Below are 115343 nucleotides of genomic sequence, written 5' to 3'. Positions count from 1 at the left end.
GGTCGATACCGGAATTCAACGCATCGGGCGGTGCAGTCATCGGCTCAAGCGCAACGGCTCGGTGTGGACCTTCTGCGCCAGGAAAGTCAGCGGGGGTGAACAGCTGCAGCCAGCCGAAGGCAGGGTCTGCCCAAATCGAAGTTGCCGCGCCGTCGGAGGCCTCGAGCCACGCCACTTCTTGACGCGCTTCGCGGTTGCTTAGTTGCCCGAATCCCACGTTGAAATCGGCACCGGCGAGCGATTGCGGCGAGCGAAGGTCGAACTGCGTGCCAGCCACGGAGTGCTCGGCAACCGGGTTCAATCGATCGTCAAGCTCCAAGCGCGTCTCGCCGGCGATCCGAACTGTCATTTCGTCGGCTGTGTTCTCGCCGACGCGAAAATACGGGTGCGCGCCCACCGCCCAGGGCGCGCTCGCCGCGCCCTGATTGGTCGCGCCGTGGGTCACGGAGATGCCATCGTGCTCGAGCGCGTACGTGACCCACGTGTCGAGTGTGAACGGCCAGCCGTGCTGCGGGAAGACAGTGGCACCAAGGGTGAGCGAGCGGTCGGTGCGCTCGCGCACGGTGTAAGCCGTGTTGCGGAGCAAACCGTGTATGGCGCTGGCCCTCGCGACGTCGGTGATGTCTAGTTGCTGTACGTTGCCGTTGAGCATCCAACGAGCATCTTTGACCCGGTTGGGCCAAGGCGCCAGCACGATGCCGCAACCGTGCGAAGGCAGAGTGTGCGCGGGTACCGTTTCGGTGATCCGCACACCCCCGACCCGCACTTCTCGCAACACCGCGGCTAGCGCGCCGATCTCGACACGGACGTTGCCGTCGTCGAGGAGAAACTGTTCACCAGTGGGGGAGCTCACGCCCGTCAGCATAGAAGATCGGCGACGGGTGTGCCGCGCTTCTTAGACGATTTCGCCTCCTGCCACGGTTTCGGCCAACGCGTACACGCGCGGCAGGTGGTGCGAGCCATAGAAGTCTGCGGCGACCAGTCGCGGCGCATCTGACGCTGACGGTTCGGCACTCTTAAGTACCGCGGCAACCGCGAGGCCGTGCATCCACCCTCCCGAGAGGGTGCCGAGAAGCATCAAGTACGGCACGCTGACGCCGTAGGCATCGCGCGGTGAATCCGCGAAGCCCAAGAGATCAGCGGTGGCACGACGCGATGCGGCCACGGCGCGGTCGAGTCGCTCGGCGGTGCGTGAGGCGGTCGGGTGATCCAGCGAACGCAATGTCGTGACCGTCTCATCAATCCTGTTGAACAGCTCACCGGCGGCAGCACCGTTGTCTCGGATCACTTTGCGACCGACCAGGTCGTTCGACTGGATCGCGGTCGTGCCCTCATAAATAGTGGTGATGCGCACATCGCGGTAGTGCTGAGCGGCGCCGGTCTCTTCGATGAAGCCCATTCCGCCGAACACCTGGACTGCTTCGCTGGTCACCTGCTGCGCGTCTTCCGTCGTCCACCCCTTGAGGATCGGAACGAAGAAGTCGCCGAGAGTGGATGCGGCAGGGTCGGTTTCGCCGCGGTCAAGAAGATCGCCAACGTAGACGCCGAGTGCGCGCATGGCGAAGATTTTGGTCGACATCGATAGCAGCAGACGCCGCACGTCGGGGTGCTCGGCGATCGGCGCGCCTGCGGGTCGATCGAGTGCCCGGCCTTGCAAGCGTTCCGCCGCGTAGGTGTGCGCTTGCTGATACGCGCGATCGGCGATGCCGGTGGCCTGAAAGCCCATTCCTGCCCGCGCTGAGTTCATCATGACGAACATGCCTGCAAGTCCGCCGCCGATCTCTCCGACGAGGTAGCCGGTCGCGTCTTCGTACGCGAGCACGCACGTGGGGCTGGCGTGGATGCCAAGTTTGTGTTCAATGGCGACCGTCGTGATCGCGTTGCGCTCGCCGAGTGAACCGTCGTCGTTCACAAGAAACTTCGGGGCTACGAAGAGTGAGAGACCTTTCGCGCCGTCGGGCGCGCCCGGGGTGCGAGCGAGAACGAGGTGCACGATGTTCTCTGCGATGTCGTGGTCACCCCAGGTGATGAAGATCTTCTGTCCGCGGATTGCCCAGCTGCCATCATCGTTCGGTGACGCGATCGAGCGAATGGCACCGAGGTCAGTTCCTGCCTCAGGCTCGGTGAGGTTCATCGTGCCGGTCCACTCGCCCGATACCAGCTTGGCGAGGAAGATCTTGCGAATCTCGGGGGAGGCGGCCGCATCCAGAGCATGGATCTGACCTTGAGAAAGCAGCCAGCACAGCGCGAACGCGGCGTTTGAAGCATTCCAGATTTCGCCGAGTCCGGCACGCACTGCCCCGGGTAGTCCGTCGCCACCAGCAGACTCTGGCGCTTCTGCGCTGACCCAGCCTGCGTCAACAAAAGCGCGGTAGGCAGCCGCGAAGCCGTCTGGCAGTGTCACCTGGCCGTTCTCTAGTCGCGCACCGGATGCGTCCCCGAGCGTCTGCAGCGGTGCAATGACAGATGCGGCGAAGTCGCCCGCGCCCGCAATGATGTCGGTCGCGTCTTCAGCCGTCAGTGCGCCACCGGTCGCGCGTTCAATCAGATCCACGCCGAATGCGTCTGCGAACAAGAAGGAATAGTCCTCGACCGGAGGTGTGTACGGTGATGCGTCGGCCATGGGATCTCCTTCGAACGGCTGGGACTGAGTTTTATTGTAAGCGAGACGCAGTGTCAATCCAAGAGCTGGCGAGAGCTGCGGAGGCGTCGCCCACCTTTCCGATCATTGCTCATAGGTCACATGTATGATCTAATGAAACCTGTTGCCACCGAGTTCGGTGGCACGTCGTCAAGGAAGCCGACCCAGAAAGGCTCGCGCAATGGCTGTACAGCACCGCCGCCCGCTCACCCGAACTCTCACCACCGCCACCGCATTGGTTGCCGTAGCTGCCCTCGCCGGCTGTTCGTCATCCGGCGACGCTGGCGATTCGAGCGTGGACTCGGAGTATGGGTTCACCACGGCCGAACAGGTCGCCGACAGTACAATCACCGTATGGGTCGACGCGGCCCGTGAGCCGATCGCCAACGCATTCGTCGAGGCCAACCCAGACGTTCCGGTCAGCATTGAAACCTACGATGGCAATGCCGGTGGTTCAGGTTCGTTCCAGACCAAGATCGCTCTGTTCGACCAGTCTGGCGAAGGCTGGCCCGATGTCGTGTTCTCGTCACAGACCAACGACGCATCGTGGGCAGCGAAAGAAACGAACGGCACCCAGGCATTTGCCGCTCCTCTTAACAAGGGATACATGAGCGATGACTTCTTGAGTGGCTTCACTGACGGCGCGCTCGACCCGATGACGGTCGACGACACGGTTTACGGTCTGCGCAACGACTTGGCGCCCGTCGTGCTCTGGTACAACGAGACGCTGCTCGATGAGTTTGGCTACGACATCCCCGAAACGTGGGAGGACTACGAAGAACTCGGAGAGATGCTCGCGGCAGATCACCCCGACTATATCCTCGGCTCGATCGGCGACTCGTTCGTCGGAACCTACGTCTACTACTGGGGAGCGCAGGCTCCGATCTTCCAGCTCGACGGGGAAGAGTTCTCGTCGGACTTCGACGACGAGCACTCCGTTGCCATGACTGACATGCTTGACCGCATGTCGGCCAATGGCACGCTGGTGCAGGACAGCATCTTCAGCTCGACCTTCGTGGAGAACTACGCCGACAAGATCGTCGCGATCCCCGGACCGGCATGGTACGCCGGGGCCATCTTCCAGAACCCCGACAACGTGAACGCGCCTACCGGAACCATCGGTGCTGCTGACCCGCTGTACTGGGAAGGCGAAGACCAGGTGACGGGTAACGTCGGCGGGGGCGTCTGGTATGCCTCCAGCCACTCTGAGAACCTCGACGCCGTTGCGCAGTTCCTCGAGTTCGCAACTGCTTCAGACGAGGCTGTGACGCTCGCTTCTGGCCTGCCGGCATATGACTCGGCTGCGTCATCGTGGCTCGACACGCAGGCCGAGAGCGGCTACTTCGTGGGCGACTTCAAGTCAGCCATGCAGACGGCAGCGTCCAGCGTGTGGAGTGGCTGGGGCTTCCCGAGCTTCAGCGCCGAGACCGCGTACGCGGCCATTGTGGTTCCCGCGCTTGCCGAGGGCAAGACGATCGCAGACATCGTTCCCGAGTGGCACCAGCAGATCCTCAACGAAGCCCAGGTCCAGGGCTACACCACCAAGTAGTTCACACCGATAGGTAACACCATCACTACCACCACGCAGGCAGCGGGACTTGCCGGCGGACCTCTCGAAAGAGAGGACCGCCGGCGGGTCGGCCGCCGCCGAAAAGCCCCTGACCGCAGTCAAGCCCGCATCGGATACGCCTTCTCTGGCGGCTACACGGTGTTGCTGCTTGCATTTGGCATCGCACCGGCGGTGTACGCAGTATTCCTCGCGTTCACCAAGGACGGCGCGTTTGTCGGATTCGACAACTTCGTCAAGGTCTTCGGCGACTACCGCTTTTGGCCCGCCGTGCAACACGTGGCGCTGTTCGTCATCGCGTGGTTGATCTCGCTGACAATTTTCGTCGTCCTGCTCGCATTGCTCGTACATGCAATTCGAGTGCGATGGACGTCATCGTCAGTCCGCTTCTTGTTCTACATCCCCGGAGCACTCGCCGGTGCGTCTAGCGTGATGCTCTGGTTGTTTCTGCTTGACCCGAATGTCAGCCCGGTTGCTGGGTTGCTTCATCTGTTCGGCCTTGAGACATTCGTGCAGACCGTCTCGCTCGACAATCTTCCCGTTATCTTCACCCTCATCGCATTCTGGACTGGCGCCGGTGGCTGGATCATCATCATGTACGGCGCACTCAACAACATCCCAGTTGAAGTGATGGAAGCTGCCCGAATCGATGGCGCCGGCCCGATCGGCACCGCATGGTACATCCAGATTCCGTTGATGCGAAAGTGGATTTCGTACATGGTCGTGATGTCGCTGGCAGCCGGAACGCAGCTCTTCGTCGAGCCGCGGGTGTTGTCACAGGCATCCAAGGGCGTCGTGCCCCAGGACTATTCCTTGAACCAATTGGCATACCTCTTTGCCTTCCGCCAAAACGACTTCAACGGGTCAGCCGCGATCTCGCTCCTGTTGCTTCTGGTCGCTGCAGGGCTCTCCGCCCTGTTCGTCTTCCGAGGGGGACTCTTTGAGCGCGACTGAATTGATCACCCGGCCCAAGAACGGAAAGTCCAAGCGCTACGGCGCGCGAGATGTTGAGACCGAACGGCCGAGTCCTGGCCGTTGGCTCGGAAGAGTGCTCGCCTGGAGCATCATCGGTGTCTTCCTGCTCTTCTTCGTGATTCCCATGGTGTGGCTGATGCTCGCCCCGACCAAGACGGCTCGCGAGCTCTTGCTCGACAACCCGTTCAGCTTCGGGGGCTTCGACACACTGTTCACCAACTGGGGCGAACTGATGGCGTTCCAGAACGGCATCGTTTGGGTGTGGCTTGGCAATGCCACGCTGTATTCGGGTGTCGCTCTTGTCATCACGCTTCTGGTGAGCATCCCCGCCGGATATGCCCTTGCCATGGTGGAGTTCCGGGGACGCAAGCTTCTTCTCATGACAACGCTGATCGTGATGCTGATCCCCAACACCGCCCTGGTGCTGCCGATCTTCCTTGAGCTCAGCGCTGTGGGCCTGGTCGGCACCGCATGGTCGGTGATCTTGCCGTTCTCGTTCTATCCGTTCGGTGTCTATCTGACGTACATCTATTTCTCCACGGCGGTCTCGCAAGACTTGCTCAATGCTGCGCGCATCGACGGCGCAGGTGAGTTCCGCGTCTTCACGAAGATTGCAATGCCACTGGCCACCCCGGTGATCGCCCTCGTGGGCTTCTTCAGCCTTGTGGCGAACTGGAACAACTACTTCCTGCCTTTCGTTATGGTGCCGGGAAGAAAGTCGCCTATTCAGGTCGGGTTGGCGGAGTTGCTCTCGAACGTGCCGTTGTTCAATCCGACGACTTCTGGATCGGTCACGATTTCGTTGCCGGTGCTTGCCTTGGCCACGATTCTCTCGGTGGCTCCGGTGCTGATCATCTTCTTGTTCTCGCAGCGGTTCCTCGTGAGTGGTCTCACGGCGGGTGGCACCAAGGAATAGTCGCGTTTGTCACCAGCCAGAACGTCCCCGTGTATGCATTGCACGGGGACGTTCTGCGTGGTGGGAGCGTTAACGAAAGATGCCCCGATCCGCACGGATCGGGGCATCTTTGCGGTGCGAACGACGCGGCTAGATTCCCCAGGTGGGGTCGGTCACCAGACGCAGGCCGGTGCGGTCTGATCGCACGTGTGGGCCGGCCGCAGTGAGCCAGGATGCTGACGCTTGTCGTGCCGAGATCGCTACCTCGTCGATCGAGATCCCGGCGCCCGGCGCATCGCCAAGCACGATGCCGCCGTCGCTGAATTCTTGGTCGATCGTGAGCCCGAAGGGCGCGCCCAGATCTTGCACTTCTGCAGACATGTGGTTGGGTACCGCGGCGGCTGCTGCGGCAACGGAGTGGTTCGCCGTGAGGCCTACCGGGCTCACGGGCAGGTCTCGGGAATGAGCAGCGACGGCTACGCGCAGGAAGTGAGTGATGCCCCAGACCGCACCGGCCTGCACGACGTCTACCCCGCCCGCATCCAGAAGTGGTCGAAACTGTTCCAGACCGGTGAGGTTCTCGCCGGTCGCCACAGCTGCTCGCACCGACTTGCTCAAACGTGAGAACCCCGAAGCATCCCAGCGGCGAAGCGGCTCCTCGATCCACGTGAGATCGACGTGCTCTTCGACCTTCGACACGTAGCGCACGGCCTGCTTGAGGTTCCAAGACTCGTTTGCATCGAGCATGAGGCCAGGCTCGGCAGCGTTGCGGCGGAGCGCATCCGCCATAATCTCGAGTCGCTCAATGTCGTGCGCGGCGTCGCGCCCGCCTTTGAGCTTGCCGCTGGTAAAGCCGCGATCTGCCATTTCTTCATAGAACTTCGCCAGGCGCTGGTTGTCGAGCGCGATGTCGAGGCCAGAGGCGTACCCCGGAACGAATCGGTCGGATGCGCCGAGCAGGCGCCACAGCGGTTCGTCGGCGATCTTCGCTTTGAGGTCCCACAGCGCCATGTCGAATGTGCCGACGCCGCCGAATGTTGCTCCGCCGTGGCCGCTCTTGAATACGCGTGCGAGCATGCGGTCGTACAACGACGACACGGCTCGAGGGTCCTGACCTTCAAGAGCGGGAAACAGCCGGTCGAGGTCATGGTGCGAACCCATGCCGATGCCTTCAAGGCCGCTATCCGTTTCGAGAATCACCAGGGGAACGTCGGTGAGGCCCGAATCGATGTAGCCGTTGGCATCTCCGACGGGGCGACCCCAGTCGTGAAAGGTCCGCAAGCAGCGGTATCCCGTGATTTTCATATCGCCTTCGACTCCCGAATCACTCAAGTATAGGAACAGCATACATCATATGTCTGCTGTGTGCGGTGTGGGATGTGTCCACTGCGCCCGGCACGGTCTAGAGTGTCGAATGTGACCATCGGCGACGCTGTTTCTTCTTCCGCGACTCCGCGCGTCCCGATCGACCGGATCGGCGCGACGGTGCTCAAAGAGCTCGTCGAAACCATCGTGTCGGGTCAGATTCACCCCGGAGACGCGTTGCCGCCAGAGGCAGTTCTCAGTCAGGAATTCGGTGTGAGCCGAACGGTGATTCGCGAGTCCGTCAAGCGCCTGCAAGAAAAAGGCATGGTGACCGTCGCCCAGGGGCGCGGTACTCACGTGAACCCCATGTCTTCCTGGAATCTGCTTGACCCCTTGGTGATTTCGTCGCTCATTGGCCACGATGATGCACTCGGAATTCTCGACGACTTGAGCGTGGTTCGCGGGGCCCTCGAAGCGGCAATGGCGGGCGCGGTAGCTGCCAAGCGCACGAGCGACGATCTTGCACGACTAACCGCCAGCTTCGAGCAGATGGAATCGGTGCTGCATGACTCGGCGGCCTACCGTGACGCCGACGTGCGGTTCCACCTCTTGGTGATGCAGCTGTCGGGCAACATCCTTGCCGAGAACGTCGCGCACGGGCTGTTCGAGCGCGCGCTGGAGAGCAGCCGCTATCACGGTGTCGACCCGGCGCAAGCGTTCGAGATCACCCACGCAGAACACCAGCGGATCTTTGACGCCATTGTCGCGGGCGATCGTGAGGCCGCGAGGCAAGCCATGGAAGCTCATATCTTGGGCTCGTGGGATCGCCGGCGCCTGCCGACCCACCCGCGCGACTAACGGGCAAGGGCACGAGCAGCAGTCCTGGGCGACCCGGCTCGATTGTCGTGATTGGTCAGGTCACACAGCAAGACAATGACGAGCGGTGCGACGCAAGCAAAGGTGGCCGAGACGCTCGGTCTCGACCACCTTTGAATTGGCGGGTTACTTGAAGGCGTCCTTCACGTCTTCGACGCCCTTCTTGGCCTTCGCCTCGGCCTGGTCAACGTGTCCCTCGGCTTCGAGGCGCTCATTGTCGGTCGCTTTTCCCGCGGCCTCTTTGCCCTTGCCGGTGAGGTCTTGGGCAGCGTTCTTGATTTTGTCGTCTACACCCATAGTGTTCTCCTTCGTCGTGACAGAGCGCGCAGCGGTTGGCGGCTCAGGGTCTATTTGAACCGTCGCGGTGAGTAGCGGGAAGGGGCTTGACCGTTTGCCCGCGCGGGGCTAATGCAGCGGATCAGGCGAGTGCCGAAGGACGATCACATTGCTGGTATCAGAGTCAGAGCGATCTAACATGCTCATTGCGTCATGCAAGCGGCGCTAGGCTAGTTCTTTGAATATCAAGCGTGATGCCTCATCACCTGGAGGTACCGTTGGCCGGAAACGCGACTACCCGATTCGCGAACGTCTCGCTGTTGTCAGTCACAAGTGTGTTGCCCACCCGTGTGACGACCTCAGATGACATTGAAGAGCGGCTTGCGCCCGCATTGAAGCGGCTGCGGCTGCGACCTGGTTTGCTACGTCGCGTTGCTGGAGTGCTCGAGCGGCGCAACTGGGCGGCGGGCGAGACATCTGACGATGCCACTGTGCTGGCCGGAAGGCGCGCGCTCGCCGAAGCAGGTGTCGACGCCTCGGAGGTCGGGTTGCTCATCAATACCTCGGTGACGCGCAAGCATCTTGAGCCATCGGTCGCTGTGCGACTTCACCATGGCCTCGGCCTGCCGACCTCGGCCGTTAACTTCGACGTCGCCAACGCCTGCCTCGGTTTTGTGAGCGGCATGAATCTTGCCGCGAGCATGATCGAATCCGGGCAGATTCGCTATGCAATCGTCGTCAACGGCGAAGACGCTGACGAGATTCAGGTCAACACGATTGACCGGCTTTCGGTCGAGGGCGTGGGTCGCGAGGACTTTATGAGTGAGTTCGCCTCGCTGACACTCGGCTCTGGGTCTGCAGCAGCGATTCTCGGGCGCGCCGATGAGCACCCAGAAGGACACCGCATCATCGGCGGCGTCACTCGCGCTGCGACGCAATTCCACGAACTGTGTGTCGGTAGCGTTGATGGAATGTTCACCGACGCCAAAGCCTTACTCAAGGGTGGCCTCGACCTGGTCGTTTCGGCGTGGAAAGAGGCATCCACCGAGTGGAATTGGTCGTCGATGGACCGCTACATCACACATCAGGTCTCTTCGGTGCACACAAACGCGATCGTCAAAGCGGCAAAGCTTGATCGCTCCCGTGTCCCCACGACATTCGCGCGTCTTGGCAATGTCGGCCCGGCATCGATTCCAATCACCCTGTCGGAAGAACAAGAAACGCTCAAACGCGGTGATCGCGTGCTGCTGATGGGCGTGGGATCTGGACTGAACACCGCGATGATGGAGCTTGCCTGGTGACGAAGGCGGCCTCGCTTCCTCCTGCAGGACTGCCCGGACTCGATCGGCGATTCAGCCGGATTCGCTCCGTCGCAGGTCGAGGCGTCGACGAAGGAGTCCTTCGCGACTGGCACTACCTCGACACCGCCGATGAGCTGCGTCGCTTGGGCGTGGAGCCGATCGGCACGATTCTCGCGGTGCACGGCAACCCGACCTGGTCTTATGTGTGGCGCCGCATCGTCGCCGCATCTGTGCAATCCGCGGCCGCGGGCAGGGCAGCGTGGCGAGTGGTGGCGGTCGACCAGCTAGACATGGGTTTCTCAGAGCGCTCGGGCATCCATCGCCCGCTGGCGCAGCGCGTTGTTGATCTCGCTGCTTTCACTGACGCACTCGGTCTGGAGGGTCGCGTAGCAACTCTTGGGCACGACTGGGGTGGCGTCGTCTCGATGGGGTGGGCGGTCGATCACCCTGAGCATCTTGCCGCCGTGACCCTCCTGAACACGGCGATTCACCATCCCGAGGGAGTGCCGATTCCCGCGCCGCTTCGCCTGGCGGGCGCTCGCGGCATTCTTGCGGCGTCTACGGTTCACACCACCGCGTTTCTCGAGACCACGCTTTCCCTCGCATCGCCGCCGCTGTCAGCAGCGGTGAAAGATGCCTATCGTGCGCCGTATCACGGCGCGGGCCGACGCGAGGCGATTGGCGGGTTTGTGGCCGACATTCCGATCGATGCTCGACACGAGAGTTTCGCTGAACTCGCCAGAATCGCAGACGGCGTGGCAGCCCTGACAGTGCCCGCTCTGCTGCTGTGGGGCCCGAACGACCCGATCTTCAGCGACCGCTACCTCGACGATCTGGTGACGCGATTGCCGCACGCCGATGTGCACCGCTTCGAGGGGGCGAGTCATCTGATCGCCGAAGACCGTCCGTACGCCGATTCGGTGTTGACGTGGCTCGGTGACAACGCACAGGCCATCGCATCTCAGCAACCGTCCGCGCGCGCGGCAGTACCTGCCTCTGACTCGTTCGTGCCGCTGTGGCACGAACTCAATGCGCGTCGCGACGACGATGCCATCGCGGTTATCGATATGGCGTCAAGCGGCGCCGCGGGCCCGCTGCGCGTGAGCTGGCGTCAACTCGATGAGCGCGTGCGCGACATGGCCGCAGGTTTCGCCGCCATGGGCGTCGAGAAGGGCGACCGTGTTTCGTTACTCGTGCCACCAGGACCGACCCTTACCGCGGTGCTTTACGCGTGCTTGCGTATCGGTGCCGTCGTAGTCGTCGCCGACGCGGGGCTCGGGCTTCGCGGCCTCACCCGCGCCGTGCGTGGGGCACGGCCCGACTTCATCATCGGCGAGACCCCAGGCTTGACAGCCGCCCGCGCTATGGGCTGGCCCGGCGTCAAGATCTCTGCAGCGCGGCTTCCTCGCGTCACTGCGGCGGCGCTCTCGGTCGAGACGTGCCTCGCCGACATTGTTGCCTTCGGCAAGCACGCTCCACAGCCGGCTGAGCCCGAGGCTCACGATTACGCCGCAATCCTCTTTACGTCTGGTTCGACCGGCCCCGCCAAGGGCGTGGTCTACACGCACGCCCAGCTCTCAGCGTTGCGCGACGCGCTCGCCGCGCACTTCGAGGTGTCGCACGACACCGGGCTCGTGACCGGCTTTGCACCATTCGCCCTGCTCGGGCCTGCGCTCGGCACTCGCTCGGCGACGCCCCACATGGACGTTTCAGCGCCGCGCACGCTCACTGCTACTGCGGTCGCTGAGGCGGTGCATGAGTCTCAAGGGCAGATCGTCTTCCTATCGCCCGCGGCCATCATGAACGTGGTTGCAACAGCTGACGCCCTCACAGCGGCGCAGCGCGAGACGCTCAAGGGCGTGCGCACTTTTCTTTCCACCGGGGCGCCGATCAACTCCGATCTGCTCGAGCAAGTTGCCACGCTCATGCCTAATGCCACACCGCATACTCCCTATGGAATGACGGAGTGCCTGTTGGTGGCTGACATCACTCTCGATGACATTCGCCGGGTCGCCGGATCGCCGGAGTCGGGGGTCTGCGTGGGCGCGGCAATCGGCGCCGGCCGGGTGCTGGTGAGCGCTCTCGACGCGGACGGCCAAGCGACCGGAACGCCGAGCGACAACGCGGGCGTACTTGGCGAGATCGTCGTATCTGCTCCGCATCTGAAGAACCACTACGACCGCCTGTGGCTGACAAACCGTGAGGCGGTGCGTGAAACTTCGGTTGCGGGAGCGGATGTTCGCTGGCACCGCACCGGAGATGTCGGGCACCTCGACGCGCAGGGGAGGCTCTGGGTCGAGGGTCGCCTTCCTCACGTCATCGTCGGCGAGCATGGACCGGTCGCACCGGTCGGCGCCGAACAGCAGATCGAGCGCGTCGCGGGAGTGCGCCGCGCAGCGGTTGTCGGCGTCGGCCCGCACGGACTGCGCCAAGCGGTCGCCGTGGTCGAGACTGTTCCCCGTGCGCGTCGCGCTGCGCTCGCAGATTCCGCGCTCGCCGCTGAAGTGCGTGCTCATTCAGGCTTGACGCTCGCCGCGGTACTCGTGGTGAGCGATCTGCCCACCGATATTCGGCACAATTCGAAGATCGACCGCACGCGACTTTCGGCCTGGGCCGATCGCACGCTGTCGGGTCAGGCTCCGAGCGCGCCATGATCGTTCTTGTTACCGGCGCATCGGGCTTTCTCGGCGGCGCGGTTGCCACAGAACTCGTCGCAGCCGGTCACGAAGTGCGCACTTTGCAACGTCGCCCTTCCGGAGTCGAGGGTGCCGCCGACTATCTCGGCTCGATCACCGACGCGGCTGCTGTCTCGCGAGCCGTAGCTGGCGCTGATGCGGTCGTGCACCTTGCCGCTAAAGTCTCGCTGGCGGGTGATCCCGCAGAATTTCACGCGATCAATGTGGAAGGGACGAGAACCGTATTGGATGCTGCTGAGCGCGCCGAAGCATCCCGATTCGTGTTCGTCTCTTCTCCTTCGGTCGCTCACGCTGGCACCGCACTTGCCGGTGTGGGCGCAGAACCGGCATTGCCCACGCACGCCCGCGGAAACTACGCGCGCACCAAGGCCGAGGCCGAGCTGCTGGCTCTTGCACGCGACAGCCAGACGATGCGGGTCGTCGCGATTCGACCGCACCTCGTCTGGGGCCCTGGTGACACCCAGCTTGTCGAACGAGTTGTTGAGCGAGCCCGCGCCGGAAGGCTGCCGCTGCTGAGCGGGGGCACGGCACTCATCGACTCGACCTACATCGACAACGCGGCATCTGGCATCGCGGCTGCATTGCACCGCGCAGAGGACGCACACGGCAACGCATATGTGCTGACCAATGGTGAACCACGGCCGGTGGGCGATCTGCTGGCGGGCATCTGCCTCGCCGCGGGAGTCACACCGCCTGCGTGGAGCGTGCCCTCGTGGCTCGCGCGTGCGGCTGGCTCGGGCATTGAGAAGGCGTGGGCCATCAAGCCCGGCGTCGACGAACCACCGATGACCAGTTTTCTGGCTGAGCAGCTCTCGACCGCCCATTGGTTCGACCAGCGCGAAACCCAGCGCGCGCTCGATTGGGCGCCGGCTGTGTCGATAGACGAGGGACTTGCGCGGCTGGCAGCGTCGTACGCCGCCGTGCAGTGAGCAGAAATTGACCGAGCTCCCTCCTATCGCACCGCCGCGAGTGATGCACCCACCAGCTCCTGACCCGCGACGCCCAATCGCGCTGGTCGTGGGCGTGGTGGCAACGGTGGCGTTCGTCATCCTTCGCTTCGTCGTCGCGTTCGGCGATCGTGAACCCCTCGCGATTGACGTGTGGTGGCACGACCTCATGGTGGCGACGTACTCCGAGGTCGGAGTCGTGATCGCTTGGATTCCCGCGATCGTCGGAGGCACGATCGGCATGATTGTCGTGGGCGCCTTCGTTGTCGGAGTCTTTCTGTGGCGCAAGCGACGATGGGATGCCGCAAATCTGGCGATCGCGCTCGTGGTGGTCGTAGCGATCGGTGCGCCGATGGCGGCAGTGATCGCGCGAATGCGACCGGCCAATTCGCTGGCTGAGAGCGTCGCGACATCTTTTCCCTCGGGGCACACAGCAGTGGCGACAACTTTCGCGATCACTCTGGCGCTGCTCGTGAGGCGCTGGCACATCTGGGCGCTCGGCACGCTCTGGGTGGTCGTGATGATGTGGAGCCGAACGTACCTCTATGCGCACTGGCTCAGTGATGTAGTCGCCGGTCTGCTCGAAGGGATCGCCGTCGCCACCCTGGTGTGGTGCGCGGTTGAGGCGGTTCGAGACCGGCGGGCGTCGCGCGAACTATACAGGGGCAGCGAGACCCAGTGACCGGAGCTTTTCATCGCGCTAACATGCGAAGATGAGCACCCCTAAGAACGCTGCAGCAAAAGCGCAGAGCTCGACTATCTTCCGCACGCTGGCGCGGATCGGCTATGTGGTGCTCGGCATCGTGCATATCGTGATCGGGGCGATCGCGATCTCGGTGGCGACCGGTGGCGGTGGCGAAGCCGACCAGGGCGGCGCGATGGAAGCGCTGCAACAGAACCCGCTGGGGTTCGCCCTGCTTTGGATCATCGCCGTCGGATTATTCGCCCTCGGCATCTGGCAGATCGCTGAAGCGTTCTTGGAACGAGACTCCGATGCGAAGAAGAAGTGGGGCTACCGCGTCAAGTACATCGGCACGGCAGCGGCCTATTTCGCGATTGGCGGCACCGCGCTCGTTTTCGCTCTCGGTGGGCAATCTGATTCATCCGAATCGACCAAGACTCTCAGCGCTACCGTCTTAGCAGCGCCAGGGGGCGTGTTCTTGCTTGTGCTGGTCGGCCTCGGCGTCGCCGCCGTCGGCGTGGCCTTCATCATTCGCGGCGTCACTCAAGCGTTCAAAGAAAAACTGGACCTACCCGGCGACAAAGCCGAAAAGGGCATTCTGACATTCGGCACCGTCGGCTATGTGGCAAAGGGGACAGCCGTGGCGGTCACTGGGATTTTGTTCGTGGTCGCTGCGGTCACTCACGATCCCGAAGTTGCCGGCGGGTTGGATGCTGCGCTGCACTCGCTCGCACAGTTGCCGTTCGGGTCGGTCATTCTCTGGATCGTCGGGGCGGGCCTGGTGATCTACGGGTTGTTCTGCTTCGCGCGCGCTCGGTACGCCAAGATGTGAGCCGCGTCTAGCCCAGAAGTTCCGGTCGCGAAACCTCTTCGCCGAGTACATGTTGCGAGAGGAATGCGAACACCGTCTCATACCAGATGACGGCGTGCTGGGGCTTTAGAATCCAGTGATTCTCGTCTGGAAAGTAGAGGAACCGGTGGGCCATGCGCCCCTCGCTGTCGGCGTGGTGCTCGGCCAATTCTGACCAGAGACGCAGCCCTTCCCCGATGGGCACTCGGTAGTCCTTGTCGCCGTGGATAACGAGCAGGGGGGTTTCGATATCGCGGACGAAGCGATGCGGTGAGTTCTCTCGCATCGCGTCTTCGGTGAAGATCTCTTGCCAGTACACCGAGAGATCTGTGGTGCCAGCGAACTGGTCGAGCGCCCAGAGGCTCGCGTGCGTGACGATCGCCTTGAAACGGTCGGTATGGCCTGCGACCCAGTTCGCCATGTAGCCTCCGAACGACCCGCCCATCGCGGCGGTGCGTGTGTGGTCGATGTCTTCGCGCGACTCCACCGCGTCGGTGATCGCGAGCAGATCGGTGTACGGCGCGGAGCCCCAGGCGTTCCAGCCGCGGGCGATGAAGTCGAGTCCGTAGCCCGTCGACAGCGCGGGGTCAGGCAGCAGCACCGCGTAACCGCGTGCGACCGCCAGCAGTGGCGCCCAACGCCAGCTCCAGGCGTTCCAGCTGCCCAGCGGGCCGCCGTGGATCCAGAGCAAAAGCGGAGCGGGTGCTTCTGCGGAGGCGCTCTCAGGCAACAGCAACCAACCACGCACGCGGGTTCCATCGTCGGCGGTGGTTTCAGCCTCGATGATCGAACCGGGCGCCGGTGGCACCGATGCGGGCGTCGCCAGTGCGGTGACTTCCCCCGTGCGCGAGACGCGCACGGGATGCGGCGGCGCAACCCACGAAGAGCGCAGTGCGATGAAGTCGCCGCTCGCGAGATCGACCGACACGTGCGTATAGGCGAACTCGTCGTCGGTCACCTTCGTAGGTGCTGACCCGTCAAGTGGCACGCGAAACACCGGCCCGCGTCCGTTGTCGTCGGCCGTCACAATAAGCGCAGCGTCATCAGCATCCCACTGCACGCTGGTGGCCCAGCGGTCCCACCCCAAGGCCAGTCGCTGTGGCGCGGAGCCGTCGAGTGCGGCGACGAAGAGCTCGGTATCAGTCGGACCTGCGGGAGTCGCCTTTTCTGACCGCAGGTAGGCAAATCGCGTTCCATCGTGGCTGACGACCGGGCTTTCGTAGTCCACCCCCGCATCGTCGAGAAGCGTCGAATGAGCGCCGCTCTCGGTGTCGATGGCGACCAAAGCCTGACGGCCCCCGCGCTGCTCATGCCGATGCAGGGACGCGATGAGGGTGCGAGCGTCAGGAGTGAGCGAGGCACCCGCGATGTTGGCTGAGAGACCAGGTCGAGGAGTGAGGTCGCTTGGCCGCGGGAGTGCTGCCGGGTATGGGTTTTCATCGGCAGTCGCGCTGCCTGGCGAATCTTCGAACTCTTGATCTGCGGCATTGACAGCGCCTGAGATGGTGTCGTCGAGGTCTGCGACATCGATTGAGAGCAGGTGCGGTTCGCTCGGCCCGAGGTCGTGGTCCCAAAACCGCACCGGGTATGTCTCGTGCAGAATGGCTGAGACTTTCTTCTCTTTGCGGCGCCTTCGCAGTCGAGCATCGGCTTCGAAGCTCTCTGCCCCCGGCAGCAGCGCGGCTGACACGACGATGCGGTCGCTCGCCTCTGCGATTGCGGCGATCGCGGTAACGCCGCCGGCCAGCCCGGTAATGGGTCGTGCTTCGCCTCCCGCGGCGGGCAACAGCCACAGCTGTGCCGGCTGGTCGTCGCTATTGCCTTCAGCGTCAGGCCGCGCCGAGACGAAGAGCACGTCTCCGCTCGCAGTGAAGGCCGCGCCAGCCTCGCCTTTCGCAGACCGCGTCAGCCGCCGAGGCGCGCCTTCACCATCCGCGCGCACACTCCACAGTGCCCGCTCATAGCTCGTGGCATCCTTCTTCAATGTGGCAACGGCGAGCACGACGGTGGTGCCGTCTGGCGATAAGGCCGCTGCTTCTACACGCGGAAGTGCGATGAACTCATCAAGGGAATCGAACGGGGTTGAAGCCATGCCACAACGCTAACCCGCGCCACCACGATCAACCACTGGCATTCGTGACCGCGGTGGCACGCTCGATAGTCTTGCCGCATGGTCAAGAACCGTCTGCTGCGCCACCTCGGAACGCCGTCTGCGATCTATGGGCTGCTGGTCTTCGCGAGCCTAATCGCAGCGATGGCCGTCAACCGTCACGAGGGCGACACAGTCGCTTCGGTCTTCGTGTTCAGCACCGTCACTCTCGTGGTGTTCTGGGCAGCGCATGTGTATGCGTACTCGCTCGCTCACCATGCTGATGAGCGAGCCGACGGCGCAACGATATGGGCGTCTCTCACGCACGGTGCTAATGAATCGGTGGGAATGCTCGAGGCAGCGGTACTGCCAGCTATTTTCTTGCTACTTGGGGTGTTCGAGGTGCTCACACCACCACGTGCAATCTTCTTGGCACTGCTGTCGGCGACCGCTATGCTCGGGGTCCTCGGCTTCGTCGCATTCGCAATTCGAGAGGGACGATGGTGGGTGAGGTTGCTCGGTGCGCTGGGCACCGCCGCTTTCGGGGTGCTGATTATCCTCCTCGAATCCAGCCTTCACTAGCCCGGCCCTGATGCTGTGGAACGGGCATACGCTCGTATCGACAGTGATCACCACCCGGTGATCGCACGGCAGGAGGAATCATGAAGGCAGTAGTTGACGGCACGACCATCGCCGAAGCGCAGCAGGAAGATCTCGCCCACATCGAAGGAAACTGGTATTTCCCTCGCTCAAGCCTCGTTTCGGAGTTCTTCGTCGAGAGCCCCACTGCCTACACCTGCCCGTGGAAGGGTGCCGCGCAGTACTTCGACGTGAAGGTAGGCGACAAGGTTGTCAAAGATGGAGCGTGGAGCTACTCGGATCTGCGTCCGGGTGCCGTGGAGCGAGTGGGCAAAGACTTCGCAGGCTTCGTCGCTTTCGACCGCAGCGTCACTGTCGGGGAGTAGCCACGCCGCTGGCGACGCGTAGGCTCAGTGCCTATGGCACTCGGAGCAACAATGCACACCTTCGCGGTGCAGCTGGCAGACGTCGATCGTGGCGTGTATGAAGAGCTCACTCTGAGGGTCGCGCGTCACCCCTCTGAGACGGCGATCTACATGATGACGCGCCTGCTCGCGTATTGCCTTGAGTACGAAGAGGGCATCGTCTTCAGCGAGGGTATCTCATCGACCGAAGAGCCCGCGGTGCTGGTGCGAGACCTGACGGGCAAGATCACGGTGTGGATCGAGATTGGTGCCCCCGATGCGGCGCGCCTGCACTACGCGAGCAAGCTGGCGGACCGCACCACGATCTATACGCACCGCGATCCCGAAAAGGTGCGCGCCGCATGGGTGGGTAAGCGCATCCATGACTCGGCATCGATCACCCTGCACAGCTTCGACCAAGGGTTCGTTGATGACGCTGTGGGCAGCATCGACCGGCGCAACACGATGACCCTGTCGGTCACCGAGCGTCAGATCTATCTCGACGTGAACGGCACGATGTACAGCTCAGCAGTGCATGACCACCCCATCGAGGCGTCTTAGCCTGGTCTCAGCGGTGTCGCGGCAGCGACCGTGCGAAAGCCCGCGTTGCCCATCGAAGAATCGGGCGTGTTCTGACTGCGAGCCGCGTTGCGGTAGCGATTGCAATACGAGATGTGGCAGAGATAACTACCGCCGCGCAATAGCCGTGCTTGGCCGAGAGCGGGACCAGTCGGGTTCTGTTCGGGGGAGACTCCGTAGTAGCGCGAATCGAACCAGTCGGCGCACCACTCCCAGACGTTGCCGATAGGTTGCCACAACCCAAAACCGTTCGGCTCGAAGGTGTGGACTGGCGCGGTGGTGAGAAAACCATCATCGAGCGTATTGGTGCGAGGGAACTGCCCCTGCCAGATATTCGCACGCCATGTGCCTCCAGCATCGGGCTCCTCGTCACCCCACGGATACTTCTTGCGGTCCAGCCCGCCGCGGGCGGCGCGCTCCCACTCAGCTTCTGTCGGCAGGCGACGTCCGGCCCACTCACAATAGGCGACCGCATCGTTCCAGCTGATGTGCACAGCGGGGTGCTCGTCGAGCCCGTCGATCGAGGATTTACGGCCGCCGGGGTGCCGCCAGTCGGCACCACTGACGCCCAGCCACCACGGCGTTCCCGGGGGCTGGCCGATGACGTCGCTGGGCTCGGCCGCGAGAGCGAGGTGAAAAACTGCCGAGTAGCCGAACGTCTCCGCCTCGGTGCGGTAGCCGGTCGCGTCGACAAAACGCGCGAATGCGGCGTTGGTGACAGAGGTGGCGTCGATCGAGAATGCGTCGAGCATCACCTCATGTTGCGGCGTTTCACCGTCACCTTCGTTGCGGTCGCCCGAAGAGTCGCCCATGATGAAAGTGCCGGCGGGAATGAGCACCTGGGCGATTTCGTGCCGGCCTGTCGGCGTCGCATCCGCAGCGGATCGCTTGGCAGGAGGTGCGCCGATCGTGAGGAACTCATCACGGGAGGGTGCTCCGCACGAACAGTTTGATCCGCAGGTGGATTCTTCGGAAGTGTCGCGGTCGTCACCCATTCTCCTAGCCTATGCCGCCCTCGCGGTCATCGATTTGTAAGGAGGAGGATCGCCCTACGGGCGGCCGGCGTGACAATGTGGGGGGATGACTGGTGTTCCCTCTGCAAACGTGTCTGCGCACGCCATGGTCGGGGTCGTTGGCGGCTCTGGTCTCTACGAGCTCTTCGAACGTGGCGAAGAGTTCGATATCGCCACACCCTACGGCGCCACCGTGACCGTCACCATCGGGCGGATTGGCGAGCACGTCGTGGCGTTCCTTCCTCGGCACGGGCGTGACCATTCGGTTCCCCCGCACCGCATCGACGCACGTTCTTGCATCTGGGCGCTCGCCGCGCTGGGGGTGAAGGCCATGATCTCTACCGCCGCAGTGGGCTCGCTCAACCCCGAACTGCCGGTTGGCACCATCGCGCTGGCCAGCCAGCTTGTGGATCGCACGCACGGCCGCGCAGATACCTTCTTCGAGGGCAACGTGGTCAGACACCTGCCGTTCTCTGACCCGTTCGATAATAAGTTGCGACAGGTGGCACTCAACGCGTGCCCCGAACTCAGCGACGGCGCAACGGTTGTCGTCATTCAGGGACCCCGCTTTTCGACGCGAGCCGAGTCTCATATCAACCGCGCTGGCGGCATCGATCTGGTGAATATGACGCTCTATCCCGAGATCGCGCTCGCCGCAGAACTGGGAATCGATGCCGCGGCTCTGTGCCTCGTCACAGATCTCGACACAGGGGAGACGTCTGAAGACGCCGTAACCGCCGACGCGGTCTTCGCCGTGTTGCGCGAAGCGAAGCCACGCTTGGTCGACGCGATCGAACGGATTGTCACAGCGTTGCCGGCCGACTACACCGCACGGGAGCTGATCGACCGTGCCGCAATCGACGCCGTGGTGAAGCAGTGACCCGCGTACTTGTCACCGGGGGAGCCGGCTTTATCGGCTCCCGGATCGTCGTCGCGGCGCTGGCGCGTGGCTGGGACGTGCGTGTCATCGATGCGCTCGTGCCCTCGGTGCACCAGACTCGCCCTGAGCTTCCTGAGGGAGTCGAATTCATCGAGGCTGACGTGACCGACGCGGCGTCGCTTGACCGTTGCATGCAAGACGTGCACGTTGTCAGCCATCAGGCAGCAAAGGTTGGCATGGGTGTCGATTTCAGCGACGCGCCTGACTACATGCATTCGAACGCTGTGGGAACGGCAGAGGTTCTCGCCGCGATGAGTCGAGCTGAGATCGGGCGGTTGGTGCTCGCCTCTTCGATGGTGGTCTACGGGGAGGGTCGCTACGTCGGTCAACACGGTGATGTGCGCCCCGGACCGCGTCGCGCGGAAGACCTGCACAACGGCATGTTCGAACCACGTGATCCCGCCAGCGGAGAGATTCTCAGCCCAGCTCTCACTGTCGAAGACGCCATTTTGGATCCACGCAGTGTGTATGCCGCGAGCAAACTCGCTCAAGAGCACCTCGCCACCATCTGGGCACATGAGGTCGGCGGAAACGTAGCCATGCTGCGCTACCACAACGTGTATGGCCCCGGCATGCCACGCGATACTCCCTATGCCGGAGTGGCAGCGATCTTCCGCTCGTCGCTCGAGCACTCACAGGCGCCTCGAGTCTTCGAAGACGGCGGGCAGCGAAGAGACTTCGTGCATGTCGATGACATTGCCTCGGCGAACGTCTCGGCGATGGAATGGACCGCGCGAGCGGATGCGGCACCTTCCCGAGCCTTCAATATCGGCTCGGGCACGGTGTCGACCATCCTCGACGTCGCTAGCGAACTGAGTCGCGTCTGCGACGGGCCCGCGCCCATCGTCACCGGTCAGTTTCGAGCAGCGGATGTGCGGCACATCACTGCGTCGTCTCAGCGCGCACGCGCTGAGTTGGCGTGGATGCCGTCGATTGATCTTGCTGAGGGGCTGCGCGAGTTCGCAGCATCCCCGCTCCGCGACTGAGAATTTGCGCTCCGCACCTGGCTTGCATTGCTCCTCAGACGCCGTTTCGGCCTAGGCGAATGAGCCTTCGCGGGCCCCCGCGCGGGGAAGAATCAGGTCGAAGCGGCATCCTCCCGGCACGTTGCGTACGGTGACTTCACCCTCATGTGCGGCGGCGATACCGCGCACAATGGCCAGGCCCAGACCAGCACCGCTTGAGCGCATCGGATACATTGCGCTGGTCTCTTGAGGCTGCGGTGTGCGAGCGGTCGCACCGCGCCAACCCGGATCGAACACGCGCGCGAGGTCTTCTTCATCGATGCCGCCACCCGTATCGATCACGGCGACGCAGGCACGGCCTTCTGTCACCGACGCGGCCACCGTGATCGGCGAGCCCTCCGGGGTGTGCTGAATCGCGTTCACCAAGAGGTTGGACACCGCCCGTGAGAGCTCCCGCGGGTCGGCCCGCACGATCACGGTCGCGCCGCTCTCGGATTCGATGCGGATCTCGCGACCGACCGAGATGGGGCGCAGGTCAGCGACGGTGTCACTGATGACGTCATAGAGCGAGACCTCTTCGAATGAGAGCCGCAACGAACCGGAATCGATCTTTGACAGCTCGAACAGGTCGTCCACCATCGCCGAGAGGCGAGAAACCTGCTCTCTCATCTGCCGGTGGTAGCGCTGAGGGTCGGCCGCGAGCTCGTCTTCGAGAGCCTCTGCCATCGACATGATTCCCGCCAGTGGGGTGCGAAGATCGTGGGCAATCCACGCCACCAGTTCACGACGTGACTCTTCGATGCGATGCTCGCGTTCGCGTGACTCTTCAAGCTTTGCGCTCATAGCGACCAGCTCGCCAGCGAGCGCAGTCAGCTCGCCGACCGATTGGGGGCCGACAGCATCCACCCGCTCGCCCTCGCCGATTCGTCGCGCAGCGACTGACAGCGATTTCGCGTTGCGCACGACAACAGCACCCAATCCCGCCACCAGCACCAGCGATACCACCCCTGAGATCACCGCTGCGTTCACTGCGACGGTGAGGTCGTGCGCCGAGATATACATCTGCCATGACGCACCGACGATGCTGAGGATCACCCCGACAATCGCGGCGAACACGAGCACAAGCACCTGCACGATCAGCGATGCACGTCGCAGCACGATCAGAAGCAGCACGGCGGCGCCGCCAACAATCAGAGTGATGACGAGCGCGAGGCCCGCTACGTGCATCAGTTCAGGGCCGGTCATTCGGTGTGTTCCTTGAGGTCCAGCCGGTACCCGATTCCCCACACGGTTGTGAGCAGCACCGGGTGAGTCGGGTCGGGTTCGATTTTTTCACGCAGCCGGCGCACATGGACGGTAACTGTTGACAGGTCGCCGTGCGTCCATCCCCAGACGCGTGAGAGCAGGTCTTCACGGCTGAACGCCTGGTTCGGGTGCTTCACCAAGAACGCGAGCAGGTCGAACTCTCGCACGGTCAGGTTGAGTAGCGCCGAGTTCATCATTGCCACGCGCGCGGCGGGGTCGATTCGGAACGGCTCACGGTCAAGAGCTGATTCAGGGGCCAGCTCTGTCAGCGACCGGCGCAACACCGATCGCACGCGCAGAACGAGTTCACGGGGGGAGAAAGGCTTCGTGATGTAGTCATCGGCGCCAGCTTCCAGCCCACGAATTCGGTCATCCTCGCTGCCGAGGGCCGTGAGCAGAATGATCGGAGTGGAGCTTGAGTTGCGGATGCGGCGGCATGCTTCGATGCCGTCGATGCCCGGCAGCATCCTGTCGAGAACGATCAGATCTGGCGAGATGCGTGCCTCGGCGTCGATCGCCGCGAAACCGTCAGAGACGCGATCAACGATGAAACCCGCCGAGCGCAGGTACTCCGACACGACCTCAGAGACGGTGGGGTCATCGTCGACGACAAGAACGCGACGGTCGGTGAGGTCATTGTTGGCCAACGATCGGGCTGGTTCAGACATCACACACTCACATTACGCCGGGTCAGGGCGTGATCCCGGGCCGAATCATACGCCGTTTGTGATCCGTAAGACTTCCTAGGTGACGAGGAGGTGTACGGGGCTTAACGTCAAAGAATGGTTCAGGTCGATCTTGTGCTCCCCTGCCTCAACGAGGCCGGAGCTCTGCCGTGGGTTCTGTCGAGGGTGCCCGACGGCTACCGTGCGATTGTGGTCGACAACGGTTCGACCGATGGTTCGGCAGACGTCGCTCGTGAGGCTGGAGCCACGGTGATCGCCGAGAGCGCCAAAGGGTTTGGGGCAGCGGTGGCTGCCGGAGTAGCGGCTGCGACAGCGCCGATTATCGCGATTTGCGATGCGGATGCCTCGCTCGATCCGGCGGAGCTGCCCCGGCTGGTCGCCATGCTCGATGACGGCGCCGATCTGGTGCTCGGCCGCCGAGTGCCCACCCAGCGATCTGCCTGGCCGTTGCATGCTCGCGTGGCTAACCGGGCGCTTTCCAGCCGCATCGCGCGCGTGTCGGGCGTCAAGGTGAGTGACCTGGGGCCGATGCGCGTGGCTCGCACTCAGGCACTCGTCGATCTCGACCTGCGAGACCGCCGAAGCGGGTACCCGCTCGAGATGGTCTTGCGCGCAGCCGCCGCAGGCTGGAACATTATCGAAACCGATGTCGCCTATGCGCCCCGCGTGGGACGCTCAAAAGTGACTGGAACCGTCAGAGGAACAGCGACAGCGATTTCTGACATGAGCCGTATTCTGCGCGAGACGAACGGATGACCGCCGTCGTCGTGATTGCCAAAGAGTGTGTACCGGGGCGCGTGAAGACCCGGCTATCGCCGTCGTTCACGCCCGAGCAGGCGGCGAGAATTGCTGCAGCAAGCCTTGCCGACACGCTTGATACGGCCCGCGAGCTTGTTGCCGATCGCCACATTCTGTACTTCGACGGTGATGCCTCGATGACCCCCCACAACGGGTTCGAGGTGATTCCCCAAACGGGGGAAACCCTCGATGAACGCCTCGGTGCGATCTTCGATCTCATCGACGAACCGATGCTGCTGATTGGCATGGACACCCCTCAGCTGACACGAGCCCACTTGCGATGGCCCGAGCGCACTGACGTGGTCTATGGTCCGGCGTGTGACGGCGGCTTCTGGGCGCTGGGCATGCGTGAACCACGCGGCGACGTCATTCGCGGGGTTGCGATGTCGCAGTCCAACACCGGAGAACTCCAGCTGGCGGCGCTCGAAGGGGCTGGACTCAGCGTCGAGCACCTGGTCACGTTGCTCGACGTGGATCTCGCTGCAGATGCGCACAGCGTTGCCGCAGAAGTCCCCGGCTCGCGTTTCGCGCACGCCGTCAGCGAAGCGAGCGCGCTGCACGCGGCAGGGAGCGACTCATGAGCACGCTGATCTCCTTTGGCGCAGGTGGCGACGAGCCCTACGCCCTGCTTCTCGGCGCAACCGGCAGTTCAGCCCTGGCGCTGCGTCGCATCGATGACCCCACTGGCACGGTCGTGCTCGACGTTGAAGGATGGCGATCACCCGCCAACGCCGTCGACCTGGCGGTGCTCGCAGATCTTGAAGGGCCCTTGCTCGACGTCGGCTGTGGCCCCGGTCGCATGGTGCGCGCGGCCGAAGAGAACGGGCTAGCGGCGCTCGGGATCGATATCTCCGCGGATGCTGCGGCGCTTGCCGCGACGAATGGCACTCCCGTGCTGCGGCGTTCGATCTTTGAGAGACTGCCGCTCGAGGGCTTGTGGGCCACAGTGCTGCTGATGGACGGCAATATCGGCATCGGTGGTGACCCTGCGGCTCTGGTTTCACGATGCGCGGAGCTGATGGCCGACGACGGCTGCCTCGTGGTCGAGGTTGATGTTGATCCGGAGCTTCTCGACTGTGCGGTGTACACCGCTGTCGGCCAAGATGGCCATGAGAGCGCGCCGTTCCCCTGGGCGCGCGTCGGGTCAGCGGCGCTTGCCCGTCTGGGCAGTCTCAGCGGATTGGTCGTCGCAGACGCGTGGGCCGACGGTCTTCGGCGGTTCGTCGTGTTGCGCAAAGACCGCGCATCGAGCGCACCACAGCAGTAGAGGCGCGAACGCGCCATGACCCGGTCAGTGCCGCGCACTGCGGGTGCTTGGGTGTGATCACGCTTCTGTGCGTTGCGCGTCCAACCGTCTCGCTAGCACCGCGTGCAGCAGCACTGCGGCCGTCGCGGCGACAGTGAGCACAAGCAGGAAGACCGCGAGATTGAGCGCGTAGTTGAGGGGAAGCACGCTCGGATTGGCGGTGCCGATCGCGTCCTTGACGATCTGGGGAATCACGACCAGTGAAACGATCGCGCCCACTGCAAGCGCTACCTGAACGATCACGATCGAGGCGAACGGCACTCGCGTTGCGGCCTTGCGCCCTGCCATGACAACGCCAAACACCAGACCCGCGATGAGCACGTCGTGCACGACGAGCGCGGCAACCAGCCAGGTGATGATCGCCAGGTACTGATCCGGCCGCACATCGTTGGTGAAGACCACTCCGCCGACGATCATCGCGAGAATGCCGATAGTGATCAGGGCGATGCGTGTCGCTCTCATCAGATCACCTCGATCGTGCTGAGCCATTTGGTCTGCAGCACTCCGGGTCGGCCGGGGGCGATGATCCGGGCGGGGTAGCCGTGATCGATGTCGAGTGTTTCGCCGTAGAGCTGCAGGGCAACGAGGGTGAGCTCATCGCGGACGAACTCTGGTTGCATCTCGGTCACCCCGAACCCGCCGCGCTCTTGCAAGCTTGTGATCCGCACGTGCGCGTCAGCGGGCGCGCCCACCGCGTCGAGCAGATCTCGCAGGCGCGGCCCTCGCCACGGTGCGTACTGGCTCCAGCCTTCGACGCAGGCGATCGGCAGCACGACCTCGTGCTGCGGGAGGCTCCCGAGGCGCGCGAGCGAGAACACTTCTCGCGCGCCACCGTAAGAAACGGCGAGCGTCCACTCGGGAGCGACAGCACTCTCGAGCACCCCTGCCGCGCTGGCCGTGCGGTTGACCGGAAGACCCTGCGGGCCGACACCCTGTTTGCGGGGCGCGAAGAGGTTGGTGGCGTCGAAGATCCGAAACGACTGGCCCGCCGTGAGCACCACGACCGCGCCCACAGCGGCGCTGACCGCGGTAAGAAATCCGCGTCGAGAGGTGCGGGCATCAGCAGAGTCATTCGCCGGAGGCGGCGTCTTGTCCATCCACGCGAACACCCGCCCCGTCACGCCGCGCGTCGGTGTCTCACCCGTCAGACGCTGCAGTTCGTCGGGCACGTCAAGTGCAGCATCCGGATCATCTTCTTCGTCAACGCGCTCGAGCACTGATCCGTCATCGTGATACGAGTCGCGTTTGCGCCAATACCGTGCAATGAGCGGGAGCTTCACGCCGATGTGAACCGCGAGGGAGCCGATGATGACCCAGCTCAAGGCGTAGTGGGTGAGACGAAACGAGAAGTCGAACCACGCGTATGCCTGGTAGGTGTTCAGCAGGCCGATGGTGATCTGAACGAGGGATGCTGACACCAGCACCGCGATCGATGCACGTTCGAGCAGGTGGGTGAAGGAACGAAGCGGGGGGCTCTGGAACAGCTCGGGAAAAACCGTGTACAGCTTTGCCAGCAGCAGGGGAAAGCATGCGATTCCGGCAGTGATGTGCAGGCCTTGCGAGACCTGATAGATCCACACCGGCCGGGTGGGAAAGACCATCCACGGCGCGGGGTTCTGCAGAAAGTGGCTATACAGCCCGGTCGCGAAGCACAGCAGGAACGCGAGTCCGAGCAGACGCCCGATGACGACAGCCATGCGCGGATTGCGGTCGGGCGCGGCAACGGAGTGCCTCACTTGGTGCAGCGTTCTTTGCACGCGCGCGGCAACGGGCATAGTGCCACCTCCTTCTCGTGCCGACTCTATGCGGCCTGGTGCGCGGGTGTGGGCAGGGAATGTGACGAAGCAGAAACGCTTCACGTTCGAGACTCGTAAGGTCTTGTTCCCGAGGTTTTCGGCGTCACTCTCTAACCTCTAAGAGTGACGACCGAACCCTTCGCCGCGGCTACGCCGCGCAGTCGTGCCGCCACGGCGGCCCCGTGGATTGGATTGGGCATCTCGCTGGGGCTCATCACCCTCGCCATGCTCGTGCCCTTCGTCACCGGCCTCAACGTGCACATCAGGTACTTTCCGCCAATCCACGCGCAGTGGATGCCGCGGGTCGGCCCGGGAACGATCGCTGCCATCGTCTTCGCTGGGTTCGCGATTCGCTATGCCTCGGTTCTTGCGGCGCGGCTTCGCTGGCGATGGTTGTTGCTCGTCGCGTTCGGAGCGAGCCTGTTTTGGATGCTGGCTCTTGCCACCGTGGACGGCCTCGACGGCATCAGCACGATTCTTGAGCACCAGTACGAGTATTTGCGCACGGCGCGGGAGGTCACCGACTTCGGCGCAGTGCTGAGCCGGTACATCGCGCATATTCCGCTGGACTCGGTCGACAACTGGCCCGTCCACATTGCCGGTCACCCGCCCGGGGCGCTGCTGTTCTTCGTGATTTTGGTGAACATCGGCCTCGGCAGCGGACTGGCTGCGGGGCTGGTCGTCACCGTGATTGCTGCGACGACCTCGGTTGCGGTTATGGCGACGCTCCGCCGCCTCGGCGCAGAAAGCGCCGCGCGCAAAGCTGCGCCGCTGATCGCCCTCGGACCAGCGGCGATCTGGATGTCTGTCTCCGCGGACGCAATGTTTGGGGCGGTAGCCGCGTGGGGATTGTGTCTGCTCGCGTATGCAGCGATGGCAAAGTCGTGGGGGCGAACCGCGCTGTGGGCGGTAGGGGCGGGCTTGGTTCTCGGCTATTGCGTGATGATGTCGTACGGCCTGCCGCTGCTCGGTGTGCTCGCCGTGGCCGTGCTGCTGGTCGCGCGCAACTGGACGCCCTTGCCCTGGGCAGCCGTCGCGGCTGTTCTCGTCGTGCTTGCGTTCGTGGCCGGTGGCTTCGTGTGGTGGGATGCCTATCCGGTTCTGGTCGAGCGCTACTGGGACGGAATCGCTAGCCGTCGTCCGGCCTGGTACTGGATGTGGGGAAACTTCGCAGCGCTCTCCTTTAGCGCCGGCCCACTTGTGGGCGCTGCCGTTGCGATAGCGATCCAGCGGTTGCCGCGAGTGCGCTCAGCGATCACGGCCGAACGGGTGATCATCTTCTTGGTGACAGCCGCATTCATCACAGTGCTGTTGGCTGACCTTTCGCAGATGAGCAAAGCAGAAGTCGAGCGAATCTGGTTGCCGTTTGTGCCATGGTTGCTCGTCGGCACAGCTTTGCTCTCTGAACGCTGGCGCCGATGGGGCCTAGCCGGGCAGTTGACCTTTGCGATCGTGGTGCAACATCTGCTTCTCACCAGTTGGTGATCGGACGGCACAGTCAAGAGGATTAGCCGCCGTTCACCGGGTTGTCAAGCCGGAGACAGATGGTGCAGCTGGCTCGTAGTCTCCCTGCAGGAGGTTCAACACCATGGCTACTGAGTCCACATCTGAACAGAAAAACAATCGCCGTTCAGCCCCCGGAGGCGCGGGTGCCAAAAGCACACGACGCCAGAATGCCGAGAAGGGTTTCGTCGCATCCAAGGGCCTGCGAGAGAAAATGCAGGCGGTGCTTGTCGATTTGCTCGAACTGCAGTTGCAGGGCAAGCAGGCGCACTGGAATGTCGTTGGGCACAACTTCCGCGACACCCATCGCCAACTCGACGAAATCATCGACGCCGCTCGCGAGTTCAGCGACACGGTCGCCGAGCGCATGCGCGCTGCACGCGATCCCCGATGGTCGCAGCGATACCGTTGCCGCGACCACCACACTGCCTGAGTTCCCGCAGGGTGAGATCGATACATCAGAAACCGTTGATCTGATCACCGCGCGTCTCGACGCGACGGTCGCAACAATTCGCGAGGTGCACGATCCGATTGACGAGGAAGACCCGACGAGTGCAGACATTCTGCATGCGGTTCTCGAGAAGCTCGAGCAATTCGCCTGGATGGTGAGCGCCGAGAACCGAAAGCCCGCGCGTTCGTGACATGGCGCCGCTGACGCTCGATCCACGCGGCAGCGCGAGCCCGCTGGTTGCTTCAGCACTCGGCGCGGCGGCAGACGTCGACCACTTCGGGGTCGACGTCGCCGCCACGCTGGAGTGGTGCCGCGATGTCGGACAGCATGCTCCCCTGGTGGGAGAGGGCGGTACCCGGCAACTCTGGGAGCTTCTCGCCTCGACCGCACGGCAGAGCGTCTCGGCGGCGAGGATGCTTGAGCCCCACCTTGATGCGCTGAGTATCCTCGAGCAGTCGAGTGACCTGGGCGCAGCGGGCGATGCGGCTGGCCTCGAAAGCGTCGAGGTCACGACACATTCCACGTGGGGGGGTGTTTGCTGCAGAGGCGGCCGGTGTGCGCCTTGATGCGATTCAGAGAGCGGACCGGTGGACCGTGTCGGGCACAAAGCCTTGGTGCTCGCTCGGAGCCGGTCTGACGCATGCGCTCGTCACCGCGACTCGAGACGATGGCGCGCGGCAACTCTTCGCCGTCGACCTGCGAGCAGCCGGTGTTGAGGCGCATGCCGGACCCTGGTTCGCGCGCGGTCTGCCCGACGTGGTCAGTGCGCCGATCACTTTCGACAATGTGGTGGCTGTGCCCGTCGGGGAACCCGGCTGGTACCTCACTCGCCCCGGCTTCGCCTGGGGTGGCATGTCGGTCGCGGCCTGCTGGTGGGGCGGCGCCTCGGGAGTGGCAGAACCGTTGCACGCGGCGGCGGCGTCCGCTCGAGCCGACCAGCTTGCGCGCGTACACCTGGGAAACGCTGATGCCGCGCTCTGGGCCGCGCGCGCCACTTTGAACGAGGCCGCGGATCTCGTCGATTCTGGAAATGTGAGAGCAACCGAGGCCAAGACGCTTGCGGGGCGCGTACGGTCCGTAGTGGCAGTCTCTGCGACCCGGGTGCTCGCAGAGACTGATGCTGCTCTCGGCCCGGCCCCTCTTGTCGCCGATGACGCTCACGCGGGCCGCGTCGCCGATCTTCACCTCTACCTGCGCCAGCACCACGCGTCGCGCGATAGCGAGCGTCTCGGGCGCGACCTTGTCGCGGAGGCAGACTGATGGTCACCTTCACGCATCTGGCGCCGGGAACTGCAGAGCAGGAGTGGCGTGCCGAACCACGGTTCGCAGCGCTACCCGAATTAGACCCGGAGCTCGACCATCTCGTGGTTGTGGCAGCCCACCCAGACGATGAAACACTCGGCGCGGGCGGCTTGCTCCATGAGGTGCATCGCCGCGGCGCGCGCGTCACGGTCGTCGTGGCGACGGACGGCGAGGCCTCCCACCCGCACTCCCCAACGCATTCGCCCGCCGAGCTTCGTACGCTCCGAAGGGACGAGGTGTCGCGGGCTTTGGGCATGCTGGCGCCCGAAGCCACGCTGTGCTTTCTCTCGCTGCCAGACGGGTCGTTGCGCGAGCACGAAGCCACACTGACCGCTCATCTGGTGCGAGTCCTCGATGATCTCCCCGATTCGGAACGCGTCGTCGTGGTTGCTCCCTGGTCGGGTGATGGTCATCGCGACCACCGTATTGCCGCAGGTTGCGTGGCGCGCGTGGTTGCGGGGCGAAGGGTCAGACACTACGGCTATCCGGTGTGGCTCTGGCATTGGGGTTCTCCCGATGACATGCCCTGGAACCGCTGTCACGGGCTCGGGCTCACTCGGCATGCGCACGCGGCGAAAGCGCACGCCATGCGCACGCACAGCTCTCAGCTTGAGCAGCTCTCTGATGCTGATGGCGATGAAGCGATTATCTCGTCCGTGATGCTCGAACACTTTTCTCGGGCCACGGAGCTGTTCATCGAGGAGGAACGTGTGGCTGCCGACAACGCATCGCTGACGCGACAGTGGTTCGACGACTTCTACGCCCGCCACGAAGACCCGTGGGGCTTCGATACGCGCTGGTACGAGGAGCGCAAGCGTGCCATCACGATGTCGTGCCTGCCCGCGCGATCCTTGGGCGAAGTCTTTGAGATCGGGTGTGCCACAGGTCTGCTCACCGAGCAGCTTGCCTCTCGTGCTCGCTCGGTACTGGCGATCGATGCGACCCAAACTGCGGTCGATCGAACGATCGCGCGTGTTCACGCCGACGGGGCTGTGACTGTGCGTCAAGCGATGGTGCCCGAGTGGTGGCCAGAAGGCACCTTCAACACGATCGTGCTCTCTGAGGTGGGGTACTACCTGTCGCTAGACGAGTTGCGCGAAACGATCGGACGGATCGAGTATTCCCTCGCGTGGGACGGCTATGTGCTCGCAGGTCATTGGCGGCACCCCGTCGAGGATTATCCGCTCACCGGTGATCAGGTGCATCGCGAGCTCAGAAACGTGATGTCGTGGTCGCGGATAGCCCTTCACGAAGAAGAAGATTTCGTACTCGAAGTATTCACTCGTTCACCGGCAGTCTCGGTCGCGCAGATGGAGGGTTTGAGATGAGTGTTCTTCCACTCGCGGCAGTGGTTGTTGTGGTGCCCGTACACAACGAAGAAGCCTTGCTGGCTCGGTGCCTGCAGTCGTTGCATACGGCTATACGGCAGATCGATCTGCCGTGTGAAGTCAGAGTCGTTCTGGACGCGTGCACGGATCGATCCGCGCAGATCGCGTCGCGCTTCCCGTTCGAGGTGATCGAGGTTGCGACAAATGCGGTGGGGGCTGCGCGTGCGATTGGAGTTGCGGCCGCGCTCGCCGACTTCGACGATATCGACGCGGAACGGATTTGGATCGCCGCTACCGATGCGGATTCCCAGTTGCCACCGCAGTGGCTGACAGCGCAACGCGCACTCGCCGATATCGGTAACGATGTCGTGGTGGGAACGGTACGCCCGGACTTCGCAGATCTTTCGCGCCGCCACCGCTCGCTGTGGTTGCAGACCCACATTCCCGGCAAGCCAAACGGTCACGTCCATGGCGCGAACCTGGGTGTCCGTGCCAGCACATATCTCGTCGCTGGTGGATTCCGCGCCGTCGCCGAGCATGAAGATGTGGGCCTTGTCGCGCAGTGTCGAGCCGTCGGTGGTGTGGTGGTTGCGAGCGACGCCGCGGAGGTGCTCACGTCGGGTCGCTTCGAAGGACGCACGCCTGGTGGGTACGCAGGGTATCTGCGCAATCAGGCGGCCGAGCTGCGGTCGGCACATGCGGCGCTCGATGACCAGTGCACGGCGTAAAGGGCGATCACGACATGGCCATCGAGATTGTCATCTCTGCTCTGCAACCGGCGGATGCGGGCGAGGTGCTGACCGTGCAGCGAGCCGCGTTCGTGTCAGAGGCGATCATCTATCGCTCTGTCGATATGCCGCCGTTCACGCAAACCCTCGCGGAAGTCGAAAGCGAACTGCGTGAGACGCAAGGCTGGGCGGCGCGCGTCAACGGCCGGTTGGTCGGTGCAATACGTGCACGTAGCGCCGGCGGCCGGCTGCTGATCGGGCGCATAGCAATCGCGCCTGATATGCAAGGGCGGGGAATCGGGCAGGCCCTCCTTGAGGCTGCAGAGCGCAATACCCATGCGGTGGAGGCCGAGCTGTTCACCGGCAGTCTGAGTGAGGCAAACATTCGGCTCTATGAGAGCTGCGGCTACGTGGAGTCGGAACGAGTCGATAAGGGCGACGGTATCGAGGAGATCTATCTGCGCAAGAAGCTGCGAAGCTCGCCGTAGCACGCTACTTCTTCAGCTTGACGAACGCGGTGCCGACGATCAGCGCCCACACTGGGAACGCCCACCACACCAGGCTATTCGCCCAGCTGTCAGACTCCGCGACGGTATAGAGAAAGCCGCCCGCGGTGGTGCCGATGATGCCGCCGACGGCGTGCGCGAGCCCGAGCACACCGAAGTAGCTGGCGACCGACCCGGCGTGGGTGAACCCAGCGGCGACCGCGTTCATCACCGGTTGGGCGAGCATCTGCCCCACCGTGAAGATGCCGACACCGACGAGAAGCCCCGCGATCGATGACCATAGGCCCATCACCGCGATTCCACTGCCCAGGGCCAGCGCCGCAAAAGCCAGAATCTTGTATGACGAGAATCGGGCGGTGGCGAACTTCGTGGTCGGGAGCATAGTGAACACCATGAGCACCGCAGCGCCGGTGTAGACCAATCCCACGCCTTCTGGGCCGGGCAGTACGTCACGGGCGCGGATCGGAACAACGAGATACAGCTGCGTGATCATGACTGACATCCCGCTGGCCACAAGACAGAAGCGCATGAAGGGACGGTCGGAGAAAACGGTGCGAAATGAGGTTCGCTCTTTTGCCGAGGTCGACATGCCGCTCGGCAGGCCGATCAGGGTGATGAAGAATGCGGTGAGGAAGAGCCCGGCTGCTCCGAAGCTGACGAGGGCGAAGTCAGCACCAGCGAGCACACCGCCGACGACCGGTCCAACGATGAAGCCGACGTTCGAGACGAGTTCGCGGGTGGAGTACACGCGCACCGTGTCACGCCCCTCGGCGAGCGCCGAGTAGGCGGCATAGCTCGCCGGATGAAAGAGTGCACCGCCAAGGCCGGTGAGGATCGATGCGATGAGCAGTAGTTCGGGAGTGTCGACCGTTCCGAGCGCAGCGAACCCTGCGGCGCGGATGAGCACGCCCCCGAGAATCGCTCTTTTGTAATCGATGCGGTCGGCAATCCAGCCGGTGATGGGCATCAGCCCGTTCTGCGCAGCCGAACGCACCGCGGTGAGCACAGCGATGAACGCGATGCTCAGCGAGAGGTTTTCAAGCAAGTGAAACGCAAGCAGGGGGATGAGCATATAAAAGCCCACCGCCATGGTGAAGGTGTCGAGGTACAGCACCCACAGTGCGCCCGGGGTATTGCGCAGACCGGCCCAGGGGGCTTTCACTCTGCAGCGGGACTATCGAGCTGATAGCCCCAGATACGCAGTCCGGCGTACACCGGCAGTGAAAGTGCGACGAAGGGGATGAGGGTCGGAAGCAGTGCGCATCCCACGGTGATGGCGGCCCCGACCACGAGCATCGCGAACGACCTGCCAGGGTGACGCAGCAACATGTTGCCCACCTCGTTCATCCACTCACGGCGGGTCTCGTCGGCAAGCCGCGATGCGGCCACTGGCACCGCCAGAAGCATGAGCAAGAAGACCACGCCGATGGGAACTGCGGCAGCGGCAAACACGATGACCAGCGTCGATGATCCTGTGGTCATCTGCACCAGCAAGAAGAAGACGTCTGCGGCGAGCACAAGTGTGACGAACGCGGCGAAAATGCCCAGCGGCAAAGACCGCCGCCAGGTCGAAGCGAACTCGCGGAAGGTGTTGGTGAACACAGCGTCGTCTTTGTCGCGCATCCACCGCGTGAGCGCACGAGCGAGGGCGATCATTGCAGGGAGTGCCGTGATGATGCCTAAACCAAGCAGGAACGCCGCGACGCCACCGAGAACGATGTTCGCGGGGGTGGCCAAAGCGCTCAGCAGACTCGATTCCCAACGGGACTTTCGAGCAGGCGGCCGAGCGCGCACCATGGTCATTCCTCTCCAGTGCCAGTGGTACGGGCGTTGAAGCCGACCCCACTGATCTGCGGTTCATCGATCAAGCTATCGCGACCAGCAGTGTCGAGCGCAACCACTTCGGTTTCATCGCCGCGCGTGATGCGAACGATCACCTGCGAACCATCGACCTCGCACGTGACCTTGGCTGAGGACTCATCGTCCCATCGTTGCGATTCGAGCACCGTGACGAACTGTGCCCGCTCGCGCGGTGCGGTGGTGCGCTTGAGCGTGTACTGCACTTTGCTGATCGCAAGACTCGGCGTTGACGACGTCGGGTTGGCGTGCACGGCTGTCTCGACGACCTCGATGTGTGAGTCATCTTCGAAGAACGTGATCGGCATAACGCCGTTTCCCGCTTCAGCGCGCCACCGTAGCGGCGAGATCTTGAGCGGATGGTTCTGTGTCTGCAGCAACCACGTCCACGACCGGGCGGTGCGTGCAATCAGATCATCGAGAATCACGAGTGATCCTCGAGGGGTCAGCACCAAGTGCCGGCGAATCTGCTCGATGTTCAGCGACGGGTCGTACATCGCCGACGTCTCGCTCACCGCGTGAGTCCACCCCTTGCCGAGCGTGGTCGTAAGGATCGATGCAGTGTGCTCATAGGGCAGGTTCTCGAAGATGTGGTAACGGTCTTCGTTCACGAAGCCGTTGCCGTCGACGAGCACGCTGTTGTGGTGCTCGGTGAGCTTGCGGGAGGAGTAGCCCTCATCAAGTGCTAGGTACGAACCGTTTCCGATCAGTACGAAGGTTCCCGAATCAGGGTGGTGATGTCCGGCGTTGAGCGTGACCCATCCGGTGTCGAGCTTGTGCTGGTGCGCATTCTCCCACGCCTTGTGGCCGCCACCGGGTGAGGCCTTGAACGAGACCATTGTGGCGTCTTCGCGCCAGGAGGTGCGGCCGATGACGAGACCGAGGTCTGCGAAATAGCGATTCAGAGGCAGGTGTTCTGGGCCGGATGCTTCCACGGTTGGGTCGAACCAGAGCAACTCTTGGTACGCCTCGGCACGCACTCCCGGGCGCACGTCACTTTCATACGCTTCACGCCAGAAGAACTCCTCGGCGACCTTGTCTGCGAGCCACTGCGCCTGCGGCAGCCGATACTCAGAGGCAAGTTTGTAGTACATCGACACCGAGTGGCCGCTGCGACGGTCGTGGCAGTCGCCGTGGTCGACGATTCGCTCGAAGTCCGGGGCTGCTTGATACAGGCGATACCAGAAGGTCTCACGAAGGTACGGGCTCTCTTTGAACCAGTCGATGCCTTCGGTTTCCTTGAGCATGTCGAGGTAGCTGACGAGCCACGGCACACCGTAGCGCCAGTAGACGACGCCTTCGTTGTTTGAGCCGTCTTCGGGAAGCATCTCGAATACGGTTTTGAAGTTCGCCTTTGCCCTCTCGGTCCACTCCTTCGCCTCAGGGAATATTCCTTGGAGCGCATAGCCCGCTGTGGCGAGTCCGGCGTAGCAGATCCAGTTGTGATTCTGCCAGTACGAAGACGACCACCACCCGCCCTCGGTTTCGACAGCGAAGGAGTAAAGGCGCTGCCCCTGCAACAGCAGTTTCTGCTCCAGAGCATCACGTTCTTCGGGCCGCAGCGCATCTCCGGCCCAAGACAGGGCAAGCGAGAAACCGTGCAGAATCCACCCGGCGTCGAGGTCGTGGTCGGGAAGGTTAGCTTTGCCCCAGTGGGGGAACGAGAGCGGCGGAGCGAGCCAGCGCCGCAACTCATCCAGATAGTGAGCTTGGCCCGTGAGGCGATAGGCGAGAGCAAGGCTGGCCGCGGCGGGACCGAAATAAGTAATCGAGGCGAGTGGATGCTCCTGGGGGAGCGCGATCGACTTGTAGCGTTCGCACTCTTCGAGCAGGCGCCGAAACTGCGGAGCTCGCGCTCCCGTGAGTTCGCTGCGCAGCTGCTCTTCGCGTCCGTTGATGAGGAGGGGATGCATTATCGGGAAACCTCGATGTTCCGTGTGTGTCCGTCGGTGAACTCGACGAGAAGGGTGGTCGTGGTGGCGGTGGAGTCGATAACGGAGGCGCTACGCGGCGCGATGCCGTCGAAAAAGTAGAGCGAGACAAATTCGGCGACGTCGCCGGTGCATGTCCAGTCGCCGACTGCCTGCAGGGCCGCCGGGTCATCGGAGGGCCCGCGGCCCGCCGATTCGACGAGGGTCGAACGATACGTCGAGAGGTGCACACCGACGAGCTGCGAGCCGGCGGATGCTTGCCAGGTTGACTTCCACGTGGCATCCAGCGCTTGAATCGTAAACGGAACCGCAGGACGCAGCGCCAGGGTGATTTCGTGCTCGGAATGGTCTTCTGACGTGACGCGAAACGCGTCGGCCAAGATGCCCTCATTGAGCACGAGAGATCTCGTCAATGTGAACCCGTCGTAGGCGTCGGTGCTGGTAGCGCTCACCGTGCCAGACGCGGCATCCCAGTGGGTGATACTCGCGGATGCCTCAGCTTGATCGTGGCCATCGATGCGAACGGTGGGATGAGCCAGCGTGCGGGCGTAATGGCCGTGGCGCAACGCGCTCGCATAAGGGGGGACACCGGGAGCGGGCTGCCAGGGTCCGTTCTCGCCGTAGAGGTAGAGCGCAAGCTTGTCGAAGTGGCCGTGTGCACCGCCGTGCGGTCCGGCGTCGAGAACCGCAGTGAAGCGTTCACGCGGTTCGCGCAACACGACGAACCCGGCATCAGCAAAGTGGATGGTCGCAGGTTCTGCTGTGCTCAGAACCGCGGCGGGTGCGTCGCCGAACCAGCCGTCGAGCAGATCCTCGAGGCCGTCGTGTTGGTCATCGAGTCGCTCGCGAACCCAGCGCTGCACGGGGTCGAGCGCCACTAGATCGCCGAGCTGACCCGCAAGCATCACGATCTCGAGCACTTCGCGGTGCATAGGGATGCGATCGTAGGGACCGTCGTGGATGATCGGCAAGCGTCCGTCTGGCGCAGCGATAGCGGGCAGTATGTCGACCATTTTGCTGAGTATCGCGACGATGTCGGTCGGGATGCTGCGAGGGTCGATCCCGCGCAGCGCGAGCAGATACGCCCGCAAAACGAACACGTGATAGTAGGTCGACCCTTCCCACTCCCACCCGTCGTCGAAGACGGCGACACGCATATGCTCATACACGCGCGTCTCGAGCGTGTCGTCAGGCGCCGCGAGATTCCACGCGACACGAGCGAGGTGAAGCAGGCGCCTCGACGCGTCAAGCCACGCGGTGTAGTTGCTTCGAAGGTCATCACGCTCGACGACGAGAATGTGGCGAGCTTGCTCGATGGTGTCGATCAAGCCCACCAACATCGCGTCGATCTGCGGAGCGAGTTCTTCGTCCGAGGTGCGTCGCGCAGCAAGGGCGATGACGGAATCAGCGATGCCGACCGCCCACTGTGCCTCAGAGAGCGCTTGGGAGAAGAGCTTGCCCTGCAGCATCCACGCTTCACTGCCTTCGTTCCATCCGCTTGAGGCGACATCGGCGTAGAACAGCGCATATTCGGTCAGGATCTGCAGGGCTCGCTGACGATCCAACTCTTCGCCGGACACGCGGTAGCGGTGCGCGTGCAGGCGTGCTTCGCGGGCGAGGCCTTGATGCAGGTAGACCGTCCACGCTGCGTCGAAAGGCTCACCCTGAAGCTGGCAACCGCGTGAGCAAGGGTAGATCGAACCGATAGCCGGCTCGAGTTCCATCCCGTGCGTCGGACACACGTAGTCGTGCCACCAGCCGCCCCGGCGAAGAGGGACCAGACTCATCGGAAGTTGAGCCCTCCGTTGATGTCGATGACCTGACCGGTCACGTACGACGACAGATCAGACGCGAGGAACAGGGTGACGTCAGCAACATCGTCGGCGGTGCCGGCACGGCCCAGCGGAATGCCCGCGATTATGCCCGCCTGCGCGGTCGACGGCGTAAAGGTGTTGTGGAATGCCGTCTCACCGATGAAGCCAGGGGCGACGGCGTTGACGGTGACATTGCTCGGTGCGAGCTCCTTCGCGAGACCACGTGCGAAGCCGACAATGGCCGCCTTCGAGGCCGCGTAGGCGACTGATCCAGCACCGCCGCCGTTTTCTGATGCAAGAGATGACATCAAGACAACACGGCCATTGTTGGAGGCCTTGAGCAGAGGAACGGCGCTGCGCGTGACAAAGAAGGTGCTTGAGACGTTGACGCCCATAACGGCATCCCAGTGCTCGTCGCTCATCTCTTCGACCGTTGCGCGGCCAACGAGGTGGCCAGCGTTGTTGACGAGGATGTCGAGACCCCCCAAGAACTCGGCGGCGTCTGCGACCAGTGCGGTTGCTTCAGACGACACGGTGAGGTCGGCCTGGCTGCTCTTGGCCCGGCGGCCGAGCTTGGTGATGGTTTCGACAACCTCTTGTGCTCCGTCTGCGCTGTGTGCGTAGTGCACCACAACGTCGGCGCCTGCTTTTGCCAGAGCGAGGGCGATGCCTGCTCCGATGCCAGCGCCTGCTCCGGTGACGAGCGTGCGGCGCCCGGTGAGATCAATCTGCATGAATTCTTTCCGTTCTGGTGAGACGTCGAGGACTATTTGATGCCCGCGTTGGTGAAACCTTGGATGAAGTACTTCTGGGCGAAGATGAACAGCAGCACCATCGGAACCGTGGCCATCGTTGTTCCCGCCATGAGGTACGCCCACAGCGTGTTGTCGAGCTGTTGGAAGACCGCTAGACCGACCTGGATGACTCGCAAGTCATTGCTCGTCGTGACCAAGAGGGGCCAGAGGAAGTTGTTCCAGCTCTCTTGGAAGGTGAGCAGACCCACCGTCGCGATGGCGGGCTTGATCAGCGGGGTGTAGATCTGCGCGAAGATCCGGAACTCGCCGAGTCCATCGAGTCGAGCCGCCTCTTCGAGTTCGCCGGGCAGTGAAAGGTAGAACTGACGGAACAAGAAGATCGCGGCGGCACTGAGGCCACCCGGGATGATGAGGGCCCACCAGCTGTTGAGCCAGCCGATGCCGCCCTGGCCGAAGATGTCATTGCCTCCGAAAAGAGGCATGAACTTGACGATCAAGAACTGCGGGACGATCTTCGTGTAGGTCGGGATCATGAGCATGGCCACGAACGCAAGAAAGACGACTTCGCGACCGCGGAAATACACGCGAGCGAGCGCATACCCCGCCATTGAGCCGAGCACGAGCGTGATGGCGGTGTGGCCGATCGAGATGATCAAGCTGTTTCGGAAGTACAGGTCGAACGGCGCAGCTTTGAGTGCATCCGCGTAGTTGCTCCAGAGCCATTCCTGCGGGAGGAAGGTCGGGGGGAACTGTGCGAGTTCGGCTGGCGACTTCACGCTGGTCAGAATCATCCAAATGAAGGGGATGAGCATGAAAAGCGATCCGAGGATCAAGAACGTGTTGAGCAAGATGCTGTTGCGCATCTTGGCGCGCGGGTAGTGGCCGCGCTTGGGTGGTGGCGGTGCGGCGTTGTTGTCGTCAATCGCGGCAGCGCGCAGTGTTGTGATGCCCATCAGTCGTCTTCCTTCGTTGCACGGCGGCTGATCAGAGTCATAACCAAGAGGAACGCGAACAGCACGACTGACTGAGCGGATGCCATTCCCATTCGGAACTCTTGGAAGGCGGAGCGGTAGACCTCGTAGGTCATCATTGTGGTGGCGTTCGCTGGACCACCGTCGGTCAGCACGTAGATCTGGTCGAAGACCTGGAAGGCGCCAATGATCGAGATGACCAGCACGAAGAAGGTGGCGGGTTTAAGCATGGGAACGGTGATCGCGAAGAACTTGCGGATCGGGGATGCTCCATCAACCGAAGCTGCTTCGTAGAGTGACTCATCGACGTTCTGAAGTGCGGCGATATAGATCAGCATCTTGATGCCGATGCCCTGCCAAGCGCCGACGACGATGACCGAGGGAAGAGCCCAGTCAGGGTCGACGAGCCAGGCTTGACCGGGAAGTCCGAAGAGCTCAAGAAACGCGTTGAGCAAACCGTATTGGGGGTTGAAGATCCAGAGCCACACCATCGCGATAGCGACCGTCGCAGTCACCTGCGGAATGAAGAATGCGGTGCGGTACCACTTCTGCAGCTTCAGTCCTTGGTTCAAAGCCACGGCAATGACGAGGGCCACGGCCATTGATACAGGGACTGTCCAGAACGTGTAGACGACGGTGTTCCAGATTGACTTGAGGAATACCGGGTCGGACAGTGTTTCGATGTAGTTGTCGAACCAGATCCAGTTCGGAGCCGAGAATACGTTGTAGTCGGTGAAGGACAGATAGAACGTGGCGAGCACCGGAATCGCGGTCCAGAGCCCGATGTGGATCACCGAGGGGGTGACCATCAACCACCCGGCGCGGCGCTTCTTGCGTTCGGCGAGCGTCAGCCCTCGCTTGCGTGGCGGTGCTTGCGTTTTTGCACCGCCCGCGGGGGGTGTGACGCGAGCGTTATCGCGCCGAGGCGTTGTCGTTGTCATCATGCCCTCATTGGTATGGATGGATTGAGTAGGTGGTCTGGTCGGGCGATGGCGGGCACCGCCCGACCAGACCTTCGGGATCAGCGGTCGATGGCGGTCTGCATCAACGCAGCCAGGTCGTCGAGTGCTTCTTGCGGTGTCTTCTGCTCGAGCAGTGCTTCTTGTACTGCCGGAGCGACGTCACCGCGTACTTCGAGCCAGGCGGCGGGGCCGCCCTCGCGCTGTGCAACGTCGAGGTTCTCCATCGCGAACTGCACGAAACGGTTCGACTGCACGTAGTCACTTTCGAGCAGGTCGAGCAGAGCAGGCACGTTGCCTCGCTGTTCGTTCGCTGCCAGTGCTGCGTGGGGGCTCGAGAGGAACTCGAGGAGTGCCTGCGCCGCTTCGGGGTGTTGCGAGTTGTTCGACACGGTGGCCAGCGTGCCGCCGAAGAACATGCCGGGCGCGGCGCCCTCGATGATGAACGGCTCGAGGTTGTCGACCATCTCAGGATCGGCCTCAAGGGTCTGCGTCCACAGATTGTTGTGAGCGATACCCATGGCCGCGCGGCCACTGATCAGCGGGTTGACGATGTCGTCGGTCGAGGCGAAGCCGATGTCTTCGACCTCGTACTCGTTGACCAGGTCTGTCATGAGCTGCAGTGCGGCGACGCCCTCAGGCCCGTTGAACTCGGGAACGGTGTTGTCTTCGTTGAAGATTTCGCCGCCGGCTGAGAACAGCATGGTGAAGTATGCCTGTCGCGCGTCGAGCGACATCATGTCGAAGCCAGCGCGCGTCAGCTTGCCGTTGCTCTCGCGAACGGTCGTCGCCTCGGCAATCTCGATCAGTTCGTCCCAGCTGGTGGGGGGAGCGTCGTAGCCTGCCTCTTCGAGGATGTCCATGCGAGCAACCCCGAATCGCGTGTCGAGCATGATTGGAACGGCGTACACGTTGCCATCCCACATGCCGGCTTCCACGATTTCGTCGGTGTACGTCTCTTTGAGCGATTCTTCGGTGAGGCCGCCTTCGCTGAGGTCAGCGAGGATGCCTTTGTCAGCAAAGCCTTCGATCCAACCCACGCCCATCATCATGACGTCGGGAACCAGACCACTGACCACAGCGGTCGTCAGCTTCTCGTTGAGGTTTCCGTAGGTGGTGTAGTCAACGCTCACGGTGACGTTGGGGTACTCCTCGTAGAACTGGGGCAGCAACTCCCCTTCAAGAAGCTCCTGTCCGGGCGAGCCCTCGAAGATCGGGGTGAGCAACGTGATCTCGCCGCTGACCTCGTCTGGGTCGACCGAAGCATCGGTGTCTCCGGATGAGCATGCTGCGAGAGCAACGGTGAGCGCGGTGACGGCAACAATGCCGGCGGCGCGGACAACAGTGGGGGACTTCATGTTGGTCCTTTCGGTTGTTACAGATGGATGGCGACTCTGCCTCACGAGGACGACTTCGTCTCGCGTTCCGCTTCCGAGGGGATCTTGCGCGATGGGAGCGGTGTAACGATGCACTGAACATAAACGACCTCTGGGGCCGAGTCAACCCGTGAAATCATGTGGTTATCGGAAACTCATGAATTCGCGCGGCTATTGCACGGTGAAATCTAGTGTCGAGTTAGTAAATCGTTACACCACTTCCGTAGTATGCTGTTCATGACACCGATCGAAGGAGATGCGGTTTGGCGAAAGTAACCATCCAGCAAGTGGCGAAGGCCGCTGGTGTATCCGCAAGCACTGTCTCCAACGTGCTCAACGGTCGATCCGACCGCATGGTGCAAGCCACGCGAGAGCGCATCGACAAAGCGATTGCCGAGCTCGGCTACCGACCCAACCGCGCAGCTCGCCAACTGCGCAACGGGCGCACCCAGACCATCGGTCTTGTGGTGCCCTCGGTGGGCAACCCCTTTTGGGGCGCGTTCGCCCGCGAGATCGAGCTGGCCGCAGTGGCAGCCGGTTCGAGCGTGCTGCTGTGCAACAGTGAACGAGACCCCGATCGCGAGCGGCGCTACGTCGAAGAACTCTGGGAAGACGGCGTGCGAGGCATCATTTTGTGCACCTCGCTTGCTTCGCTTGACTACATCTCGAACGTCATCGATGAAGGTCTGCAACTCGTCACGTTTGACCGCCCTGCCCAGCCGGGCGACCCAGAATCTGTCGTGAGTGTCAGCATCGACAACCATGTCGGCGGGTACCTCGCAGCATCCCACCTGCTCGAACTCGGCCACACCCAGATCGCGTTCGTCTCAGGATCTATCCAGTCTGTCAACCGTGCTGCCCGCTATCGCGGATTCTGTTCCGCGATAGAAGAAGCGGGTCTGGACGTGAGTGACATGCCGATGTGGACGGGATTCGAAACCCTGCCTTTTGGCGACGTGGAGGCGGCAGAAGTGGGGAGAAAAGCTGCGCACGATCTGTTCACCGGCGACGCCGCACGTCCCACTGCGGTTGTGGCGATCAATGACATGACCGCGCTTGGATTCTGCCGTGGCTTGAGAGACCTCGGGCTGAAAGTGGGCGAAGACGTCTCGATCATCGGCTTCGACGACATCGTCCTCGCGGATCTTTATGACCCCCCGCTCACCAGCATCCGGCAGCCGATCAAGCGCATGGCTACGCTGGCCATGGAAGAAGCAGTATCTCAAGACGGCGGCGCCGGTAGCGAAGTCGGACGCTCTGTGCTTCTTCGTCCTCAGCTCGTCGTGCGCGAGTCCACGAGGCCGCCGAAGGCAAGAAACGAACATGAGGTTGCGAACGCAGTGGAAGGTGCACGATGAACACGCGGTCAGAGATTCCGGCGAGGCTTCGACAGATGCCGATTGTGGCGGTGCTGCGCGCCGATCGAGCGCAGGCCTATGCCCCTGTGGTGCAGGTATTAATCGATGAAGGCGTCGTGTCGATTGAGTCGACCCTGACAACACCCGACACGCTCGCTCACCTGCCCCAGTTGCGTGAGCTTGCCGCTGGGCGTGCAGACATCGGGATCGGCACCATCACATCTGTGGAGCAGGCAGACGCGGCGATCGCCGCTGGCGCTGACTACCTCGTCACTCCCGTCACCGACGTCGAGATCATCAAGCGCGCAGTAGCGGCAGACGTTCCGGTCTTTCCGGGTGCAATGACTCCCACCGAGGTCAATGCCGCGTGGCAAGCCGGAGCGACAGCGGTCAAGTTGTTTCCCGCAGGCACTGTGGGGGCATCGTTTGGATCACATCTGCGTGGACCGTTCCCTCACCTCGAGTTCGTGCCATCGGGCGGAATCGGTCTCGATGAAATTGAACCCTGGCTGCGTGCGGGCGCGGCGGCGGTCAGTCTCGGCTCACCTCTGCTCGGAGACGCCCTGCGTGGCGGATCGACCGACACACTGCGAGAGCGGATTCGCCGCACGGTCGCCGTTGTTGACCAGGCGCGAGTACCGCGATGACAGATCAGCGACCGGTTGTGACTTTCGGCGAGAGCATGATGCTGCTGGCCACACCGTCTGTGGGCGCGTTGCAACACGCTTCGTCGATGACAGTGCGTATCGGCGGGGCTGAGAGCAACGTTGCTATTGGTCTGCAACGACTCGGCGTGCCGACGGTGTGGATGAGTAAACTCGGGGCCGATTCTGCTGGCGACCTCGTTGAACGAGAGATTCGCGCGGAAGGTGTCACGGTCGTCGCGTCTCGTGATGCCGGGGCGCCAACCGGACTGATGCTTAAGGAGCGTCGCACACCGACGTCGACGCGGGTCTCTTACTATCGCGCCGGCAGCGCGGCGTCGCGGGCCACTCCGGACGATCTTGACGAGGACGTCATCCGCTCCGCCGCTTTGCTCCATCTGACAGGGATCACCCCTGCGCTATCGGCGTCAGCGGCTGAACTGACACTGCAGGCTGCCCGCACCGCCAAAGATTCCGGCGTGCGAGTCTCTTTCGATCTCAACTACCGCAGCACGCTGTGGTCGGCTGCCCGTGCGCACGAGTTCTACGCGGCTATCCTTCCGCTCGTCGACGTTCTGTTCGCAGGTGATGATGAAGCGGCGATCGCCCTAGGGCACAACGCTGCGCCCGCGCAGCTTGCTCGAGAGCTCGCAGCACGTGGGCCTTCAGAGGTCGTCATAAAGCTCGGTTCGCGGGGTGCGCTTACCCTCGCGCACAGTGAGATCACGTCGCGTGACGCGGTTCACATCGACCCGGTAGACACTGTAGGCGCGGGTGATGCGTTCGTCGCGGGGTACCTTGCGGAACTGCTCGCTGCAGCATCCATCGAGCAGAGGCTCGAGACAGCCGTCGCCGTCGGTGCTTTCGCCTGCCTCTCGCCCGGAGACTGGGAAGGTGCTCCCCGTCGTGATGAGCTGCGCTTGCTTAGCCCCGACGATCCAGTCGCGCGCTGAGGCCTTTAACAGAGAGGCCGACGATGGCCCCAGTCGAGGTCATCGAGATTGATTGCGGTCGCGCTGGCGTGCTCGAGCCACTCGACAGTAACAAGCGCACCGGTCACGTCTGCGCGCACTCTGTTCTGGAGAGGCAACGCGTCGGCTGACCCAGATAGCGAGACTGCATACACGAAAAGCGACTCATGTGTGCTCGAGTGCAACTCAGGCAGCATCGCCCAGCGACCAAATGCGGTACCCCACGAAGCGGCAGAAGCGCTCGCGTTCTCGGCGAAGCCGTGCAGTGCCAGCAGTTGTGAACTGAGTCCCTCGGCGTTGCGTACCTGAGACGAGTTGCCGGTGATTGTCTGCCGAATATCTTCAGGTCGAGCGTCAGCAAGCGCCCACCCAGACACGCGAACCGGGCTTGAGGGCGGCGGGAAGCGCAAGCGGTGAATTCGTACTTCGAGGTTTCCTTGTGCAACCGTGACAGATTGCACGCGCGCGGATGGGAACAGCGAGCCGTGGCCGGCATCGTCGCTCGCGGGCAGTGGAGTGAACTTCGGGAAGCGCGGATGATGCCATGAGGCGATCCAGTTCGCGCCGGATCCTGCGTTGTGGATGCGTCGGCGTGCGCTCCACACATCGCGGTACTGGATCTGAAAGTCATTGTCGCTGGGATTGTGCAGCGCGGTCGGGCCGGTGCGTGTGGAATAGGCGAAGCGCGCGTATAGCGGATCGGGTGCACCGGCATCTGGGTCGTGGGGCTTGATGTTGTCGCTGCCGTGGTTGTGCACGCGGGCAATTCCGTCAGCTGCCGTCGCCTGAACCATGAGCCCGACCGGTGCTATGGCATCGATGAAGTCTGCGGTGTCGCCGGGTAGCGCGCACTCGGTGTCAGTCCAAAATGGATGCTGCGCCGGCAGCATCAGGCTTGAAAACCCCTTCGACGCCCAAAAGGGCGAACCCGGGCCCGAGTAGCGCTGCAACGTTGCCTCATGTGCACCGTGCCAACCCGAGTTGAACACACCGTCGGTGGTTGCTTCGCGTTCGAAAAAGTAGCGCAGATTCGCCGACGCGATCCGTCGCGATTGGCCGGGGCTCAACGGCGTGTGACCTGTGATCGCGCCCAGCGATATCGCTGCGACCGTTGCGGTGCGATATGTCATAGAACGCCCCATATAGAGAGGAGCGCCGTTGCGGTCGAAGGTGTGCGAGAAGGGCTCGAGAAACTCGCGCAGGCGCTCGCCGAACTTCGACAGCAGGTCGCCATTGCCGCTGAGGCGCGCGTAGAGCATCGGATAGAGATGCAGGGCCCAGCCAACGTAGTGGTCGAACGCCTCGCCGTCGCCATCGCTGTACCAGCCGCGGCCGCGATACCAGTCTTCGATCAAGTCGAGTCCGCGGTCGATGGTCGCACGGGTCTGGGCGTCGCCGCGGTCCACCGCTTCAAGGAACGCTGCGATGGTCACCCCGAACAGATACCAGTTGTTGGGAGAAGTTTCTTTGTCGATCGCAGGTCGCAACCAGTTCGCGACCGCGTCTTTCTCAGCGGGCGTCAGGCGGGCCCAGGTTGTATCTAGAGTCAGATGCAGGCTGAGCGCAATGCTTGCTGCTTCGACCTGAGCCTGACCCCCCGAGCCCTCGACGTGTCCGATGGGAGGCCAGCATTCCGAATCACCGTTCGCCGAAGTGCCAGCGATCAGCCCCGCAACATACCGATCGAGGTGCCGCTGCGACGCCTCGCCCGGTTCACCGATGCTCAAAAAAGCCGCGAGCAGGAATGTGCGGGCGAAGCCCTCCAGCCCATCGACGAGAGTTCCTTGACGCGAGGGACGACCTGGAAAGGCGTAGCGAGATCCGGAACTCGAGCGGAACCGTGCGGCCGAGTCGAGGAGATCGTTTGCCGTCGCCACCCAGTGCTCTCGAGTGAGACCGGTGAACGGGCTGAGGGTGCGGTCCTCGGGCGGCGTGACGCGCAATGCGAGGCTGAGCCCATTTGTGCTGAATGGCGGCAACCCCACATCGGAAGTCGCCGTCATACCTGTGTGAGTAGGGCGATGCCCCAGGGTGGCAGGGTGACGTTGAGCGTGAGTACGCCGTTGACGGCAATGTGGTGCTCGACGCGCAGAGTCCGCGCAGCGTGATCGATTGCTGCCTGTTCGGCGCGGCTGAGGTTTAGTGGTTTTCCCTGCTGCTTCCACGCGGGCAGCGCGTTGCCTGCCTCGTGGTCGACGATCTCCAGCGTGAACTGCGCATCGTCCGCTAGGTCTTCGACGCGCAACGAGATCGTTCGTGGTGTACCGGTAGCGAGCGTGCGTTCGGCGATGTCCCACACGTCAATCGATGCGGGAACGGTCAGAGTGACTTCTTCGGGGTAGTGGTAGATGGCACCGATGATCTTGCCGTCGGTGCTGCGCCGTGTGATGGCGCCCGCGTCAGATCTGGTGAGCAGTTCGTCACCGAGCGCATTGAGGAAGCGGTATGCGTGGTAGGTCGGCTTGGGAATGCCGTGATGGTTCACGAGGCCGAATCCGCCATGGAACGGTTCTTGGCCACCGCCGGCTTCTTCGAAGATGTCGGTGAACGCCCAGTAAGACAGCGAATCGACCAGTCCGATCGTGTCGAGGTTGGCTTTGAGCACGAATGTTGCGGCTTGCAGATGATCGTGGGTGCGGTCGCGTGAGCTCGATGACGATGACCACTCGGTGAGGTGAATCTCGGCATCGGGGTAGGCGCTGTTGTCAACCAGCTTTCGCAGCAGTTGCAGATCGCGGGCGGTCGCATTCACGTCGCGGGTGAGTTTTGCGCCCTGACCGTGCTCATCGAGCGCCCAGTCGGTGGGGTAAGGGTGCGCGGCGACGAAGTCGACCGGCAGATTCTCGGCTTCGGTGAATGCGAGAAATTCCGCGAGCCAGACAGGTTTCCAATCGAGTGCTGACAGATCGTCGGCTGCGAGCACGGCGGCGTGCTGGCTGGTGTCTTCGGTTTCGCCGTCGAAACGCGCATCTGGCACGAAGTTGCTGGTTGCCGGTCCGCCGACTCGCAGTTGCGGGTCGACGCTCTTGACCGCGCGCGCCGCGCGTCGGTACATCTCAAAGTATTCGGAGCGCGTTCCTCTGAAGAAGGGCGCAAGGTTTGGTTCGTTCCACACTTCGAAATACCAGGTGCGGATCTCTTCGATTCCGTAGCGGTCTCGCCAGTGTTCGACGGTGCGCAGTACCAGCTGTTCCCACTTGTCGTAGTCGGTGGGTGGGGTTCCGTTCGCCCGCCACCAGAACAGGGTGTCAGTGTGTACCGCGATCTCGCGGGGCATGAACCCGAACTCTACAAACGGGCGGATGCCGATCTCGAGCAACGCATCGAAAAGCGCATCGACGTACTGGAACGAGGGGGTGACCGCGCCTGTTTCGTCTTCTCGATAGACGAACATGTCGTCGTGGAAGAGCCCGTGAAAACGCAGGTATTCAAATCCCTGAACCTCAACAACCTCGCGTAGTTGCTTTTGCCAGTCGGCACGCAACCCCTCATTCGCGCGCCCGGCGCCAGCCACGCGGCTCCAATGATGCGAGATCGACGTTCCCGCAGCGCGTGCGCTCGTGTGAATGTTTCCGTCGCTGAGTTGCAGACCCTCGTTGGTCATGATGCCCTTCGGTTCGTTTCTATGATGGTAATCGCTTTCCCACGCCCAAAGAGTCCGTCGGTGAAGTGCCGGAGGACTTGTGGTCATGAGTTGAGCCGTGGTAGAAATCATAAACCTAATCGATTCACAAGCGATAGGCACACCCCCCAACCCAACCAGCAGCGTCGCACATGACGTTGCAAGAGCAAGGGAGCTCCATAGTGAAAACGCGACTCACATTCGTCGCCGCCGTCACGGCGGCAGCGATGGTCGTTCTCGCAAGCTGCACCGCAGGCAGCTCGTCTGATGACCCGACCACCCTCAAATTCATGATCTGGGACAACGGTGCCGCATCGATCGAAGCTTTCGAATCCGTGGCAGCTGAATTCTCTGAATCGACCGATGGTGAGATCGTGGTCGAAGTCGAGACGTTGAACACGAGCGACTACGACACCATTCTCAATACGCGCCTCGCCGGCGGCAACGGCCCCGATGTGTTCGGCGTCAAGCCGGACAAAACGCCGCAGTACATTGAAGGCGGCTACTTGGCTGCCGTCGATGACCAGGAGTGGTTCCAGGAACTCCCCGACGCGGCGCAGAACGCACCATCGGCGAAGAGTGGCGAAAGCACCTATGCGTTCCCCTTGAACCGTTCCGGCGAAGGACTCATCTACAACACCGCGCTTTTCGAAGAAGCAGGAGCTACCCCGCCGACCACCTACACTGAGTTGCTCGAGGCAAGCGAGAAGCTGCTTGATGCGGGCATCACGCCGCTCGCCATGTCGGCCCAGGATGCCTGGTGGCCCGTGTTTGTGCTGTACCACGCCAGTGCTCAGAATGTTGACTTTCTCGATCCTGAGTTCAACGCCGAAGTGATGGCTGGCGAGACCACATTCAGCGATAGCGATGGTTGGTTAAGGGCTCTGGAAATCTACGAAGAGATGATTCCTTACTACATGGCAGACCCGCTGGGCACGAGTCAGGAAGCGGCGCAGGCTGCTTTCGTGCAAGGTGAGGTGGCGATGTTCCCGGCGAGCTGGATTCTTCCCGAAGTCCGCGATACTTCGCTGGATGTGGGCTACGTGACTTTCCCGACCACCGACGATGATGTGCCCGCGATCTGGGGTAGCTACAACATTCAGTTGGCGGTCAGTGCGACGAACGGAACTGAAGACGCAGCGAACCAGTTTGTGGAGTATTTGTACTCCGATGAGCCTTACACCGAGGTTCTCACCGCACTCAAGTCCTTCCCCGTCAAGGACGGAGTCGATGTGACTGGCATCGACCCGTTGTTCCCGACGATGCAGGCCGCGTGGGAAGGTGTCGAGTTTGTTCCCACCCCGAGCGACTTCTGGCTGCCGGGAGTTCAGGATGCAATGACCACCGCGGTGCAGGATCTCACCGCTGGGCGGACCGACCCGGCGAGCGTTTTGAAGGCGATGGACGAGGCAACTGCAGACGCAATCGCCAACGGCTAGTCAATGGCGAGACGTTGATCACGGGAGGATGGCGTGCTGCGTCATCCTCCCGATCGCTGATGAGATGAGGAATGAATCGTGGCAATTGATGTCGCCAGGCCCGATCTAGCTGCGCCCGTGAAGGCGCCACGCCGATCGATCTCGGTCAAGTGGCTCTTCTGGCTGGCGGTCGCTCCCGCACTGCTGATCTTTGGGATCTTCTCGCTGTACCCTGTCGCGCAAGTGGTGGTTTATAGCTTCACCAATTTCAGCGGATTTGCCGGGCCCGCTGACTTCGTCGGTCTCGCCAACTACCTCAGAGCGTTCCAAGACGAACAGTTGCACGAAGCATTCGCGCACACCGGAATCTACGCGTTCTTCTACGTTGTCGTGCAACTCGTGTTGGCCTTTTTCATCGCGGTACTGCTGTCGGGAAAGGTTCGTGGAGTCAACGTTTACCGCGCGATCTTCTTCGTGCCGATCATCATCAGCCCCGTCGCTGTCGTCTTTACATGGTCGTTCATGCTCGACCCGAACTCCGGAACGATCAACACCACGTTGCGGCAACTGGGGCTTGACCTGCTGGCGCAAGACTGGCTGGGCAACTACGACCTCGCTCTCTATACGGTTATAGCGATTGATCTTTGGCGAAATATCGGCTATTCGATCGTCATCTTTCTCGCGGGGCTGAGCACTATCCCACAAGACGTCGTAGAGGCTGCGCGCGTCGACGGTGCGTCGCCTTGGCAAGTTCTGAGGCACATCACAGTGCCGATGATGAAGCCGACGATTGGGCTCGCCACGGTTTTGGCGGTGAACGGCGCCCTACGTGCGTTTGACACCGTCTATCTGCTAACACAGGGCGGTCCAGGAGGGCAAACGGAGCTCTATATGACTCGCACGTTCGACGAAGCATTCGTGCGCAATCAATTCGGGTACGCGGCAGCCCTCACCGTATTCGTGCTCGTGGCGCTGATTGGAGTCGCCTTCGTGCAGAACAAACTCAACGCGAATCAGTCCGGAGCGAGAAAGTGACCTCTACCGTGCGAACCTCCTTTCGCGGGATCAAGCGCATCCCTCGACAGATGCTGCTTCTAATCCTGTGCGCTTTGATGGCCTACCCGCTTGTGATCATTCTGATCACCTCGTTTAAATCAAACGAGGAAGTCGTGCAGAACCCGACCGGGCTCCCCGACACCTGGACGCTCGACAACTACGCAACAACGTGGGTCGACGGAAACTTCGCGCAGCTGTTCGGAAACTCATTGCTGCTCACGCTCAGCAGCATGACCCTTGCGACATTCGCTGCAAGCCTCGCAAGCTATGCCGTGGTGACGCGGTTTAGTCGCGTGAGCTCGATCATTTACCTGCTGATCGCGACCGGAATCTTCCTGCCACTGCAGCTCGCGGTGATACCGCAGTTCAAGGTGGTCAGAGATCTTGGTCTCATCGACTCCTACCTCGGCGTCATTGCCGTGTATGCAGCCACCTCGATACCCTTCGGCGTGTTTCTCATCGCAGCGTTCATGCGGCAGATGCCGCAAGAGATCGTCGAAGCAGGTGTGCTTGATGGCGCGGGCTACTTCCGCATGTATTGGTCGGTGTATCTGCCGCTATCGCGGCCCGCCATCGCGACCTTCTGGGTATTGCAGGGCGTGCAGATCTGGAACGACTACCTAGTTCCGCTGTTGTTTCTTTCTGACCCCAGCAAGCGAACGCTCACCACTGGCATTCTCGTTTTCAAACAGCAGTACTTGGCCGACTGGGGGAACATCATGGCCGGAGTCGTGATCATGTCGATTCCCGTCGTGGCGTTGTTCATGTTTGCGCAGCGGTACTTCATCAACGGTCTCTACGCAGGGGCGGTCAAATAGCGAGCACTCCCTGTCAGCTGACGGCGAGGCCTCCTGTCAGCTGACAGTCGAGCGTCGGACAACGAGCTGCGGAGGGTACGTCTGGCTCGTCGTTGCCTTCGGACCGATTGCCGTTCGGATAGCTGCACGGCCCATCGCCGCCGCGTCGTGGCGAACAGTTGTCAAGGGAACGATCGCGAGCTCGGCGAACTCAATGTCGTCGTACCCGATCACCGCGATTTGTTCAGGAACGCGTACGCCGCGATCATGAAGCGCGTGGAGCACGCCAATTGCGAGCAGGTCATTGCCCGCGAACACTGAATCGAAGCTGAGTAGCTGCTCTAGTGGCATTGCGCTGATCGCACGAAAAGCTTCTTTGACAGTCGCAGCCGCCAAGGCGTGCGATTCAAGGACGCGGCCGGCGGCTGCGGCGACCTGTTCAGCACCCTGGTGTCGGTAGCGGAACTGCGGCAACGGGCCACCGACAAACAACGGTGTGCGCCGCCCCAGGTGAATAAGGTGCTTCATCGCCACGACCCCTCCGGCATGATCATCGCCGCTCACGAAAGGCACTGACGATGCACCACCTAGGTTGCCCAGGCTAACTACGGGGGTACCACGGTTCGCAATCTCGGAGAGTTCCTCGGGCACCTCGCCAACCGGGGCGAGCACGATACCGCCCACCTGTTGTGACTCGAAGAACCTGAGGTAAGCGAGCTCGCGAGTGGGATCGTCGGAACTGTTGGCCAGCAAAATGAATCGACCTGTCAGCGCTGCCTCGGTCTCAGCGGCGGCAGCAAACGCGGTAAAGGCAGGGTTCGACGCGTCATTCACAATAAGCGCGATAGCTTCGCTACGTCCGACCCGGAGTTGTCGGGCGGCAGCATTGCCGCGGTATCCAAGTAGCGCGATTGCCTCGTTGACTTGCAGAACGACACCGGCGGAAACCCTGCTGGGTTGGTTGATCGCATACGAGACAGTGGCGGTAGACACGCCGACGTGCTTGGCAATATCGGCGATGGTCACGCGTTGCGGTCGCTCCGCCATGGCGCGTCTCGTCTTCGTCACTGTGACAGCCCCGTCCATCGTTTCTTGATCGTAGTGCGCTCAAATGGGCCGAATCAACTGACAACGGCGTCAGCGGGCTTGACCACCGCACCTGCGAAAGTTTCTGTTAATCGATTAAAGCAGATGCGCTGGTATCGCATAGCAAATTCATCGATGCATGCTCGATCCAATCCAGCCCACACCTACAGCTCACCCAGCCCCGTACGTTCCAGTAGGACCATGACTCCCAAGAAAAAGTGGATACCACTAGCGGTCGCAGGCACGGGCCTTGTCGTCGTCGGCGGTCTTCTCGTCGCGAACGCTAACGTGGCGGGCACCTCGACCTTCGCTGATGCCGATACTACTGAGGCAGAAGCGGTGCTCGCCGAGACTGCGTATGCGGCAACATCTGTGTTCTGGGACTCCACCCAGACGCACTCGATCTCGCTCTCTTTTAACGACGCCGATTATGACGCCATGATCGAAACCTATCTCGGCACCGGAGAAAAGGAGTGGATCTCCGCGACCGTCGTGATCGACGGCACAGTCATCGAGAACGCGGGTCTCAAGCTGAAGGGGAACTCGTCGCTGCGAGGGTTGTCCACCGATGCGGACGCCGAGCTCAGCGCCGAAGACCCGGCCTCTTTGCCTTGGATTATCAATCTCGACAAGTTTGTCGACGACCAGGACTATGACGGAGCAACCGAGTTCGTTGTGCGGGGCAATGCCACTGAGACGGCTCTGAATGAGGCTCTCGCTCTCGAGCTGCTCGAAGCGAGCGGCCTCGCCGCCGAGCAGGCTGTGGCCGTCGAGTTTGAGATCGATGGCGAAAGCTCACTTCGGCTTGTCATAGAGAATCCCAACAATTCATGGGCTGACCGCGAGTTCGACAACGCCGATGCGCTCTACAAGGCCGAGTCCGGTGGGGACTATTCGTACCGCGGGGATGATCCCGCCCAGTACGACGAAGCATTTGACCAGGAGGCAGGGGACGACGATCTCGAACCCCTTACGGCATTTCTGCAGTTCATCAACGCGTCAGATGACGAGACGTTTGCAGCGGAGCTTGATCAGTGGCTCGATGTCGAATCCTTCGCCACCTACCTCGCATTTCAAGAGCTCGTTGGCAACTTCGATGATATTGATGGGCCCGGTAACAACTCGTATCTTGCCTACGACGGCGACACCGGTTTGATGACAGTTGTGTCGTGGGACCTCAACCTCTCGTTCGGCGTCACGAACAACGACGCTGCCGGGGCGCGACAGCCCGGCGGGTTGCCGTCGGCCAGAGAACTGCCCGAGCCCCCCGCGGATGCATCGGCACAGGGCGGTGACACCGTAGAGGGCGCTGGCGGCGGCGCGCAGGGGAGCAACATCCTTTCGCAGCGTTTTCTCGAGAACACCGAATTTTCGGCGGCCTACGAAGCCGAACTCGATCGACTCTCAGAACTGCTGTTCACCTCTGGTTTTGCCCAGTCAGCGCTTGACGAGTGGAGCGAGGTGCTCACAGCCGACGCATCAGGCTTGGTGGCATCGACCGTTGTGGCTGAAGAAGCGGCGAGCGTCATGCAGAACTTTCCACTAGCTAGCTGAATTCAGACGAAAGTGGGCGTCCCAGAGGGGGACGCCCACTTTCGTGTAACGGGTGCGACTATGCGTATGTCGTCTCGAGCAAAGAGTCGAACATCGCGATCTCGTAGGACTGCTGAGCTGACATCTGCTGCGCTATCGTCTTGACGCGCGATATGGCAGCCATATCGACTGCCATATCGGCCATATGAATGCCGCCCACATGATGTGTGCGCATGAGCACGAGAAACTCGCGACCCTTGTCGATGCCAGTCAGTTCTGCAAGAGCGCGCATCTCGTCAGCACTTGCGAGACCGGGCATCGTCTCGGCGGGCATTGACATTCCCATCCAACCCATGACTTCAGACGGTGGAGCTGTGCTCTGACCCCAGCTCGCGAGCCAGGCGTGCAGGAGTCCGCGTTCGTAGGACTGGTTCTGCAGTATTTCTGCTGCTGAGTTCTGCACGGAGCCGCCCGTGTCGCTGCCCAGCACGCGTTGGCACATTGCGAGCGCCTGCTCATGGTGGAAGGCCATATCGGTACAGAAGCCGATGTCTGCCTCGTTGGGGGCGTCGGCACTTTCAGCCGCGACGGTAGTGCTCGTCGTGCAGGCGGTGAGCCCCGCACCAACGAGCGCGGCTGCCGAACCTACGAACAAGCCGCGACGGCTGGTGACGCGAGTCGCTGACAAATCGTGCCTCACGCGCTAGCCCTGGCCCCCGCCGAGGCGAGGTAATGCGTCTTCGCTGACTTCACCGTGATAGCAGCCCAAGATGTAGGGAAATGTCGGGGTCGTGTAATAGCGGTACTGTCCATCGCTATCGACTCGGCCATTGCACTGGTCGAGATCCCCCGAGCCCTCGACATAGCTGTGCGCAGCCCAGGTGTCCGTCGCGAAGAGGCTTTCATCGGTGAGCTCCCAACTGCTGGCGAGTTGAGTCATCGACGAACACTCGTCGTCATCGCAGATGAGTCCCGACATGATGGGGTACCCGTCAGCAGCCCATCCAACGAGAGTCGGATCACCGGACTCGACCTCTTCGGCGGAATAGAGACAGTCGACGCCCTCAGCCCAGCCGAACAGGTGCATATGAAAAGCGGTGGGGCCGTTGTGGCTGCCACACTCAGACAGCGCGCCGGCGAGAGAGAGCACATCTCCGCCCGTTCCTTCTGTGGGGCCGTAGATCGGCACTCCGTTGACGGCTACCGCAATGGAACCAAGCCGGGGCACGTCGTCAGGGCTAGGGTCTGCTGCTTCCACCGGGCTCTCGGGAAGCACGTATGTGCTTTCGTCCTCAGAGGGTGATCCGGGAGTCGTTGCGACATATACGTAGTCGGGGATCGAATTGGTGACCACTACGAGCGAATCACCGTCACACGACGCGGTGAGGGAGGGGTCGGGCAAAGCGGCATTCGCTGACGTCACGTCGCGGAACGTCGCCGCCATGGAATCGCAGTCGCCGGTGATCGGGCCAGCGGCAGTCTCGACCTCGATGGTGGGCATTGCTGTTTCTTCCACCGACACGTCGGTTGTGGGCTCTGCTGTGGAATCTGCTGTCGTCGCAGCGGCGCATCCTGAAACGAGCAGCGCAAGAGTTGCCATTGCCGCAATGGAGGCGGTGCGCGCGTGACGGATTGGTGGAATATTCACTGAAAGACCCTTCGGGTAGGTGCTCGCGGTCAGCATACTCACGCCGCCTATGCGCCTGCTCCATTCGCCGCACCTCAGGCAGAGCCGGTGACGAGATTCATCCCATGATTGGATGAAGGCTCTGGCAAAGAATCAGTGTGGAGGATGTCAGGTGACAAATATGTCGGTATCGCGCGAGTCGAAGCGCGAGTTGATCAACGTGCCTTTGCGAGACGGACCAGTCACTGTGCGCGGCGCTGTGTGGATTGAAGAAACCGCGCAAGGGGTCGTTCCCCGAAGGTTCTTGCAGCCCGCGTCAGAACGAATCGTTGACGACTTCATGCGTGCGGCCATGGTGCAATCGACGGGAGTGCGACTGGCATTTCGCACGGCCGCGACCCGCGTGCAGCTAAGGGTGTTCGCCACCAAACTCGCTGATTCTGTGGACGCCCCTCTGGCGCCCGCTCTCTATGACATCTGCGCCGACGGCGAAGTAGTGAGTGTCGCTTCATCGTTGGATGGCGCACGGGTCGTACTTGCCAACCGAGCGCTGGATCAAACGATCGCTGGCGACGAGGTGAGTTTGGCTTTCGCCCTTGACGGAGTCGAGCGCGACTACGAGCTGTGGCTGCCCTACTCCGACGAAGTCGAATTGCGTGAGTTCAGTGCGGACGCGCCGGTGGTGGCGGTGGCTGATGACCGCACCCGTCCGCGATGGGTGCACCACGGCAGTTCGATCAGTCACGGGTATGTGGCGTCTAGAACCACGAAGACGTGGCCAGCGCAGGTCGCTCAGGCGTGCGCCCTCGACCTTGTGAACCTGTCGTACACCGGCAACGCGGTGCTTGATCAATCAACCGCACGCACGATTCGCGATACGCCGGCAGATGTGATCACCGTGAAGCTCGGGATCAATATCGTCAACGGCGACAGCATGCGCCTGCGGGTTTTTCGCAGCGCTGTGCACGGCTTCCTCGATACCATTCGGGAGGGACAGCCAGACACACCAATTCTGGTCATTTCACCAATCTGCTGCCCGCCTGTCGAGAGTGTTCCAGGCCCGACGCTACGTCAAGGGGCCGGAGAATCGTCGTGGACGGTGACCTCAGGCCAAGCCCGCGAAGTTGCCGAGGGAAAGCTCAGCCTTGAGGTGATTCGTCGTGAGCTGAAGGAGATCGTCGCTGCGCGCGCCGCAACGGACCCTCACCTGGCTTACCTTGACGGCTTGCAGCTCTACGGGGTCGCCGACAATGCTCGGCTACCGATGCCCGACAACCTTCATCCCGCTGACGATGTCAACACCCTGATCGCCGAACGCTTCGTGTCAGCCGCCTTCGGTGAGGATGGCTGGATGCCTGCCGTCGAGCTGCAAACTCGCATGGACTAAGACAAGTCATCCGACGCTTTTGGCGACGAAGCCGCGGGATTTGATCGCTATTGGCGAATTCTGGGCTTTGACATCGTAAAACATCCAATGTTTAGATTGACCGACCTCGCACTGTCGAGCGTCAGATAGGACCTGTCTCGATGCGTGACGCAGCGCCCCAGTCAGCGGTCGCCGCCCGTGAAGATCCCTTTCTTCCTCGGCGGTCGGTTCACCTTGACTTTCATACCTCGCCGCTAATCCAGCCCGTAGGCAATGAGTTCGATGCGATCGAGTTTGCGGACCGCTTTGAACGTCTCGGCGTTGACTCTGTCACGCTCTTCGCAAAGTGCCACCACGGTCAGTTGTATTACGACACTGACCGCCCTGAGCGCCACCCAGGATTGGGCTCACGAAACCTGTTGCGAGAACAGGTTGAAGCGCTCCGCACGAAGGGCATTCGCACTCCGATCTATCTCAGTGTTCTCTTCGATGAGCATGCGGCTGCGATGCGGCCGGACTGGGTTGCGCTCGACGAACGACGCGAACTCTTGCGCGTCGACAGCCACGGCGTTCCCGGGTGGCACATCCTTGACATGACGAGTCCGTACCGCGACTATCTCGCCGATCAGATCACCGATGTGCTTGAGCAGTTTCCAGACGCTGACGGATTCTTCTACGACATCTGCTTCGACCAGCCTGGGTTCTCGCCCAGCTTCCGCGAGGCGGTGCGAAGGCTGGGACTCGATCCCGACAAAGAAGCAGATCGGGGCCGTGCCGCACAGGCAGTCTCGCATGACTACATGGCGCGATACCGAGACATGGTGGCAGGTGGCGTGGGGCACGATGGTCGCGCTCGCAGCATCTTCTTCAACTCCCGCCCGCGCCTGCACCTGGCGGCGGAGAAGGAGTTCTGCACGCACGACGAGGTCGAGGCGCTGCCGACCGGTGGGTGGGGGTACGCATACGCGCCCTATGTGGCGCGCAATGTGTTGCCCGTCCAGCCGCGAGCGCTGGGCATGATGGGGCGCTTCTTCGGCAGCTGGGGAGACAGCGCCAGCATCCACCCTGAAGCGGCGCTCATGTATGAAGCGATGCAGATGGTCTCTCTCGGTATGGGAATCTGCATCGGGGATTCCCTGCCGGCTTCCGGCCGCTCGCATGAAGCAGTGACCGCGAGGCTTCAGGGCCCGTTTCGCTATGTCGAAAAAGTCCAGGATGCGACCAAGGGTTACGACCGCGTCGTCGAGGTGGGGGTCGTTCGCCCAGTTCCGACCGGTACCGACGTTCACCAGGTCGACGCACCTACTGCGGGTGGCCTGGGCGCTCTTCGTGTGCTCGGCGAGATGGGCCTGGGTTTCGAGTTCGTCGCTCCAGGAGCCGATTGGCAGCGCTACGCCGCAATTGTCGTGTTGTCTGGCGTTCGCCTCGATGCCGAAATGCGCGCAACGCTCGATGAGTTTCTCGCAGCGGGTGGATCGGTCTTGTTCTCAGGTGTGGAGCAATCCGACGATGATTGGAGTTCGAAGAATCAAGGCCTCACTCTCAGTGATGCGGAGGGTTTCGCACGAGAGTTCTTCAGACCAATCCTGGCCTTGTCCGGTCTTCCTGACTTCGACTTTGTGACGCCCAGCACCATTCGTCGAGCGACAGTTGCAGAAGGTGCGCAGGTGCTCGCGACGGTCACCGAACCCTTCTTCGATCGAACAGCCAGCACCTTCAGCGGTCACGAGTACACGCCCGCGGGAACGGCGACCGATTATCCGGCTGTCGTGGTGAACGGCAAAGTTGCCACCGTGCTGTTTCCACTGCTCGAGGCTTACGGCGAGCTCGGCGTGCCCGAGTACTCTCACCTCGCGGTGGCGGCGTTGCGGGCCATTCTGCCGACACCGGCAGTGCGGGTCAAGAACGCTCCGAGCCACCTCGAAGTTGCGCTGCATGCGACACAGGAATCGAAGCTTGTCCACCTGATTAGCTTCCTGCCAGCGCGCCGCTCGATGTCAGAGATCGAGACGGTGCGCGAGCCCGTGCCCGTGATCGATCTGACCGTGTGCGTGCGCTCAGAAACTCGGCCGACCTCCGTAAAGCGGCCGCTCGACGGTGGTGAGGTCGCCTTCACTTTTGTCGACGGCTACGTCGAATTCGATGTGTCGTTTTCGAGCGGCCACACCCTCGTCGTCGTGGACTAGAGAGCCCGTGCCAGCAACCGCATTCATCCGTGGGCGTGACGCGTTGCTTCCACGTCGTCAAACCAGGTGTGCAGCGCGTTCGTCATAGACCTCACGCGATGAGGCTCTTCGCCCGATACATCCTGCGTTTCCCCGGGGTCGCGGCGAAGGTTGAAGAGCATAGGGGTGGATGCTTCCGGGGGTGCGAATTGTGGAATGGGTGAGCTGTCGAGTTCTTGGGGTGCCTCTTCGGCAGTCTTGATTTCAGCGTCGCGGTCGAGGTCGCTCTGGAGGGCATCGAGCGTTTTCTCCCACGGCGGAAACACCAGCTTCCAGTCGCCGTCGCGCACGGCGGAATTCGATTCAGCGAGCGGCGTGTATCGCGTCCACTGCCAGAAGCGCACGGGCGATTCTGCTGCTTCGCCTCGGAGCGCCGGCAGTTGGCTCACGCCGTCGAGCTGTGCTCGTGAGGCGGGTGCACCGGCAGCTTCGAGCAGGGTGGGCATCCAATCGACAAAATGGATCAGGTCATCGCGAACGACGCCACCGTCAAGACCATCTGGCCACCGCATGATCATCGGCACTTTGATGCCACCTTCGAACGCGAAGGTCTTCGAGCCGCGCAGTCCTTCGTTGAATCGGTGGGTCGAATCTTCGCCCTCACCGTGAAGGTCGGGGCCATTGTCGCTGGTGAACATCACGATGGTGTTGTTCGTGAGTCCTAGTGCCGATAGGTGCTGCAGGAGCGCATCAACGCCATCATCGACCATCGCGAGCATGGCATAGATGGTCGCTACCGCGCGCGACACCTCACCCTCTCGGTAGAAGCGTTCGATGAGACCCTCGGGCGCTTGCAAGGGAAAGTGCGGAGCGTTATAAGCGAGGTGCAGGTAGAACGGTTCGTGGGCATGTCGACTGACGAAGTCGACGGCCTCGGCTGTGAAGACCGCGGTCAGGTGTCGGCCGTCACCGGTGAGCCGGGAGCCGCCCTTCTCGATCCGCCAGTCCCAGTAGTCTTGCCATCCCCCTTGAAAGCCGACGAACTCGGCAAAGCCTCGGTGGGTGGGATGAAACGCTACGTCGAATGCGCCGTTGTGCCATTTGCCCACAAGTCCAGTTGCGTATCCGAGTCCGCGCAGGTCTTCTGCCATGGTGCGCTCACCGACGGCAAGCCGGTCGGTCCCGCGTGCCTCCATCGTGTCAATCACGCCCGTACGCTGCGGGTAACGCCCGGTCAGGAGCGCCGCTCGGGCCGGGGCGCACACCGGCGAGCCCGAATAGTGCTGGGTCAAGCACAGTCCGTCCGTTGCCAATTGGTCGAGGGTGGGTGTGGCCGAGGCGCCACCGTTGCTGCTCGACAGATCACCGATACCCATGTCGTCGACGACGATCTGAATGATGTTTGGAAGACGAGTCATTGGGGGTCCTGTTCTTTCGAAGGCATCCGCCGAGCGCGCTAGAGGCGGGTGAATGCCCTCCAGGGTGACATGAGATCGAAGAAATGGAAAGCGATTACCATCCGACGGATTGGCGGGCAGGGCGCCCCCATGCACGCCATGAGATCTCGACGAGCGCGCCGCCGATGGCGACGATTCCCACCGTGGGCAGATACACCGCCAAAATGACCGCAGCGACAGCGGCAGCGAGCGCCAGAACGCTCACGAATGGCCGTCGCACGGCCAACTGCACGGCGCGAACCAAGGTTTCGCGCCGACTGATTCCCGCCGTCGCGGCACTCGGCAGAGCGAAGAGGATCATCGCGAACGCGACGATGATGAATAGCACCACTGCGATCATGATGACGCTCAATGGTGCGGGCGCGACGAGCCAGAATGCCGTGCTAATCCAGCCGAAAATGCCCACAATTATCGCGATCGGGCCCACCGCCCAGAGCGTGCGAAAGTGCGCACCGGTCCCGCGGAAAAGGGTTGCGATCGGGGTAGAAGGGCCACTCGTACTCACCTGTGCTCGCGCATCGATTGCTGCTGCTGCAGCTGGGGCCGCAGTGACCACGCCGAGAAGCAGCACAAGCAGACCCAGTGAGATCATGATCATGTCACCAATCACCGTGAGCATGCCCACGATCGTGTGTGCCCGCTTCGGGGAGTGGGGTGGCGTCGCCGCAGTCATTTCACCAGTCTTGCATCACGAATCGATCACAGGGCATTGACATACGGTATGCGCTTTCCGTATGGTGATGGAAATCGCATTCCCCACCACGCAGTCACAAGGAGGTTCTCGTGGAAATTCGCTCACGGTCCATTGCAGCAGTTGCAGCTATCGGTGCGGTCGCACTGGTTGTCGCAGGGTGTTCATCAAGCGGCGAAGACGCTGCTTCGGAAGACCCCACAGAAGTAACAGGCACCATCCGGGTGCTCACGCCCAGCTACCCGGCCAGCAACGAAGGCACTGCAGCGTTCGACGAGGTCGTCGCTGCTTTTCAAGAGGAGTACCCGGGCGTCGAGGTAGAAGCAGACTTCGCCACGTTCGCTAACCTCAACGAGAAGATCTCGACATCGCTCGCTGGCGGTCAGCCCTACGATGTTCTCGTCACCGGCATCGGCTGGGTGCCCCCGTTCGCATCGCAAGGTGCCTTCCTCGACCTCGGCGAGTTCGGCGTTACCGAAGACACGGTCGCCGCTGATTCCAACCCGGCAGTGCTGCCAGCCGTCACGTACGACGGTGATGTCTATGCCTACCCCTTGATCATGGGGGCGAAGCCGGCGGCGCTCAGCCGTTCGGCATTCGAAGCAGCGGGCCTCGACCCCGACTCGCCGCCGCAGACGCTCGCGGAGCTGGGCGAAGCTGCCGAGGCGCTCACCGTGCGCGAAGACGACGGCACGATTTCGCGCGTAGGTTTCGACTTCTGGGCGAGCCCCAGCAACTACCGCCACTCGTACACCACCATGCTTGGCGCCCTTGGCCCTGACCTCTACGAAGACGGTGCTCCCGGCTTTGACGGACCAGAGGGTGCGGAAGCGCTTGACTGGATCGATGACATGATCAACGACGCCAACGTGATCGACTACGGTCAGTCTTCCTCATCTGGCTCTCCGCTGATGTACTCCGGCGAAGCTGCCATGGGCTTCGTGGGCGGCTACATTGACTGCGAAGCAGTCACGCAGGAAGTGTGCGATGACATGGTCTTCTTCAACGTCGCCGATGAGCGCGAGGTGCTGTTCACTGGCGGCCAGGTCGCATCGATCGGTGCAGGCACCGACCTTCCCGAGGCATCGTGGGCCTTCATCGAAGCGATGTCAACGCTTGAGGCTGAATCAGCCATGGCCGCGATGAACTTCGCAGTTCCCGCAATCGCAGGAGCTGAGAATGCTGACGCTGTGACGAGCAACCCGGCGAGCACCTTCGTCTACGACAACCTTGAGTACGTCATCTTCGAGGGCGGCGCAGCCAACTGGCTTGACATTCGCGACACCTGGAACACAGAGCTTGACAAGGCGCTGCTTGAGCAAGCTACGTCGGCCGAAGTGCTCGAATACCTGGCCGCTGAGTCCGAGTAATCCGAACCAGTTCAAAGACCGCGGGGGTCAGAGCCCTAGGGTTCTGACCCCCGGCAGTCTTCGGATGACAACACAAGGAGGCTCGCGATGACGATGAGCATCGACAAGTCGAGTACCGCAGACGAATCATCGGGTCGTTCGGCGAGTTCCCGCCCCCCGCGCCGGCGCAAGCACTCAGGCATGGTGCGCGCGCAGCGTCGCGCTGGATACGTGCTGATGGCACCAGCATTGTTCAACATCTCACTCTTCTTGGGACTGCCGCTCGTGCTGGCATTCGTCCTGAGCTTCACCGACTACGGCTTCTTCGCTGATCCTGAGTTCATCGGCTTCGCCAACTATGTAGAGCTCGTGCAGGATCCTGACTTCCGAGTCTCGGTCGTCAACACGATCATCTACACGATCATGGTCGTCCCCTTTGCGATGGGGCTGGCTCTCGTTATCGCACTGGCACTCAACATGGCTATTCGCGGACGTTCTATCTATCGCGTGATGTTCTACGTGCCCGTTGTGACCGCAACGGTGTCAATCGCCACAGTCTGGCTCTGGATTCTGAACCCGAGCTATGGACTCGCGAACGAAATTTTGGGGCTCTTCGGGCTGCCGCCCGGTCGCTGGCTCACGTCACCTGACACGGCGCTCGCAAGTCTGGCCATGATCGGCATCTGGCAAGGCCTTGGCACCAAGATGGTGCTGTACCTGGCCGCCCTCCAAGGTGTCGACCCTGCGCAACTCGAGGCTGCGAAGCTCGATGGCGCAAACAAATGGCAGACCTTTTGGAACGTCACATGGCCCGCTCTTGGGCCGGCTCACTTCTTCGTGTTTGTCACATCGATCATCGCGTCGTTCCAGGTCTTCGATCTCGTCTACGTCACTACCCAGGGCGGTCCCGCTAACGCAACGCGCGTGCTCGTCTTCGACATCTATCAGAACGCATTCTCGAAGCTTGACCTGGGCTACGCCTCCGCCGAGTCGGTGTTCCTGTTCATTCTGATCGCGATTTTCATCGCGGCGGGTCTGCGCCTGCAAAGGAGCAGTGCTGATGACAACTGAGGTCATTCGGTACCCGAGTACCAAGAAACGCTCACCGGGCGCCCGTCTCGCTCGCGCGCTCTTTTACATCGTGCTGTCAGTTGCAGCATTCGCCATGGTGTTGCCGTTCATTTGGATGGTGCTCACATCGCTGAAGTCGCCGGCTGAAGTCAACTCGTTCACATGGCTGCCCACGGAGTTGGTCTGGCAGAACTACGTCGACGCGATGACGGCCGCGCCGTTTGTCGACTACTTCCGAAACAGCTTTATTCTGGCCGTCGGTCAGACGCTTTTGACGCTGGTGTTCGCCACGGCCGCGGGTTACGCACTCGCCAAGCTGCCGATCCCGGGTGCGAAGTACTGGCTTGGCTACGTGATTCTGCTTCTGATGGTGCCGTTCCAAGTGGTCATCGTTCCTCTCTTCTTGGTGGTCAAGCAGATTCCGCTCTTCGGCGGCAACGACATCTTCGGCCAGGGTGGTAGCGGTTGGCTCGATACCTGGTGGGGTCTGATTGTGCCGCTCGCGGTCGGCCCTCTCTTCATCTTCTTGTCACGCCAGTTCTTCACGTCATTGCCCGATGAGCTAGCGGAAGCGGCACGCATCGACGGGGTCAGCGAGTACGGAATCTTTGCGCGCATCATGCTGCCACTGGTGCGCCCCGCGCTGGTGACGATCGCAGTGTTCCAGTTCGAAGCGTCGTGGAACTCGTTCATCTGGCCGCTCATCGCCACAAGCTCTCCCGACCTGCGCCCGTTGCAGTTGGGTCTCGCGATCTTCGCGCAGGACGAACTAAACGTGCAGTGGAACTACCTCATGGCTGGCGCGACGCTCGCGACCGTGCCGATGATCATCATGTTCATCTTTGCCCAGAAGCAGTTCGTGCAGGGACTGGCGAGTTCGGGGTTGAAGGGATGACCGACGTGCGCAGCGCCGAGAGCGCAGGCGTCAAACAGTCAGCGTCGAGCGGCAATAGCCGAATCGCAACTTCGGCGGGTCGCTATGCTCTCGCCCTCGGTTCGGAGTTGCTTGCTACGCGGCTCTTTGGTGACGATTTCGAACTTCTTGCTGACGTACCGGGCGAAGCAATGCTGCCGATTGTCACCGAGTGGGATGACGCGACCCTCGAACGGCTTGCCGAGATCGATGTGCTGATCACGGGGTGGGGCGCACCGCCTCTCACCGACCGGGTGGCCGACGCTCTGCCAAATCTGAAAGCCGTCGTGCACTCCGGCGGTGCGACCCACTCGCTGTTGTCGCCGCGAATGCAGCGTAAAGTTCGTCTATCGAGCGCGGGCGAGGTCAACTCGATTCCCGTCGCGGAGTACTCGCTGGCCATGATTCTGCTTTCGTGCAAGCAGGTGTTCCAGTCACAACGCCTCTTTCGCGATACTCGGGCTGCGATCAACCGTGAAGTCGCGTTTCCAGACGCTGGCAATTACGGCCAGACCGTCGGCATTGTGGGCGCGTCGAAGATCGGGCGTCATGTCATCGAGCTCTTGCGACCATTCGCACTTCGAGTGCTCGTCTACGACCCGTACCTCACTGAACAAGAGGTCGCGGAACTCGGAGTTGAACGTGTGCCATTGCTCGAGGTGATGGCGGCAAGCGACGTCGTGTCATTGCACGTGCCACTGAACGACGAGACCACTCATATGATCGGGGCGGAAGAGCTCGCCGTGATGGCGCCGGGGGCGACCCTGCTGAACACTGCTCGAGGTGGTGTCGTGGATCTCGACGCTCTTGAGCGCGAACTCGTGTCGGGTCGTATCGACGCCATCCTTGACGTGACCGATCCGTTCGAACCACTTCCCGCACATTCCCCGCTCTGGGATTGTTCGAACGTCATCATTACCCCCCACGTGGCGGGATCGATGGGCACCGAGCTGCGGCGGATGGGACAGCACGTCGTCGAAGAAGTTGCACGCGCCTTGCATGACGAGGAGTTCGTCGCGCCGGTCGACACCAGCCTGTGAGGGTACCCGCTGATTGCTGCGGGGCTGCGTCGCGGCGGCTGTGATCATGGGCGACGGGGAGTGCTCGCACGCACGACCACGTGGCCGCTGATCACACTGAGCCGAGGTTCTTCGGCGCGATCCGTAGTGGCGAGGCGCAGGGCTTCGGCAGCGACCTCGTCCCACGGCAGGTGCACGGTGGTGAGACCCGGTGTGACATCCCTGAGCGCTTTGATGTCATCGAAGCCGGCCACGGCGATCTGCGAACTCGGAATCCCGGCATCTCGCAAGAAGCTGAGCGCGCCCAGGGCCATGGCGTCGTTCACGGCAAAGATCGCATCGATATGGATGCCGCGCCTGACGAGATCGCCGGTGGCGGCGTATGCCGCTGAGCGGCTGAAGTCCCCTGTAATGATGCGATCGGCGGGCACCGTGATGCCGCCTTCGGCGAGCCCTCGCAGAAATCCGCTCGTACGATCGCGTTGCGTTAGGCCATCGGCGTAGCCGGCCAGAATCGCGAAGTTCTTGTACCCGAGCTCGACCATTGCAATGGCCAGGTCGTGTGCGCCCTGCACGTTCGCATAGGAGACGGTGTCGAAGGGGAGCCCTGCTTGGGTGATCATCACTACCCGCCCGCCCTCGGCTTCGTAGCGCTTGAGCGCATCGACAAGTGCCGGTATGCCGCGGTCGCCCATCATCCGACCGCCAATGGTCATCAGAATCTGCGCGCGTTGGCCACGTGCAGCATGCACCTCCCTGACGAGATCGTCAGACTCCGCGCCAGCGACGATCAGGTTGAGGGCAAGGCGTTCTCGTCGCGCAGCTTCTACGACGCCGGCCACCATGGGGTTCGCGTAGTCATCGGGCATGAGCTTCAACAGCAGTGTCACTCCGCGTTGGCGCCCTCGGGCTACCGCTTGTGCCGCAACGTTCGCGGAGTATCCGAGTTCGTGTGCGGCGGCGAGCACCTTTGCGCGATTGGCCTCTTTGACCGATCTCTCGCTGCCGTTCAGGGCTCGGGATGCTGTGGCCACCGACACGCCAGCTCTGCGCGCGACATCACTCAAGCGAGGTGGTCGGTGCTCCATTGCTCTTACGCTTTCCCTTCCGTGTGCAGGGGCTGTCTCTACCGTAATTGGAAGAGTTGTCTTAGTCGTGCCGACTCGACCCTTGGCGGCGGATATCGTCGTGCGTTGTATCGAGAACAAGCAGGGCGGCGCCAACCAAGGGGGCGGTGTCGCCGAGCTGTGGGGCGATCACCGACAGATGTTGCGCGGAAGGCAGGACTGCGACCTCGCGCGCGCGGGACTGAACGAGGTCGAGATAGTCGAGCGAAACGTGCGAGAAACCACCGCCGATGATCACCAAACGGGTGGAGGTAAGCGCGCTGACTCCCGCAAGCGCCTCGCCGACTGCATGTGCTGAGCGAACGATGGCGGCGCGAGCGATCTCATCTCCTGCCGCAGCATCCCGAGAGAGATCTTCTCCGCTTGCGCCCTCCCAGCCCTGTGCTCGAGCCCAGGCCACGCTGGCCGGACCGGACGCAATTGACTCCAGCGTTCCCGTCTGGCGAGTACTGGCTACGTCGCGCCCCCACTCGCGCACGCGAAGCTGGCCAATGTGCCCGGCGTTACCGTCTGCACCGGTGACAGGGATGCCGCCGCACACGACCCCACCCCCGATACCGGTTGAGACCACCATGCAGATCAGGTCGTTCACGCCGCGACCGGCACCGATCTGCCATTCCGCAAGGGCAATGCACATCCCGTCGAGGCCGAGCTCGACTCTCGTCCCTTCGGGCAAAAGCGAGGCGACGTGCTCGCGAACGGCAAAGCCCTGGAGGTGCGGCATGTTTAGTGGTGCCGTCGTTCCCGCCGATCGGTCGATCGGCCCGGCACTGCCGATTCCTGCGCCGACGAGAATCGCGTCGTCGGGCAATGCAGCAAGAGTGTCGGTGATCGTCGAGTGCAGGGCGGCGCGCATAGCGTCAACGGTGATGCCGCGTCCAGTGCTTGCACGCTTGCGACTTGAAACAACGACGCGGCCGCGTGCGTCGACCAAGGCGGTCTCGACTTTCGTGCCTCCGATATCGACGGCGAGAGCAACCGAGACGGTGGTTGCGGGCTCAGCAGAAGAAGTTTCGTGCACCATCCTTCCAAGGTAATCGCTTTCCATGGGAACGGAGTCCACGGGTCGCTGACTCAGGCACGTGCTCACCAGCGCAAAGAATGGAGCGGGTGCGCGGTCAGCCCGTCGCTACCTGCTGAATTTCGGCCGGTCGAGGCGTGAACCACGCCACGAGGACGAGTCCCACCGCTGCACCGACGAGTTGCGCGCCGATGTACCAGGGGGCCGACGCTGGGGCGATTCCCGCAAAGGTATCGCTGAAGATGCGGCCGATCGTGATCGCGGGGTTGGCAAAGCTGGTCGAGCTGGTGAAGAAGTATGCCGCGCCGATGTAAGCGCCAACAGCCCAAGGGATGATCGCTTGGCGATCCGTGCGCGCCAGCAAGAAGATGACCATGATGAGGCCTGCAGTCGCGACTACCTCTGAGATGAATGTCGCTGCAGTGATGCGGTCGGTCGTGCTGATGCTGATGGCGGGGTCGCTGAACATCGTGTTTGCGAGCATTGCCCCGCTGATACAACCCGCTACCTGCGCGGGTATATAGGCTGCTGCATCCGACCAATGCCTCCCGCCAATGACGACGTCGACGATCGAGACAACTGGATTGAAATGCGATCCACTGATGGTCATGAACATCAGGATCAGCGCCGGAAGGCCGAGCGCGGTGGCGATGGCGTTCTCGAAGAGCTGTAGCCCGACATCGCTGGGCGAGAGGCGCTGCGCGGCGATACCGGAGCCGATCACGACGGCGGCAAGCCCCGCCGAGCCGAGAAACTCCGCGACGGTGCGCCGTGTGAGGTTCATTGTGTCGCTCACAGGTTCTGGAGGCTGTCAGCAGCGTCGGCCAGCGCATTGGGCACGAGCGAGTAATACGCCCAGGTGCCCCGTTTTGTGCGGTTGAGTAGGCCGGCATCCACCAGAACCTTCAGATGGTGGGACACTGTCGGCTGGCTGAGACCGACCGGATCGGTGAGATCGCATACGCATGCTTCGCCGCCCTGGGAAGCACCCACGATCGACAACAGGCGAAGGCGGGTGGGGTCGGCGAGTGCTTTGAGCCTGTGCGCGAGCCGCTCGGCGGCGTCGGCGCTGAGCGCGTCGCGCTCGAGCGGGGCTCGGCAGGCATCAGTGGCAGTCACGTCTTTGAGCTCAAGCGAGTGCATTCATCGATGATAGCGAATATTGACAATCATCGATGTGCAGGAGGAAACTAGATATCGATGAACTTCGATATAGGAGCGTACTTTTCATGACTCTCATTGACCTTGGTCGCCCGGTCGCCCAGAAGCGCCGCATCGACACTCTTCCGGTGGCGGTCATCGGCGCCGGCCCCATCGGTTTGGCCGCGGCCGCGAACCTTGCCGAGCGCGGCATCGAATTCACTGTCTTTGAGGCGGGTGACAGTGTCGCCGACAGCGTGCGCAAGTGGGGGCACATTCGATTGTTCTCGCCGTGGCGTCACCTCGTTGACCCCGCTTCTGCTCGCCTGTTGCAGGCGACAGGGTGGTCACACCCCGCCGAGGAGGCGCTACCCAATGGCGCCGAACTTGTTGAAAAGTATCTGATGCCTCTCGCCGCGCTGCCGGTGATCCACGACAACGTGCGCACCGGGGTCGAGGTGCTCGCGGTGAGCCGCGAGGGCATGGATCGCACTCGCACCCGGGGCCGCGCTGCTACCCCGTTCGTGTTGCGCATACGCGACGCGCAGGGCGAGATTACCGACCTGCCCGCGCGAGCAGTCATCGATGCGTCGGGCACCTATCGCACTCCGAACAGTCTGGGTTCGAGCGGACTCGATCCACTCGGGCTCGCGGAGGTCGCCGATCTCGTTTCCCACGCGCTCCCGGATGTGCTCGGCGCTGAGTGCCAACGTTTCGCGGGCCGTCACACCGTCGTTGTCGGCGCCGGGCACTCTGCCGCAAACACCCTCATCAATCTCGCGGCGCTCGCTGAGAAGGTGCCCGGCACGCGTGTCACCTGGGCAATTCGAAACCGCGGCGCCGCGCGCGTGTCAACATCACCTGACGATGAGCTCGCGGCACGCGCGAAGATTGGCGGTCGTGTAGACACGCTCGTTGAGCGTGGCGTGATCGACGTCGTCGATCGGTTCGAAATCGTACGGCTCATGCGTGAAGGCGAGTCGGTGCGCATTGTCGGAAACCGCGGCGGAGAGCTCGCTGACATTGAGGCGGATGTCGTCGTCAATGCGACTGGCTTCCGGCCCAACCTCGACATGCTGCGCGAGATTCGCCTCGAACTCGACGACATTGTGGAGGCGCCCAAGCGTCTGGCTCCGCTGATCGACCCGAACGAGCACAGCTGTGGAACGGTCGAGCCTCACGGATTTGCAGAGCTTCGCCAACCCGAAGACGGTTTCTTCATCGCGGGGATGAAGAGCTACGGCCGTGCTCCGACCTTCCTGCTCGCCACCGGCTACGAGCAGGTGCGCTCGATCGCCGCATGGATCGATGGCGACACGGCATCAGCCACGAAGGTTGAGCTGTCGTTGCCGGCGACTGGTGTGTGCTCAACGGACGGTGGCTCCGCTGGCGGGGGATGCTGCTCCTGAGTCTCGCGTGAGAATCGCATAGACTCTCATCTATGGATGCTGGGATCGACGAACTGCGGCTGCTGGCAGACCCGACGCGTGCTCGGATTCTTCAGTTGGTGCTCTCGAGCGACCAGTCCCGTTCGACCGTGACCGCACTGGCTGGTGCACTCGGCCTGACGCAGCCGACTTTGTCGCATCATGTGCGCGTGCTGCACGACGCTGGACTGCTAGCGCGACTACCCGAAGGGCGACGGGTTTGGTACTCGGTGCCCGACGGTCACGTTGACCTGGTTGCGGCGTTGCTTCCAACGTCAGATTCGGCGGGCGCGACCGACACGCTCGATCGCATCATCGATGATCTTGGCGCCCGGTTCTCGGGCACTTTCAACCGTGACACCGTCGAACGCTACGTGGTGGAGACCGACGCGCTTCTGCAGGCGCAAGGTGTCAGCCGGCAGCGCTCGTCGAAGGTGGCGGGGTTCGCAGCCGACCGGCTGACTGCTCTCGCGCATGAGGGAATGGTCGACGATGCTCGCCCTGAGGTGCTGTTCGTCTGCGTACAGAATGCCGGGCGTTCACAGCTTGCTGCTGCGATTCTGCGCCATCTCGCTGGCGATCGTATTCGCGTCCGAACGGCAGGTTCGGCGCCCGCGGATGCCGTGCGCGGCGTTGTGGTGACGGCTCTCGATGAGATCGGTGTTCCGCTCGGCGGCGAGTTTCCGAAGCCGCTCACTGACGAGGTGGTTCGAGCGGCAGACGTTGTGGTGACCATGGGGTGCGGGGACGCCTGTCCGGTCTATCCCAGCAAGGTGTATCTCGACTGGCCGATTGACGACCCTGCGGGGCTTCCCCTGCCGGCGGTGCGCGTTATTCGTGATGACATTGACGCGCGGGTGCGCGGCCTGCTCGCGACGTTGACATGAACAGTCGGTGAAGCAATCAGCATCCGTTCACAAAAGCATAGATCGTCGTCTATGCTTTAATCATGACTGAATCACCCACCGTTCTCTTCGTTTGTGTCCACAACGCCGGGCGCTCGCAGATGGCTGCCGGCTACATGCAATCGCTCTCTGGCGGTCGCGTCGAGGTGCTCTCGGCGGGCTCGGCACCCAAAGACCAGATCAACCCGATCGCCATCGAAGCGATGGCTGAAGAGGGCATCGACATCGCCAACAACACGCCGAAGATCCTCACGGTGGAAGCTGTGCAGGAATCAGACGTGGTCATCACCATGGGCTGCGGCGACACCTGCCCGATCTTTCCGGGCAAGCGCTATGAAGACTGGGAGCTCGAAGACCCCGCCGGCAAAGACATCGAGACCGTTCGCCGCGTGCGTGACGATATCAAGGCTCGCATCAGCGCTCTGCTCGCCGAGATCCTTCCGGAACCGGCAGTGTCATGACGATCCCGACCAACGGTCGCGGATTGCCCGGTCTGACGTACCCGGAAGCGTTTCTGGGCCGCCTCGCGGTCGAGTTGGGCGAGAAGTACGCCGGTACGTTCAGTGCCGAAACGGTTCAGCGCTACGTGCTCGATTCGTACACGGCGCTGCTTCGCACCTCGAAAGTCAAGGCGCACTTGGCGATTCAGACCAAGCATTTCGTGGGGGAGCGGCTGACCGCTCTGGCTCAAGTCGCCGGTGTCGCACCGCACGACCTGCCCGAAGTTCTTTACATCTGTGAGCAGAACGCCGGTCGCTCCCAGATGGCAGCCGCCATCACGGCACACCTGTCGAACGGGCGCGTGCACGTGCGCTCTGCCGGCTCACTGCCCGCGCACCAGCTCAACCCTGACGTTGTCACTGCGCTCGCCGAAGCGGGGATTCCGCTCGAAGACGCGTATCCGAAGCCGCTGACCGATGATGTGGTGCAGGCCGCAGACGTTGTGGTCACGATGGGTTGTGGCGACGCGTGCCCGATCTATCCAGGCAAGCGCTACGAAGACTGGCAGCTTGCAGACCCCGCTGAGCTAGACCTCGATGGAGTTCGTGGGGTGCGCGACTCGATCATCGAGCACGTCACATCTCTGCTGGGTGAGATCGCGGCAACGCCTGCCGTCTGACCCCTGACCAATACCGAAGAACGGCCCGGTGCGTGATAGCCCGGGCCGTTCTTGCGCGTGGGTCAGGCCTTTAGGAACGCAAGAAGGTGCTCGTTCACTTCAGCACCGTGTGTCCACAGCAGCCCGTGTGGTGCGCCCTCGAGCTCGACATAAGTCGCCTGCGGTAGCAGCTGCTTGAATCGTCGCGCAGTGGCGTCAATCGGCAGAATGTTGTCGGCTGTACCGTGAAGGATCAGTGACGGCACGTTGATCGAAGGAATGTCGTCACGAAAGTCGGTCGGCCAGGTGAGCGGCGCGGCGGCGATCGCCGCATTTCCTGCCTGATTGGCGACCTGCACGCTCGCGTCGACGGCCTCTTGAGAGATTCGCGAGCCGAGATTGTCATCAAGGTTGTAGAAGTCCTTGAAGAACCCTCGCACGAAGGCAAAGCGGTCTTCGCGCACGGTGGTCGCGATGCCATCGAAGAATTCGCGTGGTCCGGCTCCGTCTGGATTGGCTTCGGTCTTCAGCAGAAACGGCTCGAGCGAGCCGAGAAAGGCCGCCTTGGCGACGCGTGAACTGCCGTAACGCGAGAGATAGCGCGCCACTTCGCCGGTGCCCATCGAGAACCCGACGAGCACGGCATCGTTGAGGTCGAGATCTTCGATGAGGGCGTGCAGATCGGCGGCGAACGTGTCGTAGTCGGAACCCGCTGCCGTCTTGGTTGACGCGCCGAAGCCTCGACGGTCGTATGCAATGACTCGATAGCCAGCGTCAAGAAGCATCGCTTGCTGTTTGGCCCACGATTCGCCGTTGAGCGGAAAGCCATGAATCAGCACGACCGGCTGACCTTCGCCCTGGTCGGTGTAATAGATCTCGACATCGACCGAGTTTTCGGTCGCGACAGTGAGGTACGCCATGTTCGCTCCTTATGGCAGGGGTGGGATGCTGCTGCCTAGCTCGACGTTAGGGCGCAGCATCCATCCTCGCCAGAGATTTGCGAACATTCGCGGTCTGTGTTCAGCGACTGTTCACGGGTTTTTGTTCGCGCCCGCTGAAGGTGAGACGGTGAACGTCGTGGGTGCGGCAAAGCCTGCCTCAGCAAACGCATCGGTGACCGCGGAGCTGATTGTTTCGACGTCGGCGCGAGCGACGAGCGCGATTGCCGCCCCGCCGAATCCGCCGCCGGTCATCCGCGCGCCGATCGCGCCGGCGGCGAGAGCAGCATCAACCGCGCGATCAAGCTCTGGAACTGAGATTTCAAAGTCATCACGCATTGACACATGCGAGGCGACCAGCAGTTCGCCGATGGCGTCTGGCCCGACCTCGCGCAGCGCCCGCACGGTGTCGAGCACACGTTGATTTTCGGTGACCACGTGGCGAACACGACGGAAGGTTATGTCGTCCATCAAAGTTTTGGCGCGCGGAAGGTCGCTGACTGTCAGATCTCGCAAGGCGGCAACCCCCATGACGGCTGCTCCCCGTTCGCACGATGTGCGGCGTTCACCGTAACCGCCGGTAGCGTGCGAGTGTTTGACGCCCGTATCGATGACGAGCAGCTCAAGGCCAGCACCAGCAAATCCCAAGTCGACGACCGCGGCATCAAGGGTGCGGCAATCGAGAAAGATCGCAGCGTCGGTGCGGCCAAGCATCGTTGCCATCTGATCCATGATGCCGGTGGGCGCGCCGACGGCGTCGTTCTCGGCCGCGCGGCCCACCTGTGCCAATGCGACGCGGTCGAGGTTGATACCCCAGGTTTCAGCGAGCGCCGATGCGGTGGCACCTTCGATGGCCGCGGATGACGAGAGTCCGGCGCCCACGGGAACATTTGAGCTGAACGCGAGATCGACTCCGGTGACGGTGGAGGCATCAACGCCGGCTGCTTTCAGTAGCGTCCACGCGACACCGAGCGGGTAGCGGGCCCACTCGGCGATCTCTTCGCGCCGGTGGCGAAAAAGCTCGTTGAGCTGGGTCAGTGCGACCTCGACCGGTCTCTCATCGAAGGTGGATGCGACGCGGATCAACCCGTCGTTGCGCGTGGCGACGGCGGCATGAGTGCGGTGCTGAATGGCGAACGGAAGAACGAAACCGTCGTTGTAGTCGGTGTGCTCGCCGATGAGGTTCACCCGGCCGGGCGCAGACCACGTAGGTGCGGCCTCGATGCCGGTGAGCGTCTTGAGCAGCGTCTGAGCTGCTGCTGCCGTGTTGGTTTCAGGCATCACGGGTGTACCTCGGGAATCGATGCGACGGCGTCTCGCAGCTTTGCGGCAGCTGCCTCGGGTGCAACGTCGCCAATCCAGGCGCCCATCGCCGCTTCGCTTCCGGCGAGGAATTTGAGTTTGTCAGCTGCTCGGCGCGGTGATGTCAGCTGCAGGTGCATACGCACCGAGTCGCGTCCACGGTTTACGGGAGCTTGATGCCACGCGGCGATATACGGAGTGGGGGTGTCGTAGAGCGCGTCGATGCCGCGCAGTAGCCGCAGATACAGCGGCGCCAGCTCCGTGCGTTCGGCGTCGCTTGTTTCGGCGAGGTCGGCGACGTGACGGTTTGGCAGCAGGTGCACTTCGAGCGGCCACCGCGCGGCAAAGGGAACGAACGCCGTCCAGTGTTCGCCCGCGATGATGACGCGTTCGGAGCTCTGCTCGAAGTGCAGAATGCGCGAGAAGAGGTCATCGCCTTCGGTGTCGAGTTGACGCAGCAGGTTCGCCGTGCGCGGTGTGATGTAGGGGTACGCATAGATCTGGCCGTGCGGGTGCGGGAGGGTCACGCCGATGGTCTCACCACGATTCTCAAACGGAAAGACCTGCTGCACGCCCGGCAGTGCAGACAGGGCGGCGGTGCGATCGGCCCACGCTTCGATGACAGTGCGCGCACGTGTGACGCTTAGCGTGCCGAACGATCCTTCATGCTCGGGGCTGAAGCAGACCACCTCGCAACGGCCAACCGAGGTGCGGGTGCGGCCGAGCCCGGGAGCATCCAAGTCTGCGAGACTCCGCGGTGCGTTTTCACCTGGTGCAGCATGGCCGTGCGGCGTGGCCAGCGCAGGGCCGAATGAGGGGGACTTGTTCTCGAAGACAGCGACGTCGTATGTCGAGGGAATCTCTGAGGGGTTGGTTGCGGTCTGCGGAGCGAGCGGGTCGAACTCGGCCGGGGGCATGAACGCGCGATTCTGACGTGACGCTGCCACTGAGATCCAGTCACCGGTCAACACATCCCGACGCATCGTTGCTGTCGCGGGTCGTGGATCAAGATCACGCGCGTCGATGCCGCGTTCCATGCCAAGGCTCGTGTGTGGGTCGTCGTAGTAGATCAGGTCGCGACCGTCAGCGAGCAGCGTGGGGCGTTTGACAACGCCAGCGCCCAGGGTTTCGGTGGGCAACGTGGGTGTGTTCACGTCAACATGCTAGCTAGCGCGCATGGTAACGTCAACATGACGAGAGTGCGAAGCGGAGGATGCGGGTGCAGAAGCGAGTCTCAATGGCTGATGTTGCACAGCACGCTGGCGTTTCTGGCCAGACAGTCTCGCGAGTGGTCAACAACAGTCCACGGGTTGATCCTGCGACGCGCGCTCGGGTCGAACAAGCCATGGCAACGTTGGGCTACCGACCGCACCGCGCGGCACGCGCGTTGCGCACCGGGCGCACCCACACCATTGGGCTTGTCGTGTCGACGCTGGCGACGGTCGGAAACTCGCGAATGCTGCAGGCGGTTGCCGACGCTGCGGCATCACGAGGGTTTGCTCTTACCGTGGTCACGCTTGGGTACAGCGACGACATTTCGTTGGCGTTTGAGCGCCTTGTCGAGCAGGGGGTCGATGGGGCCATCGTCTTGAACGAGGCAACCGCGGCGGCGCGTGGTGCGCGAATTCCCTTAGGACTGCGTCTGGTCGTGGTCGACTCTCTGCCCGATGACCGTTTCGTGAGTGTGCAGACCGATCATGCCGGCGGAGCACGATCTGCCGTCGAGCATCTTCTTCAGCTTGGCTATGAGACGGTGTGGCACGTCGCGGGCCCTCGCGGTTCGTTTGCGGCCGAACAGCGCGAGAACGCGTGGCGTGAGACGCTCGCGTCGGCCGGCGCGCGGGTTCCTCAGGTGTTGCGGGGTGATTGGTCGGCGGCGTCGGGCGCTGCGGCTGGCGTGCAGTTGGCTGAGTCGGGCGCGACTGCGGCGTTCTGCGCCAACGACCAGATGGCTTTGGGCGTTCTGCGTGCGCTCGCTGAAGCGGGGCGAAGGGTGCCTGACGAAGTCGCTGTCGTGGGGTTTGATGATGTCGACGATGCCGCCCAGTATCGCCCGCCACTGACGACCGTGCGACAGGATTTCGATGTTCTCGGCGAGCGAGCCGTGGCGATGTTGGTGCACGCTATCGACGGCGGTGAGTCCGATCACGACGAGCGGGTGGCCACGACGCTGGTCGTTCGGCAGAGCACCCGTGTCGTGGACTACGACGCGCGGTGAGCGGCCCAGCGGGCGGCGCGTGCGATCAGAGCCCGCAGTTCGGGCGATTCGTATGCGCCCGCATCATGGCCGAGTGCCGAGACCACCGCGCGGGTCGGGTTTTCTTTCGTCCACACGAGCGGATGGGCAACGCCGTCAAGAGAGTGCTCGGCCAGCACCTGAACCTCGCTGGTGAGCACGAGCCCCGAATACATCTCGTCGTGAAGAGTGAAATCCTCGACACCGGCCGTGATCGGATGGCCGGTATCGATGACGCGCACGGCCGAGTGGGCGATCGGCGGATGCCACGACACTCCTGGCTCCCATGAGCCGCCGATTGCATCGAGCCAGGCGGGATAGTCGCGAAGCGAAGAGACTGAGGTGTGGACTGCCAGAACACCGATGCCTCGTCGGATCGCTTCAGTCAGGCCTGTGTCAGCAGCCTCGATCGTCGCGGCAGGAACCCGGGCAAGGCTCTCGGGAACGTTGCGGGACGGGTCGCCAGCGTTGACAACCAAAAGGTTCGCGTTCCTCAGTTCGGCGAGCGCGTGATCAGGGTCGGTAACTGCCGTGATCTGCCAGCCGTCGGCCTCCAAGATGCTGGCTAATGCTGCCGATGTTTCGTCGAAAGGATGCCACGGGTCGCTGTAGCGACCGCTTCCGGTGGCGATCACGGCGAGGGGCGGGTTTTCTCTGTCAGCATCCATCGCTACCATTGTGCACTGGATAACGCTTTCCTGCGTACCCGCGGCAACTCGAGGAGGATGTCTGTATGGCACACACCGTTGTGATCGCTCCCGACTCGTTCAAGGGCACAATCGCTGCCGCCGACGCCGCAGCCGCGATTGCTCGTGGATGGCGCGCAGTCGCACCTCACGACGTTGTGCACCTCATGCCGATGGCAGATGGCGGCGAAGGCACCGTGGATGCGTTCGAGGCTGCGGTGGCCGGAGCACGCCGAATTCCGGTATCGGTGATCGGCCCTGAAAACACGGCAGTGCTCACCTCATGGCTGCTGCTCCCGCCATCAGCCGACGCCCCGCAGGGAACGGGAGTGGTCGAACTCGCGTCGACGAGCGGAATTGAGCTGTTGGGCACACCCCCCAGATTGCGCGCACTCGACGCTCATACGCGCGGGTTTGGCGAGGCGATTGCGGCAGCACTTGCCCATGGCGTCTCGCGGCTGGTCTTAGGCATCGGTTCGAGTGCGTCGACCGACGGCGGGGCGGGCATGCTCGCGGCGCTCGGCGCGCGACTGTTGGATGCTGACGGTGAAGACATCGTCGATGGTGGGCGCGGGCTTGCTGACGTCGCGGAGGTGGATCTCACCGGAATGGCTGCTCTGCCGCCCGGCGGAGTGCACGTGCTGACCGATGTCACCAATCCGCTCCTCGGCGTTCGTGGCGCCGCGGCCGTGTTTGGTCCGCAGAAGGGCGCGAGCGTTGCCGAGATCGCTGAGTTGGATGGGTCGCTTGCGCGATTCGCCGCGATCATTGACCCGGTGGTCAGCGGCAGTGATGCTCGTCAGCCGAATGGCGGCGTAGAGCTTGCCGCACTGTCCGGTGCGGGCGCGGCGGGCGGCACTGGTTTTGCTCTTCTGCTGTGGGGTGCGCGCCTCGCCCCCGGCTCTGACGCGGTCGCTGAGCTCCTTGGGCTGCGTGAGGCAGTCGCCTCGTCGACTGCTGTCATCACGGGCGAAGGGTCGTTTGACGGTCAGTCGGCTGCGGGCAAGGTTCCCGCTCACGTATCGGCAATTGCCGCCGCCGAGTCGGTGCCGGTTGCACTAGTTGCTGGCCGCATCACCGCCGATGCCGACACCTCAGCGTTCGCCGCCTCGGTCTCGCTTACGGAGCTCGCCGGTTCGGCTGAGGCAGCCATGAGCGACTCAACGCATTGGCTCGTTGAAGCGGGCGCCGCGCTCGCGCGCGCACTCGCGTAGCTGAGGACTCGACCCGGCGAAGGAGCTGGCCCGGAGCTTTCCGCCGAAGACACCGCGAGAGAAGTCGAGACCAGTGTGCTTGGCGACCGGGCGGCGCGTGTTAGCGTGTGGCGCGTTCGGGAGTGCTGCCGCGCACGATCACTTCAAGCTCGAGCGGTGCGGTTGAAGCATCCCACTCGTCATCGACCACTGCGTGCAACAGGCGATAGCCCAGTTCCTCCAGAGGCACACGAACGGTCGTGAGCCCTGGCCGGATGTCTCGTCCAGTGGCAATGTCGTCGAAACCGGCGACGGCAATATCAGTGCCGACAGAACGCCCGGCGTCACGGATGGCTGACATCACCCCGATCGCGACGACGTCGCTGATGCCGAAGACCAGTGTGCCTTCGGCGACACCGTCGGCGAGCAGCTCGGCCGCGGCGGTGTAGCCGGCATCGCGTGTGAAACCACCGCGGACAATCGTGCGGATCGTGCCGAGACCGTTCGCAGTGAAGCCCTCGGTGAAGCCGGTGATGCGGTCATCGGAGGTTCGAATACCTTCAGCGGCACCGATGATGATTGCCTCACGGTATCCGCGTTCTGCGAGCGCGAGACCGAGCGATGAGGTACCGGCGCGGTTGTCGAGCGGCACGGAGCGCACGTCTGCTGAGGAGCGGCCGAGGGTCACGACTCGCCCGCCACCCGCTGTGAAGGAATCAAGCTCAGCGTTCAATCCAGCAGCATCGGTCTGGTCGGTGCGGGACGCGGCGAGGATGAGGCCGCGCGGACGTTGCCCGCGAAGAGCGCGAACGAGTTTCATCTCTCGCTGGGCGTCTCGCTCAGTGATCGCAATCGTGACCACGAGTCCTACCTCGTCAGCGCCACGCGCGACGCCGGAGGCGATCTGACCGAAGTAAGGGTCGGCGATGTCGGCCACCAGCAGTGCGACGATCGCGGCCGTGCCACGCGCCGTGGCCTGCGCAGAGAGATTGGCGGTGTAGCCCAGCTTCGCGGCTGCGGATTCGACTCGCTCGCGGTAGCTTTCGGCGACCTTGCGGGCAGACCCGTTGAGCACCCGCGATGCCGTGGCCAGCGACACACCGGCCTCGCGAGCCACATCGTTCAGGGTCGCAGCGCTGCGCGCCAGCGGGTTCATGTCGCTCACACGGCTGAGTCTAGGCGCTCGCGCTCGGCTCCGCCGTGTGGATAGCAAGCGTTTTCCTACTTCGGTCCCGCAACTATTCTGCGGAGTGGGTTGCCAGATATGGCGACACCGCTGCAGCGAACGCAGCGGCGGTGCGCTCCACTGCGATGAGCGGATCGGTGTCCCAAATCTCCTTGTTGAAGATCTCGACTTCGATATCGCGGCTATAGCCGGTGGCGACGACCGCTCGTGTGATCGACTCGAAGTCGATCACACCGTCTCCGGGATAGTGACGACTGAGGAGCACATCGGCGGGCAGCGGAGTCTTCCAGTCACAGACCTGGTAAGTCGCGATGCGTCCTTCACGACCGGCGCGGGCGATCGAGTCGAGCACATCAGGGTCCCAGAAGATGTGGAAGGTATCCACGGTTGTCCCGACGACAGCTGGGTCGAAGTCGCTTGCGATGTCGAGTGCCTGGCCCAATGTCGACACGACGCACCGGTCGCTGGCGAACATGGGATGCAGCGGCTCGATAGCCAGCGTCACTCCGGCCGCTGCTGCATGCGGGGCGAGTTCACCAATCGCATCGCGAACACGCTCGCGGGCACCGACGAGGTCGCGCGAACCCTCGGGCAACCCCCCAGCGACGAGCACGAGGATCGCGGTAGAGCCGTCTGCACCCGCCTCTGCCAGCGTCGCGGCCTCTTCGATCGCGACGAGGTTGTCAGCGATCGATGCGCGGCGCTGTGGGCCCTCGGGCATGGTGAAAAATCCCGAGCGGCAGTGGGTCGTGAAGCGAAGCCCCGAGTCTGTGAGCATCGATGCGGCCGCAGCGAGGCCGACTTCTTGCACCGGCTCGCGCCACAGTCCGATCGCTTCGACCCCCGCTTCTACGGTCACGTGCAGCGCGGTCTTCAGATCGGCGTACTTGATCGTGGCTTGGTTGATTGACAGACGCGGGTCGATCACGACAACACTCCTGACACGTCGATTCCGTTGATGCGCAACATGCCGTGCCAGCGAATAGAGGCCAGCTCAGGTCGCTCAAGAGAGTGCGAGGCATTGGCAAGCTCGATGATCCGCGACAGGTGCGGCAGAGCACGCGCTGAGTGCAAGCCGCCGATCATCTGAAACGCCGGCTGGTGGCCGTTAAGCCACGCCATGAATGCCACGCCAGTCTTGTAGTAGAACGTCGGCGCGGCAAAAATCTGGCGGCTGAGTTGTTCGGTTGGGCCGAGAATCTCGAGGTATCGCGCGGAATCGCCGGCGTCCAGCGCTTGAATTGCTGCCGACGCCGACGTGGTCAGAGCCGCGAAAGCGCCCAGAAGCGCGTCGGAGTGCTGTCGAGGCGAGGCGGCGTCACGCGGCGGCTGAGACGCGTCGGGAACATCTTTTCCGCCGATGAGTCCGACATAGTTGAAGTCGTCGCCGGTGAACATGCGCACGCCGTCGGGCAAGCGCTCACGCACCGAAACCTCAGATGACGCGTCGAGCAAGCTCATCTTGACGCCAGCGATCTTGTCGACGTTCTCAGCGATGATCTCAAGCAGAACGTCGGCGGCGGTGCGCCAATCAGCTGAGCCGAAGTATCCTTCGAGCGTCGGGTCGAATGCGGTGCCGAGCCAGTGCAACACCACCGGAACTGTGGCTGCCTGAAGAACCTCGCGATAGACGCGACGGTAGTCCTCCGCGGACTGCGCGGCACGCGCAAGGTGGCGAGACGCCATGAGCACCGGACCGGCGCCCTGCTCTTCGGTGAAGTGCAATTGCGACTTGTATGCGTCGATCACCTGTTCGATTGAGATGTGCTCGTCATCGATGTGGTCAGTGTTCACACCAACCACGACCGAGCCCCCCTCCTCGCGCGCGACCTGTGCGGAACGTGAGATAAGTTCGCGGGTTGCCGCTGCATCCAATCCCATGTTCCGCTGGGCTGTATCCATCGCGTCGGCTACGCCGAGTCCCCACGCGTATGCATGGCGTCGGAACGCAAGCGTCGCGTCCCAATCCACATCGGCGGGTTGGCCGGGGGTGTTATCGGCTGCGATCTTGGGAACAACGTGCGCCGCTGCGTAAGCAATGCGACTGCGCAGCGGGCCGGTGGGCTTGGTGTAGTCGGGAGCTTCGGCGAGCGCGACCGTTGATACGGCGCCAGCGTCTGAGAGAAGGGTGAGGCTAGTCATGGATTGCGAATCAGCCGAGGTTGAGTTCGGCCAGCTCGACCTTGCGGCCCTCGCGACTCGATTGCAAGCCAGCTTCGGCGAGCATCACGCCGCGGGCGCCTGCGAGCAGGTCGAACTCGTACTCAGTTCCTTCGACGTAGGAAGTCAAGAACTCTTCCCACTGCTGACGAAAGCCATTCTGGAAGACGTCGTTGGTGGGCACTTCAGCCCAGTCGTCATCGTAGTTGTGGCTGTCGGCGAGGTCGGGGTTCCACACCGGCTTGGGTGTCGCGTTACGGTGTTGGATCTTCGCACCGAACAGCCCGACAACGGCGGAACCGTGGGTGCCATCGACATGGAACTCGACGAGTTCGTCGCGGTTCACACGCACCGTCCACGATGAGTTGATCTGAGCAACCGCGCCGCCTGCTAGTTCGAAAATGCCGTAGGCAGCGTCTTCGGCGGTAGCGGCGTAGGGCTCATCGTTTTCGTCCCACCGTGTGGGGATATGAGTGGAGGCCTGCGCATAAACGGTCTCGACTTTGCCGAAGAGGTTCTCAAGCACATAGTTCCAGTGCGGGAACATGTCGACGATGATGCCACCCCCGTCTTCAGCGCGGTAGTTCCAGCTCGGGCGTTGCGCGGGCTGCCAGTCGCCTTCGAAAACCCAGTAGCCAAACTCGCCGCGTACCGAGAGGATGCGGCCAAAGAATCCGGAGTCGATGAGTCGCTTGAGCTTCTGCAGGCCCGGCAGGTACAGCTTGTCGTGAACGACGCCAGTCTTGACTCCTGCCTCGCGGGCGAGGCGAGCCAGCTCGAGCGATTCTTCAACCGACTCAGCCGTGGGCTTCTCGGTGTAGATCGTCTTCCCAGCGGCGATCGCCTTGCGAAGTGCGGTGGCACGCGCTTTCGTGACGAGAAAGTCTGCGTAGATCTCCCACCGGGGGTCGGCCAGGGCCGCGTCAAGATCAGTGGTGTAGTCCTCGATGTCGTGCTTCGCGGCCAATTCAGCGAGCTTTGCTTCGCTGCGGCCGACGAGGATCGGCTTCACCGTGACCTTCGAGCCGTCGGGCATTTCGATGCCACCCTGGTCGCGGATCGCAAGGATCGAACGCACCAGGTGCTGACGGTAGCCCATGCGGCCAGAGACACCGTTCATGATGATGCCGATTTCGCGCACCTGCGGGCGAGCGGTGGGTGCTGAGGCGACAGTCGTATCGGTCACGCCGGTCCTGCTTTCTGTGTCGGATTCATCGCGGTGGTGACACCGCAATGGGTAAACGCTTTCCGCCAGTAAACCATGAAATCGGACTGGTGCGCAAGCGCTTACCGAGTACGAGTGGTGGCGAGCCATGGACTGTCTCTCGACCAGATGCGTCCGCCATCACTGCTGGGGGACAGCGATGGCGGACGCGGCGGGAGGGGTCTGGGGCCAGCACTCACACGACAAAGGGGTATTCCTGCCGAATGCCGGTTTTGGATGCATTCGCAGAGAAATTCACCGGTTTCAGAAAAAGTTTCATTCAGCTGCATCCGAATCGACCCGTCAGCGGGAAACAACAAGCAACGACGCAAGCATCGCGTCGTCATCTACGAGGAGGAAAAAATGCGTAAGACAGCAGCAGGTATCGCAGTCGGCCTTGTCGCCGCACTCGGCCTCGCCCTACCGGCATCCGCCATCTCCGAAACCACCGCAGATCTTTCGGTACTGCATGGAATCCCTGATACCCCGGTCGACGTGTATGTAAACGGCGAACTGACGCTCGACGACTTTCAGCCCGGCGATCTTGCGGGACCCCTTGACCTTCCCGCGGGAGACTATGAGGTTGCGCTTACGGCAACCGACGCTGTCGACGACAGCTCTCCGGTTCTCGGGCCTGTCACCCTCAGTCTTGAAGCCAATATGAGCTACACCGCTGTGGCGCATTTGAGCGAAAGCGGCGACCCAGCGGTCACAGCGTTCGAGAATGATCTTGCGGCAACCGCAGCTGGCGAAGGTCGACTGACCGTGCGCCACGTTGCTGCCGCACCGGCAGTGGACATTCTGGCCGGTGACACGGCAGTCATCACCGGACTGACCAACCCGAACGAGTCATCGCTTGATCTCGCCGCGGGCACAGTATCGGCTGCCGTCGCGCTTGAAGGAACCACCGATCCGGTCATCGGCCCGGCAGACGTCGTTGTCGATGAGGGTGCGCTGACCGTTGTGTACGCGTGGGGAAGCGCTGAAGACGGCAACCTAGACCTCGCGGTTCAGACAGTCGATGGCCTGCACTCCAGCCCAGACGGTGTGCCATCTGGCTCCGCTGGCTACCTCGCGCAGCGTGATGCACAGCAATCCGGACTCTTGATTGCTGGTGGACTTGCGCTCGTTTTGGCTATGGCCGTGTCGGCGCTGATGGTCGCACGTCGCCAGAAGGCAAGCGAGCGCGCATGATCTCTGACACACCGCGAGAGCGACGCACCGCACATCGAAGCTGGCTCGCCACTTCGACGGTCACGCTCGCTCTCGCGGTGTGCCTCACTGCATGCGAAACCCCAGCACCCGACGTTCCGCAGGCGGCTCCAGAGGCCACCCAAACTCCTGTCGTCGCCCGTACTACGGCCGTGGATGTGCCGGTGACATCAAGCAAACCGGCTGCCATCGCCGAGGTGGTGGCGCCGGTCACAGTGAGTATTGCCGAAATCGGTGTGAACATGCCGATCGTGCCGGTGGGGGTCGACACGAGTTCGCAGATGGAGCTTCCAGAAGACCCATCGGTCGCGGGGTGGTACAGGTTTGGACCGGATGCTGAGCTCGAAGCCGGGAACATGGTGCTCTCAGCACACGTCGATTCACCGCAGTATCCGATTGGGCCGCTCGCAGAACTGCGCGATCTCAACGACGGTGCGAGCGTGTTGGTCACAGACGATTCCGGGGCGTCGCGGGAGTACATTGTCGCGTCGGTCACGTACTATCCGAAGACAGAGCTTCCTGTTGACGAGATTTTCGCTCGCGAGGGCGAGCCGGCGCTTGTGATCATCACATGCGGCGGTCCATTCGATTCGTCAACCGGACGCTACCGCGACAACGTTGTCGCCGTCGCGGTGCCAGCATGACGTGGAACAAAGATGACTGACACAGACCAGCCGAACGAAGAAAGCGCACTCGCCTCAAGATTCAGCGCCGGCGATGAACGCGCCCTCGAAGAGGTATACCGACGTTGGTCCCCGGTGGTCTTCACTCTCGCGCTTCGTTCCCTGGGCGATCGCGGTGATGCCGAAGATGTCACGCAGCGCACATTTGTGTCAGCGTGGACTTCTCGACAGTCGTTCGATGCGCGCAAAGCCAAGCTGTCGACATGGCTGGTGGTGATAGCTCGGCGTCGAATTGCTGACGCCCATGAGTCACGCGCGCGAGTGAGGAGCGTGCAACAGGAGGTCATGCGCATCACCAGACCAGACGACCTCATTGGTGAACCGCCAGACTTAGCTGAGTCCATTCTCGTCGCGAACGAAATCGATCAACTCGAGTCCGCCGCCCGGCAGGTTGTTCGTCTCGCATTTTTCGACGATCTCACCCACGCTCAAATATCGCAGCGGCTCGATATGCCGCTCGGAACGGTGAAGAGTCACATCCGAAGAAGCTTGAACCGAATGCGCGAACGATTGGAGGTCACGAATGTCGCATCTTGACCCGGAACAGCTTGCTCTGCTCGCGCTTGGCGAGCCTGCGGCCTCAGTGACCGACTGTGCTCATCTGTCGTCGTGTGAGCCGTGCCGAACTGAGCTGGGAGAACTATCCCGGGCAGTGGGGGTAGCGCGCGCCACCGTTGCCGATGAGAAGCTTGAGGCTCCGCCCGCCCGTGTCTGGAGCGCCATCGCAGGCGAGCTCGACCTGAAAACGAGCCATGCCTCGGTCGCGCCAGAGACGAGGGCGACTCTTGAGGCGAACCCGCCTGAGCACGAGAACGCACCCGACGAACAGGCGCAGCCGCCCGCGCACAGGTCGCGGTCACTTCGGGCAACCGTGTGGGCTCTCGCCGCATCGCTCGTGGTGATCGGTGGTATCGGAATCGGTGCGCTCGCCGTTTCGACAAACGTACCCACCTCAATTGCGCAGGCCGTTCTGGAGCCCTTTCCTGATCATCCGGGCGCCACCGGAATGGCCGATGTTGAAGAGGACAGCGACGGTGTGAGGCGCCTGATCGTGAGCGTGGGCGACGAAGTCGCGCCCGACACCTACCGTGAGGTCTGGTTGATCAGGAATGATGCTGCTGCGCTGGTCAGCCTCGGCGTGCTTGAGGGCGAGACTGGCTCGTTCGTCATTCCTGAGGGGCTTGATCTCGTTGAGTACAGCCTCGTCGATGTGTCAGTCGAACCCCTCGATGGCGACCCCGCCCACTCGGGGGACTCCATCGTTCGCGGCGAGCTCTCTCGCACATAGTGTCAGCAGAACGAATCTACTCATCGTCCGGGCGTATCGTGCCCGCTTGAGTGGCGTGCAGATGGGCGTAGCGGCCGGCAGCCGCGAGAAGGGCGTCGTGCGTGCCCTGTTCCACGATTTGGCCGTGTTCAAGGACGACGATCCGGTCGGCCTTACGGATGGTCGACAGACGGTGTGCCACGACGAGGGTTGTGCGTCCTTGCATGAGTCGGGTGAGCGCGTCTTTTACGAGCGCCTCGGACTCTGGGTCGAGCGCGCTCGTGGCTTCATCAAGCAACAGAATGCGTGGATCGCGCACCAGGGCGCGCGCAATGGCGAGGCGTTGGCGCTGGCCGCCTGACAAACGCGCGCCTCGTTCGCCGACGATCGTGTCCCACCCGTGCGGTTGCGCGTCGACGAATTCGATAGCGTTTGCGTCTCGGAGCGCTGTGCGCAGCTGCTCATCGGTCGCCGTCTCGAGCCCGTAGGCGATGTTGTCTCGAATGGTGCCCTCGAACATGACGGACTCCTGCGGGACGACTGACACATGCTGGCGCACAAGGCGCAGGTCGAGAGTCTGCATATCGACCCCATCGAGCAGTATGCGCCCGCTTGTCGGTCTCACGAACCCCAGTACCAGGTTCAGCAGTGTGGACTTTCCAGACCCGGATGAGCCCACGAACGCCACTGTTTCACCGGCGCGGACGTTGAGGCTGACGTCACGGATCGCATCTGAGTCGCTTCCATCGAAGCGGTGGCTAACGTACTCGAGCTCAAGGTCGCCGACAACCGAAGTTATGGCGGCTCGCCCAGCATTCTGCTCCAGGTCGGGGTCTTGGAGCACCTCAGAGATGGAGCGCATCGATTCCATGCCGCGCGCGCCGACGGGAATGAGAATAAGCAGCGATGTCAGACCCTGGGTGAGCAATGCGAAGTATGCCGCGAGCAGCACCACCTCACCCGGCGTGATCGGTACGAAGCCTGTGAGTGAGAATGTCGCAGCAAGGACGAGGCATCCGAGCCCCAGAATCTGCATCGCGACCCATGACACTGACGCGACCCGACCATTGAGCATGTCGAGGCGGAAGCCAGCACGGCGAACACCGTCGGCACCGTCGGCGACGCGAGAGATCGCGGTGCTTTCGAGCCCGTGTGCACGTGTCACCGGAATGAGCGACGCCATCTCGCCCACGCGAGCGGCAAATCCTTCCACTTCGCGACGGAAGACTTCGTTGCGTGCGCGCGACGGACGACTGAGCGCCCAGCGCAGGGCCAGCGCTGTGGGTACGACCAGGGCGTATACCGGCAAGAATTCCGGCACCATGATCGCCGTCATACCGACGGCGCCGCCCAAGACCATGATCGATGACAGCAAGGGCTGGGTGAGCTGTTGCAACATGAGCTCGATGTTCTCGACATCGCGAACGACCTTGGTCTGCACGATCGACGAGCTGACACGGGAGTGATAGCCGATCGACAGGCTCTGCAGGTGAGAAGCCAGTGCATTGCGCAGATCTGCGCCAGTGGTGCGCACAACGCTCATGAATTGCCGCGTGTACAACAGGTGGTTCGGGTAGTTCTGCAGCACGAGCACGGCCGCCAATGCGAACCACAGCAGCACATCGCGCACTGATCCGTCGGTGGCGACGATGTCGATGATCTCGGCCGTGACAACGGGAAGAAACCACAGTGGCACTTCTTTCAGCGCGAAGGCGAGCAGCGCGATCGAAATGCGCCACGGGTGCCGCATGAGCAGACGCATCACGGAGCGTGCGGGCTTGGTGCCTTCAACAACCCGGATCGTGCCGGTAAGCGCTTTCTCGGTCATTCCGCCATCGTAGCGATCACAACGGCGGTCCGCTTGCCGTTATGAGTCGCCGAGAGCAGCAGCCACTACGGCGCGGGCTTCTTCTTGCACTTGTGCGAGATGCTCCGGTCCGCGAAGCGACTCCGCGTACAGCTTGTAAACGTCTTCGGTTCCCGAGGGGCGCGCGGCGAACCATGCATGCTCGGTCTGCACTTTGAGCCCACCGATCGCGGCGCCATTGCCAGGCGCGTGCGAGAGCTTCGCAGTGATCGGTTCGCCCGCGAGCTCTGTGGCGGTAACAGCCTCAGGCGACAGCTTGCCGAGGGTCGCTTTCTGAGCGGGGGATGCTGCTGCATCCACTCGCTGATAGGCCGACGCACCGAAGTCAGCTTCAAGCTCGGTGTAGCGCTGCGATGGTGTCTTGCCGGTGACCGCCAGGATCTCCGCGGCGAGCAGACACAGCAGTAGTCCGTCTTTGTCAGTGGTCCAGACCGAACCGTCGAACCGCAGGAACGAGGCGCCCGCTGACTCTTCACCGCCGAACGCGACGGAACCGTCAAGCAGCCCGGGGACGAACCACTTGAATCCGACAGGAACCTCGAGCAGCGTGCGCCCGAGTGATTCGGCGACGCGGTCGATGATCATCGACGAGACGAGCGTCTTGCCCACGGCCGCGCCCTGCGGCCAGCTTGGCCGATGCGAGAACAAGTAGTCGATTGCTACCGCGAGAAAGTGGTTCGGGTTCATCAGCCCGGCGTCGGGCGTGACGATGCCGTGGCGGTCGGCATCGGCATCGTTGCCGGTCAGAATGTCGTACTCGTTGCGCTTTTGCACAAGCGAGGCCATAGCGTTGGGGGAGGACGGATCCATGCGGATCTTCTCGTCCCAGTCGAGCGTCATGAAGCGCCACGTCGGGTCAACGTCGGGGTTCACCACCGTGAGATCTATGTCATAGACCTCCGCGATAAGCGCCCAGTACTCCACCGAGGCACCGCCCAGAGGATCGGCACCGATTCGCACACCCGCTGACTTGATGGCGGGCATGTCGATGATGTTTGCGAGGTCGCGAACGTAGGCATCGCGAAAGTCGTACTCGCCAAGAGTGTCTTCGTTGATGTCTTTGTGCAGCGTGCGCTGCACGCCCTCAAGGTTCGCTTCAATAAGCGCGTTCGCGCGATCGGCAATCCATCCGGTGGCGTCGGTGTCAGCAGGGCCGCCATGCGGGGGGTTGTATTTGAAACCGCCGTCACGCGGGGGGTTGTGGCTCGGCGTCACGACGATGCCGTCGGCGCGGCCGGGGTCGGCGGCATCCCGACCCTTGTTGTACGCGAGAATGGCGTGACTCAACGCCGGAGTCGGCACCCACGCGTCGCGCGAATCGACCCGCACATCAACTCCGTTTGCCACCAGCACCTCGATTGCGCTGCGCTCGGCAGGAAGCGAAAGGCCGTGCGTGTCGCGGCCCAGAAATAGCGGGCCTTCGATGCCCTGGCCTCGTCGGTAGTCGACGATCGCCTGGGTCGTGGCGAGGATGTGCACCTCGTTGAAACTTGCGAGCAATGACGAGCCGCGGTGGCCGCTCGTGCCAAATGCCACGCGTTGCGCGGCGATGCTCGGGTCAGGTTTTACGTCGTAGTAGGCGGAGATGACCTCGTCGATATCGATGAGGTCGGATGCTTCGGCTGGCTGTCCTGCGCGGCTCATGAGAACAGTCTGCCTGTGCCGAGGCCAATCTGTCTCGTTCGTGTCGACTTCACACGCGGTTCACTGCTGAAACTGATCGTGATCGCTGGAAAAATGCGCGCGCGGCTAGGCTGAACCTCGTGACTTTCGAGCCAGAAGCCCCCGCCCGCCGCACCTATAGCTTTCTGGGACCGGCCGGCACCTTCACCGAGGCAGCGCTTGCGCAGGTGACTGAGGCTCGCGGCCAAGGGTGGCGACCAGTGCACAACGTTGGCGAAGCGCTCGCCGACGTAGTATCAGGTCGCTCGCATGCGGCAGTTATCGCGATCGAGAACTCGGTAGACGGCGGGGTCTCGACCGCTCAAGACGCACTCGCCACCATGCCCGGTCTGCGCATCATCGGCGAGTATTTGGTACCGGTCGAATTCGTGTTGGTGGGGCGACCTGGCGCGAGACTTGAAGACGTCTCGTTGATCTCGGCGCATCCCGTCGCCTACGCGCAGTGCCTGCAATGGCTCTCGGCGACGCTCCCCGCCCACGCTCATGTTCCGGCAGCCAGCAACGTTGCCAGTGCGATGGGAATGCTCGAAGGAACGAGCGATGCAGACGCCGCGATCTCGCCCCCCGGCATTCTTGAGCACCACGAACTTGAGCTTCTCGCATCGAAGATCGGCAACAACGCCGACGCCGTGACTCGTTTCGTGTTGGTGGGGCGCACGGTCGCGCCACCGAGCCCAACCGGCGCTGACAAGACGTCGCTTATCGTCGAACTGCCCGAAGATCATCCGGGCGCCCTGCTAGAAATGCTCGAGCAGTTTGCAACTCGCGGAATCAACCTGAGCTTGCTCGCTTCGCGCCCGATCGGTGACGCACTCGGACGCTACCGATTCGTGATCGATGCCGATGGACACATTGCCGACGAGCGTATGGCCGATGCTCTGCTGGGACTGAGGCGATTTAGCCCGAAGGTCATTTTCTTAGGCTCATACCCCCGCGCTGACCACGCGGTCGTGCACTACCCCGAGCGCTACTCGAACGATGTGTTTGCCGAGGCCCGCGACTGGCTGCGCGCGCTTATCAGCGGAGAACCCGAGGCCTGACCTCGGGGCGCGCCTGCGCTTAGCTCGCCTGCGCTTAGCTCGCCTGCGCCGTCGCGATTAGTTCAAGAGTCTGCGAACGGCCGGGGCTTGAATCGAGCGCTTCGCTTTCGTAGGCGCCCGCGATCGGAGAGATCATCACCTCGTCGACTCCCCATTTGCCCGCGAACTCCGCCAGTGATGACGCGACACTCTCGCCGGTGCCGATGAACCATCCGGCACGCGCGGCCTGACCCATCGTGTCGCCCATCGAGTCGAAGTCGCGTGCGCCGGCGAGCGACTGCTCCACCGTTTCTTGCGCGATGAGCGGGCGGTTGGTGCGCAGTCGAATCATGGTGCGCAGATTGGGAAGCGTGCGCGCTTCGGCTTCTTCGTGTGTGGGGGCGGCCACGGCGTTGACAGTCAAGAAGGTGCGCGGCTCAGGGTTTTCTTCGTTCGGCTGATACTTCGTTCGGTACAGGTCGAGGGCGCGCTCAAGCCCCTGGCCTGAGAAGTGGTTGGCGAAGACATAGGGAAGCCCGTGCGCTGCCGCCAGCTGGGCCGAATAGTCGCTGGAGCCAAGCAGCCATACCTGCGGCATCGTGGTGGCATGCGGGGTTGCGGTGACTTCGTAGGTGCCGCCTGACGCGTAGCGAACGCTGGCACCATCGGGCGATACGAGTGAGCGAATGTCGGTGATGTGATCGGGAAAGCGATCGACATCGCTCGTGGTGCCGCTTTGACGCAGCAATTGCGTGATCACGGGGTCGCTGCCGGGTGCGCGGCCGAGACCGAGATCGATGCGGCCCGGTGCGAGCGCTTCGAGTGCCGCGAATTGTTCGGCGACGACCAGCGGAGAGTGATTGGGCAACATCACTCCGCCCGAACCCACGCGAATACGCACCGTGCGCGCTGCGGTAGCTGCGACGAGAACCGGTGGAGTCGTCGAGGCTACCGCGGGCATGTTGTGGTGCTCGGCAAACCAGTACCGGCGAAAACCGAGATGATCCGCTCGCGAGGCGAGAGCGAGAGACGCCGCGACGGCCTGAGCGCTGGTTTGGCCGGTGCGAACGGGCACGAGGTCAAGCACGGACAGGGCGGGGGCTGGTGCGGTATTCATCGTCAGTCACAACCCGTCGAAGTATCCGATGTATTCCACACTGGGCAAATTCACAACTGTATCCGGCGCAATCTGGCGCGATTCGCTCCTAAGATCATTGACCTGTGTGCCCTATTCGCTGGGCGCTATGGGGGATCGCGCCTGAGGAGTATGTATGAGTGATCAGCCCGCAACACGTGCGAGGCGTTCCGACGCTATCGCCAACCGTGCGCGCCTCCTTGACGCAGCGGGGGCGGTGATCGCTGAAAATGGCGTCGACGCTCCGATGCACGACATCGCCGATCGTGCCGGGGTGGGTATTGGCACCCTGTATCGCCATTTCGCTGATCGGCATGTACTGCTGCTCGGGCTCGACGCGATTCTGGCGTCGAGTTTCCGCACCGTTCTTGAGGATTCGAAGCGCGCGAGCACGGGGTGGGAATCGTTCACCCAGTATGTGGATGGAACGTGGCAGATGTATCTCGATCTCCCGTGGGCCGTCGCCGTTCGCGAGTATGCGAACGGATTTCGTGAGAGGGATTTAGCGTGGGAGGAATCGGTTCGCGCGATCATTCAGCGCGCGAAGGGCGAAGGCTCAATGCGCGGCGACATCGAGTGGACGGACGCGCTGTTCGTGCCAGCGATGCTCACAGGGCTCGCGGCGCTAACCGAACCCATCCGAGGCACCGTGTTTCCGCGACAGCGCGATATCTTGCTCGACGGCTTCCGCGCGGAGGGCATTGTGCGGCGCGCGCCGGGCGGCGTTCCCATCACTGATCGCGCCCTCCGCGACTATGTCAGCGCGCCCGAGTCGGTGGCTCATGTCGCCGAGTGAGCGTCACTTCGAGCGTTTCACTACGTCGTAGGCATCGAGCGCCGCACCGCGTGACGCGCGAAGGTCAACGATCGGCGCGCGCGCCAGCACGTCGTGCGTCCACCGACTTATGTACTCACCGTGCGGGTCGAACTTCTTCGCCTGCAGTTCGGGATTGAAGATGCGAAAGTAGGGTGCCGCATCAGCGCCGGAGCCCGCGACCCACTGCCAGTTGAATGGATTGCTCGCGGCATCCGCGTCGACAAGGGTGTCCCAAAACCACTGTTCGCCCTGTCGCCAGTCGATGAGCAGATTCTTGGTGAGCATTGAGGCGACGACCATGCGCACGCGGTTGTGCATCGTGCCGGTGTGCCAGAGCTCGCGCATTCCGGCGTCGACGAGCGCGATGCCGGTGTGCCCGTGCTGCCAGGCATGGAGCGCTCGTTCGTCGAGCGGCGGCCAGGGGAACGCGTCAAACTCCCGACGCCAGTTCTGGCTTGCGAGATCGGGGGAATGGAACAACGTGTGCCAGGCGAACTCGCGCCAGCCGAGTTCAGACAAAAACCGATGAGCAGACGCTGCGGGTTCTGCGATGGCCAGAGTCTCGTGCCACGCCGTGTACGGACTCAGTTCGCCCCAACGCAGGCGTGGCGAGAGCAGCGAGGTGACCCCAGCTGCCGGTTCATCGCGCGCACGGTCGTAGTTGGCCAAGTCGTGCGTCAAAAACTGGCTCAGCCGTTCACGGGCTGCTGGCTCGCCTGGTTGCCACGTGTCACGCAGCCCACCGGCCCAGTCGGGGGTGTGGGGGAGAAGATGCCAGTCGTCAAGGTCATCTGATGCCGCGCGGTGCTTCGCTCCTTCGATCTTGGAGGGCTCAGCAAGCGGCTCACGAGGCGTGGGCAACGACTGGCAAGCACGCCAGAACGGTGTGAACACCGAGTACGGCGTGCCCGCGCCGGTCTTCACCGTCCACGGCTCGAACAGCAGCGAACCAGCAAACGACGCCACCTCGACGCCCTGCTCGCGAAGCTCCTGTTTCAGCGCGCTGTCGATTTCACGCTCAGGGCCCCCGTAGCGGCGATTCCAGAAGATCGCAGAGGCATCAGCATCCTGAACGAATTCCTGCACCACTTGTGCTGCAGGGCCCCGTCGCAGTACCAGTTCGGCGCCGCGCTCGCGCAAGCGCTCACCGAGGGAAGCGAGCGAGTGGTGTAGCCACCACCTTGCGGCGCCGCCGAGCGGGCGTACGCCGGGTGATTCCTCATCGAGCACGAAGAGGCAGAGAACCGGTTCACCACGTTCGAGCGCAGCGAGAAGGGCCGGGTTGTCGGCCAGGCGCAGGTCGTCGCGAAACCAAACGATCGAGGTGGATGCCGCAGTGCTCAGTTGCCCGCTCATGCAGTAATTCTGCCTTGGTGCGAGTGGCCCGGGGCCGCGCTTGCGTGGTTGAGTTTCAGATTTTGTGGCCGCGCGGTATCGCGAGCAGCAAGGCGCCCGCGTCGATACTGACCGATACTCGTGAGGCCTCGCCGAACTCGTCTCCGTCAAGCTGCACCGGGTGCGCACGGTCGGCGCCGACGTCGATGCCAGAGCCTCGGGAGTAGCGCACCGCACTGTTCTTCGTGCGCAGCGCGAGCACTTGGCGGCCAGCACGGAAACGCTGCAGCACGCTGTTGTCCCATGCCACGCGCCGCCACACCAACAACCACCCGAGCGGGCCCTTTGGCTGAAAAACGACAACGTCGAGTGCACCGTCGGTGACAGACGCTTCGGGGATCAGATCGAGTCCAGCAGGCAGCTGGCCGCAGTTGGCGAACAGCACGCTGTACACCTTCGAAGAGTGAAGTCGCGCCCCGGGTAGTTGGTACGACACGCGGAACGGTCGTGCGTTGGGGAGCGAGCGGGCGGCGCCATCGACGTAGGCCACCCAGCCGACGCTCTTCTTGAGTTGCGAATTGGTGTTGGCGATCATCGCTGCGTCGAGCCCCATGCCGCCCATCACGACGAAGGCGTGTGTGTCTTTCTGGCCGTCAGCGCGTATCAGCTCTGCCCAGCCGACGTCGATCGCTGTGACGTCGCCAGTGAATGCGGCGCGCACCATCAACATGGGCGCGGTCAGCGGGAGCTTGATGTTGCGGGCGAGCAGGTTGCCGGTGCCGCTGGGAATTATCGACAAGGGCACGCCGCTGCCAGTCATGGCTTCTGAGACGGCACGCACCGTGCCGTCGCCGCCCGCGACGAGCACGACGTCCACTTTCTGTTCTAGCGCTTCGCGAGTCACCCCGTCGCCGAGGTCATCGATCTGGGTCTCAAAGAAGAGGGTTTCCTGCCAGCCGGCTTGGGAGGCTTCGGCGGTGACGGTGCTCCGCAACTTCTTCGCATCCACTTTGATCGGATTGTAGATAAGCGCTGCCCGCTTTGATTCGCCGGAAGCCTGAGTCATGGGGCAACAATATCGGGCTGGATGCTGCTTCTGCGCCGCTGACTAGACTTGAGTCGTGATTGATCCCGTACTTCTCCGCGAAAATCCTGAGCTCGTCAAGCGCTCGCAAGCCGCGCGCGGGGAGTCTGTTGACTCTGTCGACGCGGCGCTCGCCGCCGACCGAGACCGTCGCGCAGCTATCACTGGTTTTGAAGAGCTGCGCGCTGAGCAGAACCTGGCGGGCAAGAAGGTAGCGCAAGCGCCCAAAGAAGAGAAGGCCGCGCTGGTCGCGCAGGCGAAAGATCTCAGTGAGCGAGTGAAGGCTGCGCAGCATGCCGTTACTGCCGCAGAAGAGGCCTCGCAGGCTGCGCTGGCGAAGATCGAGAACATCGTGATCGACGGGGTTCCCCCTGGTGGCGAAGACGACTTCGTCACACTGCGAACGCATGGCGACCAGCCCACGTTCGATTTCGAACCGCGCGATCACCTTGAGCTCGGCGAGATGCTCGACGCGATTGACATGGAGCGCGGCACTAAGGTCTCGGGAAGCCGGTTCTACTTCTTGAAGGGCATTGGCGCGCGCCTCGAGATCGCGCTGATGAATCTCGCACTTGATCGTGCGCTGCAAGAGAACTTCGTGCCGCTCGTGCCGCCGACACTGGTGCGTCCCGAAGTAATGCGCGGCACCGGCTTTCTTGGCCAGCACGCCGCGGAGGTCTACCACCTGCAAGATGATGACCTCTATCTCGTCGGCACCAGTGAAGTGCCAATGGCGGGCTATCACATGGACGAGATCCTTGATCTGGGCAAGGGCGCCAAGCGTTACGCCGGCTGGTCGACCTGCTATCGCCGTGAGGCGGGGTCGTACGGCAAAGACACGCGCGGCATTATTCGTGTGCACCAGTTCAACAAGCTCGAGATGTTCGTCTACACGGCTCCCGAAGACGCAGAGGCCGAGCACTTGCGCTTGGTCGCCATGCAAGAGCGGATGCTGCAAGACCTGGGGCTTTCATACCGCGTCATTGACGTCGCCGCGGGCGACTTGGGCTCGAGCGCCGCACGCAAGTACGACATCGAAGCCTGGGTGCCTACGCAGGGCGCGTATCGCGAGCTGACGTCGACGTCAAACTGCACGACGTTCCAGGCTCGGCGACTTGATATTCGCCACCGGCTGTCGGCTGAGCAAGGCGGGAAGACGCAGCCCGTTGCGACGCTCAATGGAACTCTTGCAACAACGCGCTGGATTGTCGCGCTGCTCGAAACCCACCAGCGTGCTGATGGCTCGGTTGTGGTGCCCGAGGTACTGCGGCCATTCCTTGGCGGACTTGAAATCATGGAGCCTGTCGAGTGAGCGATGCTCCGCTGCTCATCGCCTTGGACCTAGACGGCACTGTTCTCCTCGAAGACGAGACACTTAGTTCTGGAGTGTTCGACGCTGTTGCCGAAGCTCGCCAGGCGGGTCACGAAGTCATGGTCGCCACGGGCCGCAGCTGGGAGGGCACCGTCGATGTGCTCGCGTTGTTGCAGATTGCTCCAGAGTTCGTGGTGTGCTCCAACGGTGCCGTGGTGCTCAAGCGAGTGACCTCCGAACCACTTGAATACGAACGTTTCAAGGTCGAGACTTTTGATGCCACCGACGTGTTGCAACTGCTGCGGGCTCAGTTGCCCGATGCGCACTACCTCGTCGAGCTGGCTGATGGGGCCCGCCGCTACACTGATTTCCTCCCGGATTGGAAGCTCGAACGCACCGAGAAAGTGGTCTTCGAGCAGCTTGCGACTGATCATGTCTGCCGCGTCGTAGTCGTTGCGCCCGATCAGCATGAGAAGGACTTTTCAGCGATCGTTGAGAGCATCGGGTTGCACCACGTTTCTTACGCCGTGGGATTCACCGCGTGGCTAGACATCGCGCCGAAAGACATCGACAAGGGCACTGGTCTCGAGCTCGTGCGCACGGAGCTGGGCATCGCCCCTGATCACGTAATGGTCATCGGTGACGGCCGCAACGATCTCGGTATGTTCCGTTGGGCGCTTGAGAACGGCGGTCGCGCGGTGGCGATGGAGCAGGCACCTCAAGAGGTGTTGGATGCGGCTGGCGAGACGACGCTTTCAGTTGAAGAGGGCGGCGTTGCAGCAATTCTGCGGACGCTCTGAACTCGCGCTGGCGTAGCTTTTGCGTGATTTTTCACGCAGTACGGGCACACGGCGGAATCTCGACGTGCCTTCAGGGCGTGCACAGGCACCGCTGAAAGAATAAGTCGGCGCGTCTGTCGGCTAGACTCGACGATTGTTCGATGAAATGTCACTTGTGGCATGTCGTCGGGAGGGTTGTCCGAGCGGCCGATGGACCTGGTCTTGAAAACCAGTGGGCAGAAATGTCCCGTGGGTTCGAATCCCACACCCTCCGCAAATATTCAGGTGTGTCGGGGGAGAATCAGAGAACGAAGCATTCCCCGAGAGGACATCGAGTGGCAGAGACGACTCAGCGCACACCGCGTGGCCGTCGCACCGTTGCCCGACACGGGAAGCTTCACTCCCCGCACCCGGCATCTCTCGTGCTGAAAGTGCTGGGGATCATTACTGCCGTCGCACTTGTGTCTGGCGCTGGAGTCGCAGCGTATGCGGTGACAGACATCGCAGTGGAGGTCGCTCAGAACTCGGTCGAGCTTGAGGGTCAAGAGGCGGTACCACCGGACCTCGGAGCGATTGAAGGCGGCGTTAACCTCTTTCTGGCTGGCACTGACGCCTGCGAGCCAGAGTATGCAGACTACTTCGGTGACCGCTGCACCGGTGCGGACGCTGGCGGGGAACTAAACGACGTCAACCTGCTCGTTCACATATCTGATGAACCTCGTCGTGTGACCGTTGTCTCTTTTCCTCGCGACCTGATGCTGTCGATTCCTGAGTGCACCGACGAAGACGGCGTGACGACTGCCGCGTCGTGGAAAGCGCCGATCAACGCGGCCTATGGCTACGGCGGACTCTCGTGTGTAGCGAAGACCGTCTCGCAGCTCAGCGGCCAGAACATCCCATTCGCCGCGAAAATCACCTGGGGCGGTGTCATCGAAATCACCGACGCGATCGGTGGCGTCGAGGTATGTCTCGCCTCGGGCATTAGCGACCCGTACACCGGAATCAACTGGCCTGCCGGCAACCGCACTATTAGCGGCATCGACGCACTTCAGTTCTTGCGCACGCGTCACGGAGTCGGCGATGGCAGTGATCTTGGCCGCATATCGAACCAGCAGCAGTACATGTCACGCCTCGCGAACAAACTCATGAGCGAGGATGTGCTGTCGAATCCCGCGTTGTTGTACAAGCTGGCCACCACAACGGTGGAGAACATTACCCCCAGCAGCTCACTCACCAACCCGGTCACTCTCGTGCAGATCGCGCTTGCAGTGAAGGACGTGCCGTTCGACGAGATTTCTTTTGTGCAGTATCCGGTGTTGGAAGACCCCGATGACCCGAACCGCGTAGTGCCTGATGAAGCCTCGGCCGCGGTGCTTTGGGCCGCTCTCGATGCCAACGAGCCCATCGTGATCACGGGTGACGTCGCAACCAACGGCGGGGTTGTGCTGGAAGATGACGGATCTGAGGATGTCGTCGACGAGGCTTCCGAGCCTGATGATTCCACCGCTGAAACGCCGACTGCGACGCCTGCACCGACCGAAACTGCGGTGGAGTTGCCGTCGTCAATCACCGGTTCCACCGCTGCCGACGCGACCTGCTCAAACGGAAATGTGAACTGGTAGCAAGATATGACCGACCAGTTCACAGGTGCTGGGCGCGAGACAATTGCTCGCCACGCAGACGTTAAGCAGCGGCATCCACTCTTGCAATTTATTGCCATGTTTGCGGTCGCGATCGCAGTGATCGGGGTGAGCGCGACCGGCGTCGCGGCCTACGCAGTGTGGGACACCGCCAATGCGATCGGCTCGGCAGCCGTCGTACTCGACGAAGACGAGACGATCCCGCCTTCTTTGGGAGCCATTGAAGGCGGCGTGAATCTGTTGCTTGTCGGCACTGACTCGTGCGAGGGGCAAGACCTAGAGCTATTCCCGCGATGCGCTGAGGATGATGGCGGTGAGCGCAACGACGTCACGATGCTGGTCAACATCAGTGATGAACCGCGCCGGGTGACTGTCGTGTCGATCCCACGCGATATGGTCGTGCCGATTCCGTCGTGTGCTGACGGGGAAGGCGGCACATATTCCGCGATGAGTGCGCAGATGATCAACGTGTCGTACATGTATGGCGGGTTGCCGTGCACGGTATCGACGGTTGAAGAGCTGACCGGCGTCGATATTCAGTTTGCCGCGGCGATTCGTTGGACCGGTGTGATCAACATGTCAGACGCCATTGGCGGCGTGGATGTGTGTGTTTCGGGAGACATCAGCGACAGCCACACCGGCCTCACTCTCGCGGAGGGCAATCACACGCTGATTGGTGCGGAAGCGTTGCAGTTCTTGCGCATTCGCCACGGAATCGGTGATGGGTCCGATCTCGGACGCATCTCGAACCAGCAGCAGTTCATGTCATCGATGGTGCGCAAACTGCAGTCAGAGTCGGTGCTCGCGAGCCCCGGAACGCTGTTGAACTTGGCCAACACCGCAATCAGTCAGGTGACGGAGGGTCAGCTGGTACTGAGCCAGTCGCTGACGAATCCGACGCTTATGGTGCAGATCGCGATGGCGGTGAAAGACATCGAGTACGAAGACATCGTGTTCGTGCAGTACCCGACTTATTACGGCACCGGCGACGACGCAAGCCACGTGTATCCCGTGACCGAAGCCGCCGATGTGCTCTTCACCGCGCTCGCCGAGAACCAGGCACTCAACCTGACCGGCGAGGCGAGTTCTGGTTTTGGGGTTGAGGTTACGGGTGAAGCTGAGAAGGCTGCGGCCACGCCGACCGCGACCCCCGAGGCAACTGAAAGCACGACCGCGACCCCAGCACCCGCTGAGACCTCGGCCGCCGAAGAACGTGTTGATCTTCCGTCAGAGATCACGGGCACGACTGCAGCCGAGGTGACCTGCACGCAGCCTGAGGGTTGATCAGTTCGTCGGCACGCTGATCAGCAGTTATGATTGGTACGCGCATTGTGCTTTTCGAAGCTCATTGCCTGGAGACGTCGCATAGTTCGGCCTAGTGCACCACCCTGCTAAGGTGGAGTCCTCGCAAGGGGACCGAGGGTTCAAATCCCTCCGTCTCCGCCAGCTAATATGGCCCGCATTCCCCTGTAAACACTGGGATCGCGGGCCATAGCTTTTTCATAGAGTCCGGTTTTGCGTAAGGAATGCGTAAAGTTCCACAAATTTCGCGGATGGGGCGCCTGTCGCCCTGTTTGTCGCGAGTGGCAGTAGCAACGGACCCGATACGGTCTCGCCCGATTCGCGCCGCTCTACGGAGCTCTCCGCGCTCGGGCCTTCGACGCCGCAGCTACGTAACAGTACCGGAGTCTCTCGAGAACAAGCGGTGAACTTCCGCCGCGTTCGCAGCCCCGTCCAGTGCAGCGGAAACCGCATCAAGGTCCTCGTCAAAAAGATCGGAATAGACGTCGAGCGTCATCGCGGCGGAAGTGTGGCCGAGCATTCGTTGAATCGCCTTGACGTTCGCGCCTGATTGCACGGACAGCGATGCCGCGGTATGGCGCAGATCATGGATAGTCATGAGCGGCAGCTCCGCCGTTGCCAATGCGGTCTTGAACCACGACCGAGAGCCTTTAAATCGGCCAGACAGCGGGCGCGGATTTCTGACGTGAGTTCGCGCGGGGGACCGTTCCGATCGCGGGCATGGCGTGTCTGTGTCAACAGGATGTAGGCGTACGTGGACGCACCGGCAAGCGAGTGCCGCCGTGTCCAGGACGTCAGTCTTGGACACGGCGGCACTCCTGACAGCGATAGATCTACGCAGTCGTGGCAGTTGCACCTTCCACGCTCGCGGTGGGAGCGTCTGCCTGCGGGTCGATTCGGTAGCTCCACATTGCTGCGACGTATAGCGCAGCGCCGAGCAACGCGCCGATGACCCAGGCGAAGCCGCTAAGCGCGCCAAGTGCTGGAACCCACACTGCGGCGATTGAGAAGATGGCCGCGACGGTGATTGCGATCATTGCGCGGAGGTTCCAACCCTTGGTGTAGAAGTAGCGACCGTGAGGGTTCATGGAGTAAAGGTCAGCGACCGAAACTGATCGACGCCGGATGATGTAGTAGTCCGCGACAAGCACGCCGTACAGAGGGGCGAGGATGGCACCCAAGGTATCGACGAAGATCGGGAAGCCCATCTGATCGATGACTGACACCCAGAGCGCACCGATGATGAAGCCGAGGACCGCGGTCATGTAGCCGCCCGCTTTGAAGCTGATCCGTTGCGGTGAGAGGTTCGACAGATCGTACGCTGGCGGAATGAAGTTGGCGACAAGGTTGATACCGATTGTCGCGACCAGAAAGGTGACTGCGGCGAGCACGGTGAGGAGGACATTGCCGACTTGGCCAACGATTTCAGCAGGGTTTGTCACCGGCTCCCCTTGGCCGTCCTGAAGTACGATGTAGGCCCCTGCGGTGATGAACAAGCTCAAAAATGTAAAGAAAGTGAGGCTTACGGGTAGACCCAAGAAGTTTCCGCGTCGCATCTTCTTTTCGCTTTTGGAGAAACGCGCAAAGTCGCCGAAGTTGATGATGACGGCTGAGAAGTAGGCGATCATCGTGCCGATCACACCGAAGAATGCGGCTACGGCAGCCCAGCCTTCCACTGAGCTGTTGTTGAAGATCGATCCCACGGCTGGGATGAGACGGTCACCCGCTTGCACCCAAATAGCGATCAACAAGATCACCATTACGAGGTATACGGCGGGGCCTGCGAAGTTCAAGAAGCGTTCGATCCAGACGATGCCACGCACGAACAGCAGCACTTGCAGTCCCGCCACGATGATGTATGAGATCCAGTCGACGAGATCCATGCCGAGGAAAGTGCCTGTTTCGGGACTTCCGAAGATCGCGTTGATTGCTAGCGCCACAGCCGTCGATGCGAAGTACGTCTGAGCGCCGTACCAGAAGATCGCAACGATGCCACGAATTAGAGCGGGGAACTGAGCGCCGGTGACCCCCATGCTTGAGCGCGCCATCACGGCATAGGGGATGCCAAATTTGACGCTCGGTTTTCCGGTCAGGTTAACGAGGAAGTTGACAAACACACCCGCAAGGATGATCGCAGCGAACACCCACCAGCCGTTGATGCCAGCGCTCACGAACAAACTCGCTGCGAGAATGTATCCGCCCAAGCTCTGCACATCATTCGTCCACACGTTGAAGAACTCAAATGAGCCCCACCGGCGCTTGTCTTTGGGCAGAGGGGCGAGGTCCTCGTTGTACAAGCTCGGGTGTGGCTCGTTCCCGACATTTGTATCAAATTCTTCAGCGGGCAGAGAAACAGTCATAACGCGCTCCATATCAAGGAAAGAGGTGCTGAATGGTGCTATAGGTTCAGGCGAACGTTTCGCTCGTTCCTGAAGCTATTGCTTAAAAAGCACCGCGCGATTTCGCGGTTGTAACCAAAGTGTTAAGTGATTACTTAATCGGCTCCGGTCGCCACAGAGGTATCCACAGCCACCGTTAACCAGATCGCGGTGGCGAGTTGATCGGTTGCGTTAACGACACGGTGAGGACGGGTCGCAACGAAGGACAAGGATTCATTGCATGACAATGTCACAGCGCCTTCGGTGAACTCAAAGGTAAGTTCACCGAAAGTCACATGACCACTTTCGTATCCCGGATGTACCAGCATTGCGCCGTCAATGCTTGACGACGCCCCCGGCGGGTAGGTCGATTCGAACCACTCCACTCCCGGGAGTGCCGCAGGCGAAAGTCTGCGATATGTAACGCCTTGGCCAAGGTGCGCAGCAGGTACATCGTTGGCGTGCGCAACGAGCACGCCGTCAATCGGCTCAGTGATCAACCCCCGACCCTCAACGGAGGGTTTGAAAATGCTCGCGTCATCGAAGATCGTTGAGATGGGAGCGCCGAGCACGGCCACCAATTCGACCAATCGATTAACTGAGGGCTGCATCACGCCAGTCTCGATCTGTGAAAGCGCACTCGCGGATATGCCGAGCTCTGCTGCAACGGAAACTAGAGAGCGTCCCGACTGAGCACGCATTTTGCGTAGACGTGCGCCAATTTGCGTCGGCAAGCCGTCTTCGTCCACGTCTTCTCCTGTCGTACGCGTGCAGCAATCGTATCCTGAGTTATCGACCTCCTCATGGTGTTCGACCTCCCTGACCTGAACCGAGGGGTGAATCCCTGGGTGAATTTGAGGGGAGTTGCACGAGCTCTTCCGATTTGGCGCGTGTGTGCTGGTTCTCTCTTGATGTGCGCAGCTTGTGTACGAGTGGAATCCGCCATCGCTGGCCGAATGCATGCTTTTGCTCCAGGGTCTGCATAGCGGCCATCGTCCCCTCGCGACCGCGCACGAAGGGGTCTGTACCTTGGGGCACAGACCCCTTCCCCGACGCGTTGTCTTCGCTTGACACATACGAGCTGGTGGCAATCGTCGGTCTCAAATCCCATTTCACGTGGGCTACCGCGCATCACTACGGCGGTGTAGAGCAAACCCGCGCAAGTCGCTTCTGTCATTCTTTCTGGAGTAAGCACGGTTGCCGGATTCGCGGCGCTTGCAACAGCTCCGTTGGCAGCCACAGTTTTGGTGCGCCACTACCGGTCGTCCTCGGGGTAATCTCACTCGCGACCGGTGCAGTTTCGACTGCGATTACCTGTACTGCCCAAATTGTCTCGTAGAACTGCGGTGTCGGCGCCGCCGCCCTGATCCCTAGGGTCGGGTCCTTGGGTGAGGGTGCGTGTGCATGGAACCGGACGGTGCACCTCTTGCCGACGGCGAAGGGTTTTGAGCGAAGGCGATCGACAGGGCGACTTTGCGGGTGAAATTGGGTCTTGTCGGGACGGTGTGAACCCTATGGCCGACGTGCATGCAGTTGGCTAGACCGGCCGCGTATTTGAAGTCGCATCGAGCGCAGCAACGAACTTTCACTATTTTTGACAGGGCAGGGGCATCGATCGACATGCGCTTCATGGCAGCAGTCTCATTCATCATGGGTATTGTCGGCGTCGCAACGGCAATCGTTACGTGGGCGTTGGCATTGACGCCGGATGCCGCGACGTCGCTCATCGTCGCGACCGCCTCCCTCAGCGGAGTATCGCTGTGGTGCCTCGTGGCTGGACTCGGCTTTAGCTTTGCGCGCTCTCGAATACGCAAACACCAGCGCATTGCGCTAAGCGCCAGCGCGCCCGTCACCGCCAACTCGTCTGAGACTCCCTAATCGGCTGATGCAGTCCGTGCGCGCGTGTGCTGCCTGAGTCATCCGTCGATCGCGCAGGCATGCGAGTACCAACGATGCAATCCGCCAGCGAATGGCTCATCGCGGGTGCGAAAGTAGCAAAGCCTCGCGGCTGGCCTCCGGTGTCACACGGGGCCGTCGACCAATCTTCGCGCGGGCTCGCTGACATCCCGGACCCTGCTTAGCATCCTCGAACGCCCCAGCGATCCACCGGCGCGGCTTCCGCCCTTCGTCGGCGTCACCTACGCGGCGAATATGCCGCTCTGCGTGAAACTCGTCACCTCGACTCCTGCGTCGGCCAGCAACTGACGTGCGGCGGGCGAGGTCACGAGCTCGAGATCGCGGGCACGGATGATCGAGTAGCTGCTCAGCTCGAGGATCTCGGCGTCTACGAATCCGGGATGCGTAATCAAGAGGCTGAGCTCGTTCTCCAAGATCATCGGCAGCAGCCGGGCGATCGTACCGATCGCGTCCGCCGACGCTTGATCCGTGAGCGGAAAGGGCTTTGCGTACCAATCGTTGGGGAGGAGAGGGAGCCCGCCAGTGCGGTAGAGATCATCGACGAGCGGGAGGCTGAGCTGCGCAGCCGCTTGACGCACGACCTCGTCGCTGATCGGCGACACCAACGAGTGGTGATGGATATATGCCGGAGGTCGACCCATCAGCTCCTGGAATCGGTCGATCTGCGCTTGTGCTTCCGCGGCGGTTTCATCGACGTCGAAGGGGTCGACTGATTTGGCCTGGGTTTAGTTCCGACCTTTAGACAAGGATGGAATGACGATGGCTAGTAAATATGATTCTGAGTTTCGGCAGCGTGCTCTTCGGATGCTGGCGGAGGCGAGGCCCGAGCATGCGAGTGTGCATGCGGCCTGTCAACACGTGGGTGGGCTGCTCGGGGTTTCGCCCGACACGTTGCGTGTGTGGCAACGCCGGTATGAGGTCGATGCCGGGGTGAGGCCCGGTGTCACCACAGATGTTGCGGTGGAGAACCGTAACCTTAAGCGTGAGAATGCTGAGCTGCGGCGGGCGAATGAGATATTGAAGGCCGCGAGCGTGTTTTTTGCCAAGGAACTCGACCGTCCCACGACGAGATGATCCGTTTCATCGATCAGATGAAGAATCGTTTCGGGGTCGAGGCCATCTGTCGGGTGCTGCGCCCGACAGTTCGTGGGTTCATCACTTCCCGCGGCTACCGGGCGGCGAAAACACGGGTCCCCGCAGCCCGACGACTGCGTGATGACCTTCTCGTGCCCGAAGTTGCGCGGTTGCATGCAGAAAACTATGGCGTCTACGGAAGACGAAAGATGCACGCGCTGTTGCGACGACAGGGGTGGGCGATCGGTCGCGATCAGACCGAACGACTCATGCGTGCCGCCGGGGTGCGCGGGGTGAGACGCTCCACACGGGTATTCACGACGCGAACCGACTCTGCGTTAGAGAAACCGAAGGATCTCGTGCGCCGACAGTTCACCGCACCCGGCCCGCGGCGACTCTGGGTGTCAGACGTGACCTACGTTGCGACATGGAGCGGGTTCGCCTATGTTGCGTTCGTCACCGATGTCTACTCGAGACGAATCGTGGGTTGGAATGTTGCATCAACACTGCGCTCAGAGATCCTGCCGCTGCAAGCATTGAACATGGCCGCGTGGGCCGCAGAAGGGAAACTCGACGAGCTGATCCATCACACCGGCCACGGATCAAACTATCTCGCCGTTGTATACACGGATCGGATCGTCGAACTCGGCGCGAAACCATCGACAGGGACGGTGGGTGATTCGTTTGATAACGCGATGGCTGAAGCGGTGAACGGGCTTTACAAGACCGAATTGATTCGCCAACAAGGCCCGTGGCGCACCGTCGAACAGGTCGAGCTCGCAACCCTCGAATACGTCTGGTGGTGGAACAACCAACGCCTCCACGGCGAACTCGACATGCGCACCCCCATCGAGGTCGAACAGGCCTACTACGCTGAAGCCACACAGCTTCCGATACTCACTGAGTAACGGACAAACCGGTCGGAACTAAACCCAGGCCGAATCACAAGACTGAACTCGTCCGCGGACCCGCACGCCCGGGACCGTGGAAGAGCGTCGAGGACCTCGAGCTCGCGACCCTCCGATGGGTGCACTGGCACAACACCGAGCGTCTCCACGGCTACCTCGGTGACATCCCACCCGCCGAGTTCGAGCACGCGTTCTATGCTGTCCAAACCGACCGCGATCAGTTGGTGGGAATCAAATAGCGCGAGTCTCCATCAAACCCAGGGCGCTTCAGAAGGCAACCACAGCGTTCAACGGCGCGCAAAGCTCGAGAGTCCGAAATTCACTCTCTTCACACGGAACTTCACCCTTGAGGTTTGCACTAGTGAGTCTCGAAGCTCTCCGCGGGGACTGGTGTCGCGGGACTGATGGATGCCGAGCTGACCGTGGCTGATCTGCCGTGTACGGTCACGCTTTGCATCGCGGGAGACGCGGGTGGTGCCAGCATAGTGATGCGACGGAACCGCATGCCGGGGAGATCTCGCGCGCGACTCACGACCACTGTCGAGCTGGCGGCGTCCCAGGTGATTGCGCGCTCAACACGTTCGCTGTGCTTGGGTTCACATGTGGTCGAGGCCGTGATGCTTCGCCTCGAATCAATGGCTTTATGCAGTCCATCAGTACAAGCACAGCGGCTTCTCGTGTCCCCGGAAGCCGGCGCCAGCTGGGGGCTTTCGTCGTGTGGCCGCACCATCGCAGAGACGCCCCCGAGGCGAAGTGCTCGAAGTTCGGCAGGCAGCCCGAGCCGTCCTGCGAATCCTGAACCGTGCAGGAGTCGCGCAGAACGAACGTCTCTGTTCGATATTCGACGTCAGCACTGTTTCCGATGCTTTTTGTGATCTGCTGTCCATCCGAATTGATCAGTCCGACAGCGAGGCTACCAAGCAGTGCTACGCCATTCTCGAGAATCGTTGCGACCAGCCGAGCGGTATCGGCGTCCCCCGCCAGCTCAGCCGTAGCGGCTGTTGGCTCTGCGTGGTAATCCGGGTAGAGCCACGAAGTCGACGCCGAATTCTCGCGCCCGGAATTGGTCCCGTGCCCCTGTGAGGAGCGTAGAAGTTCGGTTCTGCTGGGGGACTTCACAGTACGTCCTTTTGATCGGTTGGGCGGGCCTTGCGCGAAGGAGTCTTAGCCTCGGTTGATTCGCTTGCCACCCAACCGCCTCAACTCAGCGCGACGAGTTGGGCTCAGTTGCGATGGGAACGGGGATAGAAATGTTGACGGTGCGGCCGTACTCAAGCACGGACGGCTCAAGTCCTTCCAAGACGCGTTCTGCCGACCACATCATCGAATCCTCATCGAGAAGGACCCGTGGAGTGGCGGGATTGGCAGACAGCGAAATTGGTGTTGTCCTCGCTTCGTCGGAGCTAGGCAGCTGGTACCACGTGCCTAGAGGCTGTGACGGCAGCGGCAACTCGCCGTCCCCGAGCCAAAGTGCGTCAGTCTGCACGAGCAGTAGGGGGTTGTCTGGACGGTCAAAACCTAAAGCCGCCGTTGTCGCCAGCATTGCCATGAGAGGCGAGAGCTGTCCATCGAGTTCGTAATACTCCCACCCGGCTTGTTCTAGAAGGTCCAACGGTGGTTCTTCACTCATGTCGGGAGCAGCATCGAGACTGACGTACTCGCCGACTAGCGCGTCAGTCCACCAGAGAAGATTCGTCGTCACGTTCTCTGGTGGTGAGGCGCCAATCCATACCTGGGCAACGCCCGCGCCGCTTGCATAGTCGAAGTAGCCGTGAACGCCCAGCTGTTGCTCGTTGGACAGAACCGATATCGATATCGCGCGGGTTCCTTCCGCAAAGTTCTTGAACCGTGCAATCGCGAGGGCTTGCGACTCACTTGTCGTCAGCGCGTGCGGCTGCGGAGCCGGGGCGCACCCGGTGACAGCAGCGCAGGCAACAATAGCTGCGAGTGAGATCGCGCTCCTCGTGTGGCGCGCGCTCTGTTGTTGGTGCACGTTCACTCTGCCGAATCTTTCTTGTGTGGGGTAAGGATGCTCGGAGAATACCTGTTCGGGGGCGACTTTGCTTCGAAATATCGAGGTGGGGTGAAGCTCGGGGTGAATAGGGCATTCATAGGTATGCGAGGTGTTGTGTGCTCGATTCACATGTGACACACAGGTACCCACACACCGCCGTCAGGTTGAACGCCTGACCTGGCTTGAGGGGACCTTGAATGAACTTCCGAAATTTTGCACGTGGACGAGCACGATGCGCGTCGACAACTGAGCCAGGCAATCGAAGCATGAGCAGCATTGGCGTTGCAGTGGGCGTTGCAGCACTCAGCTTGACTTTGCTGGCCCCACAGGTGGCTATCGCAGCCGAAGTCACGCCATCGCCGGAACCGACCGCATCGCCGACTGCCAGCGCGCCTGAGAGTGCGGACGCCGGCGAGGATTCAGACGCAGACGCAGATGCCGATGCAAATGAAGACGCAGACGTAGATGCAACTGCAGACGCGGACGTGAAGGCCGAGGGGTCGAGCGCCGAACCGCTCGTTGCCGCAGACGAAGCCGGCTTCGCAGCCAAGGCGCTTGCAGCGCCGACGGTCGACGCACTTGTCGAAGGCGACCCAGAAGAGGCGATCACTCCGGCATCGCTCAGCATCGTTGAAGACGAGCAATACGATCAGGGCGCAGTCCAGGTGAACTTTGAGCTCAAATTGGATGACAGTCTTCGCTTGGGTGACACTGTAACGTTGCAATACCCGGCGTTGTTGCGCTACGACAACAATGCCGAAGCGCTCATCCTCGACGCGGAGGGCGCTGTTGTTGCGAGAGGTCAACTGACCGATGCCGCTTCGAGAACGATCACGTTCACGTTCACGGACTACGTCGACACGCATCAAAATGTGACCGTGTCTGGCCACCTCGGTATGACGGTCGACGATCCCGCGGCGAATACGACCGCCAAGGACTTCGACTTCGTCTTGAACGGTGAGCCTTTCACCGACTCGGTGATCACAATGCCCGCTCAGCGTCCTCCACTGACGCACGTGTACATCACCGGAGTCTGGAACGATGAAGACCGTGGGCGCACCGACGTCGACGGCGCAATCACATGGACTGCGAATCTTCCGGAAGGCGCCTGGGAATCGCAGACCGTCACCGTCGTTCCTTCTGACGCGACGTCGTTGTTCGACTGTTCGACGCTGACCTTCTTCACGACGCAAGTTGCTGATGGGGCTTTGTACCACTCGTCGGTCTACGAGGAGAACAGCACGGCCGACGGCGATGACCCTTCCTACGCTGAAGTGGTTAGTTGCACCACTGACGAGCTGGTTGTTGCGTACACCGAATCGGTCGACGCCAACTTTGTGCGCCAGATGACCATCGAGGCTGCCGCGGCAGACAAAGACGCCACTTCGCAGTTTGGCATCACGATAACGAACAGCGACATCGTCAACATCGAGGGTGGAGTGTTCGCACCTACTGAGTGGTACAACTTCGTCGCTCGCGATGTGGGCACTGGTGAAGGCGGCGGTGTTGTGCGTCAGCCGGATATTTCACTCCTCAAGTACTCCACCGATGAAGGAGCGCTAGAGGGCGACTTTGAAACCGCTCCGGGCAAAACTCTCGCTACAGGTGAGGACGAATCCATCACTTTTGAGGTCATCAACACCGGAAACGAGGCTCTCTCAAATATCGTGCTCGAGGATGTTACGGAGTCCGGTAGCGAGATCGCGCTTGTCGACTGTGACTTTGACGGGATCACTCTTCAAGCGGGTGAGTCAGTCTCGTGCGAAGGAATCATCAGCGACACCAGTGAGCCCGGCCTATATTCCGATACCGCGACAGTAAGCGCGACCAGTGTGCGTGACGAAGTTGAAGTCACAGACTCGGATTCGTGGCACGGCACCGTTGAGCCGGCGGTCGAAGTCAGCACCCCGCTCGCGGTCACCGGCGGTAGCAACGACATCGTCCCCCTGTACGCCGGGATTGCTGCGCTCGCCCTTCTCGCTGGATCGGCGATGGCGTATCGCGCCCGCCGCCACCAGCTCACGCTCGGGCGATAGCGCGCTCACCCACTACACACCGGTGGGTCCGGCGGTGCTGCATATAGCGGCGCCAACCTGACCCACCGGCCTGCGCGAAAGAAGCGCAGGATGCTCCTCATCACTTTTCCGCGAATAGCAAGGCAAGGGAACAATTCATGAATACCACCGGCACAGGCGGCAACGCATTTCGAAAGCGAGGGTCGGCCAATCGGCCGCTATTCGCTCTCGGGACAGGAGCAGTTGTTTGCTCTCTCGCGCTATCGGCAGTTATCGCACCGACCGCGTTCGCTGCGACAGGCGACACCATCACCGGTATCGCCTGGCAGGACTACAGCGGCGACGGGATCAAAGAAGTCACCGACCCCGTACTAGCTGGCATTGAGGTCATGGCCGTCGACGACGACGGCAATGAAACGGCTGCAGTCACAACTGGCGCCGACGGTACGTATTCGTTGACGCTGCCGAGCGACGCAGCGAGCTGGCGTGTCGTCGCGGCCATTCCCGATGAAGCGGAGTGGGCGCTTTGGGAAGAGGGATATGTTGGTCCCGACAATGGCAGTAGCGTGCAGTTTGCTGATGCGGGCGCTACGAATGTTGACTTCTCATTTCACGTTCCCGACGCTTTTGTTGAATACAATCCATTTGTCTACGTACCCATCGCGCGCTTCGGTGCGCTAAACGGGAGCGGAGCCACAAAAACCGCCGGCGTGGTACTTCCATGGGATGCGGGAAACACACCTAAAACTTTGACGGCGACTGCAGAATTGAACGCGCAGGAGTCGACTGCGTCGACCTGGAGAGTCAAGTGGTCGGAGATCGGGTCCACCAACGGATCAGCATGGCAACGTGACCGGGATGACGATGGGGTTGGCCGACTATTCACGGCCGCCTATCTCAAATCGAACGTCGCGCTCGGCCCCGGGGGTATCGGTGCTATCTATGAAGTCACACCCACGGACGGCACGATGTCATCGCCGACGGCCGACCCCGCAGTGCTCCTCGATCTCGCCGACTACGGTATCGATGTGGGAGAGTCTGGGCGCGTAGATGAGGCCTCATGGACTGACAGCGACTACCTCTACGAAGCTACCGACCGTTTTCCGTACATCGGCACAAATGGGCTCGGCGGAATGTCGTTGTCACCGGATGGCAACACGCTCTTCGTGGTGAACCTGAAGAACCGTTCATTGGTTTCGATCGACGTGAGCGATCCGTCGGCCATCGGTGCCGTTACCGAGATTGAACTGGATTCATATTTCTCGGATTCCTCAGACCTCAGGCCGTTTGGGCTGACGGTAGATCCAGAAACCGGGTCGATGTACATGTCGGTTTCGAAGACCGGCGAGATCACCGGAGACAGCGCGGACACGGGGCTGCAGGTCTACCGGTTCGACCCTTCTGATCCTGCGGCACTTGAATTGGTACTCGACCAGAAATTCGGGACATTGGCCAGTGCTGCTCTTTGGAGCCGCTCACCCCGAGCCTGGGCAAATTCCTCGGACGATGTCGTGCCTGCTACTGGTGTTTACGGGTTCCAGTATCAGCAATACATCGCGTCAGATGTGTCTGTCCTTCATGGCAATCTAGTGATCGGCTTGCGAAGCCGAACTGGTGATCAGGCGGGCGCTGAAACACCGATTACGCTCGCGAGCGGAACGGTTTCAGTTGTTGTGGGCGCCACCGGCGCTACGTTGCTCGCTGTGCCACAGGCCGGCGGCACGTTTGAGTTCGCTGTCGAGAACTGGAACTTTTTCGATGATGGATGGACGAGCACTCGAGGCGAGAGTCAGGGTTCAATGGCCACTGTGCCCAGTCGACCCGATGGGGTTCTGGTATCCGGAATTCACGTAGGCGGGGGCTCATACGAGACGGGTATTCGACGCCTCAATACTACGACGGGCAACCACGTGAACGCGCTAGGTCCGGTGCTAAACAAGCAACCTGATGGTGTGACACAACCGTCGTTAGCGAAGGCAAACGGTCTCGGTTCAATCTCAGCGCTAGCAGGCAACGCGCCCATTGAGATCGGCAACCGGGTCTGGTTCGATGCTGATCGTGACGGTGAGCAAGATGCCAGTGAGGTGCCGATTGAGGGCGTCACGGTTCGATTGCTCAACGCCGATGGCGACGAGCTTGCTGTCACGACCACCGATGCCGACGGCGTCTACAAGTTCCGTTCCGACGAGGCGCCGGGGCTCACGGCGCACACAGAGTACGTAGTTGAATTTGACGCCAGCTCGGCGGTTCTCCCTACCAGTGTCGTCGATCTGGGAGTCACTGATGCATCTGCTTTCGGTCTAACGAACCCGGCGACCGTAGCTGAGCTGTTTGATTCGAACCCGGCAATCGAGACCGGCCGGGCAAGTGTGACGACTGGTGGCTGGGGTGAGAACGATCACTCGATCGACGCTGGGTACGTTATTCGTCCCAACGTGGGTCTTGACAAGAAAGTGCTTCTGGCTGGAGAAAGCCCCGCCGACGCACCCGCTGCAAGTGACACGTTCTACGAAGACGGCACACCTAAGCCTCGCGTCGTCGCTGTTGGCGACACGATTCGCTACGTGCTGACAGTGACAGCGGCGATCGGCGCCCCGGCTGATGACGTGACAGTCGCCGACAAATTGCCGACTGGCCTGATTATGACCGGTTACGCGTCAACCATGAACGGCGCTGTCGATACCCAGCAGTACGACGGCACGACATGGACGATCGGCGACATGGCCGCCGGTGATACCGCGCAGCTGATTGTGACCGCGCGGGTGGGCTCTCTAACCCCGCTGAATCAACAAGTCACCAACGTCGCTCAGCTGAGCGTTGACGGGGAGGACGTCCTCGACGTCGAGGAAAAGAACCCCGGTCGCGATGGCGGACGAAACGCTGAGCCAGACGATGGCTACGACGAAGTCGACATTCTGATTCAAGAAGACGGCGGGCCAGGGTCGGCAGGTACGACAAGCGGCACCCCCGGAGCCACAAACCCGATCGGTACGCCAGGAACTTCTGACTCGGTGGGTACGGCAGGAACCTCGGACCCGACGGGTACGCCGGGAACTACGGAGACTGCGGGTACGCCGGGAACTACGGAGACTGCGGGTACGCCGGGAACTACGGAGACTGCGGGTACGCCGGGAACTACGGAGACTGCGGGTACGCCGGGAACTACGGAGACTGCGGGTTACG

The 115343-nt window shown here is 62.1% G+C and carries 102 protein-coding genes, 2 tRNA genes and 3 pseudogenes (1 of these 107 running past the window's edge); 60 read left to right on the top strand and 47 right to left on the bottom strand.

The annotated features are described in order from the left end of the window. Positions 1-853, bottom strand: partial view of an aldose 1-epimerase family protein gene (locus tag AB0O81_RS12575; RefSeq protein ID WP_363584770.1) — the 5' portion only. It extends 71 nt beyond the left edge of the window; the window shows 853 of its 924 coding nt (coding positions 1-853); it begins with the start codon at positions 851-853; its stop codon lies beyond the left edge, outside the window. 42 nt (positions 854-895) lie between these two features. Further along, on the bottom strand, positions 896-2623 hold the full coding sequence (locus AB0O81_RS12570; RefSeq protein ID WP_363584768.1) for an acyl-CoA dehydrogenase: 1728 nt from the start codon (positions 2621-2623) through the stop codon (positions 896-898). 199 nt (positions 2624-2822) lie between these two features. On the opposite strand from AB0O81_RS12570, the gene AB0O81_RS12565 reads away from it, so the two are divergent. The 3 genes from AB0O81_RS12565 (at position 2823) to AB0O81_RS12555 (ending at position 6099) form a co-directional block, all read left to right on the top strand. After that, the gene (locus tag AB0O81_RS12565; RefSeq protein WP_363584766.1) at positions 2823-4190 is read left to right on the top strand and encodes a carbohydrate ABC transporter substrate-binding protein; all 1368 of its coding nucleotides are present in this window, start codon (positions 2823-2825) and stop codon (positions 4188-4190) included. Positions 4191-4349: 159 nt separating this feature from the next. Continuing rightward, positions 4350-5162 carry a sugar ABC transporter permease gene (locus AB0O81_RS12560; RefSeq protein ID WP_363584764.1) on the top strand — a complete coding sequence of 271 codons (813 nt, stop codon included), beginning with the start codon at positions 4350-4352 and terminating at the stop codon, positions 5160-5162. After that, the gene (locus AB0O81_RS12555; protein ID WP_363584762.1) at positions 5149-6099 is read left to right on the top strand and encodes a carbohydrate ABC transporter permease; all 951 of its coding nucleotides are present in this window, start codon (positions 5149-5151) and stop codon (positions 6097-6099) included. The genes AB0O81_RS12560 and AB0O81_RS12555 overlap by 14 nt, the downstream gene beginning before the upstream one ends. Positions 6100-6228: 129 nt before the next feature. Here the strand turns inward: AB0O81_RS12555 and AB0O81_RS12550 are convergent, their stop codons facing one another. Next, positions 6229-7410 carry a mandelate racemase/muconate lactonizing enzyme family protein gene (locus AB0O81_RS12550; protein ID WP_363584760.1) on the bottom strand — a complete coding sequence of 394 codons (1182 nt, stop codon included), beginning with the start codon at positions 7408-7410 and terminating at the stop codon, positions 6229-6231. An 84-nt stretch (positions 7411-7494) separates the two neighbouring features. On the opposite strand from AB0O81_RS12550, the gene AB0O81_RS12545 reads away from it, so the two are divergent. After that, entirely contained in the window at positions 7495-8241 is a 747-nt protein-coding gene (locus tag AB0O81_RS12545; RefSeq protein ID WP_363584758.1) for a FadR/GntR family transcriptional regulator, read from the top strand. Positions 8242-8385: 144 nt separating this feature from the next. Here the strand turns inward: AB0O81_RS12545 and AB0O81_RS12540 are convergent, their stop codons facing one another. Further along, positions 8386-8556 carry a CsbD family protein gene (locus AB0O81_RS12540; RefSeq protein WP_363584756.1) on the bottom strand — a complete coding sequence of 57 codons (171 nt, stop codon included), beginning with the start codon at positions 8554-8556 and terminating at the stop codon, positions 8386-8388. A 233-nt stretch (positions 8557-8789) separates the two neighbouring features. On the opposite strand from AB0O81_RS12540, the gene AB0O81_RS12535 reads away from it, so the two are divergent. The 5 genes from AB0O81_RS12535 to AB0O81_RS12515 are packed head-to-tail and all read left to right on the top strand — an operon-like array spanning position 8790 to position 14993. Further along, on the top strand, positions 8790-9836 hold the full coding sequence (locus AB0O81_RS12535) for a 3-oxoacyl-ACP synthase III (RefSeq protein WP_363584754.1): 1047 nt from the start codon (positions 8790-8792) through the stop codon (positions 9834-9836). After that, entirely contained in the window at positions 9833-12490 is a 2658-nt protein-coding gene (locus AB0O81_RS12530) for an alpha/beta fold hydrolase (protein WP_363584752.1), read from the top strand. The genes AB0O81_RS12535 and AB0O81_RS12530 overlap by 4 nt, the downstream gene beginning before the upstream one ends. Then, on the top strand, positions 12487-13461 hold the full coding sequence (locus tag AB0O81_RS12525) for an NAD-dependent epimerase/dehydratase family protein (RefSeq protein ID WP_363584750.1): 975 nt from the start codon (positions 12487-12489) through the stop codon (positions 13459-13461). Before AB0O81_RS12530 ends, AB0O81_RS12525 begins: the two co-directional genes overlap by 4 nt. Positions 13462-13468: 7 nt before the next feature. Continuing rightward, positions 13469-14161: a phosphatase PAP2 family protein gene (locus AB0O81_RS12520; RefSeq protein ID WP_363584748.1), complete on the top strand. Its 693-nt coding sequence runs from the start codon at positions 13469-13471 to the stop codon at positions 14159-14161. 31 nt (positions 14162-14192) lie between these two features. After that, positions 14193-14993: a DUF1206 domain-containing protein gene (locus AB0O81_RS12515; protein WP_363584746.1), complete on the top strand. Its 801-nt coding sequence runs from the start codon at positions 14193-14195 to the stop codon at positions 14991-14993. 7 nt (positions 14994-15000) lie between these two features. On the opposite strand, the gene AB0O81_RS12510 is transcribed toward AB0O81_RS12515, so the two are convergent. Continuing rightward, complete coding sequence (locus tag AB0O81_RS12510; protein ID WP_363584744.1) at positions 15001-17103, bottom strand: alpha/beta fold hydrolase; 2103 nt, start codon at positions 17101-17103, stop codon at positions 15001-15003. A 78-nt stretch (positions 17104-17181) separates the two neighbouring features. On the opposite strand from AB0O81_RS12510, the gene AB0O81_RS12505 reads away from it, so the two are divergent. From AB0O81_RS12505 to AB0O81_RS12495, 3 genes are all read left to right on the top strand, one after another. Further along, positions 17182-17682, top strand: a complete 501-nt coding sequence (locus tag AB0O81_RS12505) for a hypothetical protein (RefSeq protein ID WP_363584742.1) — start codon at positions 17182-17184, stop codon at positions 17680-17682. A gap of 80 nt (positions 17683-17762) precedes the next feature. Next, positions 17763-18065, top strand: a complete 303-nt coding sequence (locus tag AB0O81_RS12500; protein ID WP_363584740.1) for a DUF427 domain-containing protein — start codon at positions 17763-17765, stop codon at positions 18063-18065. A gap of 33 nt (positions 18066-18098) precedes the next feature. Next, complete coding sequence (locus tag AB0O81_RS12495; RefSeq protein ID WP_363584738.1) at positions 18099-18644, top strand: YaeQ family protein; 546 nt, start codon at positions 18099-18101, stop codon at positions 18642-18644. On the opposite strand, the gene AB0O81_RS12490 is transcribed toward AB0O81_RS12495, so the two are convergent. Continuing rightward, complete coding sequence (locus AB0O81_RS12490) at positions 18641-19657, bottom strand: formylglycine-generating enzyme family protein (protein WP_363584736.1); 1017 nt, start codon at positions 19655-19657, stop codon at positions 18641-18643. The two genes, AB0O81_RS12495 and AB0O81_RS12490, sit on opposite strands and share 4 nt — an antisense overlap. 85 nt (positions 19658-19742) lie before the next feature. Here AB0O81_RS12490 and AB0O81_RS12485 point away from each other — a divergent pair, with 85 nt between their 5' ends. Together AB0O81_RS12485 and AB0O81_RS12480 are read left to right on the top strand one after the other, a co-directional pair. Continuing rightward, entirely contained in the window at positions 19743-20555 is an 813-nt protein-coding gene (locus tag AB0O81_RS12485; RefSeq protein WP_363584734.1) for an MTAP family purine nucleoside phosphorylase, read from the top strand. After that, on the top strand, positions 20552-21601 hold the full coding sequence (locus AB0O81_RS12480; protein WP_363584732.1) for an SDR family NAD(P)-dependent oxidoreductase: 1050 nt from the start codon (positions 20552-20554) through the stop codon (positions 21599-21601). Before AB0O81_RS12485 ends, AB0O81_RS12480 begins: the two co-directional genes overlap by 4 nt. Positions 21602-21652: 51 nt before the next feature. Here the strand turns inward: AB0O81_RS12480 and AB0O81_RS12475 are convergent, their stop codons facing one another. Together AB0O81_RS12475 and AB0O81_RS12470 are read right to left on the bottom strand one after the other, a co-directional pair. Further along, complete coding sequence (locus AB0O81_RS12475) at positions 21653-22825, bottom strand: HAMP domain-containing sensor histidine kinase (RefSeq protein ID WP_363584730.1); 1173 nt, start codon at positions 22823-22825, stop codon at positions 21653-21655. Further along, a complete protein-coding gene (locus AB0O81_RS12470) occupies positions 22822-23553 on the bottom strand; it encodes a response regulator transcription factor (protein WP_363584728.1) in 732 nt (243 codons plus the stop codon). The genes AB0O81_RS12475 and AB0O81_RS12470 overlap by 4 nt, the downstream gene beginning before the upstream one ends. Before the next feature lie 114 nt (positions 23554-23667). Between AB0O81_RS12470 and AB0O81_RS12465 the strand changes: the two genes are divergently transcribed. From AB0O81_RS12465 to AB0O81_RS12455, 3 genes are read left to right on the top strand one after another with little or no spacing between them, the layout of a single operon-like run. After that, positions 23668-24327, top strand: a complete 660-nt coding sequence (locus AB0O81_RS12465; protein WP_363584726.1) for a glycosyltransferase family 2 protein — start codon at positions 23668-23670, stop codon at positions 24325-24327. After that, a complete protein-coding gene (locus tag AB0O81_RS12460) occupies positions 24324-24950 on the top strand; it encodes a DUF2064 domain-containing protein (RefSeq protein ID WP_363584724.1) in 627 nt (208 codons plus the stop codon). The genes AB0O81_RS12465 and AB0O81_RS12460 overlap by 4 nt, the downstream gene beginning before the upstream one ends. Beyond that, positions 24947-25636, top strand: a complete 690-nt coding sequence (locus AB0O81_RS12455; protein WP_363584722.1) for a methyltransferase domain-containing protein — start codon at positions 24947-24949, stop codon at positions 25634-25636. The genes AB0O81_RS12460 and AB0O81_RS12455 overlap by 4 nt, the downstream gene beginning before the upstream one ends. 57 nt (positions 25637-25693) lie before the next feature. Here the strand turns inward: AB0O81_RS12455 and AB0O81_RS12450 are convergent, their stop codons facing one another. Then, on the bottom strand, positions 25694-26137 hold the full coding sequence (locus tag AB0O81_RS12450) for a hypothetical protein (protein ID WP_363584720.1): 444 nt from the start codon (positions 26135-26137) through the stop codon (positions 25694-25696). Continuing rightward, a complete protein-coding gene (locus AB0O81_RS12445) occupies positions 26137-27450 on the bottom strand; it encodes a molybdopterin-dependent oxidoreductase (RefSeq protein ID WP_363584718.1) in 1314 nt (437 codons plus the stop codon). Before AB0O81_RS12445 ends, AB0O81_RS12450 begins: the two co-directional genes overlap by 1 nt. A 144-nt stretch (positions 27451-27594) precedes the next feature. Here AB0O81_RS12445 and AB0O81_RS12440 point away from each other — a divergent pair, with 144 nt between their 5' ends. The 7 genes and pseudogenes from AB0O81_RS12440 (at position 27595) to AB0O81_RS12410 (ending at position 33271) form a co-directional block, all read left to right on the top strand. After that, on the top strand, positions 27595-28956 hold the full coding sequence (locus AB0O81_RS12440) for a hypothetical protein (protein ID WP_363584716.1): 1362 nt from the start codon (positions 27595-27597) through the stop codon (positions 28954-28956). Positions 28957-29059: 103 nt separating this feature from the next. Further along, positions 29060-29615 (top strand): annotated as a pseudogene (locus AB0O81_RS12435) (DNA starvation/stationary phase protection protein). A gap of 1 nt (position 29616) precedes the next feature. After that, positions 29617-29991: a hypothetical protein gene (locus AB0O81_RS12430; RefSeq protein WP_363584714.1), complete on the top strand. Its 375-nt coding sequence runs from the start codon at positions 29617-29619 to the stop codon at positions 29989-29991. After that, a complete protein-coding gene (locus AB0O81_RS12425; RefSeq protein WP_363584712.1) occupies positions 29981-30685 on the top strand; it encodes a hypothetical protein in 705 nt (234 codons plus the stop codon). The genes AB0O81_RS12430 and AB0O81_RS12425 overlap by 11 nt, the downstream gene beginning before the upstream one ends. Further along, positions 30685-32055, top strand: a complete 1371-nt coding sequence (locus AB0O81_RS12420) for a bifunctional PIG-L family deacetylase/class I SAM-dependent methyltransferase (RefSeq protein WP_363584710.1) — start codon at positions 30685-30687, stop codon at positions 32053-32055. The genes AB0O81_RS12425 and AB0O81_RS12420 overlap by 1 nt, the downstream gene beginning before the upstream one ends. Next, on the top strand, positions 32052-32783 hold the full coding sequence (locus tag AB0O81_RS12415) for a glycosyltransferase (RefSeq protein ID WP_363584708.1): 732 nt from the start codon (positions 32052-32054) through the stop codon (positions 32781-32783). Before AB0O81_RS12420 ends, AB0O81_RS12415 begins: the two co-directional genes overlap by 4 nt. A gap of 14 nt (positions 32784-32797) precedes the next feature. Beyond that, on the top strand, positions 32798-33271 hold the full coding sequence (locus tag AB0O81_RS12410; RefSeq protein WP_363584706.1) for a GNAT family N-acetyltransferase: 474 nt from the start codon (positions 32798-32800) through the stop codon (positions 33269-33271). Positions 33272-33275: 4 nt separating this feature from the next. On the opposite strand, the gene AB0O81_RS12405 is transcribed toward AB0O81_RS12410, so the two are convergent. The 8 genes from AB0O81_RS12405 to AB0O81_RS12370 all read right to left on the bottom strand — a co-directional run bounded on the left by AB0O81_RS12405 (position 33276) and on the right by AB0O81_RS12370 (position 42934). Continuing rightward, entirely contained in the window at positions 33276-34451 is a 1176-nt protein-coding gene (locus AB0O81_RS12405; protein WP_363584704.1) for an MFS transporter, read from the bottom strand. Further along, complete coding sequence (locus AB0O81_RS12400; protein WP_363584702.1) at positions 34448-35092, bottom strand: DUF624 domain-containing protein; 645 nt, start codon at positions 35090-35092, stop codon at positions 34448-34450. Before AB0O81_RS12400 ends, AB0O81_RS12405 begins: the two co-directional genes overlap by 4 nt. Beyond that, positions 35089-37059, bottom strand: coding sequence for a DUF4962 domain-containing protein (locus tag AB0O81_RS12395; protein ID WP_363584700.1), 1971 nt, complete (start codon positions 37057-37059; stop codon positions 35089-35091). Before AB0O81_RS12395 ends, AB0O81_RS12400 begins: the two co-directional genes overlap by 4 nt. Continuing rightward, complete coding sequence (locus tag AB0O81_RS12390; RefSeq protein WP_363584698.1) at positions 37059-38864, bottom strand: heparinase II/III family protein; 1806 nt, start codon at positions 38862-38864, stop codon at positions 37059-37061. The genes AB0O81_RS12395 and AB0O81_RS12390 overlap by 1 nt, the downstream gene beginning before the upstream one ends. Beyond that, positions 38861-39625, bottom strand: a complete 765-nt coding sequence (locus AB0O81_RS12385) for an SDR family NAD(P)-dependent oxidoreductase (protein WP_363584696.1) — start codon at positions 39623-39625, stop codon at positions 38861-38863. Before AB0O81_RS12385 ends, AB0O81_RS12390 begins: the two co-directional genes overlap by 4 nt. Before the next feature lie 32 nt (positions 39626-39657). Next, positions 39658-40599, bottom strand: a complete 942-nt coding sequence (locus tag AB0O81_RS12380) for a carbohydrate ABC transporter permease (protein ID WP_363584694.1) — start codon at positions 40597-40599, stop codon at positions 39658-39660. Further along, on the bottom strand, positions 40599-41561 hold the full coding sequence (locus AB0O81_RS12375; protein WP_363584692.1) for a sugar ABC transporter permease: 963 nt from the start codon (positions 41559-41561) through the stop codon (positions 40599-40601). Before AB0O81_RS12375 ends, AB0O81_RS12380 begins: the two co-directional genes overlap by 1 nt. Before the next feature lie 77 nt (positions 41562-41638). Beyond that, positions 41639-42934 carry an ABC transporter substrate-binding protein gene (locus tag AB0O81_RS12370; protein WP_363584690.1) on the bottom strand — a complete coding sequence of 432 codons (1296 nt, stop codon included), beginning with the start codon at positions 42932-42934 and terminating at the stop codon, positions 41639-41641. A gap of 281 nt (positions 42935-43215) precedes the next feature. Here AB0O81_RS12370 and AB0O81_RS12365 point away from each other — a divergent pair, with 281 nt between their 5' ends. The 3 genes from AB0O81_RS12365 to AB0O81_RS12355 are packed head-to-tail and all read left to right on the top strand — an operon-like array spanning position 43216 to position 45907. Beyond that, positions 43216-44310, top strand: a complete 1095-nt coding sequence (locus AB0O81_RS12365; RefSeq protein WP_363584688.1) for a LacI family DNA-binding transcriptional regulator — start codon at positions 43216-43218, stop codon at positions 44308-44310. Further along, positions 44307-44957, top strand: a complete 651-nt coding sequence (locus AB0O81_RS12360) for a bifunctional 4-hydroxy-2-oxoglutarate aldolase/2-dehydro-3-deoxy-phosphogluconate aldolase (RefSeq protein ID WP_363584686.1) — start codon at positions 44307-44309, stop codon at positions 44955-44957. Before AB0O81_RS12365 ends, AB0O81_RS12360 begins: the two co-directional genes overlap by 4 nt. After that, positions 44954-45907, top strand: a complete 954-nt coding sequence (locus AB0O81_RS12355; RefSeq protein ID WP_363584684.1) for a sugar kinase — start codon at positions 44954-44956, stop codon at positions 45905-45907. The genes AB0O81_RS12360 and AB0O81_RS12355 overlap by 4 nt, the downstream gene beginning before the upstream one ends. Positions 45908-45912: 5 nt before the next feature. Here AB0O81_RS12355 and AB0O81_RS12350 read toward each other — a convergent pair whose 3' ends face one another. Together AB0O81_RS12350 and AB0O81_RS12345 are read right to left on the bottom strand one after the other, a co-directional pair. Further along, positions 45913-47928, bottom strand: a complete 2016-nt coding sequence (locus tag AB0O81_RS12350) for a DUF2264 domain-containing protein (protein ID WP_363584682.1) — start codon at positions 47926-47928, stop codon at positions 45913-45915. Beyond that, a complete protein-coding gene (locus tag AB0O81_RS12345) occupies positions 47925-49529 on the bottom strand; it encodes a beta-xylosidase (protein ID WP_363584680.1) in 1605 nt (534 codons plus the stop codon). The genes AB0O81_RS12350 and AB0O81_RS12345 overlap by 4 nt, the downstream gene beginning before the upstream one ends. A 200-nt stretch (positions 49530-49729) precedes the next feature. Here AB0O81_RS12345 and AB0O81_RS12340 point away from each other — a divergent pair, with 200 nt between their 5' ends. The 3 genes from AB0O81_RS12340 (at position 49730) to AB0O81_RS12330 (ending at position 52839) form a co-directional block, all read left to right on the top strand. Continuing rightward, positions 49730-50986: an extracellular solute-binding protein gene (locus AB0O81_RS12340; RefSeq protein ID WP_363584678.1), complete on the top strand. Its 1257-nt coding sequence runs from the start codon at positions 49730-49732 to the stop codon at positions 50984-50986. A 78-nt stretch (positions 50987-51064) separates the two neighbouring features. Continuing rightward, positions 51065-52000: a sugar ABC transporter permease gene (locus tag AB0O81_RS12335; protein WP_363584676.1), complete on the top strand. Its 936-nt coding sequence runs from the start codon at positions 51065-51067 to the stop codon at positions 51998-52000. A gap of 77 nt (positions 52001-52077) precedes the next feature. After that, positions 52078-52839 (top strand): carbohydrate ABC transporter permease, encoded by a 762-nt coding sequence (locus AB0O81_RS12330; RefSeq protein ID WP_363584674.1) that lies wholly within the window; start codon positions 52078-52080, stop codon positions 52837-52839. A 36-nt stretch (positions 52840-52875) separates the two neighbouring features. On the opposite strand, the gene AB0O81_RS12325 is transcribed toward AB0O81_RS12330, so the two are convergent. Beyond that, the gene (locus AB0O81_RS12325) at positions 52876-53886 is read right to left on the bottom strand and encodes a LacI family DNA-binding transcriptional regulator (protein WP_363584672.1); all 1011 of its coding nucleotides are present in this window, start codon (positions 53884-53886) and stop codon (positions 52876-52878) included. Positions 53887-54105: 219 nt separating this feature from the next. Here AB0O81_RS12325 and AB0O81_RS12320 point away from each other — a divergent pair, with 219 nt between their 5' ends. Further along, positions 54106-55458, top strand: coding sequence for a CotH kinase family protein (locus AB0O81_RS12320; protein WP_363584670.1), 1353 nt, complete (start codon positions 54106-54108; stop codon positions 55456-55458). A gap of 58 nt (positions 55459-55516) precedes the next feature. On the opposite strand, the gene AB0O81_RS12315 is transcribed toward AB0O81_RS12320, so the two are convergent. Further along, positions 55517-56137, bottom strand: a complete 621-nt coding sequence (locus tag AB0O81_RS12315) for a DUF305 domain-containing protein (RefSeq protein ID WP_363584668.1) — start codon at positions 56135-56137, stop codon at positions 55517-55519. Positions 56138-56140: 3 nt separating this feature from the next. Further along, the gene (locus AB0O81_RS12310) at positions 56141-57085 is read right to left on the bottom strand and encodes a YHYH protein (RefSeq protein ID WP_363584666.1); all 945 of its coding nucleotides are present in this window, start codon (positions 57083-57085) and stop codon (positions 56141-56143) included. A 160-nt stretch (positions 57086-57245) separates the two neighbouring features. Between AB0O81_RS12310 and AB0O81_RS12305 the strand changes: the two genes are divergently transcribed. Both AB0O81_RS12305 and AB0O81_RS12300 read left to right on the top strand, forming a co-directional pair. Further along, positions 57246-58451 carry a GDSL-type esterase/lipase family protein gene (locus tag AB0O81_RS12305; protein WP_363584828.1) on the top strand — a complete coding sequence of 402 codons (1206 nt, stop codon included), beginning with the start codon at positions 57246-57248 and terminating at the stop codon, positions 58449-58451. A 140-nt stretch (positions 58452-58591) separates the two neighbouring features. Next, positions 58592-60616, top strand: a complete 2025-nt coding sequence (locus AB0O81_RS12300) for an alpha-amylase family protein (RefSeq protein WP_363584664.1) — start codon at positions 58592-58594, stop codon at positions 60614-60616. A 23-nt stretch (positions 60617-60639) separates the two neighbouring features. Here AB0O81_RS12300 and AB0O81_RS12295 read toward each other — a convergent pair whose 3' ends face one another. Together AB0O81_RS12295 and AB0O81_RS12290 are read right to left on the bottom strand one after the other, a co-directional pair. Continuing rightward, a complete protein-coding gene (locus AB0O81_RS12295; RefSeq protein WP_363584662.1) occupies positions 60640-62013 on the bottom strand; it encodes a sulfatase-like hydrolase/transferase in 1374 nt (457 codons plus the stop codon). A gap of 94 nt (positions 62014-62107) precedes the next feature. Then, entirely contained in the window at positions 62108-62725 is a 618-nt protein-coding gene (locus AB0O81_RS12290) for a hypothetical protein (protein WP_363584660.1), read from the bottom strand. Between the two features lie 110 nt (positions 62726-62835). Here AB0O81_RS12290 and AB0O81_RS12285 point away from each other — a divergent pair, with 110 nt between their 5' ends. From AB0O81_RS12285 to AB0O81_RS12270, 4 genes are all read left to right on the top strand, one after another. Next, positions 62836-64113 (top strand): extracellular solute-binding protein, encoded by a 1278-nt coding sequence (locus AB0O81_RS12285; RefSeq protein WP_363584658.1) that lies wholly within the window; start codon positions 62836-62838, stop codon positions 64111-64113. Positions 64114-64200: 87 nt separating this feature from the next. Then, on the top strand, positions 64201-65163 hold the full coding sequence (locus AB0O81_RS12280) for a sugar ABC transporter permease (protein WP_363584656.1): 963 nt from the start codon (positions 64201-64203) through the stop codon (positions 65161-65163). Beyond that, positions 65153-66058, top strand: coding sequence for a carbohydrate ABC transporter permease (locus AB0O81_RS12275; RefSeq protein ID WP_363584654.1), 906 nt, complete (start codon positions 65153-65155; stop codon positions 66056-66058). The genes AB0O81_RS12280 and AB0O81_RS12275 overlap by 11 nt, the downstream gene beginning before the upstream one ends. Further along, on the top strand, positions 66055-67116 hold the full coding sequence (locus AB0O81_RS12270; protein ID WP_363584652.1) for a hydroxyacid dehydrogenase: 1062 nt from the start codon (positions 66055-66057) through the stop codon (positions 67114-67116). Before AB0O81_RS12275 ends, AB0O81_RS12270 begins: the two co-directional genes overlap by 4 nt. Before the next feature lie 44 nt (positions 67117-67160). On the opposite strand, the gene AB0O81_RS12265 is transcribed toward AB0O81_RS12270, so the two are convergent. From AB0O81_RS12265 to AB0O81_RS12250, 4 genes are all read right to left on the bottom strand, one after another. Next, a complete protein-coding gene (locus AB0O81_RS12265) occupies positions 67161-68183 on the bottom strand; it encodes a LacI family DNA-binding transcriptional regulator (RefSeq protein ID WP_363584650.1) in 1023 nt (340 codons plus the stop codon). A gap of 61 nt (positions 68184-68244) precedes the next feature. After that, the gene (locus tag AB0O81_RS12260) at positions 68245-69246 is read right to left on the bottom strand and encodes an ROK family protein (protein ID WP_363584648.1); all 1002 of its coding nucleotides are present in this window, start codon (positions 69244-69246) and stop codon (positions 68245-68247) included. A 94-nt stretch (positions 69247-69340) separates the two neighbouring features. Next, positions 69341-70027 carry an MIP/aquaporin family protein gene (locus AB0O81_RS12255; RefSeq protein WP_363584826.1) on the bottom strand — a complete coding sequence of 229 codons (687 nt, stop codon included), beginning with the start codon at positions 70025-70027 and terminating at the stop codon, positions 69341-69343. 8 nt (positions 70028-70035) lie between these two features. Further along, complete coding sequence (locus AB0O81_RS12250; protein ID WP_363584646.1) at positions 70036-70386, bottom strand: metalloregulator ArsR/SmtB family transcription factor; 351 nt, start codon at positions 70384-70386, stop codon at positions 70036-70038. A gap of 86 nt (positions 70387-70472) precedes the next feature. On the opposite strand from AB0O81_RS12250, the gene AB0O81_RS12245 reads away from it, so the two are divergent. From AB0O81_RS12245 to AB0O81_RS12230, 4 genes are all read left to right on the top strand, one after another. Further along, entirely contained in the window at positions 70473-71792 is a 1320-nt protein-coding gene (locus tag AB0O81_RS12245; protein ID WP_363584644.1) for an FAD-dependent oxidoreductase, read from the top strand. Positions 71793-71824: 32 nt separating this feature from the next. After that, complete coding sequence (locus AB0O81_RS12240; protein WP_363584642.1) at positions 71825-72697, top strand: metalloregulator ArsR/SmtB family transcription factor; 873 nt, start codon at positions 71825-71827, stop codon at positions 72695-72697. A gap of 62 nt (positions 72698-72759) precedes the next feature. Further along, positions 72760-73176, top strand: coding sequence for an arsenate reductase ArsC (locus AB0O81_RS12235; protein ID WP_363584640.1), 417 nt, complete (start codon positions 72760-72762; stop codon positions 73174-73176). After that, a complete protein-coding gene (locus tag AB0O81_RS12230; protein ID WP_363584638.1) occupies positions 73173-73835 on the top strand; it encodes an arsenate reductase ArsC in 663 nt (220 codons plus the stop codon). The genes AB0O81_RS12235 and AB0O81_RS12230 overlap by 4 nt, the downstream gene beginning before the upstream one ends. 62 nt (positions 73836-73897) lie before the next feature. Here the strand turns inward: AB0O81_RS12230 and AB0O81_RS12225 are convergent, their stop codons facing one another. From AB0O81_RS12225 to galT, 3 genes are all read right to left on the bottom strand, one after another. Continuing rightward, complete coding sequence (locus tag AB0O81_RS12225; protein WP_363584636.1) at positions 73898-74734, bottom strand: alpha/beta hydrolase; 837 nt, start codon at positions 74732-74734, stop codon at positions 73898-73900. A 111-nt stretch (positions 74735-74845) separates the two neighbouring features. After that, complete coding sequence (galK, locus tag AB0O81_RS12220) at positions 74846-76033, bottom strand: galactokinase (protein WP_363584634.1); 1188 nt, start codon at positions 76031-76033, stop codon at positions 74846-74848. Next, positions 76033-77208 carry a galactose-1-phosphate uridylyltransferase gene (gene galT / locus AB0O81_RS12215; protein ID WP_363584632.1) on the bottom strand — a complete coding sequence of 392 codons (1176 nt, stop codon included), beginning with the start codon at positions 77206-77208 and terminating at the stop codon, positions 76033-76035. Before galT ends, galK begins: the two co-directional genes overlap by 1 nt. An 83-nt stretch (positions 77209-77291) precedes the next feature. Here galT and AB0O81_RS12210 point away from each other — a divergent pair, with 83 nt between their 5' ends. Further along, a complete protein-coding gene (locus tag AB0O81_RS12210) occupies positions 77292-78272 on the top strand; it encodes a LacI family DNA-binding transcriptional regulator (protein ID WP_363584630.1) in 981 nt (326 codons plus the stop codon). On the opposite strand, the gene AB0O81_RS12205 is transcribed toward AB0O81_RS12210, so the two are convergent. After that, entirely contained in the window at positions 78257-78958 is a 702-nt protein-coding gene (locus tag AB0O81_RS12205; protein WP_363584628.1) for a ThuA domain-containing protein, read from the bottom strand. The two genes, AB0O81_RS12210 and AB0O81_RS12205, sit on opposite strands and share 16 nt — an antisense overlap. A 65-nt stretch (positions 78959-79023) precedes the next feature. On the opposite strand from AB0O81_RS12205, the gene AB0O81_RS12200 reads away from it, so the two are divergent. Further along, positions 79024-80190, top strand: a complete 1167-nt coding sequence (locus tag AB0O81_RS12200) for a glycerate kinase (RefSeq protein ID WP_363584626.1) — start codon at positions 79024-79026, stop codon at positions 80188-80190. Positions 80191-80290: 100 nt separating this feature from the next. On the opposite strand, the gene AB0O81_RS12195 is transcribed toward AB0O81_RS12200, so the two are convergent. The 4 genes from AB0O81_RS12195 to AB0O81_RS12180 form a co-directional block, all read right to left on the bottom strand. Continuing rightward, positions 80291-81325, bottom strand: coding sequence for a LacI family DNA-binding transcriptional regulator (locus AB0O81_RS12195; protein WP_363584824.1), 1035 nt, complete (start codon positions 81323-81325; stop codon positions 80291-80293). An 82-nt stretch (positions 81326-81407) separates the two neighbouring features. Further along, positions 81408-82283, bottom strand: coding sequence for a sugar phosphate isomerase/epimerase family protein (locus AB0O81_RS12190; protein WP_363584624.1), 876 nt, complete (start codon positions 82281-82283; stop codon positions 81408-81410). Beyond that, the gene (locus AB0O81_RS12185) at positions 82280-83497 is read right to left on the bottom strand and encodes a dihydrodipicolinate synthase family protein (RefSeq protein WP_363584622.1); all 1218 of its coding nucleotides are present in this window, start codon (positions 83495-83497) and stop codon (positions 82280-82282) included. Before AB0O81_RS12185 ends, AB0O81_RS12190 begins: the two co-directional genes overlap by 4 nt. A 10-nt stretch (positions 83498-83507) precedes the next feature. Further along, a complete protein-coding gene (locus tag AB0O81_RS12180; RefSeq protein ID WP_363584822.1) occupies positions 83508-84635 on the bottom strand; it encodes a Gfo/Idh/MocA family oxidoreductase in 1128 nt (375 codons plus the stop codon). A 447-nt stretch (positions 84636-85082) separates the two neighbouring features. Here AB0O81_RS12180 and AB0O81_RS12175 point away from each other — a divergent pair, with 447 nt between their 5' ends. Genes AB0O81_RS12175 through AB0O81_RS12160 form a run of 4 tightly spaced genes read left to right on the top strand, consistent with a single transcriptional unit; the run spans position 85083 to position 87902 of the window. After that, entirely contained in the window at positions 85083-85913 is an 831-nt protein-coding gene (locus AB0O81_RS12175; RefSeq protein ID WP_363584620.1) for a DUF4397 domain-containing protein, read from the top strand. Beyond that, positions 85910-86575 carry a sortase gene (locus AB0O81_RS12170; protein ID WP_363584618.1) on the top strand — a complete coding sequence of 222 codons (666 nt, stop codon included), beginning with the start codon at positions 85910-85912 and terminating at the stop codon, positions 86573-86575. The genes AB0O81_RS12175 and AB0O81_RS12170 overlap by 4 nt, the downstream gene beginning before the upstream one ends. A gap of 12 nt (positions 86576-86587) precedes the next feature. Next, on the top strand, positions 86588-87151 hold the full coding sequence (locus AB0O81_RS12165; RefSeq protein ID WP_363584616.1) for a sigma-70 family RNA polymerase sigma factor: 564 nt from the start codon (positions 86588-86590) through the stop codon (positions 87149-87151). Next, positions 87138-87902, top strand: a complete 765-nt coding sequence (locus AB0O81_RS12160; protein WP_363584614.1) for an anti-sigma factor — start codon at positions 87138-87140, stop codon at positions 87900-87902. The genes AB0O81_RS12165 and AB0O81_RS12160 overlap by 14 nt, the downstream gene beginning before the upstream one ends. A gap of 16 nt (positions 87903-87918) precedes the next feature. On the opposite strand, the gene AB0O81_RS12155 is transcribed toward AB0O81_RS12160, so the two are convergent. Further along, the gene (locus tag AB0O81_RS12155; protein WP_363584612.1) at positions 87919-89709 is read right to left on the bottom strand and encodes an ABC transporter ATP-binding protein; all 1791 of its coding nucleotides are present in this window, start codon (positions 89707-89709) and stop codon (positions 87919-87921) included. 39 nt (positions 89710-89748) lie between these two features. After that, on the bottom strand, positions 89749-91392 hold the full coding sequence (pgm, locus tag AB0O81_RS12150; protein WP_363584610.1) for a phosphoglucomutase (alpha-D-glucose-1,6-bisphosphate-dependent): 1644 nt from the start codon (positions 91390-91392) through the stop codon (positions 89749-89751). A gap of 119 nt (positions 91393-91511) precedes the next feature. On the opposite strand from pgm, the gene pheA reads away from it, so the two are divergent. Next, positions 91512-92471 carry a prephenate dehydratase gene (gene pheA, locus AB0O81_RS12145; protein WP_363584608.1) on the top strand — a complete coding sequence of 320 codons (960 nt, stop codon included), beginning with the start codon at positions 91512-91514 and terminating at the stop codon, positions 92469-92471. 34 nt (positions 92472-92505) lie between these two features. Here pheA and AB0O81_RS12140 read toward each other — a convergent pair whose 3' ends face one another. After that, entirely contained in the window at positions 92506-93567 is a 1062-nt protein-coding gene (locus AB0O81_RS12140) for an LLM class flavin-dependent oxidoreductase (RefSeq protein WP_363584606.1), read from the bottom strand. Between the two features lie 154 nt (positions 93568-93721). Between AB0O81_RS12140 and AB0O81_RS12135 the strand changes: the two genes are divergently transcribed. Then, positions 93722-94381 (top strand): TetR/AcrR family transcriptional regulator, encoded by a 660-nt coding sequence (locus AB0O81_RS12135; protein ID WP_363584604.1) that lies wholly within the window; start codon positions 93722-93724, stop codon positions 94379-94381. Between the two features lie 3 nt (positions 94382-94384). On the opposite strand, the gene AB0O81_RS12130 is transcribed toward AB0O81_RS12135, so the two are convergent. Further along, a complete protein-coding gene (locus AB0O81_RS12130) occupies positions 94385-95758 on the bottom strand; it encodes a deoxyribodipyrimidine photo-lyase (protein ID WP_363584602.1) in 1374 nt (457 codons plus the stop codon). Between the two features lie 55 nt (positions 95759-95813). After that, positions 95814-96803 (bottom strand): diacylglycerol kinase family protein, encoded by a 990-nt coding sequence (locus tag AB0O81_RS12125; RefSeq protein WP_363584600.1) that lies wholly within the window; start codon positions 96801-96803, stop codon positions 95814-95816. A 55-nt stretch (positions 96804-96858) separates the two neighbouring features. Between AB0O81_RS12125 and serS the strand changes: the two genes are divergently transcribed. The 6 genes from serS (at position 96859) to AB0O81_RS12095 (ending at position 101998) form a co-directional block, all read left to right on the top strand. Beyond that, positions 96859-98133, top strand: coding sequence for a serine--tRNA ligase (gene serS, locus AB0O81_RS12120; protein WP_363584598.1), 1275 nt, complete (start codon positions 96859-96861; stop codon positions 98131-98133). Beyond that, a complete protein-coding gene (locus AB0O81_RS12115; RefSeq protein ID WP_363584596.1) occupies positions 98130-98933 on the top strand; it encodes an HAD-IIB family hydrolase in 804 nt (267 codons plus the stop codon). The genes serS and AB0O81_RS12115 overlap by 4 nt, the downstream gene beginning before the upstream one ends. Positions 98934-99101: 168 nt before the next feature. Next, positions 99102-99186: transfer RNA gene (locus tag AB0O81_RS12110), tRNA-Ser, on the top strand. Between the two features lie 61 nt (positions 99187-99247). Next, a complete protein-coding gene (locus AB0O81_RS12105) occupies positions 99248-100534 on the top strand; it encodes an LCP family protein (protein ID WP_363584594.1) in 1287 nt (428 codons plus the stop codon). A 6-nt stretch (positions 100535-100540) separates the two neighbouring features. Then, entirely contained in the window at positions 100541-101836 is a 1296-nt protein-coding gene (locus tag AB0O81_RS12100; protein WP_363584592.1) for an LCP family protein, read from the top strand. Between the two features lie 70 nt (positions 101837-101906). Then, positions 101907-101998, top strand: a tRNA-Ser gene (locus AB0O81_RS12095). A 223-nt stretch (positions 101999-102221) separates the two neighbouring features. Here AB0O81_RS12095 and AB0O81_RS12090 read toward each other — a convergent pair. From AB0O81_RS12090 to AB0O81_RS12080, 3 genes are all read right to left on the bottom strand, one after another. Then, positions 102222-102662, bottom strand: coding sequence for a tyrosine-type recombinase/integrase (locus tag AB0O81_RS12090; protein ID WP_363584590.1), 441 nt, complete (start codon positions 102660-102662; stop codon positions 102222-102224). A 25-nt stretch (positions 102663-102687) separates the two neighbouring features. After that, complete coding sequence (locus AB0O81_RS12085) at positions 102688-104214, bottom strand: NCS1 family nucleobase:cation symporter-1 (RefSeq protein ID WP_363584588.1); 1527 nt, start codon at positions 104212-104214, stop codon at positions 102688-102690. Between the two features lie 134 nt (positions 104215-104348). After that, a complete protein-coding gene (locus AB0O81_RS12080) occupies positions 104349-105194 on the bottom strand; it encodes an XRE family transcriptional regulator (RefSeq protein ID WP_363584586.1) in 846 nt (281 codons plus the stop codon). A gap of 667 nt (positions 105195-105861) precedes the next feature. Here AB0O81_RS12080 and AB0O81_RS12075 point away from each other — a divergent pair. Then, complete coding sequence (locus AB0O81_RS12075) at positions 105862-106110, top strand: hypothetical protein (protein ID WP_363584584.1); 249 nt, start codon at positions 105862-105864, stop codon at positions 106108-106110. A 260-nt stretch (positions 106111-106370) separates the two neighbouring features. Here AB0O81_RS12075 and AB0O81_RS12070 read toward each other — a convergent pair. Continuing rightward, a pseudogene (locus AB0O81_RS12070) lies at positions 106371-106838 on the bottom strand (ChbG/HpnK family deacetylase); the annotation flags it as partial. Positions 106839-106908: 70 nt separating this feature from the next. Here AB0O81_RS12070 and AB0O81_RS12065 point away from each other — a divergent pair. Both AB0O81_RS12065 and AB0O81_RS12060 read left to right on the top strand, forming a co-directional pair. Further along, positions 106909-108131, top strand: a protein-coding gene (locus AB0O81_RS12065) for an IS3 family transposase (RefSeq protein ID WP_363584582.1) whose coding sequence is annotated in 2 segments (ribosomal slippage) — positions 106909-107194 and positions 107194-108131 — 1224 coding nt in all. Because the reading frame shifts where the segments join, the coding sequence is not laid out codon by codon here. A gap of 35 nt (positions 108132-108166) precedes the next feature. After that, positions 108167-108370 (top strand): annotated as a pseudogene (locus AB0O81_RS12060) (IS3 family transposase); the annotation flags it as partial. 965 nt (positions 108371-109335) lie between these two features. Here AB0O81_RS12060 and AB0O81_RS12055 read toward each other — a convergent pair. Next, positions 109336-110130 carry a hypothetical protein gene (locus AB0O81_RS12055; protein ID WP_363584580.1) on the bottom strand — a complete coding sequence of 265 codons (795 nt, stop codon included), beginning with the start codon at positions 110128-110130 and terminating at the stop codon, positions 109336-109338. A 281-nt stretch (positions 110131-110411) separates the two neighbouring features. Here AB0O81_RS12055 and AB0O81_RS12050 point away from each other — a divergent pair, with 281 nt between their 5' ends. Beyond that, positions 110412-112181, top strand: coding sequence for an Ig-like domain-containing protein (locus AB0O81_RS12050; RefSeq protein WP_363584578.1), 1770 nt, complete (start codon positions 110412-110414; stop codon positions 112179-112181). A 137-nt stretch (positions 112182-112318) separates the two neighbouring features. Continuing rightward, on the top strand, positions 112319-115343 hold a 3025-nt coding region (locus AB0O81_RS12045), incomplete at its 3' end, for an SdrD B-like domain-containing protein (protein WP_363584576.1).

The sequence above is a fragment of the Microbacterium sp. NPDC076911 genome (assembly GCF_040687125.1).
Classification (GTDB): Bacteria; Actinomycetota; Actinomycetes; order Actinomycetales; family Microbacteriaceae; genus Microbacterium.
This window is presented reverse-complemented; position numbering and strand designations above follow the sequence as displayed.

Excerpts from the sequence above, each read along its gene's own strand:
- AB0O81_RS12570 (WP_363584768.1), bottom strand. The coding sequence starts at position 2,623 with ATGGCCGACGCATCACCGTACACACCTCCGGTCGAGGACTATTCCTTC.
- AB0O81_RS12565 (WP_363584766.1), top strand. The coding sequence starts at position 2,823 with ATGGCTGTACAGCACCGCCGCCCGCTCACCCGAACTCTCACCACCGCC.
- AB0O81_RS12540 (WP_363584756.1), bottom strand. The coding sequence starts at position 8,556 with ATGGGTGTAGACGACAAAATCAAGAACGCTGCCCAAGACCTCACCGGC.
- AB0O81_RS12535 (WP_363584754.1), top strand. The coding sequence starts at position 8,790 with ATGCCTCATCACCTGGAGGTACCGTTGGCCGGAAACGCGACTACCCGA.
- AB0O81_RS12525 (WP_363584750.1), top strand. The coding sequence starts at position 12,487 with ATGATCGTTCTTGTTACCGGCGCATCGGGCTTTCTCGGCGGCGCGGTT.
- AB0O81_RS12515 (WP_363584746.1), top strand. The coding sequence starts at position 14,193 with ATGAGCACCCCTAAGAACGCTGCAGCAAAAGCGCAGAGCTCGACTATC.
- AB0O81_RS12510 (WP_363584744.1), bottom strand. The coding sequence starts at position 17,103 with ATGGCTTCAACCCCGTTCGATTCCCTTGATGAGTTCATCGCACTTCCG.
- AB0O81_RS12505 (WP_363584742.1), top strand. The coding sequence starts at position 17,182 with ATGGTCAAGAACCGTCTGCTGCGCCACCTCGGAACGCCGTCTGCGATC.
- AB0O81_RS12500 (WP_363584740.1), top strand. The coding sequence starts at position 17,763 with ATGAAGGCAGTAGTTGACGGCACGACCATCGCCGAAGCGCAGCAGGAA.
- AB0O81_RS12495 (WP_363584738.1), top strand. The coding sequence starts at position 18,099 with ATGGCACTCGGAGCAACAATGCACACCTTCGCGGTGCAGCTGGCAGAC.
- AB0O81_RS12490 (WP_363584736.1), bottom strand. The coding sequence starts at position 19,657 with ATGGGTGACGACCGCGACACTTCCGAAGAATCCACCTGCGGATCAAAC.
- AB0O81_RS12485 (WP_363584734.1), top strand. The coding sequence starts at position 19,743 with ATGACTGGTGTTCCCTCTGCAAACGTGTCTGCGCACGCCATGGTCGGG.
- AB0O81_RS12475 (WP_363584730.1), bottom strand. The coding sequence starts at position 22,825 with ATGACCGGCCCTGAACTGATGCACGTAGCGGGCCTCGCGCTCGTCATC.
- AB0O81_RS12470 (WP_363584728.1), bottom strand. The coding sequence starts at position 23,553 with ATGTCTGAACCAGCCCGATCGTTGGCCAACAATGACCTCACCGACCGT.
- AB0O81_RS12465 (WP_363584726.1), top strand. The coding sequence starts at position 23,668 with ATGGTTCAGGTCGATCTTGTGCTCCCCTGCCTCAACGAGGCCGGAGCT.
- AB0O81_RS12460 (WP_363584724.1), top strand. The coding sequence starts at position 24,324 with ATGACCGCCGTCGTCGTGATTGCCAAAGAGTGTGTACCGGGGCGCGTG.
- AB0O81_RS12455 (WP_363584722.1), top strand. The coding sequence starts at position 24,947 with ATGAGCACGCTGATCTCCTTTGGCGCAGGTGGCGACGAGCCCTACGCC.
- AB0O81_RS12450 (WP_363584720.1), bottom strand. The coding sequence starts at position 26,137 with ATGAGAGCGACACGCATCGCCCTGATCACTATCGGCATTCTCGCGATG.
- AB0O81_RS12445 (WP_363584718.1), bottom strand. The coding sequence starts at position 27,450 with ATGCCCGTTGCCGCGCGCGTGCAAAGAACGCTGCACCAAGTGAGGCAC.
- AB0O81_RS12430 (WP_363584714.1), top strand. The coding sequence starts at position 29,617 with ATGGCGCCGCTGACGCTCGATCCACGCGGCAGCGCGAGCCCGCTGGTT.
- AB0O81_RS12420 (WP_363584710.1), top strand. The coding sequence starts at position 30,685 with ATGGTCACCTTCACGCATCTGGCGCCGGGAACTGCAGAGCAGGAGTGG.
- AB0O81_RS12415 (WP_363584708.1), top strand. The coding sequence starts at position 32,052 with ATGAGTGTTCTTCCACTCGCGGCAGTGGTTGTTGTGGTGCCCGTACAC.
- AB0O81_RS12410 (WP_363584706.1), top strand. The coding sequence starts at position 32,798 with ATGGCCATCGAGATTGTCATCTCTGCTCTGCAACCGGCGGATGCGGGC.
- AB0O81_RS12400 (WP_363584702.1), bottom strand. The coding sequence starts at position 35,092 with ATGACCATGGTGCGCGCTCGGCCGCCTGCTCGAAAGTCCCGTTGGGAA.
- AB0O81_RS12395 (WP_363584700.1), bottom strand. The coding sequence starts at position 37,059 with ATGCATCCCCTCCTCATCAACGGACGCGAAGAGCAGCTGCGCAGCGAA.
- AB0O81_RS12390 (WP_363584698.1), bottom strand. The coding sequence starts at position 38,864 with ATGAGTCTGGTCCCTCTTCGCCGGGGCGGCTGGTGGCACGACTACGTG.
- AB0O81_RS12385 (WP_363584696.1), bottom strand. The coding sequence starts at position 39,625 with ATGCAGATTGATCTCACCGGGCGCCGCACGCTCGTCACCGGAGCAGGC.
- AB0O81_RS12380 (WP_363584694.1), bottom strand. The coding sequence starts at position 40,599 with ATGGGCATCACAACACTGCGCGCTGCCGCGATTGACGACAACAACGCC.
- AB0O81_RS12375 (WP_363584692.1), bottom strand. The coding sequence starts at position 41,561 with ATGATGACAACGACAACGCCTCGGCGCGATAACGCTCGCGTCACACCC.
- AB0O81_RS12370 (WP_363584690.1), bottom strand. The coding sequence starts at position 42,934 with ATGAAGTCCCCCACTGTTGTCCGCGCCGCCGGCATTGTTGCCGTCACC.
- AB0O81_RS12360 (WP_363584686.1), top strand. The coding sequence starts at position 44,307 with ATGAACACGCGGTCAGAGATTCCGGCGAGGCTTCGACAGATGCCGATT.
- AB0O81_RS12355 (WP_363584684.1), top strand. The coding sequence starts at position 44,954 with ATGACAGATCAGCGACCGGTTGTGACTTTCGGCGAGAGCATGATGCTG.
- AB0O81_RS12350 (WP_363584682.1), bottom strand. The coding sequence starts at position 47,928 with ATGACGGCGACTTCCGATGTGGGGTTGCCGCCATTCAGCACAAATGGG.
- AB0O81_RS12345 (WP_363584680.1), bottom strand. The coding sequence starts at position 49,529 with ATGACCAACGAGGGTCTGCAACTCAGCGACGGAAACATTCACACGAGC.
- AB0O81_RS12330 (WP_363584674.1), top strand. The coding sequence starts at position 52,078 with ATGGCCTACCCGCTTGTGATCATTCTGATCACCTCGTTTAAATCAAAC.
- AB0O81_RS12320 (WP_363584670.1), top strand. The coding sequence starts at position 54,106 with ATGACTCCCAAGAAAAAGTGGATACCACTAGCGGTCGCAGGCACGGGC.
- AB0O81_RS12305 (WP_363584828.1), top strand. The coding sequence starts at position 57,246 with ATGTCGGTATCGCGCGAGTCGAAGCGCGAGTTGATCAACGTGCCTTTG.
- AB0O81_RS12300 (WP_363584664.1), top strand. The coding sequence starts at position 58,592 with ATGCGTGACGCAGCGCCCCAGTCAGCGGTCGCCGCCCGTGAAGATCCC.
- AB0O81_RS12295 (WP_363584662.1), bottom strand. The coding sequence starts at position 62,013 with ATGACTCGTCTTCCAAACATCATTCAGATCGTCGTCGACGACATGGGT.
- AB0O81_RS12290 (WP_363584660.1), bottom strand. The coding sequence starts at position 62,725 with ATGACTGCGGCGACGCCACCCCACTCCCCGAAGCGGGCACACACGATC.
- AB0O81_RS12280 (WP_363584656.1), top strand. The coding sequence starts at position 64,201 with ATGACGATGAGCATCGACAAGTCGAGTACCGCAGACGAATCATCGGGT.
- AB0O81_RS12275 (WP_363584654.1), top strand. The coding sequence starts at position 65,153 with ATGACAACTGAGGTCATTCGGTACCCGAGTACCAAGAAACGCTCACCG.
- AB0O81_RS12270 (WP_363584652.1), top strand. The coding sequence starts at position 66,055 with ATGACCGACGTGCGCAGCGCCGAGAGCGCAGGCGTCAAACAGTCAGCG.
- AB0O81_RS12265 (WP_363584650.1), bottom strand. The coding sequence starts at position 68,183 with ATGGAGCACCGACCACCTCGCTTGAGTGATGTCGCGCGCAGAGCTGGC.
- AB0O81_RS12260 (WP_363584648.1), bottom strand. The coding sequence starts at position 69,246 with ATGGTGCACGAAACTTCTTCTGCTGAGCCCGCAACCACCGTCTCGGTT.
- AB0O81_RS12255 (WP_363584826.1), bottom strand. The coding sequence starts at position 70,027 with ATGAACCTCACACGGCGCACCGTCGCGGAGTTTCTCGGCTCGGCGGGG.
- AB0O81_RS12250 (WP_363584646.1), bottom strand. The coding sequence starts at position 70,386 with ATGCACTCGCTTGAGCTCAAAGACGTGACTGCCACTGATGCCTGCCGA.
- AB0O81_RS12245 (WP_363584644.1), top strand. The coding sequence starts at position 70,473 with ATGACTCTCATTGACCTTGGTCGCCCGGTCGCCCAGAAGCGCCGCATC.
- AB0O81_RS12240 (WP_363584642.1), top strand. The coding sequence starts at position 71,825 with ATGGATGCTGGGATCGACGAACTGCGGCTGCTGGCAGACCCGACGCGT.
- AB0O81_RS12235 (WP_363584640.1), top strand. The coding sequence starts at position 72,760 with ATGACTGAATCACCCACCGTTCTCTTCGTTTGTGTCCACAACGCCGGG.
- AB0O81_RS12230 (WP_363584638.1), top strand. The coding sequence starts at position 73,173 with ATGACGATCCCGACCAACGGTCGCGGATTGCCCGGTCTGACGTACCCG.
- AB0O81_RS12225 (WP_363584636.1), bottom strand. The coding sequence starts at position 74,734 with ATGGCGTACCTCACTGTCGCGACCGAAAACTCGGTCGATGTCGAGATC.
- galK (WP_363584634.1), bottom strand. The coding sequence starts at position 76,033 with ATGCCTGAAACCAACACGGCAGCAGCAGCTCAGACGCTGCTCAAGACG.
- AB0O81_RS12210 (WP_363584630.1), top strand. The coding sequence starts at position 77,292 with ATGGCTGATGTTGCACAGCACGCTGGCGTTTCTGGCCAGACAGTCTCG.
- AB0O81_RS12205 (WP_363584628.1), bottom strand. The coding sequence starts at position 78,958 with ATGGATGCTGACAGAGAAAACCCGCCCCTCGCCGTGATCGCCACCGGA.
- AB0O81_RS12200 (WP_363584626.1), top strand. The coding sequence starts at position 79,024 with ATGGCACACACCGTTGTGATCGCTCCCGACTCGTTCAAGGGCACAATC.
- AB0O81_RS12195 (WP_363584824.1), bottom strand. The coding sequence starts at position 81,325 with ATGAACCCGCTGGCGCGCAGCGCTGCGACCCTGAACGATGTGGCTCGC.
- AB0O81_RS12185 (WP_363584622.1), bottom strand. The coding sequence starts at position 83,497 with ATGACTAGCCTCACCCTTCTCTCAGACGCTGGCGCCGTATCAACGGTC.
- AB0O81_RS12180 (WP_363584822.1), bottom strand. The coding sequence starts at position 84,635 with ATGAACGGTGTCTCTGGCCGCATGGGCTACCGTCAGCACCTGGTGCGT.
- AB0O81_RS12175 (WP_363584620.1), top strand. The coding sequence starts at position 85,083 with ATGCGTAAGACAGCAGCAGGTATCGCAGTCGGCCTTGTCGCCGCACTC.
- AB0O81_RS12170 (WP_363584618.1), top strand. The coding sequence starts at position 85,910 with ATGATCTCTGACACACCGCGAGAGCGACGCACCGCACATCGAAGCTGG.
- AB0O81_RS12165 (WP_363584616.1), top strand. The coding sequence starts at position 86,588 with ATGACTGACACAGACCAGCCGAACGAAGAAAGCGCACTCGCCTCAAGA.
- AB0O81_RS12160 (WP_363584614.1), top strand. The coding sequence starts at position 87,138 with ATGTCGCATCTTGACCCGGAACAGCTTGCTCTGCTCGCGCTTGGCGAG.
- AB0O81_RS12155 (WP_363584612.1), bottom strand. The coding sequence starts at position 89,709 with ATGACCGAGAAAGCGCTTACCGGCACGATCCGGGTTGTTGAAGGCACC.
- pgm (WP_363584610.1), bottom strand. The coding sequence starts at position 91,392 with ATGAGCCGCGCAGGACAGCCAGCCGAAGCATCCGACCTCATCGATATC.
- AB0O81_RS12140 (WP_363584606.1), bottom strand. The coding sequence starts at position 93,567 with ATGAATACCGCACCAGCCCCCGCCCTGTCCGTGCTTGACCTCGTGCCC.
- AB0O81_RS12135 (WP_363584604.1), top strand. The coding sequence starts at position 93,722 with ATGAGTGATCAGCCCGCAACACGTGCGAGGCGTTCCGACGCTATCGCC.
- AB0O81_RS12130 (WP_363584602.1), bottom strand. The coding sequence starts at position 95,758 with ATGAGCGGGCAACTGAGCACTGCGGCATCCACCTCGATCGTTTGGTTT.
- AB0O81_RS12125 (WP_363584600.1), bottom strand. The coding sequence starts at position 96,803 with ATGACTCAGGCTTCCGGCGAATCAAAGCGGGCAGCGCTTATCTACAAT.
- AB0O81_RS12100 (WP_363584592.1), top strand. The coding sequence starts at position 100,541 with ATGACCGACCAGTTCACAGGTGCTGGGCGCGAGACAATTGCTCGCCAC.
- AB0O81_RS12085 (WP_363584588.1), bottom strand. The coding sequence starts at position 104,214 with ATGACTGTTTCTCTGCCCGCTGAAGAATTTGATACAAATGTCGGGAAC.
- AB0O81_RS12080 (WP_363584586.1), bottom strand. The coding sequence starts at position 105,194 with ATGCATTCGGCCAGCGATGGCGGATTCCACTCGTACACAAGCTGCGCA.
- AB0O81_RS12075 (WP_363584584.1), top strand. The coding sequence starts at position 105,862 with ATGGCAGCAGTCTCATTCATCATGGGTATTGTCGGCGTCGCAACGGCA.
- AB0O81_RS12050 (WP_363584578.1), top strand. The coding sequence starts at position 110,412 with ATGAGCAGCATTGGCGTTGCAGTGGGCGTTGCAGCACTCAGCTTGACT.